Genomic DNA, 112,303 nt, shown 5'->3' with positions numbered 1-112,303 from the left:
GTCGCGCGACTGGCCGAATTGCCGAAGCCGAGCGCGGTGGAAGTGCGCGACGACGAGGATCTGCTCGAGCGGCCCGGGCTCTGAGGCGTGGCGGCGCTGCTGGCCTGGTAGCCGCCCCTACCGCTCGAACGCCACCTTGCCGTCGACCACGGTCAGGATCGGCTGGGCTTTGAGGATCTCGGCCTCGGGCACGGTCATCAGGTCGCGGTCGAAGGCGGTGAGGTCGGCGGCCTTGCCGGGCTCCAGCGTGCCGCGCTGCTGATCGGCGAAGGCGGCGTAGGCCGGCGCCCAGGTCAGCATGCGCAGGGCCTGCTGGCGGGTGACGGCCTCTTCGGGATGCCAGTCGGCGTTGGAGAAGCCGGTCAGGCTCTTGCGGGCGACGGCGGCGTAGAACTCGATGCGTGGATCGCCGACCTCGACGGGCGCGTCCGAGCCGGCGGCCACGACCGCGCCGCTCTTCAGCATGTCGGCCCAGGCGTAGGCGCCCTTCAGCCGGTCCTTGCCCAGGCGCGCGGGCGCGAAATAGAGGTCGCCGATGGCGTGGCTGGGCTGCATCGAGGCCACCACGCCCATCTTCGAGAAGCGCGGCAGGTCGGCGGCGTCGACGACCTGGGCGTGCTCGATGCGCCAGCGGCGGCCGGTGTCCGTACCAAGCGTCTCGCCAAACCAGTCCAGCACCATGCGGTTGCCGCGGTCGCCGATGGCGTGCATGGCGACCTGGGCGTTCACGGCCCGCGCCTTCTTCATCAGGGCCAGGCCCTGGCCGTGCTCGGTGAGCACCAGGCCCAGGCCCTCGGCGTCGCTGTAGGGCGACAGCAGCGCCGCCCCGCGCGAGCCCAGGGCGCCGTCCATGTAGAGCTTGATCCCGCGCAGGCGGATCAGGCCGGTCGTGTCGGCGCTGGGACCGGTGTTGAGCACCTCCTCGGCGCCGGACGGATCCATGTAGTTGTCGACGCGCAGGGAGAAGCGCCCCTCGGCGGCGAGGCTGCGCAGCAGGTCCAGATCGGCGGCCTCGACGCTCATGTTGCCAAGGCCGGTCCAGCCGCGCCCGGCGTAGAGCTTTCCGGCCGTCTCCAGCGCCTGGCGCTTGAGGGCCGGCGAGGGCGGCGGGATCACCGTCTCGACCAGGGCCTGGGCGTGGTCGACCAGCATGCCGGTCGGCTCGCCCTTGTCGTCCTTGAGGATCTGGCCGCCGGCCGGGGCCTGGGTGTCGCGGGTCAGGCCGGCCTTGGCCAGGGCGGCGCTGGAGGCGACCACGGCGTGGCCGTCGGCGCGGCCCAGCACGATGATCCGGCCCGGCGCCGCGCGGTCGAGGTCGGCGCGGGTGGGAAAGCGCTTCTCGGGCCAGTGGGTCTCGATCCAGCCGCGCCCGGCGATGGGCGCGTCGCCGGGATGGGCCGCGGCGTAGTCGCGCACGGCGGCGACCAGGGCCTCGACGGAGTCGGTCTTGTCGAGGTTGAGGGTCAGCTCGCGCAGGCCGATGCCGGTCAGGTGGGCGTGGGCGTCGACGAAGCCGGGGTAGGCCGCGCCGCCCTTCAGGTCGATGTCGCGGACGTCCTTGGCGGCCTTGGCGCGAGCCGCGGCCAGCGGGCCGACGAAGGCGATGGTCCTGTCGCGGATCAGCACCGCCTCGGCGGCGGGCGCGCCGGCCACGCCGGTGTGGATCGGCCCGCCGTGGACCAGGATGTCGCCGGCCAGGGCCGGACCGGCGGCGAGGACGAGCGCGAGGGCGGCGGCGGACGGAAAGAGGCGACGCAAGGGCGGTCTCCGAAGCAAGGTCGTGGAAAGGTAGAAGCCCGCGCTCGCCTCCTGCAACAGCGGTGTTAATCTGTTGAGCGATGGGACAGGGCTTCATGCTTTTCGAGACGGCGATCGGTCGCTGCGGCCTGGCGTGGGGCGCGGCTGGCCTGATCGGCGTGCAGCTGCCCGAGAGCGCGCCCGGGGCGGCCTGGGCGCGGCTGCGCAAGCGCTATCCCGACGCCGTCGAGACCGCGCCGCCGTCGGAGGTGGACGAGGCGGCCGACCGCATCATCGACCTCTTGGCCGGGGGGCGCGACGACCTGTCGGACGTGGCGCTGGACCTGACCGTGGTCCAGCCCTTCAATCGCCGGGTCTACGAGATCGCCCGGGCCATCCGTCCCGGTGAGACCTCGACCTACGGCCAGGTGGCCAAGGCTATGGGCGAGCCCGGCGCCATGCGGGCGGTGGGCAAGGCGCTGGGCGAAAATCCCTGGCCGATCGTGGTGCCTTGCCACCGGGTGCTGGGCGCCGACGGCAAGATGGGCGGCTTCAGCGCCGACGGCGGCGCGTCGACCAAGGCCCGGCTGCTGACCATCGAGCGGGCCAGGGTGAGCGACGTTCCCACCCTGTTCGACATGGACTTCTCGGTGGCGCCGCCCAAGGGGCGCTGATCCCGCGAACGAAAAAGGGCGGCCCTTGCGGGCCGCCCTTCGCTTTCGCCGCCGGGGGCTAGAGGCCGCCGGGCTTGCACTCGTTCTGGAAGAACTTTTCGATCTCGACCAGCTGGGTCTCCATCATGTCGGGGGTCATGGTCGCGTAGCCGTGGCCCATGTCCTTGATCTCGAGCCACTTGTACGGCTTGCCGGCCGCCTTGAGGCCGTTGATGAAGCGCAGCGAGTCCTTGATGTCGACGATCGTGTCGCGGTCGCCGTGATAGAGGAAGATCGGGATCTTGGCCTCGCCGGCGGCCTGGATGGCGTCGAGGCCGCCCACGAACGGACGCTGGAACTCACGCAGCAGGCGGCTTTCGGCCGTGGCCTTCTTCATGTCGGCCAGGCTGCCGCCGGCGCCCGACACCGCGCACTGATAGAGGCCGTTCGGACGGATGGTGGCGGCCAGCGCCGCGTAGCCGCCGTAGGAATAGCCGAACATGGCGATGCGCTTGGGATCGGCGATCTTCTCGTCGATCAGCCACTTGGCGCCGTCGTCCTTGTCGTCCTGCATCTTCTGGCCCCACTCGCTGTCGCCGGCGGTCCAGAGCTTGCGGCCCCAGCCCATCGAGCCGCGGAACTGGGGTTGCAGCACGGCGTAGCCGCGCGAGGCGAAGTACTGGGTCCAGCCGGAGACGTCCCACTCCATGTGGTCGCGGGCCCAGGGGCCGCCGTGGGGCAGGATGATGGTCGGGAACGGACCGGTCCCGAAGCTGGCCGGCGGGGTGGTCAGGATGCCGGGAATTCGCAGGCCGTCACGCGCGGCGTATTGCACAAGGCGCGTGTCGCCAAGCGAGGCGATGTCGATCGAGGCGCGGCTCTTGCCGAACAGCGACGACTTGCCGTCCTTGATCAGATAGAATTCCGGCGGCTGCTTGGGGCCCGACTTGACGGCGATGACCACCTTCATGTCGTCGGACCAGGCCTGGATGTCGGTGGCCGCGCCGTCGACGACCGAGACGTTGGCCTGATCGCCCGAAGCCGGGTCGATCCACGGCACGCGGGTGGTCTTGGAGCCGGTCAGGCCGCGGATCGCCTTGTTCAGGCTGTCCAGCTGGGCCCCGCGGGCCGAGCCCTTTTCCCAGTACTCGTTGGTGCGCTCGGCGTCGTAGCTGTAGCCGACGATGTCGAGATAGTCGTCCTTGGCCATCGACTGGATGACGCCCGTCGACTCGAACATCTTGTGCTGGAACAGCGGCTCCAGGATCTTCTTCTGGGCGATGTCGTAGGTGTAGATCCCGACCTTGTCCTGGCCCTGCGAGGCCGAGATGTAGACGATGTTGGGATCCTTGGAGTAGCCCACGACCTCGACCGGATCGCGGTCCTTGCCGAAGTACTTGAAGTGGGGCTCGAACTCGCCGGTCTTGGGGTTCTTCAGCTCGATCAGGAAGTAGATCTGGCCGTTCTCGAAATCGACCGAGCGGCGCAGGCGCACCTCGCCGTTGGAGTCGAAGGTGTAGCCGTACTTTTCCGAGCCGCGGTACACGCGTTCCTGGGCGCCCGTGTAGACGTCCATCTTGAAGTAGTCGCCCTCGACGTTGACGAGGATGTTGCGCGGGTCGAGCGGCAGGCGGCTGACGATGCTGGCGCGAACGGACGGATCGTCCTTGCCCGCCAGGTCGAGCATCTTCTTGGCGCCGCGGGTCGGTTCGAAGTCGGTGATGCGGCTGCGGCGGATGTGGGTCTTGTACGAGCCGAAGGTCCACGGCTTCTGCATGGTGATCAGGATGCGGTCGTTCTTGATGAACGAGGCGCCCATCAGGGTGGAGCCTTCCTCGGCGCCCATCATCACCGGCTGCTTGTCCATGGCGCCGGTGTCCCACACGGCGACGAAGCTGGCCTTGCCGTCCTCGGACACGATGGCGACGATGTGCTTGCCGTCCGGCGACACGCTGACGTTGGAATAGGTCGGGCGCTGGGTCAGGACTCGCGCGCTCGGCGGCTTGGCCGCGGCATGGGCGAGCGCCGGCCCCGACAGCGCCATCAAGCTGACGGCGGCCGCCAGGCAAAGCTTGCGAAATTGTGGCGTCACTTGGTCCTCATGCTCATTACTCGTTGCCGCAGGGGCGATCGCGATGTGCGCGGGCGCGGCACGAATCCGCTCGCGCCGTGCTCGCTTTCGCTATTACCGGGCAACTTGCTTCCCCCTGCGCCCCGAGGGGAGACTAGGGTTCCTCGAACGCCATTCGCAAACTTTTTGAGCGCGCGGACACGTCGGGGGCAAAACTGTGTCCAAATTGTAACTGCTTGGCCCCGATTGCCGTAGGTTACGCAATGCGGGTTGTGCCGTCGCAAACTCGTCTTTTAGGTTTCCGGCTGCGCGGCATGGCTGCGCCCTAGCGCGCCGCAATCGGGGACGGCGATTCCGCTATGAGACGCCCCGGGGGAAATTCTTGATGCTTAATCGTAACGTTCTGTTGGGGACGACAGTCCTCATCGGTCTGGCCAGCGCTTCCGTGGCGTTCGCCCAGACTTCTCCTGCCAAGCCGAACCAGCCGGCGACCCAGACCGCCAGCAAGGAAGACGGCAGCGAAGTCGAAGAGCTGATCGTCACCGGCTCGCGCATCCGTCGCAACGAGTACACCTCGGCTTCGCCGATCCAGGTCATCACCTCGGAGCAAGCGACCCTCGAAGGCCTGATCGATACTGCGGAAGTTCTGCAACAGTCGTCGGTCGCCTCGGGTTCGTTCCAGGTGAACAGCCAGCTGATCGGCACGCTGGCCTACGGCCAGGAGCAGGTCACCTCGGGCGCCAACTACATCTCGCTGCGCGGCCTGGGGGCTAACCGCACGCTGGTGTTGCTGAACGGCCGTCGCGTCGGCCCGGCCGGCGTCTCGGGCGCCATCGGCCCCGTCGACCTCGCCGTGATCCCGCAGTCGATCATCGCCCGTCAGGAAATCCTGAAGGACGGCGCTTCGTCGGTCTACGGCTCGGACGCCGTCGCCGGCGTGGTCAACATCATCACCAAGGACAACGTCGATGGCGGCGCCATCACGGTCTACGGCAACCAGCCCTTCGAGAGCGGCGGCGAGCGCTTCCAGGTCAACGGCAACTGGGGCAAGACCTTCGACCGCGGCTACATCGGCATCTCGGGCGACTACTACAAGCGCAACCCGCTGACCCGCGGCGACCGCGACAACCTGCGCTGCACGCAGAACGTCTACTTCGACCCGACCAACGGCGACCGCCTCGACCAGCGCCTGCACGACGGTTCGTACCTCTGCAGCAACATCACCAACAACGCCATCCAGGTCGTCGACAACGTCAACAACCGCGTTCTGGTCTACGCCCAACCGGGTCGTGACTACGGCACCGCCCAGTACGGCAACGACTCGCCGTACGCCGGCATGGCCCGCGTGAACCGCGCCGGCTATCCGACCACGTACCGCAACGCCGACACCTATCTCGACACCCCGCTCTACGCGCAGGAGCAGGTCATCAACCCGATGACCCGTTACGGCGTGTTCCTGACCGGCGGCTTCGATCTGACCTCGAAGACCGAAGTCTACGGCGAGTTCATGTACTCGCGTCGTGAGACCGAGACGAACCAGATCTCGAACGTCGGCCCGGCCACGGTCACCAGCACCAACAACGGCATCCTGGGCTCGACCACGGGCGGCCTGCTGGCCTCGAACCCGAACAACGTGGCTCCGAACGGCACGCCCTTCGGCTACACCACCAGCGTGTTCATCGCCCGCACCCTGTTCGCCAACCAGAACGTCGACTACCTGCGCGGCGTGATCGGCATCAAGGGCGAACTGCCCGAACTGCCGGTGCTCGGCGGCTGGCACTGGGACGCCTACGTCCAACGCGCCAAGTCGGACGGCGAATACAACAACGAGTTCATCTACACCGACCGCCTGACGGCCGTGTCGGGCGCCAGCGCCTGCACCAACAACCCGGCCTTCATCGGCAACAAGTCGGGCTTCAGCTGCGCCAACCTGAACGGCGGCGCCGGCATCCCCTGGACCTCGCAGCGCGTCGTCTCGGGCCAGTTCAACGACCAGGAGCGCGCGTTCCTGTTCGGCTGGAACCGCGGCACCACCGAGTACACCCAGACGACGGCGGAAGTCTCGATCACGGGCGACCTGTTCACCCTGCCGGCCGGCCCGCTGGGCGCGGCCTTCGGCGTGTCCTGGCGCAAGGACGAGATCAACGACAACCCGGGCGAAAACGCCCTGGCTCGTAACATGTACAACTACACCACGGCCGGCATCACCAAGGGCTCGGACACCGTCCGCGAAGCCTACGGCGAACTGGACATCCCGGTGTTCAAGTCGCTGCCGCTGGTCCAGAGCCTGAACGTCAACCTGTCGGGCCGCATCTCGGACTACGAGTCGTACGGTCAGAGCGAGACCTACAAGGTCGGCGTGAACTGGCAGATCGTGCCGGCCCTGCGCCTGCGCGGCAGCTACGGCACCTCGTTCCGCGCTCCGGCGCTGTTCGAACAGTTCATCGGCGCCCGCACGGCCTTCCAAAGCCAGGCGATCGACCCCTGCGTGAACTACCAGAACAACGAAAACCCGGTCATCCGCGCCAACTGCGCCGGCACCAACCACCCGGGTCTGCCGGCTGGCACCAGCATCCCGGAAAACTACACCGGCACCGGCGTTCCGTCGGCCCTGGTGCTGACCGGCGGTGGTCGTGACGTCCTGAAGCCGGAAACCTCCGACGCTTCGATGGTCGGCGTGATCTGGACGCCGTCGTTCATCGACCTGAGCGTCGCGGTCGACTACTTCGAGTACGACGTGAAGGACGAAATCCGCACCTTCGGCGCGGCCAACATCCTGTACCAGTGCTACAGCCGCACGGACTTCCCGAACAACCCGTACTGCTCGCTGTTCACCCGCACCAACACGCCGTCGACCACCAACTACGGCATCACGCAGGTCGACAACTCCTACGTGAACGTGGCGGCGCAGAAGAACCGCGGCATCGACATGAACGTGCGCTACCAGCACGAGTTCGGCGAGACCCGGATGATCATCGACGGCCAGTTCACCTGGCAGCTCGAGGACACCACCGAGCTCCTGGGCGCGGCTGACGCCGAAGACTACAACGGTTCGACCACCGAGCCGGACTTCACGGGCGGCGTCAACGTCCGCTTCGAGCGCGGCGACTGGACCCTGGCCTGGGGCGTCGACATGTACGGCAAGGCTTCGGACACCGAAGTGCTGGGCACCGACCTGGCCTCGACCAACGCCACGTACAACGTGACCTGCACGTTCACCCCGACCGGCAGCACGACGCCGCAAGTGGGGGCCTGCTCGTCGTTCCGCAACGCTTCGGGCGCCCTGGCGACCCCGGGTTCGCTGGTGGTGAACAACCAGCCGATCTACCGCAAGCTGTATAACGAGTTCACGGCCTACCACAACATCTCGATCACCCGCCGCAAGGACGACTGGACCTTCCGCGCTGGTATCCAGAACCTGTTCGGCGAGGAAGCGCCGCTTGCCGGCAGCGGTCTGTACCGCAAGGGCACCGCGGCTCTGAACCTCTACGATCTGCTGGGCCGTCGCGGCTGGATTTCGGTCACCAAGACCTTCTAATCCCGACGCGAGCTTGCTCGATCGAGGGCGGCGGAGTTTCTCCGCCGCCCTTTTTCGTGCGCGCCGGGCAAGCGCGCGGGCATGAAAAAACGGGCGCGCCGCAAGGCCGCCCGTTCTTTGTTTCTCAGAGGGTCTGGAAGCCTCAGACGACCTGGGCGGCGAGGCCTTCGAGCACCCGGCGCAGGTCGGCTTCGCGGAACGGCTTCTGCAGCACCGGCGAGCCCTTGTGCGGTTCGGTCAGGCCCGCCTCGCCGTAGCCGCTGGCGAAGGCGAAGGGCACGCCGCGCGCCTTCAGGGCGTCGGCGACCGGGAAGATCGGACGTCCGCCCAGGTTGACGTCGAGCAGGGCCGCGTCGATCTCGGCCGAGCCGGCCAGGCGCAGGGCCTCCTCGATCTCGGCGGCCGGACCCACGACCTCGCAGCCGAGATCGCCGAGCATGTCCTCGACCAGCATCGAGACGAGGGCTTCGTCTTCGACCACCAGTACCTTCAGGGCGGCGAGGGTCTTCATCTGTTTCACGGCTCCAGGGCGGCGAGGGGCAGCGTCATGGCGCAGCCCAAGCCTGATTGATCATAGGCGAGACGGACCACGCCGGACAACTCGCCGGCGAGGCCCTTCTCCAGAAGGCGGGCGCCGAAGCCGCGACGGCTCGGCGTGGTGACGGCGGGGCCGCCGCGCTCGGTCCAGCGCAGGACGAGACGGGCGGGGGCTTCCGGCGGCTCGATGGCCCAGGCCACGGTGACCCGGCCTTCCGGCGTCGACAGCGCGCCGTACTTGGCGGCGTTGGTGGCCAGCTCGTGCACGGCCATGCCGATGGCCACGGTGGCCTTGGGATTGAGCCGCAGGTCGCGGGCGTAGTCGAAATCCAGGCGCTCGCGGCCGGCGAAGGCCTCCAGCTCGGCGTCGACGATCTCGCGCAGGCTGGCGCTTTCCCAGTTCTGTTCGGTCAGCAGGTTGTGGGTCTGCGACAGGGCGATCAGCCGGGCCTCGAAGGCCTCGCGGAAGGCAGGCAGGTCGTCGGCGGCGCGCAGGGTCTGGGCGGCCATCGACTGGACGGTGACCAGGGTGTTCTTCACGCGGTGGTTCAGTTCGTTGAGCAGAAGGCGCTGGCGCTCCTCGGCGCGCTTGCGCTCGGTGATGTCCAGCGACACCCCGGCCATGCGCCGCACGCCGCCGCCGATCACCGGCGTCTCGTCGCGCACGGCGGCGCGGCCGCGGGCGTGCACCCAGCGCGTCTCGCCGCTGGGGATCACCACGCGGTACTCGATGTCGTAGTCGCCCCCGGTGCGGATCGCCTCGTCCATCGCCGCCAGCATCCGCTCGCGGTCGCTGGCGTGGATGGTGGCGACCAGGTCGTCGAAGCCGAAGGTCTCGTCGGAGGTGCGGCCGTAGTTCGACTTGCAGATGTCGGAGGCGTCGTAGGCGCGGGTCTCGACGTCGAGTTCCCAGGAGCCCAGGCGGCCGGAATCGAGGGCGAACTTCAGGCGCTCCTCGGTGCGGCGGCGCTCGGTGAGCTCGCGGTCGCCGGCCTCGCCGGCGCGGCTCCATTCGATGGCGACGGCGGCCTGGGCGGCCAGGCCCACGATCACGGTCTCGGCCCGCGCGTCGAAGCGGCCCGGCTCGCGATGGCCGAAGAACAGGCCGCCCAGCACCAGGCCGTCGACGGTCTTGACCGGCGCGGCCAGATAGCTGCGCACCGGCAGGTGGCCCTCGGGCATGCCCTTGTAGGGGCCGCTGAGGCCGTAGCGGGGATCGGCCAGGATGTCGTCGGAACGCACCACGCCCACGCCGTCGAAGGTGGGGGCGAAGATCGCGGTCTTGCGCGGCATCGGAAAGTCGGCGAACGCCTCGGGCGGCGCCCCGGCCAGGCCGTAGAGCATGTAGCTCTCTCCGGCCTTGTCGACGACGTTGTAGAAGAAGGCTCCGAACTGGGCGCCGATCAGCTCGACGCCGCCGTCGATCACCGCCTGGACGGTCTCGCCCAGGCTCTGGTGCGCGCCGATGGCCGCGGCGATGCGGCTGAACGCCTGGTTCCGGCGCACCTCGTCGGTGTGAGCAGCCTGCGCTTCGGCCAGCCGTCGGCGGAGATCGGCAATCTCCTCCGTCGCTGACACCGCGTCGGCCTCCAAAACGGTCACCTAGGCTCCCCCCTAGACCCCATCGCCGACACTCCGGCGCGTCGACTTGAACGCGCCGCAACCACGGCGGTTCCGCTCGATCGTAAACAAGCTTGGCCTTTAGGGAAGCGGGATTGCGGACGAGCAGAAACGCCCGTCTTGCAACCGCTTCAGCCCGCGGCGCCTTCGCTCACCAGGAAGGCGCGAAGCGGGGCCGGATCGACGCCCTTGGCGACGAACGCGTCGCCGATGGCGCGCACCAGCACGAAGGTCAGGGCGCCGCCCTCGGCCTTCTTGTCCTGGCCCATGTGGGCGATCAGGGCGTCGGCGTCGAACGGCTCGGGCCGCACCTCGGCCAGGGTGGTCGGCAGGCCGGCGGCCTTGATCGCGGCCACGGCACGGACGGCGTCCTGCGCGGGGCACAGCCCCTGGGCGGCCGAGAAGCGGAAGGCCTGGGCCATGCCCACGCCGACGGCCTCGCCGTGCTTGAGCGCGTCGCCGAAACCCATCTCGGCCTCGATGGCGTGGCCGAAGGTGTGGCCGAGGTTCAGCAGCGCGCGGCGGCCGGCCTCCTTCTCGTCCTCGGCGACGATCTCGGCCTTCATCTCGACGCTGCGGCCGACGGCGCGGACCAGGGCCTGGGTGTCGCGCTCGAGCACGGCGTGGACGTTCTTTTCCAGCCATTCGAAGAAGTCGAAGTCGCCCAGCAGCCCGTACTTGATGACCTCGGCATAGCCGCAGGCCAGCTCGCGGGCGGGCAGGGTGGCCAGCACGTCGAGGTCGGCCAGGACGAGGCGCGGCTGATGGAAGGCGCCGATCAGGTTCTTGCCGCGCGGGGTGTCGATGGCGGTCTTGCCGCCGACCGAGCTGTCGACCTGGGCCAGCAGCGAGGTCGGGATCTGGATGAAGTCGACGCCGCGCTTGTAGATCGCCGCGGCGAAGCCGGCGAGGTCGCCGATCACGCCGCCGCCGAAGGCCACGATCATGTCGCCGCGCTCCAGGCCCAGCGCCAGCAACTGGTCCGACAGGTGCGCCAGGCCCTCGAAGCTCTTGGTCTCCTCGCCCGGCGGCAGCACGATGACGTCGACCGAGGCGCCGGCCTTCTCCAGCGACACCGACAGGCGCTCGACATGGTGCTCGCCGACATTGGCGTCGGTGACCACGGCGCAGCGCTTGCGCTTGGCCAGGAACGGCAGGACGTGCTCGCCGGCCTTGTCGATCAGGCCCGTGCCGATGACGACGTCGTAGGCGCGATCGCCCAGGCCCACGGGAACGGTGCTGATCACGGTCTTACTCTCCGGTAGCGGACGCGGCGGCGAGGCGGCCCTGCAGGGCGGCGATGACGGCCTCGACGGCCACCATGTGGGGCGTGTCGCCGGTCTCGACGGTCAGGTGGGCCTCGCCGTAGGCGGGGTAGCGGGTCACGGCCTGCTCGCGCAGGACGTCCATGGGGTCGCGGTTCTTCAGCAGCGGCCGGCCGTCCTTGCGGCCGACGCGGCGGGCCAGAAGCTCCAGGTCCGCCTTCAGCCAGACGGCGATGGCCTTGTCCTTGATCAGGGCGCGGGTCTCGGCGTTGACGAAGGCGCCGCCGCCGGTGGCCAGCACGTGCGGCGGCTCGTCCAGCAGGCGGGCGATGACCCGGCGCTCGCCGTCGCGGAAAGCTTCCTCGCCCATCTCGGCGAAGATCTCGGGGATCGAGCGGCCGGCGGCGCGCTCGACCTCGTTGTCGGCGTCACGGAACGGCAGGTCGAGGGTGTTGGCCAGGCGGCGCCCGACGCTGGACTTGCCAACGCCCATCAACCCGACCAGCACGATGGTCCGGTCACGGAGGTCTGGATAGCGGGGCGGAACGAGATCGGCGGTCATGGTCGGTTCCCCCGATACACGACCCGCGCCCCCGCCGCCACGCCCTGGGTTCCGCTTATTCCTGGGGCGGGCGCCATGTTTCGTGAAAGAGCCTCCCCGCCCGTGACGGCGGGGAGGCGCAGGCTTCCGTGCTTAGAAGTCGAAGCCGATGGTGGCGAAGATCTGCCGCGGCGCCGAGGAATGGAACACCAGGATGGAGCCGGTCGCGTCGTCGGGCGCGAACACGCTGCTGTCGAAGTTCGACGCGTAGCGCTTGTCGGTCAGGTTGGTGATGTTCAGCGAGGCCTTGGCGCCCTTCATGACGCCGACCTGGTCGAACCGGTAGGCCAGGCCCAGGTCGAAGGTGGTGTAGCCGCCGAAGCTCTGGTCGTTGGTGTAGGTGTAGTAGCGACGGCCGGTGTACTTGCCCTGCAGCGAGGCGGAGAACGGTCCGCGCTTGACGCTGACCACGCTGGCGAACATCTCCTTGGGCGTGTCGACCTGCTGCTTGCCGGCCGTCTTCTTGATCACGCAGGTCGCGCCCGAGCACCAGTTGAGGTCCTCGTCGTAGGTCGACTTGTTGTACGAGGCCGAGTTGTACCAGTTCAGCCACGACAGCGGTTTCCACAGAACGCCAAGCTCGGCGCCCTTGCTGGTGACGCTGCCGGCGTTGTGGAAGGAGTTGCCGCAGCCGGGGTTCTGCTGCTGGTTGGTCGGGCAGGGGTTGTACTGCAGCAGGCGGTTGTCGAAATCGACCTCGTAGGCCGAGATCGAGACCTGCAGGCTTTCACCCACATAGCGGTAGCCGGCGTCGAAGCTCTTGGAGGTCTCCGGCTCCAGGTACTTGCCCTGGGCGTCCCAGACGGCCTGGCTGACCGACTGCGGGCCCAGTTTGAAGCCGCCCTGGAACATGGCCATGTTCTCGGCGTAGCTGGCGAACACCTCGTGGCCGGGCGCGATGCGCCAGCGCGCGCCGGCTTCCGGCAGGAAGCTGTCGGACGCCTTCAGCGAGCCGCTGGCGAACTGGGTCGAGGCGGCCGCCGGCGCCTTGGCGATACCGGGCAGGGCCGTGGCGGTCGACTTGGCGTTGGTGCTCTTGAAGCCGAAGTCGATGCTCAGCGCGTCGTCCAGCAGGGTGATGGTGTCCTGCACGTAGAACTGCTGGGTGGTCCAGTCGGTCTTCTGCACCCACTGGGCGGTGTCGGGACGGCCCTTCAGGTACTGCGCCAGGCTGAACGGGCCGGTGACGTTGGTCCAGATGTAGCGGGCGGCGCTGCTGGTGTTCTGCTCCAGCCAGAGGCCGGCCTGCAGATGGTTGAAGCCGGCGGTCCAGGCCAGGCTCGCGATCACGCCGTCACGGTCGATGGTGTAGCGGGTGTCGCGGATCTGCACCGGCAGGTCGTCGGCCGTCGACGCCGTGCCCTGGTTGGACAGGCCGGTGATGAAGTTGTTCCCGGCGCCCTTGTTCTCGTGCTTGTAGACCTGACCGTGGGCCTTCAGCGTCGGGGTGATGTCGAAGTCGGCCGCGATGTAGAACAGGTCGTCGTTGCGCAGGATCTGGCCGTTGGTGAAGGTGACGTCGCTGAGCTTTTCCGGCGCCGTCGAGGTCACGCACTTGGAGGCCAGCGAGGCCACCGAACAGGCGGCGCGCGACACGTAGGCGTTCCAGTCGGGCGCGTAGCCGCCCCAGTCCCAACCCAGGCGGCTTTGCATGTCCTTCGACAGGTAGGCGTCGTCGGCCTGGTTGGTGCGCGAGATGTCGGCGAAGGCCGTCACCTGGCCGCGCTCGCCCTTGTAGGTCAGCTTGCCGTTGAACTGCTTGCCGGTCGACTTGTTGTAGACCGGCTGGTTCACGAACAGGTCCTGCTGGGCGTAGTGGCCCGACAGGTAGGCCGACCAGCCGTTGTGCTCGCCGGTGTCGAAGCGCGCAAAGGTGCGCCAGGTGTCTTCGCTGCCGTAGCTCTGGCTGAGCGACAGACCCATCTCCTTCTTGGGATCGGCCGAGACGTAGATCAGCGCGCCGCCGAGGTTGCTGGTCGAGGGGATCGACAGGCCGGCGATGCCGGTGGCCAGGTCCGCGCGGCCGAGGTTCTCGGAGATCAGCGCGCGGCTGATCGTCAGGCCGTTGTAGTTGTTGTAGGCGCCGTCGCCGAGCGGCATGCCGTCGAGCGTGTAGCCGAGGTGGGTGGTGTTGAAGCCGCGCACCTGCAGCGACAGCGACTGCTCGTTGACGCCCAGGGCGTCGATCGACTGGGCGCTGACGCCCGGCAGGAAGTTCAGGGCCTTCTGCACGCTCGTGCCCGGGGGCAGCACTTCGAGGCTGGCCGGCGTGAGGGTCGAGACCGAGCGGGTCTGGCCGCTGCCGACCACGACGACGCCGTCGAGCTCTTCGGCGGCCGCGGTCGAGGTCGTCGCGGCGGTGTCGGCCGCCTTGGCCTGGGCGGCGATCATGAGGCAGGCGGCGATCGCGATCGCGCTGGCGGACCGTTGCAGCATCTTAAGGCATCCCCCGAGACGGAAACGCCACAGGGAACTGTTGCCCACGGCGCCGTTTGTTTTCAGCGCCGCGTCTATTTCACAGGTTGATGACAGTTTTTCCGCAACAGCATTCGGCGCCCGTCGCGCCGTTGTCGTCCGTCGAAGTCCGAGCATTCGACGAACGACAACTATGGTGCGGGAGGCGGGGCGGCCGGGGCGTGCCTACTTCAGGGCGTAGGCGATGACGTAGTCGCCGCGGTCGGGCGACTGGCGCGCGCCGCCGGCGGTGATCACCACGTATTGCTTGCCGGTCCTGGGCGAGCGGTAGCTCATCGGGCCGCCCTGGCTGCCCACCGGCAGGCGGGCCTTCCAGACCTCCTTGCCCGTCGCCGAGTCGAAGGCCCGCAGGTAGTAGTCCTGCGTGCCGGCGAAGAAGACGAGGCCGCCCTGCGTGGCCAGGCTGCCGCCCAGGGTGGGCAGGCCGATCGGCATGGGCAGGCCCATCTTGATCCCCAGGGGGCCGGTGTCGCGCACCGTGCCGACCGGGACCTGCCACTTGATCTTCCGGGTGGTCATGTCGACGGCGGTCATGGTGCCGTAGGGCGGGGCCTGGCAGGGGATGCCCAGCACCGACAGGAAGCGGTTCTTGTCGACCGAATAGGGCGTGCCCTTCAGCGGCACGGCGCCCATGCCGGTGTTGACCGCCTCGCCGCCGCCCGAGGCCGCCGCCTTGCTGGTGTCCTGCGGGATCATCCGCACCCACAGGCCAAGGCGCATGTCGTTGACGAAGAGGGTGTTGGTGGTCGGGTCGGTCGACAGGCCGCCCCAGTTCATGCCGCCCAGCGAGCCGGGGAAGCTCAGCGACTTGTCCGTGCCGGGGGCGGTGTAGAGCCCCTCGTAGCGCATGCCCTTGAAGGCGATGCGGCACAGCAGCTGGTCGAAGGGCGTGGCGCCCCACATGTCGGCCTCGCTCAGGGTCTGGGCCCCGATCTGGGGCATGCCGGTCGAGCGGGGCTGGGTCAGGGCGTAGGGCTCGCCGGGGATGTCGGCGGCCTTGACCGGCACATTCTCGACCTTGGTCAGGGGCTGGCCCGTGGCGCGGTCGAGCACATAGAGCTGGCCAGCCTTGGTGCCGAAGACCAGAGCCGGAACGCTGCCGCCGCCGGCCTTGGGGAAGTCGATGAAGCTGGGCTGCATCGGCACGTCGAAGTCCCACAGGTCGTTGCGGACGGTCTGGAACACCCACTTCTCGCGGCCCGTCGTGGCGTCCAGCGCCAGCATCGAGGCGCCGTAGCGGTGGTCGAGCGCGCTGCGGGTCTTGCCGTAGAGATCGACCGAGGCGCTGCCCACCGGCATGAACACGGTGTTGGAGGCGGCGTCGTACGACATCGAGGACCAGACGTTGGGGGTCGAGCGGGCGTAGGTCTTGCCGGCCGGCGGGGCGCCGGTGATCGACGGATCGCCCGGATCGAAGGCCCAGCGCAGGGCGCCGGTGATCACGTCGAAGCCGCGCACCACGCCGCCGGGCATGTCGACCTGGACGTTGTCGGCGATGCGGCCGCCGACGACGACGGTCGTGCCGGCCAGGGTCGGGGCGGCGGTCAGCTGGTACTGCGGGTCGGGCGCGTCGCCGAGGCCGGCCTTCAGGTCGACGCGGCCGGCGGTTCCGAAGTCCTGGCAGGCCTTGCCGGTGTCGGCGTCGAAGGCCATCAGCGCGGCGTTGATGGTGTTCATCAGGATGCGGCGGCGGCACGGCGCGCCCTCGGGCACCGTCGCGGCCGGGACGGGTGTCGAGCCGGCGGCGGTGGGCTGAAGCAGCGGCGCCCCGGCGTCGAAATAGGCCAGGCCCCGGCAGCGCATCCAGACCGAGGCGCGGGCGTCGACGACGGCCTTCCACTTCTCGGCGCCGGTGTCGGCGTCCAGCGCGACGACGTTGTTGTGCGGCGTGCAGATGTAGACCGTGTCGCCCACCTGCAGCGGTGTGTCCTGGTCCTCGGCGCCGTTGCCGTCGCTGACCGCGACGTCGCCGGTGCGGTAGGTCCAGGCGACCTTCAGGCCCTTCACATTGTCACGGGTGATCTCGTTTAGCGCCACGAAGCGGCTGGCGCCGGCGGTGTTGCCATAGGCCTCCCAGTTCTTCTGGGCCTTGGCCGGATCGACGGGGACGAGGGCGGCGGCCGCGCCGGTGAAGGCCACGGTGGGGTGGGGAAAGAACATGGCGGCGAAGCCGGCGCCTGCGCCCAGGGCCAGCACCGCGCCGGTCGCCAGGGCGGGAACCAGGGCCGGCGGCCTGCCGCTGGCCCGCGCCATCAGCGGATAGGAGAAGGCGACCACGGCCGCGCCGACGCTCAGCGCCAGCAGGCGCGAGATCAGCGGCCAGAACGACGGGCCTGTCTCCCACAGCGCCCAGACGATGGTCAGCACGAAGACCGCGCCGAACAGCAACGCCCCCGTGGTCCTGGCCCGGAAGATCAGCGCGCCCGACACGGCCAGCGCCGCGCCGGCGGCCAGGAAGTAGGGGCTGCCGCCCAGCGCCAGCAGCTTGCCGCCGCCGATCAGGAAGAACAGGCCCGCGGCCAGGATGACCGCCCCGAGCAGTCCCAGCCAGAGTCGGGCCAGGGGGCCAAGGGCGGTGCGAGCGGCGGACAGGGTGGTGGGCATGCGGAGGGGTCTCCCATGGATGATCGACGCGGCTCGACCACTCCCGCCCGGCTGGGCGCATGGAGCCCCCCACGGGCTCAAGCTCGCGAAAGGCAAGCTGTACGTTCGGGCAGTGAACCCGAACGCGGCCGGCCTGCAAGCTTTTATGGCCGACCGGGGTTACGCGCTCGCGCCCCGGTTCGGCCGCCGCACCGTCTTCTGCCTGCCGCGCTTCCTTGCCATAGTAGGGACCATGGCTTTTCCCTCGCGTTCCCCGCTGGCGCTCGCCGCCGCCGTTTCCGTCCTCGCCGTCGCGGCGCACGCCCACGCCCAGGACCCGGCGGTGGCCGTCAGCACGCTGGCGCCGCCGGACCTGTTCTCGAACCCCGCCGCCGACACCGGCCTGCCGGGCGACCTGTGGAAGGACGCCTCGCCGGGCCTGATGCGCGAGACGCTGCCCAAGCTGGGGGCCAAGCCGCTGTCGCCGGCCTTCGCCGACTTCGCGCGGCGGGTGCTGGCCACCGGGGCGCGGGCGCCGGCGGGCGTTGGCGATGATCCAGAGATGGGCGGGGCGCGGGCCCTGGCCCTGATCGCCCTGGGCGAGGCGGCCGGCGCCAAGCGGGTGATGGACCGCACCCCGGGCCTGGACCAGAACGCCGCCCTGGCCATGGCCGCGGCCGAGGCCAATCTGATCGCCGGCGACGACGACCGCGCCTGCGCCGTGGCCGACGCGCTGAGCGCCGATCGCGGGACGGGCTACTGGCTGCGGCTGCGGGCCTTCTGCCAGGCGCGGGCCGGCCAGACGGCCGAGGCCCAGCTGACCTTCAACCTGGCCCAGCAGCAGGGCAAGGACGCCGACTACGCCCGGCTGATGCCGGCCCTGCTGTCGGGCGCGGCGCCGACGGGCGGCGCCAACCTGCGCACCGGGATCAACTACGCCCTGTCGAAGAAACTGGGGCTCGACATCCAGGCCGCCGCGGCCACCGCGACCCCGGCCACCCGGCCGCTGCTGGCGCCGCCGGCCACGGATCTGGCCGCCGCGCAAGCCGCCGACTGGGCGTTCCTGAAGTCGGCCAAGCCGGGAGCGGACTTCGCCGCAGCCGCCCGCGGCGCCGCGCCGCTGATCGCGGCCATGGTGGCCGCCGACGCGCCGCTGACCGATCCGGGCCTGTTCCTGCGCGCGGCCCTGACCGCGGGCGACGTGAAGACCGCCCAGGCGATCCGGGGCAAGATGACCGGCGACGCCATCCCTGGCGTCGGCAACCAGGACCTGGCGCTGTTCGACGCGGCCCTGGCCGCCAGTTCGGGCGGTTCGACCGACCAGGCGCTGGACCGGCTGGTGGAGCTGGGCGCGAGCGGCGGCGCCAAGTCGCCGGTCCAGCCGGCCGCCGTGGTGCTGCAGGCGCTGGGCGGGACGCTGAGCACCGAGGACCGCGCGACCTTCGCCGGCTTCGAGGGCGGCAAGTCGAACGCTTCGGCCGCACGCCTGGCGCTGCTGGACGCGGCGGCCGCGGCCGGCCGCAAGGGCGAGGCCGCGGTGCTGGCCCTGTCGGTCGCCGCCGACGCCGGCGTCGCCGGACCTTCGGCCGCCGATCGCGCCCGCATCGTCGCCGCCCTGAACCGCGCCGGTCTTTCCGCCGACGCACGGGCCCTGGCCGTGGAGGGCCTGCTGCCCGCGCCGCCGGCTCCCCTCGCGCCGAAGCCCGCCGCCAAGCCGGCGGCGAAGAAGAAATGAGCGCAAAGGCAGAGGGCTGGGTCGAGGCCTTCCTGGAGATGATGGCCGTCGAGCGGGCGGCCGCCGCCAACACCCTGCGCGCCTACGAGAAGGACCTGGAGGACGCCCGGGGCTTTCTGGGCCGCTCGGGTAACGACCTGGACGCGGCCGACGCGGAGGCGATCGAGGCCTATTTCCAGGACCTGGGGGCGCGCGGCCTGTCGCCGGCCACGGCGGCGCGGCGGCGCTCGGCCGTACGGCAGTTCTATCGCTTCGCCCTGGGCGAGGGGTGGCGCGCCGACGATCCCTCGCGCCGCGTCGTCGCGCCCAAGGCCGGCCGGCCGCTGCCCAAGGTGCTGTCGCGGGCCGAGATCGACGCCCTGCTGGCCGCCGCCGCGGAGAAGGACGGCGCCCAGGGCCTGCGCCTGTCGTGCATCATCGAGCTGCTCTACGCCTCGGGCCTGCGGATCAGCGAGCTTCTGGCCCTGCCGCTGTCGGCCCTGGCCCGCGACCCGGCCTTCCTGATGGTCAAGGGCAAGGGCGGCAAGGAGCGGCTGGCCCCGCTGAACGATGCGGCCCGTGCGGCGGTGAAGGCCTATCTGGAGGGAAGGCTGCAATTTCTGCCAAAGGGCCAGAAGGACAGCCCGTGGCTCTATCCCTCGCGCGGCAAGGGCGGGCGGCTGACGGCGCGGCGAGTGTCGCAACTGCTGGAGGACGCGGCGATCGCCGCCGGCATCGACCGCGAGAAGGTCAGCCCCCACGTGCTGCGCCACGCCTTCGCCACCCATCTGCTGGAGGGCGGAGCCGACCTGCGGGTCATCCAGACCCTGCTGGGCCACGCCGACATCGGCACCACCCAGATCTACACCCACGTGGCCGGCGAGCACTTGGCCGAGGTGGTGCGCACCAAGCACCCGCTGGGGCGCAAGGACTGAGAGCGAAAGGGTTTCGGGCGCGAAAAGCGCGGCTGTCACAAACTCCGGGTTGTGGCGTGCGGTGACGCTTGCCATAGATCGGCCCCTGGAAACGGGGGTTCCATGTCCAAGAAATCGATCGTCGCCGCTGTCGTCGGCCTGCTCGTCGTCGCGCCCGGACTGGCGCACGCGGCCAAGCCGATCCGCGTGTTCACCCAGCTCGGCAAGGACCTGCCCGGCCAGATGGCCGACGAGACCGTCTGCACCGACTACGCCAAGGGCGTGCCGACGCCCGGCCTGCCGCCGCCCGTGGTGACCGGTGGCGGCGTGGCCGCCTCGGCGGGCGCGGCCTTGGCCACCGGCTTCCTGGCCGGCCTGGAAGAGGCCAAGGCCCGCCGCGCCAGCTACGAGCGCTGCATGCGCGCCCGCGGCTACACCAAGGTGAGCCTGACGGCCGAGGAGGAGGCGGCCCTGAAGGCGGCCAAGAAGCAGCCCGAGCGCGAGGCCTGGTTCGCCGCCCTGCTGGCCCGGCCCGACCTCGCCCAGCGCATCGAGGCCGCGCGCGCCGACATCCTGGATCTGCCGCCGGTTCCCGACGCCAAGATCGGCGCGGCGGGCCTGGTCTTCGACCTGTCGCAGGCCAAGGCGGCCGAGGGCGCGGTGGGCGAGGGCGGCGCGCTGGCGACCCTGCCGGCCAGCCACCTGGCGACGGCGCGGCTGACCACCGAGTACCCGGTGTCGAACATGCTGGGCATCAACAAGCGCGGCGAGGCCGGGGCGGTGTTCCACGCCGTGGCGCGCGGGCCGTACGTGGCGCAGTGGTGCGGACCGTTCGTCAACGGCTCGGTGCAGGGCAAGGTCACGCAGATGGGCTGCGTCGAGACGGCGGGCGACGGCTTCAAGGTCATCAATGTCGGCGGCGAGTCCTGGCTGGCCGGAGACCTGTTCGTGGGCGGCTTCCCGGTCGACGACGGCCCCAGGCTGGAGGCCAGCGCCGAGGATCTGATCGGCCCGGTGACGGTGGCCATCAAGCTGGACAAGATCACCAAGAAGGGCGTGCGGCTGTCGGCCGTGGGCGAGCGCGACGGCAAGGCCGTGCGGGTCTGGGTGGGCGGCGGCAATTTCGACGCCGAGGGGCGCCTGGTGGTGCCGCTGTGGACCCATCGCCTGACGATCACCCGCCAGGACCAGGCCATCGCCGCGGTGCTGAGCGCCGACGGCGACGGGCGCGACTGGTACGGGACCGCCGCCCCCTAGGGTCGGTACTCAATTGACCGAGGGCAATGAGTTATCTGTTTCAATAGCTTATAGCAGTTGTCATCCCGGCCGCAGCGCAGCGGAGCGCCGGGATCTCCCACAGTTCAGAACCTGCCAACGTGGGAGATCCCGGCTCTACGGATCGCTGACGCGCTCCGCCGGCCGGGAAGACACGTTTCTTTGCACGCCAACTGAGTCCGCACCCTAGGCCGTCCGCGGCCGAAAAGGCGAGCGACCTTCGTCAATCTGTCACGGAACCCGGGCAGGAACCGCGGCGACGGTTCGGGACGCGTTGGTCGTCAGTCGACGGAGGGAAATCATGGGGCTGCGGAAACTTCTGGTCGGCGCGGCGGCCATCGGGCTGGCGGTGCTGGCGACGGCGCCGGTCCTGGCCCAGGAGGCGCCCCAGCCGATCCCGCGCTCGCCCGGCCTGCCGTTCAAACCCAAGGGCCTGCCCGACCGCATCGTGCTGACCGCGGGCGCTGATCCCGCGCGCGAGATGGCGGTGGCCTGGCGCACCGATCCGCGCCAGGCGGGCGCCGAGCTCCAGCTGGCGCCGGCCATCGACGGCCCCAGCCTGGCGTTCCACGCCAAGACGCTGTCGGGAACCACCCAGGCGATCGACAGCGCCAACGGTCCGGCCCTCTATCATCAGGCCCGCCTGACGGGCCTGTCGCCGGATACGGCCTATGTCTACCGCGTGAAGGGCGCCGACGGCTGGAGCGAGTGGCTGCAGTTCCACACCGCCGCGGCGACGTTCCGCCCGTTCCGCTTCCTCTATCTGGGCGACACCCAGAACGGCATCCTGCCGATCGGCTCGCGGGTGATCCGCCAGGGCTTCCAGTCGACGGCCGCGCCGGCCCTGGTGCTGCACGCCGGCGACCTGGTGGCCCAGCGCGACGACCTCGACCACGACGACGAGTGGGGCGAGTGGACCGCGGCCGGCGCCTACAACTTCTCGACCGTTCCGCAGCTGCCGGCCACGGGCAACCACGAGTACGTGGACGTGGCCAGGCCGGACGGGACCGAGAGCCGCAAGCTCGGCCCCTACTGGCCGCTGCAGTTCGTGCTGCCGACCAACGGCGCCGAGCCGGTGAAGCAGACGACCTACTATGTCGATTACCAGGGCGTGCGGTTCATCATCCTGGACGGCACGGCCGCCCTCGACCTCGGCGCGCTGGAGGCCCAGACCCGCTGGCTGGACCAGACCCTGGCGGCCAGCAAGGCCAAGTGGAACATCGTCACCTTCCACCAGCCGATCTTCACCTGCGCGCGTCCGAACGACACCGAAAAGCTGAAGGCCGCCTGGAAGCCGGTGTTCGAGGCCCGCAAGGTCGATCTGGTGCTGCAGGGCCACGACCACTGCTACGCTCGCCTGACCAGCGAGGCCGGCAAGGTCGACGCCGCCCGTCGCCACGCCGCCGGCCAGCCGCAAGGGCCGGTCTACGTGGTCTCGGTGGTCGGCTCGAAGATGTACGCGCTGAACGACCGCGCCCTGACCCAGCCCGACAAGGTCGCCGCCGACACCGAGTTCTACCAGGTGATCGACGTCGACGCCGACAAGCTGGGCTTTTCCGCCTACACCGCCAGCGGCAAGCTCTATGACGCCTTCACGCTGAAACGGGCCAGGGACGGCTCCAAGACCCTGGTCGAAAGCAAGGAGTCGATGCTGGCCCAGCGGATCTGCAACGGCGCCGTCGGGCCGGACGGCGCGCCGTGCCTGGGCCGGGCCAAGTAGGCGCGGCGGAAACCGCTTAGACTTTGCCTCCGACGCGCTCTAAGAAGCCCATACTTTATGTGTGGGCTTCGCAGCGGCGAGGCCGAGGAGTCTTTCCATGTCCGACGAAACCCGCGATTCCAACGGCGCGATCCTGGCCGACGGCGACAACGTCACCCTGATCAAGGACCTGAAGGTCAAGGGCTCGGGCGGGGTGACCCTCAAGCGCGGGACGCTGGTCAAGAAGATCCGCCTGACCGGCGATCCCGACGAGATCGAGGCCAATGTCGACAAGGTGAAGGGCCTGGTGCTGCGCACCGAGTTCGTCAAGAAGGCCTGATCGCGCCCGTCGTGAGAAATTCCCGTTTCGTCTTAACCTTATAGGCGGGGTTAGGCGCGATCCTGCCGGCGATTTCGTCGGGGGACGAGGGGATCGCGAGTACGCGTATGGTGGCTTCAAACGGGTTCGAGGGCGAGGGGCGACAGACGCGCCTGCTGCTGGCGCTGATTTTCGCCTACGCCGTCACCATCGCTTACTGCGACCTGCTGACAAGGGGGCCGTCGGGGATGGCCACCCTGTGGCCATGCAACGGCCTGCTGGCCGGCGGCCTTGTCTTGCTCACCCCGCGCCGCAGCCTGATCCTGCTGGTCGTCACCACCATCTGCCACGTGCTGCTCGACCGCCTGGGCGGTACGGCGCCGGCGATGACGGCGCTGTTCACGGTGCTCGACACCATCGAGGCCGCCCTGATCGCGGTGGTGCTGCGCAGGGCCTTCGGCGGGCCTCCAAGGATGAAGAACCTGGCCCAGGCCCTGCGGGTGGTGGGGCTGGCCTTGCCGATCACCGCGGTGCTGGCCGTGATCGGCGCCTTCGCCAGCGCGCCGATGCTGAACGTCTCGCTGCCGGTGCTGATCAAGAACTGGATGTTCGTCAACGCGCTGGGCATGACGGCCGGCCTGCCGATCGCCCTGATCCTGTTCGATCGGGGCATCCAGCGCGGCTTCGAGCGGCCGGTGTGGGAGAAGATCGCCTGCTACGTGATGGTGGCGGTCGCGGCCCTGATCGCGTTCGGCCGGCCCGGCCACGCCCTGCCGTTCCTGGTGTTTCCGGCCGGGGTGCTGGTGGCGTTCCGGCTGGGTCCGAAGGGTGCGGCCTGGACGACGGTGATCGTGGCCGCCATCGCCGCGCCGCTGAGCGTGCTGGGCATCGTCGCCGAGGCCGCCACGCGGGCCCAAGCCTCCGAGCGCATGCACGCCCTGCAGTTCCTGGTCAGCGCGCTGCTGTTCACCTGCCTGGCCGCCGCCCTGGCGCTCGCCAACCAGCAGCGCCTCAAGCAGCTTCTGGTGCGTCGCCAGGCCCTGGCCCGCAAGGCCCAGGCCCGCGCCCAGGCCGCCAGCCAGGCCAAGACCGAGTTCCTGGCCACCATGAGCCATGAGATCCGCACGCCGCTGAACAGCGTGCTGGGTTTCACCCGCCTTCTGGCCGACCGCGACGACCTGGCGCCCGAGGCGCGCCGGCACGTGGGCCTTATCGACGGGGCCGGCGGCGCCCTGCTGACCCTGGTCAACGACGTGCTCGACTTCTCGCGGGTCGAGGCCGGCCGGGTGGAGCTGCAGGTCGGGGCCGCGCGCGCCGAGGCGGTGCTGCGCGACGCCGTCGCCATCGTCGCCCAGGACGCCCGCGCCAAGGGTCTGGCGCTGGAGGTCGAGGCAACGGGCGAGACGGGGCGCGATCACGGGCTGGACGCCGACCGCCTGCGCCAGGTGCTGCTGAACCTGCTCAACAACGCCGTGAAGTTCACCCCGGCCGGACGGGTGACGGCGCGTCTGGCCGTGACGCCGGGCGAGGACGCCGACCACCTGCGCATCGAGATCGTCGACACCGGCATCGGCGTGCCGCCGCAACTGCGCGACCGCCTGTTCCAGCGCTTCAGCCAGGGCGACAGCTCGGTGACCCGGGCGTTCGGCGGGGCGGGCCTGGGCCTGGCGATCAGCAAGGCGCTGGTCGAGCTGATGGGCGGGCGCATCGGCATGAACGCCAACCCGGACCAGGGCTCGACCTTCTGGATCGAACTGGCGGCGCAGCCTTGCGAGGCGGCGCCTCCGGTGGCGGTCGCGGCCGGCGGCCGGATCGCCGCCGCGCGCATCCTGCTGGTCGACGACCATCCGATGAACCGCGAGATCGGCGGCGCCTTCCTGGCCCTGGCCGGCTGCGAGGTCGTCACCGCCGAGAACGGCCAGGAGGCGGTCGACATGGCCCGGGGCGGCGGCTTCGACATCGTGCTGATGGACATCCACATGCCTGGCATGGACGGCCTGACCGCCACCCGGGCCATCCGGGCCCTGCCTGGCCCGGTCTCGGCCGTGCCGATCATCGCCATGAGCGCCGATGCGCTGCCTCAGCAGATCGCCCAGTGCCGCGAGGCCGGCATGGTCGACCACGTGGCCAAGCCGATCCAGAAGGACCTGCTCTACGCCACGGTCGAGACCTGGCTGGCCGAGCCCGCGGCGGCCTAGGCGGCGGCGAGCTTGGGCCGCGTCCAGCGGTCCAGGCCGTGGAGCGACAGTCCGGCCGCCAGCAGCAGGCCGAAGGCGGCGATGTTCAGCCAGGCGAAGCCCAGATGCGACGGGGCGGGCCAGAACGCCATCAGCATGGCGCTTCGGGCCGTATGGGTCAGGGCGCCGACCAGGACGGCGACGAACAGGCCGCGCATCCGGCCCTTGACCACGAACCAGGCCGCGGCCGCGAAGCTGAAGCCCATGACGAGCGTCAGCATGAAGTTCCACGGTTGGAACTGCATCAGGCTGCCGATCGCCTGCTCGGCGGAAGCGCCGCGGAACATCCCCAGCCGGCCGGCCCATCCTTCCATCCCGCTGAGTTTCAGGTCGGCCAGGACGAGCAGCCAGTAGCCGGTCGGGAGTACGTGGAAGGCGGCGGCCAGCATGGCCAGGGCGGCGACGAACAGGCGAGCTGAGGTCAGGGCGATGCGCATGGGGTTGATCCTTCGGCGATAGGCGGCGAGCACGCAGCCGGCGGCGAAGGCCAGGGCCTCGTCCGGCGCGTCGATGGCGGAAAGTTCGGCCTTCATGCCCGCGGCCCAGTCGCGCTGGGCGGCCGGCAGGACGGCGGCGGCGTGGTCGAGCAGGCGCTTGGCGAGGCTCATGGCCGGACCACCGAGGGCTGGAGCGAGACGGCGCCGGGCTGGGCCTCCGCGCGCTGGCGCGCCAGGGCGACGCCGGCGGCGGTCAGGCGATAGGCGTGGCGCGCCGGGCGGCCGGGCTGGAGCGGCTGGCGCCACTCGGCCTCCAGGTAGCCCTGGTCGGACAGCCGCATCAGCAGCGGATAGAGCGTGCCCGACTTCAGGCCCGTCTCCTTGGAGAGGTCGTAGCCGTAGCGCCAGGCCTGGGGCTGGGCCAGCAGGGCGGCGAGCACGCCGACCGTCTGGCGCGAGATGTTGGGTGCGCGGGTCATGTCGCTATTAGCGATATATGTAGAGTTTGAGTCAAGCGGCTTTGTAACGACGTTCTTTCAGACCGTCTTCATGTCGCCGCGTCGAGCCGCGCGAGGCCGTATTCGAGGCGTCCCTCCCAGGTTTCCAGCAGGGGCTGGCCCTCGCCCATGGCCGCGTGCAACTGCTGCAGCGGCCAGGCGGAGGGATCGCAGGGCAGGCGGGCGCCCGGGCGTTCGTCCGACGCCAGGGTCAGGAACATCACGGCGTAGAACAGGTGGCTGACGCGCCGGGCCAGGGCCAGGCGAGCCCGTTGGCGATCGCCCGGCGGGGCGCCGAAATAGACGGTCAGCAGTCGGTCGGCGGCCTGGGGCGAGGGGGCGAACAGGTTGGCGACGGCCGCCAGGTCGACATAGCGGTCGGCCTGGAACGCGGCCTCCCAGTCCACCAGCCACAGGCGGGCGCCGTCGCTGAGGATGTTGCGGGGATTGAGGTCGTTGTGGCTGGAGACCGGCTCGGCGCCCGCCGCCCGGCTGGCCGTGGCCAGTTCGGCCCACAGCGCCGCCAGCCGCCCGCGGGTCTCGGGCGCCAGCAGCGGCCTGGCCAGCAGGCCTTTCATCAGGCCGTCCAGGGCGTCGACATAGTCCATCAGCGGCGGGAAGGCCGGGGTCTCGTGCAGTAGGCGCACGGTGCGGGCCAGCTCGTCCAGCAAGGCCGGCCCGCCGCCGGGGAAGTCGGAAAGGGGCCGGGCGTCGATCCACTCGACGATGGTGACCCCGCCGGCCGGGTCGGCATGGCGCAGGCGCGGCGAGAGCAGGGCGTCGGCGGCGATGCGCTGGCAGGCCTGGGCGCGGGCCGGATCGCGCACCGCGTCGCGGGCGGCGTCGACCCGCAGCGCATAGGCGATCCCGCCGACGCGGACGCGCCAGCTGCCCGCGCCCGAGAGCCCGCCGGTCAGGCGGGTCTCGGCGTCGACGACGTCGGTGGCGAAGGTCGCCCGCAGGGCGCGGGCGACGGCGGGGATCTGGGCGACGGACATCGGACGGCCTCTCGAAAGCGGTCGCCAAATTCACCCGGATAAAAAGGTGAGTCAATATTACCCGGATTAAATCTGCATCATTCGCCGCGCGCGGCCTTCTCCAGTGTCGGCACGTCGATCTTCACCATCTGCATCATCGCGGCGAACACCCGGCCGGCCACGGCCTTGTCGGGGCCGGTGGTCAGCTCGATCAACTGGCGCGGGGTGACCTGCCAGGACAGGCCGTACCTGTCCTTCAGCCAGCCGCAGGCCGAGGGCTGGCCGCCGCCGGCCAGCAGGCTGTCCCAGTAGTGGTCGACCTGCGCCTGGCCGTCGCAGTCGATCGACAGCGAGATCGCCTCGGTGAACTTGAAGTGCGGCCCGCCGTTCAGCGCCACGTGCGGCTGGCCGTCGAGTTCGAAATAGACCGTCGACACCGAACCGCCCGGCCCGGCCGGCGGCGGCACGTCGTCGGGATAGCGGTTCACCGACACGATCCTCGAATTGGGAAAGATCGAGACGTAGAAGTTCGCGGCTTCTTCGGCCTGCGTATCGAACCACAGGAACGGCGAGATCTTCGGCATGGCGTTGCTCCTCCTCCTTCGCGACGGACCGCCGCGTCTTCCCGAGGACGAAGGAACGCCCGCCATGCCGACAGGGTCGAGGAGAATTTTTGGGGGCGCGTTCCAAATCCCTCTCTCATGGAGAGAGGGAGGGGCCCACGCCGGAGGCGTGGGAGGGTGAGAGGTTACAGACTATCCGAACAGGGCAAGCGAGGGCGGGTTTGGGCTTTGGCCGACAGGGCTGGCGTGAGGCCGTTCGTGTTCAATTCGCCGATCAGCACAGCCGGGCGCGCCGGGGTTCGCCTGCAAGCACCCTCCCACCGCTTCGCGGCGGGCCCCTCCCTCTCTCAAAGAGAGAGGGGGCCTAGCCCCGCATCCAGTCGATGAACGCCCGCAGGGCCGGCGAGAGCTGGCGGCGGCTGGGGTAGTAGAGGAAGAAGCCGGGGAAGGGCTCGCACCAGTCTTCCAGCAGGGCCACGAGGCGGCCGGCGGCGATGTCGTCGGCGACGGCCTCGCGGAAGGGGAAGGCCAGGCCCGCGCCGGCGCGGCAGGCCTCCAGCATGACGACGCCGTTGTCGGTCAGCAGGGCCGGCGGCGGGGTGACGACGACGAGGCGGCCCTTGCACTCGAACTCCCACGGATAGGGCTGGCCCGAGGCGCGCCGCACCAGCAGGCAGCGATGGCCGCTCATCAGGTCTTCGGGCTTGGTGGGGGCGCCGTGGCGTTCGATGTAGTCGGGCGTGGCGACCAGGGCCTGGGAGAGCTCGCCGCCCAGCGGCACGGCGATCATGTCGGCCTGCAGCCGCTCGCCCAGCCGCACCCCGCAGTCGAAGCCGCCGGCGACGATGTCGGCCAGGGCGTCCTCGCAGACGATCTCGACCCGCACGTCGGGATAGGCGTTCATGAAGCCGCCCAGGCGCGGGGCCAGCAGCATGCGGGCGGCCGTGCTGGCGACGTTGACGCGCAGGCGCCCTGCAGGGCGGTCGCGGAACATCGCCACCTCGTCCAGCGCCGCGTCGATGTCGGCCAGGGCCGGGCCGAGCCTCGCCAGAAGCCGCTCGCCGGCCTCGGTGGGGGCGACGCTGCGGGTGGTGCGGTTGAGCAGGCGCACGTCGAGGCGGGCCTCGAGATTCCGGATCGAGTGGCTGAGGGCCGAGGCGGTGACGCCTAGGGCCTGGGCGGCGGCGCGGAAGCTGCGGCGCTCGGCGACCAGGGCGAAGACGGCGAGGTCGGGCAGGGGGCGCGTGGACATTGCTGAGAGATGCTCAGGAGTGCGTTGAGACCGCAAGCGGTTATCGTCGCGCCCCGACGGACCCATCTCCCAGCCGTCGCGGCGAGGGCCGCGATCGAAATTCTCCAAAAAGGAGCTGCCCATGAAGACGCGCAAACTCGGCGACGGCCTGGAGGTCTCGGCCCTCGGTCTTGGCTGCATGGGCATGAGCTGGGCCTATGGGCCCGCGCCCGACAAGCAGGCGATGTTCGACCTGATGGCCAAGGCCGTCGACCTGGGCGTGACCTTCTTCGACACCGCCGAGGTCTATGGCCCGTACGTCAACGAGGAACTGGTCGGCGAGGGGCTGAAGCCCTTCCGCGACAAGGTCGTGATCGCCACCAAGTTCGGTTTCGACATCGCCCCCGACGAAGCCGGCGTTCCGCGCATGCGCGGCGTCAACTCGCGGCCCGACAACATCCGCGCGGTGGCCGAGGCTTCGCTCAAGCGCCTGGGCGTCGACGTGATCGACCTCTTCTACCAGCATCGCGTCGACCCGAACGTGCCGATCGAGGACGTGGCCGGAACCGTCAAGGACCTGATCGCCGAGGGCAAGGTCAAGCATTTCGGCCTGTCGGAGGCCGGCGCGGCCACCATCCGCAAGGCTCATGCGGTGCAGCCGGTGGCGGCGCTGCAGAGCGAGTATTCGCTGTGGACGCGCGGGATCGAAGCGCAGGTGCTGCCGACCATCCGCGAACTGGGCGTCGGCCTGGTGCCCTACAGCCCGCTGGGCCGGGGCTTCCTGACCGGCGCGATCAAGGCCGGCGACGGCTTTGGCAAGGACGACTTCCGCTCGACCCTGCCGCGCTTCCAGGGCGAGGCCATCGCCAAGAACCAGTCGCTGGTCGAGGCCCTGGTCGAACTGGCCGGCGAAAAGGGCGTGACGCCCGCCCAGCTGGCCCTGGCCTGGCTGCTGGCGCAGGGCGACGACATCGCCCCGATCCCGGGCACGACGAAGGCCGCGCGCCTGCAGGAGAACATCGGCGCGCTCGACGTCGCGCTGAGCGCCGACGACCTGGCGAAGATCGCCGCGGCGGTGCCTGAGACCGAGGTCGAGGGCGCGCGGTACGCGGAAGCCGGGTTGGCGATGGTGGGGCGCTGATCCAGACCGAGCCCGCACTTGCGAGAACCTCCCCCCGTGGGGGAGGCGATCGCGTAGCGATCGGTGGGGGGCGTGATTGTGAGATAGGCCAGGGCATCGGAAGCTGAAAACTTCCCCCCACCGGCCTTCGGCCGCCTCCCCCACGGGGGGAGGTCCCTTGCCATCCGGTCCGCGGGTCTTGAACCCGTCGCCCGCCCGCGCTCAAACTCCGCCCCATGAGCGACAATCCCCTGCAGCGCCTGGACGCCCTCGAGCTGGTCAAGCTCGGCAAGTCGGCGATCACGGTGGGCGGGCTGGGTGCGGGGATCGTCATCGTCATCGCCGCCCTGCTGGCCGCGCGGCTGGCGGCGGCGGGCCTTCGGCGCCTGCGGGCGCGGGCGGCCGACAGCGGACCCTCGCTCTATGTGGTCGAGAAGCTGACCACCTACGGCCTGGTGCTGGTGGGCCTGCTGGCCGGCCTGTCGACCATGGGCATCGACCTGACCTCGCTGACCGTCTTCGCCGGCGCCGTCGGCGTGGGCGTCGGCCTGGGCCTTCAGGGCGTGATCAAGGACTTCGCCTCGGGCGTCAGCCTGGTGTTCGAGCGGCTGGTGGCGGTGGGCGACTTCGTCGAGCTGTCGAACGGCGCGCGAGGCGTCGTGCACGAGATCGGGCCGCGCGCCACGCGCATCCGCACCAACGACGCCACCGACGTGATCGTGCCCAACTCGGTGCTGGTCAACGACCAGGTGATCAACTGGACCCTGCGCAACACCACGCGGCGCATTCGGGTGCCGTTCGTCACCGCCTTCGGGGTCGACAAGGAAGCGGTGCGCGAGGCGGTGCTGAAGGCGGCCCGCAGCGTGCCCTTCACCAGCGCCGACGACGCGGTGCGCCGCACCCAGGTGTGGCTGGTCGGTTATGGCGAGCACGCCCTGAAGTTCGAGCTGATCGTCTGGCCGACGGTCGAGGCCGTGCGTCGGCCGGCGGCGATCTTCGCGGCCTATACCTGGGCCATCGACGACGCCCTGCGCGGGGCCGGGATCGAAATCCCCTATCCGCAGCGCGACGTGCGACTGCGCGGCCTGTTCGGCGAGGAGGGCGAGGACGCCCGCGCCGCCCTGCGCCTGGAGCCGCGCGCGGCGCGCAAGGCCCGAGGCAAGGCGGCCGCTCACGTCTCGCAGAACGACGCCGCCGACGAGCTGGGGCGGGAAGATCCCGATGATGCGCCGCCGAGACCGGCGCAGGGCTGACCCTGCGTCGCCCTTGACCCCCTGGCGCTAGCGCCGCAGTCTTCTCGCAACTGCGAAATAAGCACCTAGGGAAGACGCGCATGAAGACCGCCCGAGGCTTCTTCAAACCCCTGGCCATCGGCGCCCCGGCGCCGTGGCGGGAGCTTCCCGCCCGCGTCGAGCGGATGATCCACTTCGTGCCGCCGCACCTGGAGAAGGTGCGGGCCAAGGTCGGCGAGATCGCCCCCACGGTCGACGTGATCCTGGCCAATCTGGAAGACGCCATCCCCGCCGACGCCAAGGGCGCGGCCCTGGCCGGGACCATCGCGATGTCGCGCGAGGTCGACTTTGCGGCCCTGGGCGTTGGCCTGTGGGTGCGGATCAACTGCCTCAACTCGCCCTGGCATCTCGACGAGGTGGCGACCCTGGTCGAGAAGGCCGGCGACAAGATCGACGTCATCATGGTCCCCAAGGTCGAGGGGCCTTGGGACATCTTCTACATCGACCAGCTGCTGGCCTCGCTGGAGGCCAAGCACGGGGTGACCCGGCCTATCCTGCTGCACGCCATCCTGGAGACGGCCGAAGGGGTTATGAACGTCGAGCAGATCGCCGGCGCCAGTCCGCGCATGCAGGGGATTTCGCTGGGCCCGGCCGACCTGGCCGCCAGCCGGGCGATGAAGACGACGCGGGTCGGCGGCGGCCATCCGGGCTATCGCGTCATAGAAGATCCGCATGCGGACGGTTCGCCCCGCGTCTCGGTCCAGCAGGACCTCTGGCACTACACCTTCGCCAAGATGGTCGACGCCTGCGCGGCCCACGGCATCAAGCCGTTCTATGGTCCGTTCGGGGCCATCGACGATCCCGTCGCCTGCGAGCAGCAGTTCCGCAACGCCTTCCTGATGGGCTGCGCCGGGGCCTGGAGCCTGCACCCCAGCCAGATCGCCATCGCCAAGAGCGTGTTCAGTCCCGACCCCGCCGAGGTGGCCTTCGCCAAGCGCATCCTGGAGGCCATGCCCGACGGCTCGGGCGTGGCGATGATCGACGGCAAGATGCAGGACGACGCCACCTGGAAACAGGCCAAGGTGATGGTCGACTGTGCCCGCCAGATCGCCGCCAAGGACGCCGAGTACGCGGCGCTCTACGGGTTCTGAGGATCGGCCAGGCTGAGGGGCGGCCGGCGCGCCATCCGCCGCTCGCCCTCGCGCGAAACGGGACGGCCCAGCACGCCGTGCGCCGTCAGGGTCCCGAGGATCACGAGCGGCGCGAGGAGGCCGGGCTCGTACGTGAACCGAAACAGCATGAGCAGGAACCATAGGGCCAGCAGCAGGCCCAAGCCGCTGGCGAGGTTTGCGGCGATGCGCAGCGGGCGGTTCTTGTCGCGCCGGGAGAAGGCGTTGAGGACGTAGCCCAGGGTCAGCGCGCCGAGGATGACCAGCACCGGGCCAAGGGCGCTGGTCATTTCGCTCGGATCCTCCTCGAACTCGTCGAAGTAGGGCGCGATGCACGAGGCGACGCCCGCCGCCGTCTGCAGGCCGGTCACGACCGCCGCGCCGCCCTGCACCAGCATGTAGCTTCGTCTGCCCATGAACGCTCCCCCGAACACGCGCCCGAGGCTGGGCTGGTCCCGCGCGTCGGTCCAGGGGCGCAAGGGGGCGTGCGCCGACAATCCTCGGGTCCTGCACCCGGCCTGCACGCGGGGGCTGACAACGCAGGACGCGCGCCACTAGCATGGGCGTGGTCGGGCGTGCGCCGACGGTGCGAGGCGCCCCCTGATGTTCGACAACCTGATCCTCGACACCGACAGCTACAAGGCCAGCCACTGGCTGCAGTATCCGCCCAGGACCACGGGCGCCTTCTTCTATGTCGAGAGCCGCGGCGGGCGCTATGACCGCACGGTCTTCTTCGGTCTGCAGGCGATCCTGAAGACGGCGCTGGTCACCCCCGTCACCCACGCCATGGTCGACGAGGCCGCGCAGCTGCTGGCCGCGCACGGCGAGCCCTTCAACGAGGCCGGCTGGCGGCGGATCGTCGACGTGCACGGCGGCCGCCTGCCGGTGCGCATCCGCGCCGTGCCCGAGGGGGCGGTGGTTCCCACGCACCAGGCGCTGATGACCATCGAGAACACCGACCCGGAGTGCTTCTGGCTGCCGTCCTACCTGGAGACCCTGCTGCTGCGGGTCTGGTATCCGGTCACCGTCGCGACCATCAGCTGGAGCGTAAAGCAGACCCTCCGGGCGGCGCTGGAAAAGACCTGCGACGATCCCGAGGGCCAGCTGCCGTTCAAGCTGCACGACTTCGGGGCGCGGGGCGTCTCCAGCAGGGAAAGCGCGGCGATCGGGGGCCTGGCTCACCTCGTCAACTTCCTGGGCAGCGACACCCTGGCCGCCGTGCAGGCGGGGCGGGCCTGGTACAACGAGCCGATGGCGGCCTTCTCAATCCCGGCCGCCGAGCACAGCACCATCACCAGCTGGGGCCGCGATCGCGAGGCCGACGCCTATCGCAACATGCTGAAGAGCTTCGGCAAGCCGGGCGGCCTGTTCTCGGTGGTGTCCGACAGCTACGACCTGTTCGACGCGGTCAGCCGCATCTGGGGGCAGGAGCTGCGCGAGGCGGTGATCGCCAGCGGCGCGACGGTGGTGATCCGCCCCGACTCCGGCGACCCGGTCACCATCGTCGCCGAGACCCTGAGGCGCCTGGACGAAGCCTTCGGCAGCACGGTGAACGCCAAGGGCTACAAGGTGCTAAGCCACGTGCGGGTGATCCAGGGCGACGGGGTCAATCCGGTCAGCATCGCCGCCATCCTCGACCGCGTGATCGCCGACGGCTTCTCCGCCGAGAACCTGGCCTTCGGCATGGGCGGCGGCCTCTTGCAGCAACTGGACCGCGACACCCAGCGCTTCGCGCTGAAGTGCTCGGCGGCCAAGGTCGACGGGGCGTGGATCGACGTCAGCAAGAACCCGGTCACCGATCCGGGCAAGCGCTCCAAGGCCGGGCGGCTGATGCTGCAGCGAAACGCGGCGGGCGAGTATCGCACGGTCGCGGTGGCCGAGGGCGAGACCGCGCCGCAGGGCTGGACCGACGCCATGGTCACGGTGTGGGAGGACGGCGCGCTGCTGGTCGACCACGCGCTGGCCGACGTGCGAGCGCGCAGCGAACTGAGGGTGTGACCCCCTCCCGTAAGATCCCCGCGGAAGCGGGGGTTCTACGGGAGGGGACGAGGTCAGGCCCGCGCCGCCAGGCGCTTGACCAGGGCGTGGGCGACGGCGTCGCTGCTGGCGGGGTTCTGGCCGGTGATCAGGTCGCCGTCCTCGACGACGTGGGGCGCCCAGTCGGGACCCTTCTCATAGAGGCCGCCGTTCGCCTTCAGCATGTCCTCGACCAGGAACGGCACGATGTCGGTCAGCTCGACGGCGTCCTCCTCGCCGTTGGTGAAGCCGGTGACCTTGCGGCCGGCCACCAGCGGGCGGCCGTCGGCGGCCTTGACGTGGCGCAGGGCGCCGGGGGCGTGGCAGACCAGGGCCTGGGGCTTGCCGGCGCGGTCGAACGCCTCGATCAGGGCGACCGAGACGGGGGACTCGGCAAGATCCCACAGCGGGCCATGGCCGCCGGGATAGAAGACGGCGTCGAAGTCGGCGGCCTTCACGTCGGCCAGCGGAACGGTCTGGGCCAGGGCCTCCAGCGCGGCCTCGTCGGCCTGGAACCGGCGGGTCGCGTCGGTCTGGAAGTCGGGCAGGTCGCTCTTGGGATCGAGCGGCGGCTGGCCGCCCGCCGGCGAGGCCAGGACGAGGTCGGCGCCGGCGTCCTTGAACACGTAGTACGGCGCGGCCAGCTCCTCCAGCCAGAAGCCGGTCTTCTTGCCGGTGTCGCCGAGGGTGTCGTGCGAGGTCAGGACGATGAGGATTTTCATGGCGGGCTCTTTGCTGTGAAGATCGGGGCTGTGAGGATCGGGGCTGCGAAGATCGGGCGGGCGAGGATGGCGTTTGGGGGCGTCGATCTTTCCGGCATATGGGGTGGCTGGGCGTGGCCGCCATCGCGGGTCTGGTCAGCGGGGGTGAGAATGGCGGTGCGAAGGAAGTTGCTGGACCAACTGCACGCGATCTCCGATCGCGACGCCATGGAGTGGTTCGCGCTTGCCGGGGTCGCGCTGCTGACCCTGGGCTGGAACGGCTGGAACCTGGCGCAGCATCTGATCCACGGCCGGATCTATGTGCTCGACCAGAACCACGCCCACTGGGCCTACTGGAGCCAGGAGCCGCGCGGCGACGCCGTGTTGATCGCGCTGGCCTGCGCCGCGGCCGGCGGCGTCGGTCTGGCCTTGCTGGCGACGATGGCGACGCTGCGCATGACCCGCGGCCGGCCGTCGAAGCCGCACGAGACGATGCACAGCGCCAGGCTGGATCGGCTCTAGGCGTGCTCTCGGATCCGAAACGTCAGCCAAGGTGACGCCATGAAGAAGATCGTCCTGCTTGGGCTTCTCGCCCTGACCGCCTGCGATACGGCGTGGAACCGCTTCGACGTGCGTGTCGCCGACGGCGAGGTCGTCGGCGCCGAGCTTCGGCTGTGCGACCGGCAGGTTCCGCTTTCCAGGTCGGGGGACCGCTTCACCGGCGTCCAGCCCGCCAAGTGCGAAGGACATGGCGAGATCCTGGTGTCGTTCGCCGATCGCCAGACCGCCTCCTGCCACATCGGCTACGTCACGCCCGGCTTGGACCAGGTCTTCGACTTCATCGTCCGCGACGGCCGCTGCGAGGCGGTGGTCTAGGTAAGCAGCGTGCGGCGGCCACCCAAGATGGAGAGCGCCTTGGCGATCTGGTCGCTGGAGGACGTGCCTTTTTCATGGGCCAGGAACGAGACGAGCGTGATCGGCCGGCCGTTGCGGGCGGCCGCCTCGACCTTGTGGTGACCGTCGAGCAGGTAGTGCGCCAGGCACCAATGGGTCTCCTCATCGGTGTACTTTACGTCGAGCACAGAGATGGCGAGCGCCGTGGGTTCCTGGCCGTCTTCGATGAGCGCACGGTAATGGTCAATGCGCGAAGGCGCGAGGTCGCCGGGCGGGAACATCGGCATGATGAACTCGAACAATTGCTCGGTCGAAGCAACGGGTCGCACGCCGGCGCGGTAGTAGGGCGCCGCCGGTTCATTTTTCGGGTTCCAGGCGCCGCAGGGGCCCCAGGCCTTGAGCTGCTCACTGGTGAAGTAGTCGCCCGGCCCGCCATGGATTGTCGCTTGGGGTTCGACGCGCAGCAGCAGGGCGTCGTATCGGCCGCTCGGCATCGCCGCGGCCATCTGCTCTGTCAGCCCGGCCGCAAGTTCTGAGACGCCCGCTTCAAGGGTCTCGGCCAGGGCCTCTACGCCCAGTCCCCCCTTGGCGCCTTCCTTGCGCTCGAAGAAGAAGGTGCAGGTGTTGCAGACATTGCCGATCAGGTAGGCCGGCTGGCCGTCGATCGTCAGGAAGCGATACCATTCGGGCCAGTTGACGCCGCCCGTGGTCGAGAAGTCGAGCCGCGAGGCGTTACCGGCGGCGTCGACCGACAAGGATTGGATCAGGCTGCTCATGGAGCTCCAGTGGGCGAGGCGTTTGCCCCGCCTCGCGGCCCTTAAGACCGATAATCCCCGTTGATGGCCACGTACTGCTTGGTCAGGTCGCAGGTCCACACCGTGGAGCTGCCCTTGCCGACGCCGACCTCGACGGTGACCTCGAGCTCCTGGTTCTTCATGTAGGCGCTCATGGCCGCCTCGTCGTACTCGGCCGAGACCAGGCCGTCGCGGGCGGCGTAGAGCTCGCCGAAGCGGACGCTGATCTTTTCGCGGTTGACCGGCTCGTCGGCGCGGCCGACGGCCATGACGATGCGGCCCCAGTTGGCGTCCTCGCCGGCGAAGGCGGTCTTGACCAGCGGGCTCTCGGCGATGGTGCGGGCGATCTTGCGGGCCGACAGCGGGCTCTCGGCGCCGTTGACGGTGATCTTGACGAACTTGGTGGCGCCTTCGCCGTCGCGGACCAGCTGCATGGCGAGATCCAGCAGCACGCCTTCCAGCTTTTCGCGGAAGTCGGCCAGGCGCTTGTCGCCGGCCCGCGCGATCTTCGGCGCCGACGACTGCCCGGTCGCGAACAGCAGCAGCGTGTCGTTGGTCGAGCGGTCGCCGTCCACCGTCACGCAGTTGAAGGTGGTGCGGGTATAGAGCGAGACCAGGGTCTGCAGGGCGGCGGGCGCGATGGCCGCGTCGGTGGCCACGAAGGCCAGCATGGTGGCCATGTCGGGCGCGATCATGCCCGAGCCCTTGGCGATGCCGGCGATCTTGACCTCGTGGCCGTCGATCATCGCGGTCGCGTAGGCGCCCTTTGGGAAGGTGTCGGTGGTCATGATGGCCGAGGCCGCCTGGGCCCAGCCGTCGGCGGTGAGGCGGGTTTCCACCTCGCGCAGGTTCGAGGTGATCTTGCTGTCGTCGAGGATCACGCCGATGACGCCGGTCGAGGCCATCATCACGTCGCGCTGGCGGCAGTCGAAGCGCTTGCCCACAGCCGTGGCCACGCGACGCACGGCGTCGGCGCCGGGCTTGCCGGTGAAGCTGTTGGCGCAGCCGGCGTTGACCACCAGGGCGCGCACGTCGGCGCCGCCGCTGGCGGCCAACTGGCGCTTGCACCAGTCGACCGGGGCCGATCCGACGCCGTGGCGGGTGAAGACGCCCGCGCCCGAGGTGCCCTCGGCGAAGCGCATCAGCAGCAGGTCGGGGCGCTCGTGCTTGTAGAAGCCGGCGCGGCCGGTGGCGATCTCGACCCCGGCGATCGGCGGGATGACCGGGAACGGCACGGCCAGCGGCGAGACGGCCAGGCCCGGCTTGCCCGGGGCGACCGGCGGCGGGGCGACGACGGGCGCGGCCTGAGCGGGCGTCTCGCCGGCCGACTTCTGGGCGCGGCGCAGGCCGGCGCGCTTCAGGGCCGAGGCCAGCGGGTCGAGGGCGCGGTCCAGCGCGTGGCCGACCGTGGCGCCGACCTGGCCGACGATCTCGGCGGGGGTGGCGGTGGTCGGCGCCTTCTCGGCGGCTTTCGGCGCGGCCTTGGCCTTGGTCGGGGCCTTGGCGTTCTGGGCGGCCTTGTCGGTCGAGGTCGTGGTGGGCTTGCGGGTCATTTCTTCTGGACCGAGTTCTGGGCCGGAGCCGAGGCGGGCGGGGCGTTGTCGAGGTCGGAGCTGGGAGCGGGCTCGCCGCCGCCCGGCGGCGCGGAGGCCGGCTCCTGCGGGGCGCCGGGGATCTCCTGGCCCTTGCCGACCAGCATCTCCACCTTGGCGCCGCCGCGCAGTTTCTCCAGCAGGTCGCGGACCTGGTCGTAGGTGAGGAAACGCACGATCTGCGGACGGGCTTCCTCCAGGCTCATCGGCGCTTCCTGGCGCTTGTCCTCGACGCGCATCACCACCCAGCCGCCGTTGATGGCGAACGGGCCGACGAGGTCGCCCTTCTTGGCGTCCTTCAGGGCCACGGCGTAGGGATCGGGCATGATGTCGACGGTGAAGTAGTCGAGGTCGCCGCCCTTGAAGCGGGTGGCCTCGTCCTTGGAGCGCTCCATGGCCAGGGCGTCGAACGAGGCGCCGGTCGCCAGCAGCTTCTTGACGCTTTCGGCTTCGGCCTGGGTGGGCACCAGGATCTGGCGGGCGCGGATCTCCTCTGACTGCTTGGTCAGCTTCTGCTGCTCGCCGTAGAGGCCGCGGATGTTGTCCTCGGTGACGGCCTTCTCGACCATGCCCTCGACCAGCATGTCGCCCAGGATGCGCTCGCGGGCGGCGGCCAGGCGGCGCTGGGCCACGGGATCCTTGTCGAGCTTGCGCTCGATGGCCTCGGCGGCCAGCAGCTTCTGGTCGATGACCTCGTCGAGGACGCGGCGGAACAGGTCGGACGAGACGTCCAGCGGCTCGCCCTCGCCGATCAGGCCCTGGGCCACCGCCTCGCGCTTGACGTCCGAGGCCCAGACGGCGTGGCCGTCGACCCGCGCGACGGCCGTGTCGCCCGGCTCTGGCGGGCGCTCGTCGACGCCGCCGCGGCCGCAGGCGGCGACCAGCAGCGCCAGGCCGAGCACGGCGGCCGTCAGGAGCGAGCGAGGATTACGGACGGGGTTCATCGGGCGCGGATCTCCGCTGGTCATATGAAATGCGCTCTAGAGCGCGTCAGGCCAAAGGGAAAGCCGTTTCGGAAGGCTTGGCCCTCTAAACTTCGCGCGCGAGGATACGGTTCTCGGAACCGCGCGGCGCAATGAGGGTTTGCATCGCCGCCGAACGGGTTTCGCGCAGCGGGTGAAAGCTTGGCCTATCGGGCTTTTCGACGCCCCGGCGGGCCTGGCCTCGCGTTGACACTGGGAGGGGCGGTGCTTAAGTCTCGCGCGCGCGCCGTTTTCAGGGGTTCTACGATCTCGGCGCACCGTCATTACCGTAGTGAAGGCCGATAAAGCCTTAGCGCCGGCCACACTAAGTTCTCGCTCCGGATCCTTTCTGCATGCTCGGCTTCGCCAAAAAGCTCTTCGGTTCCTCCAACGAACGCAAGGTGAAGTCGCTTCACGGCCGCGTCGCCAAGATCAACGCGCTCGAGCCCCAGATGGCCGCGCTGTCGGACGAGGCGCTGAAGGCCAAGACCCAGGAATTCAAGGACCGCCTGGAAAAGGGCGAAACCCTCGACGACATCCTCAACGAAGCCTTCGCCGTGGTGCGCGAGGGGTCCAAGCGCGCTCTGGGCATGCGCCACTTCGACGTGCAGATGATCGGCGGCATGGTGCTGCACTTCGGCGGCATCTCCGAAATGCGCACGGGTGAAGGCAAGACGCTGGTCGCCACCCTGCCGACCTACCTGAACGCACTGGCCGGCAAGGGCGTGCACGTCATCACCGTCAACGACTACCTGGCCACCCGCGACGCCGAGTGGATGGGTCAGCTCTACAACTTCCTGGGCCTGTCCTACGGCATCATCGTCAACGGCCTGAGCCAAGGCGATCGCCAGCGCGCCTACCGCGCCGACATCACCTACGGCACCAACAACGAATTCGGCTTCGACTACCTGCGCGACAACCTCGTCTACGACGTCAACGAGATGGTCCAGCGCGGCCACCACTACGTGATCGTCGACGAAGTCGACTCGATCCTGATCGACGAAGCCCGCACCCCGCTGATCATCTCGGGCCCGACCGAGGACCGCAGCGAGTTCTACAAGACCATCGATCTGCTCGTTAAGGAGCTGATCAAGGACAAGACCACCTACGATCACGACGAGAAGCAGAAGCAGGTCATCCTGACCGAAGAGGGCCAGGAAAAGATCGAGGAAATCCTGATCGCCGGGAACCACCTCGCCGAGGACACCGCCGGCCTCTACGACGCGGCCAACATCTCGGTGGTGCACCACGTCAACCAGGCCCTGCGGGCCAACGTGCTCTACACGCGCGACAAGGACTACATCGTCAAGGGCGGCGAAGTCGTCCTGATCGACGAGTTCACCGGTCGCATGATGACCGGCCGCCGCCTGTCGGAAGGCCTGCACCAGGCCATCGAGGCCAAGGAAGGCGCCGACATCCAGCCCGAGAACCAGACCCTGGCCTCGGTGACGATCCAGAACTACTTCCGCCTCTACACCAAGCTGTCGGGCATGACCGGCACGGCCTCGACCGAGGCGCAGGAGTTCGACGACATCTACAAGATGGGCGTCAGCGAAATCCCGACCAACCGCGTCATCCAGCGCATCGACGACGACGACGAGGTCTATCGCACCGAGGCCGAGAAGAACCGCGCCATCCTGGTGCAGATCGCCGACTGCCACGTGCGCGGCCAGCCGATCCTGGTCGGCACCGTGTCGATCGAGAAGTCCGAAGAGCTGTCCAAGCTGCTCGACACCTACGAGTGGGAAGTCGAAGGCAAGACGCGCAAGGGCATCCCGCACCAGGTGCTGAACGCCCGCTTCCACGAGCAGGAAGCCGGCATCGTCGCCGACGCCGGCGTGCCCGGCGCGGTGACCATCGCCACCAACATGGCCGGTCGCGGCACCGACATCCAGCTGGGCGGCAGCATCGACATGCGCCTGTCCAAGTGGAAGATCGAGCAACGGGGCCTGGGCATCGAGGTCTCGCCGGAAGCCGAGGCCGAGCATCGCGCCGAGATCGAGGCCGAGATCGCCGACGCCAAGAAGGCGGCCCTGGCCGCCGGCGGCCTGTTCGTGCTGGGCACCGAGCGCCACGAAAGCCGCCGCATCGACAACCAGCTGCGCGGCCGCACCGGCCGTCAGGGCGACCCGGGTCGTTCGAAGTTCTTCCTGTCGTGCGAAGACGACCTGCTGCGCATCTTCGCCGGCGAGCGCCTGGACGCGATCATGCGCACCTTCGGCGTCCAGGACGGCGAGGCGATCACCCACCGCTGGCTGAACGCGGCCATCGCCAAGGCCCAGACCCGCGTCGAGCAGCGCAACTACGAGATCCGCAAGAACCTCCTGAAGTACGACGACGTCGTCAACGACCAGCGCAAGGCCGTGTTCGAGCAGCGCCAGGAGTTCATGGAATCGAGCGATCTGTCGGAAGTCATCCACGAGATGCGCCACGACGTGATCGACGACCTGGTCGCCCGCCACGTGCCGCCCAAGGCTTATGCCGAGCAGTGGGACATCGACGGGCTGCATGAGCGCGTCCAGGCCGTGCTGGGCATGGACCTGCCGCTGAAGGAATGGGCGTCCGAAGAGGGCGTCGACGACGAGGCCTTCCGCGAGCGCATCACCAAGGCCGCCGACGAGTACGCCGCCCAGCGTGAAGTGATCATCACGCCCGAGCAGATGCGCCAGGTGGAAAAGAGCTTCCTGCTGCAGATGATCGATCTGCAGTGGCGCGAGCACCTGATGCACCTGGACCACCTGCGCAACGTCATCGGCCTGCGCGGCTACGGCCAGCGCGACCCGCTGAACGAGTACAAGACCGAAGCCTTCAGCCTGTTCGAGAAGCTGCTGGGCGACCTGCGCACCAACACCACCCGCTGGCTGATGACGGTCGAGATCGCCTATGCCGAACCCGAGCCGCTGCACACGCCGGAAAACCTGATCCCGGTGCACCTGGACCCGCTGACCGGCGAGAACGCCGCCGTGGCCGGCGCGATCCCGGAAGGCCTGTCGCCCGAGCAGCGCGAGGCCCTGCCGGTGTCGTCCCTGCCGGAAGGCTGGGAGCGCACCAACCGCAACGGCGCCTGCCCCTGCGGTTCGGGCAAGAAGTTCAAGCAGTGCCACGGCTCGCTGGTCTGACGACCGGCGGGTTCGACAGAGCCTGAAACGACGAAGCCCGCCCCGGGAGACCGGGGCGGGCTTTTTCGTGGGCGGTGGGGTGTGATGTATCCTGATCGCCCTTAAGCTGAATTCGTTAAGAGAGGTAGGGCATGGCGAATACTGCTGATCAAATTCGTAGCGACTTCTCGCTTATCGGGGCTTGGTAAGGATGACTAATAGGCCAATTGGTAAAAGATTTTCGCACGTTTACGTGGATAAAGGTGAGCCTATATCCGACAGCAAAAGGGCGAGAAAGAGGGTTTCAAGTCTTTTTATGATGATGGCCTATACCCCGCGTGTTGAAATTGCGAGGCACATATCTTCAGAGATTGGGGTTGATTTCTCTTATTTAGGTGGTGATTTTGTAAGGGTAAGTTTGGTAGACTTTTTAGATATAGTGACAATATTTTGTCAAATGTCCTCCAGTTATATTGATGATCCCGTTGCTCGGGTTGAGAGGGTGTTTCGGGAGGAAAATCTGTCATACTCTTTAGGTGAGTATGGTGGAGTTCATTATCTGGTCGATGCGGAGTTTCATTCATCTCTGCAATCAAGCATAGCTGGTCTATCAGCGGCGGACTTTATCGCTGCAAGAGAGGCTCTTGAGCGTGTCCAGCCCGCCTTGGATGTTGATAACACGCGTGATGCGATTAGAGCTGTTTATGATGCCGCCGAAAATGTCTTCAAAGTTAAATTTGGAGCGTCGAGATTGGGTGCTTCTGAGATTGGTAGAGATATGTGAAAATATTTAGAAACTACTCAGGCTGGTGCGAGTCTTGATGCTGGTAAGCTGATGTTGAAATCATTCTCAGAGTGGACGAATGCTGCCCATCAATACCGACATATTGAAGGGACGCCTGATGCACCATCGCCACCCCTGGATTTAGCTATTTTGATGATAAGTCAGGGATTTTCGTGGGTGCGGTGGTTGGTGCGCATAGATACTGCCGCTGTGTGAAATTCCAGGATAATTTTTTAGTGAAGTGCGGTCGGTTATTTTTGTTAATGCATGCCCGGACAATCTGATCATATTTGATTTATGTGAATAATAAATTCTGAGCGTGAAGGTATTTCTCTGAATACCATTCAGAGTATGTGAGTGCATGTTAGCCGCCTTTCTTCACCCCCAGATCCATGCCCAGCGTCGGGCCGATGCCGTCGGGGTGGTCGCCGAAGGGATTGCGGCGGGCGCCGGCCAGCTTGGCGAGACGATCTCGCAGGTCGTCGTCGACGTGGACGATGTCGTCGATGGCGGCGGCCTGCTCGGCGCTGGCCTCCGATCCGTCGGGTTCGGCCAGCACCCGCTCGATCGCCGCCAGGAAGCGGGCCTCCTCGGGAGAGCCCGACGGCGGCGGCGCGTCCAGCCAGGCCAGCACGGTCTCGAGCGCGTCTTCGAAGGTCTGGGCCATGCGGGCGTCTCCTCTAGCGGGGGAGCTTGGGCAACGCCTCGCATGGCGTGTTGTTCAACAATTTCGGGCTATTTCAGGTTCAACGCTTCAATCTTATGCGATCTTTGCGTTGAGCTCGGGCAATAAGGTTTTCGATCTCGAGGGCGAATGCTTGGCGACTGTAAGAGAATGTCGTTCGTTCCGTTGCCTCAAGAAGTCTGTCAGATTCAGTCGTTATCCGACGAGGCGAGTATGTTCGGGCGCACTCATCTGCGATCCGTAGCGCAAGCTGTTCGCGATCAACGTTCTGGCGATAATTCTTCTCAATGAGGGGCGTTGCACATTGCCAATCTGCGGCCTCCGTCGTGCCCCGCTCCACGTTCTCCACCGCAAACAGGAGGGCAATGGAGATGAGTAGCATTAGGATCAAGCCACCGTGCCCATTGTCATTGTAGATAATGAGGATGTGGTAGCTATCTACCCTCGTCAATCTTCGCCGTCTCGATCGCGTATCGACTAAGGTCCTTCTCGTCGTGGCGGAAGGCGGCGGTGTCGTCGCTCATGGTCGTGATCCTCGGCATGGCCCCGGCATGGGGCCTTCGGGATCAGGACGAGACGAGCGCGGGCCTTGTGACATGGCCCTCTCAGATTTCTATCGAGAGATCAGATCCGTGCGGGCGAAGTCATCGCCGACGAACAGCAAGCGTCCGCCGCAATCGGAAGCCGTCACATAGGCGAAGCAGTCGCCCCAGTTCAGGCCTGCGGGATGAAAACCCTTGCCCCAACTCTGGTAGGCCTGCGCCACGCGCTCGGCGACGGCCTCGGAGACAGGCGCGATGGTCATCCCAAGATCGTCGAGCAGCTGACGCACCTGCGGCGTCACATTGCGGCGCGCGGCGACGATCAGGGTTTCGGCGAGCGTGCCGGCGGATATGACGAGGTCGGGCTCTTCGGCAAGGGCGGTGATGCATCGTCGCCCTTCCGGCTCGCCCAGAGCAATCGCCATCAAGGCGGAGGTGTCGACTGCGATCACCCCGGCATGCCGTCGTCGTAGAGGAAGTCCTGACTGCGGGCGGCCGAAGGGCCGGGTGTGGCCCGCGCCGCGCCTTCCTTGGCGATGGCTTCCATCAAGGCGCGGCGCTTGGCGGGGTCGAACTTGCCGGCGTTCGCCTTGGCCCGTATGGGGACCAAGCGGACGGTGGGCTGGCCATGTCTGGTCAGCACGACCTCGTCACCCGCCTCGGCCTTGAGGACGAGGTCGGTCAGTTGGCCTTCGGCGTCGGCGACCGAGATTTCCATGAAGCGCTCGTTCCAGGCCAGTTTGATGGCCTGGAACGAAAGATGATGCGTCGATCGATGATCGTCAACGCGAGCGCCCGCTTGCTACTGCAGCCCTTCGCGGCCGATGGCGTAGAAGCGTTCGGCGCGCTGGCGCTTGAGTTCGGCGGGGGTCAGGAGCGACAGCTTCTTCAGCTCGTCCTCGACCGCGTCGCCGACGGCCTTGATGGCGGCTTCCGGATCCGAATGGGCGCCGCCGGCCGGTTCCTCGACGATGCGGTCGACGATGCGCAGCTTGATCAGGTCTTGCGCCGTGATCTTCATGTTGGTGGCCGCGTCCTTGGCCCGGGCGCCGTCGCGCCACAGGATCGAGGCCGCGCCTTCCGGCGAGATCACCGAATAGATCGAGTGCTCGAGGATCAGCACGCGGTTGGCGCCGGCCAGCGCGATGGCGCCGCCCGAGCCGCCTTCGCCGGTGACGGTGGCCACCATCGGGGTGCCCAGGGTCAGGCAGCGCTCGGTCGAGCGGGCGATGGCCTCGGCCTGGCCGCGCTCTTCGGCGCCCAGGCCCGGATAGGCGCCGGCGGTGTCGACGAAGGTGACGACCGGCAGGTTGAAGCGCTCGGCCATGTCCATCAGGCGCACGGCCTTGCGGTAGCCTTCGGGGCGGGCCATGCCGAAGTTGTGCTTGAGGCGGGTGGTGGTGTCGTAGCCCTTCTCGTGGCCCATCACGACCACGGGCATGCCGCGGAAGCGGCCCAGGCCCCCGACGATCGCCTGGTCGTCGGCGAACTTGCGGTCGCCGCGCAGCTCGACGAACTCGTCGATCAGGCCCGCGACATAATCACGCAGGTGAGGGCGCTGCGGGTGGCGGGCGACCATCGTCTTCTGCCAGGCGTCGAGGCCGGCATAGGCCTCCTTGCGCAGCACCTGCACGCGCTCGCGCAGGGCGCCGATCTCGCTGTCGAACGCGCCAGGGCCAGCCGTCTCGGAAAGCTTTGAAAGCTCTTCGATCTTGGCTTCCAGGTCGGCGATGGGTCGCTCGAAATCGAGATAGTGCGCGGCCATGAGTCTCTTAACGTCGCCGTTTGCGAAAGGTTGGCGAACCTAGTGCGTGATGACGCCCAGGGAAAGCGCATTCACGCGGAATTGGAACCACCGTCTCGGCGACGGATTCCCTGGTTGCGGGATTCGTCCCCAACTGAGTCCTGTTAAGAAACCGAACCCCTATGGTGAATCGAACGCCGATCATTATATTGGGTTCTCAAGAGCCGGCTGCGGAAGTCAGCTGGCGCTGCGGCCCCGCCCATCGAACATGGACACGGCCCGCCTGATGAGGACGCATCGTTCCCATGCAGGTGTTCACCTTCTTCTGTGTCGAGCGCGACGGCTCGGTTCCCCGTTTCGACGTCACGGCCTGCGCCGACGACCATGCCGCGCGCCTGCGGGCCAACGAGCTGTTCGACATGCATCGCGGCTGCAACGAGGTCGAGGTCTGGCGCGGCGCCACGCACCTGTTCAAGGTCGGGGCCGGCGCGGCCGCCTGAACCTTCACGTTCGCGCGGATTCAACCAAGCGCATGATCGGGCAAGGCGCCACATTGGCGTTCTCGACAGACGCAGGATCCTCGCCATGACCGACATCGCCCGCCCTTCCGCCATCGCCGAGGACAGCGGCCACGGCGGCGTGCAGATCCTGGTCACGGCCGGCCCCTCGCGGCTGGCCGGTGATCTGAAGCCCTCCGAGGGCGGCCTGGATACGGGCCCCAACCCCCACGACCTGGTCGCCGCGGGCCTAGCGGCCTGCACGACCCAGACGCTGCGCCTCTACGCCAAGCGCAAGGGCTGGGCCCTGGGCGCGGTGCGGGTCGAGACCACCTGGCGGCGCCTGCCCGGCCAGGTTCCGGCCGACGTGTTCGACCGCGTGATCAGCCTTTCCGGCGACCTCGACGCCGAGCAGCGCCAGCGCCTGCTGGAGATCGCCGAGGCCTGCCCGGTGCACAAGATGCTGACCGCCGGGGTCAAGGTCGAGACGCGGGTGGCGTAGGGCGGGCGGTAGAACGCCCGCCGTCAGCTGCTCCCCCTTTGGGGGAGCTGTCGCGGAGCGACTGAGGGGGTAGCGGCCGAGGCCGCGCCGGCCCCCTCCGGCCCTCTGGGCCACCTCCCCCAGAGGGGGAGGATTTTGCGCGTCGGCCCGCTCAACCTGCCCCGCGCCTTGCACGGCCGACCCAATCGAGATCACATGCCCGCTGTGATTGCACGGGGGCAGCCAGCGTGACCGAAGCCTTGATCGTCCGGGGGCTGGACAAGACCTTCTCAAAGCCCGCCGTGCGCGAGCTGGACCTGACGGTGCACCCGGGCGAGCTCTATGCGCTGCTGGGCCCCAACGGCGCGGGCAAGACCACCACCCTGCGGATGGTCGCGGGCCTGACCAAGCCCGACAAGGGATCGATCAGCATCTTCGGCGTCGACGCCCTGGCCGATCCGGCCGCGGCCAAGGCGGTCACCGCCTGGGCGCCCGACGAGGCGATGATCTACGACCGCCTCACGCCGCTGGAGTACCTGGAGTTCGTCGCCGGACTGTGGAACGTCGAGCCCCGCCACGCCAAGGCGCGGGCGGTGGAGCTGCTGGAGACCCTGGGCCTGGCGTCGGAGGCGAGGCGGCGGTGCGAGGGCTTCTCGCGCGGCATGAAGCAGAAGGTCGCCCTGGCCGGCGCCCTGATCCACGATCCCAAGCTGCTGATCCTGGACGAGCCGCTGACGGGCCTGGACGCGGCCTCGGCGCGCCTGGTCAAGGACATGCTGCAGGCCCGCGTCGACGCCGGCGGCACGGTGATCCTGACCACCCACATCCTGGAGGTGGCCGAGCGCATGGCCGACCGCATCGGCATCATCGCCGGCGGGCGGCTGCTGGCCGAGGGCACGCTCGACACCCTTCGCTCGCAGGCCGGGCAGGGCGGCGGCGACACCCTGGAGGACGTCTTCCTGCAACTGACCGCCGAGGGAGCCCCCGCGTGAGCCTGCTGCGTCCCGGCGGCGTCGCCTGGCTGCTGGCCCATGAGGTGCGGCTGAACTTCCGCGCGTTGACCGGCAAGCGGGCCATGGGCGGCGTCGGGGCGATGATCGGCCTCTCGCTTCTGGCCCTGCTGATGCTGACCGGCGGGGTGATCATCGGGCTGGCCCTGCGCGGGCTGAACGTGCCGGTGGTCCCGCTGTCGGCCGCCATCGCGCTGGCCTGCTGCGCCACCGCCTTCACCCTGATGCTGTCCCAGACCCTGGCGGCGGCCAGCGAGGCGCTTTACGAGCGCGGGGACCTGGACCTGCTGTTCTCCTCGCCGATCCCGCCGCGCACGGTGCTGTTCGTGCGCGCCCTGGGCGTGGCGACCGGCGTGCTGACGGTGTTCCTGATCTTCGTCACGCCGCTGCTCGGGCCGGCGATCATCCTGGGCCATCCCCATTGGCTGGGCCTGTTCGGCGTGCTGGCGGCGCTGGCCCTGCTGGCGACGGCCACGGGGCTGACCCTGGCCATGACGCTGTTCCGGCTGATCGGCCCCCGCCGCACCCGCACCGTGGCCCAGGTGCTGGCCGCCCTGACCGGCGCGGCCTTCTTCCTGGTCAGCCAGATCCGCACGCTGATGGGCGAGCGGGCCAGCGAGAGCCTGTTCCAGTCGCTGGCGCGCGAGGCCGCCGAAGGGCGGGTGAAGATCCCGCCGATCGGCTACTGGCCGCTCAAGGCGATGCTGGGCGAGCCCCTGCCGCTGGTGGTCATGCTGGCGATCGGCGCGGGCGCCTTCGCCCTGGCCGCGCTGTCGCTGGGCAAGCGCTTCGCCGACGCGGCGGCGGCCACGCAGGGCGCCGAGGCCTCGGCCGCCCGGCCGGTGAAGGGCCGCGATCGGGCCTTCGCCCGCGGCGTGTTCGCCGCCACCCTGGCCAAGGAGCTTCGGCTGATCCTGCGCGACGCCAGCCTACTGTCGCAGGTGCTGCTGCGGGTGCTCTACCTGGTGCCGACGGCCGTGATCCTCAGCCGCAACGCCGGCCATGGCGACGGCGGGGCGGCCCTGGCGGGCGGCGCGGGCGTGGTCGTGTTCCTGGCCGGTCAGGTGGCCGGCAGCCTGGCCTGGATCACCCTGTCGGCCGAGGAAAGCCCCGACCTGCTGGCCGTCTCGCCCGCCGCCACGCGCAGCCTGCGCCGGGCCAAGCTGGCGGCCGCCCTGCTGCCGGTGGCCCTGCTGCTGGCCGTACCGCTGGCGGTGCTGCTGTGGCTGGCGCCGATCACCGCCCTGTGGACGGCCCTCGGGGCGGGCCTGTCGGCCTGGGCCTGCGGCCTGATCAACGTCTGGCACCAGAAGCCGGGCAAGCGGGCGGACTTCAAGCGCCGCCGCGGCGCCTCGTGGTTCGCCACCCTGGCCGAGGTGGTGGTGTCGGCCCTGCTGGCGGGTGCGACGGGCCTGGCGGTGGCGGGTCTTTCGCCCTGGGCGACGATCCCGCTGGCCTTCGCGGGCCTGGCCATGCTGGCCCTGCGCCGCAGCGACGCCCAGATCGCCAAGGTGCTGCGGATGGCTTGAGGACTTGATTGTCCGCCCGTCATTCCCGCCACAAGGGCGGGAATGACGGACTGTAGAGGAAGAGGCGAAGTCAGCAGTCCAGCAGCGCGGTGATCGAGCACTCCACGCCCTCGGGGCGGAAGTCGATGCGGGCCTCGCCGGAAAGCTCCGAGGCCAGGCCGCGCTCGATCAGGCGCGAACCGAAGCCGCGCCGCGTGGGGGCGACCACCGGCGGGCCGCCGCTTTCGCTCCAGCGCAGCGCCAGGCGCGGCACGCCGCTGTAGTCGACGCTCCAGCTGATCGTCACCTGGCCGCCCTGGCGCGACAGGGCCCCGTACTTCACCGCGTTGGTGGCCAGTTCGTGCAGGGCCATCGACAGCGACAGGGCCGGGCGCGGCGACAACCGCACCGACGGACCGTCCAGCACGAAGCGGCCCTCGCCGCCGTGCAGGGCCACCAGCCGGTCGACCACGTCCAGCAGGTCGGCGCCTTCCCAGTTCTCGCGGGTCAGCACGTCGTGGGCCTCGGACAGGGCGATGATCCGGGCGGTGAAGGCCTCCTGCGCGGCCGGCAGCGAGCGGGCGGCGTGGAAGGTCTGGCCGGCGATGGCCTGGATGGTGGCCAGCGAGTTCTTCACCCGGTGGTTCAGCTCGTTGACCAGCAGCCGCAGATGCAGTTCGGCGCGCTTGCGATCGGTGATGTTGACGGTGGTGCCGATCATCCGCACCGGCTTGCCGTCGGCGTCGAAGAAGGCCTTGCCCTTGGCCGCCAGCCAGCGCTCGACCCCGTCCTCGCGGCCGATCACCCGGAACTCGACGTCGTAGTCGGCGCGGATGCGGCCATCCAGGGTGCGGCGCAGGGCCTCGCGCACCTCGTCGCGGTCGGCGCGGTGCAGGTTGGTGTAGAAGTCGTCGCGCACGACCGGCGTGCCCGGGGCGACGCCGAACATGGCGTAGCAGCGGTCCGACCAGGTCAGCACGTCGTTGCGGATGTCGAGGTCCCAGGTGCCGACGTCGGCGGCCTCGATGGCCAGGCGCAGGGTTTCTTCCTGCGAGACCAGCTTGCGGGCGGCCTCCTTGCGCTCGGTGACGTCCGAGCCGACGCCGACGAAGCGCACGCAGGCGCCGCGTTCGAAGTAGGCGCGCCCGAACACCTCGATCCAGCGCAGCGCGCCGTCCGACGGGCGCACGATGCGGTACTCGATGTTGATCAGCCCGTCGCCGGCGGGGTCGGTGGCGGCGGTCACGGCGGCCAGCACGCCGTCCACATCGTCGGGATGCAGCAGGTCGATGAAGCCCTGGAAGTCCTGCGGGCCGGGCTCGGGCACGCCGAACATCTGGCACGAGCGCTGGTCCCAGTAGCGCTGGCCGGTGCTGGGATTGTGGTCCCAGCGGCCCATGCCGGCGGCTTCCATGGCGATGTCGCGGTCGAGGCGGGCTTCCAGGAGCTCGCTCTCCATCCGCTTGCGCTCGGTGATGTCGAAGACGACGCCGGCGTTGCGGTCGGCCTGGCCGGCCGCGTCGAGATAGCAATGGCCGCTGGCCGCGACCCAGCGCACGGAGCCGTCGGCCTGGACCAGGCGATACTCGTCGGCGAACGCGCCGCCGGTCTGCATCGCCGCGAGGGCGATGTCGCGCACCCGCTCGCGGTCCTCGTCGTGCACGGCCGGCGTGAAGCGCTGGGCCGGCAGGCCCAGGGAGGCGAAGGCCGGGTCCACCTGGTGCAGGCTGGCGTAGCGGGCGTCGCAATAGACCTTGTTGGCCTTGATGTCCCACTCCCAGGCGCCGACGCCGCCGGCGGCCTCCAGGGCCATGTTGTAGCGGGCCTGGGTGTCGCGCAGTTCCTTCTCGGTCTCGACCGCGCCGGTGACCTCGACGGCCGAGATCAGCACCCCGCCGACGCCGGTGGGGGCGGTCTCGTCGGGCACGGGGCTGTAGCTGACGGCGAAGTGGGCCAGCCGCGCGTCGCCGGCCTCGCGCTCGACCTGCAGCGGCATGCGCTCCAGGGCGTAGCCGCCGCTCTGGCCCGACAGGATGTCCTGGTGGATGCCCAGCAGGGTGGCGCGGAAGGCGTCGGAATGCTGGGTGAACGGCCGGCCCAGCGCGTCGGGATGACGCTCGCGCAGCGAGGGCGCGTAGGCGTCGTTGTAGATCAGGATCAGGTCCTGCCCCCAGCGCAGGGCCATGGGGAAGTTGGTGGCCATCAGCATGTCGACGGCCAGGCGCAGGCTTGGCGACCACGCATCGCGCGGACCCAGCGGGGTCTTCGACCAATCGAAAGCCTTCAAGCGCGCGGCCATTTCCCCGCCGGCCAGGCGCGTGAACGCAGGCAAGCTCCGCCCTTCGCCCTGCGGCATGGCGTTTTGTCCCTCCCACCGGCTCCCCTAAAGCCGGGTCCGGGCGAACAATGATCCGAGGGCCAAAGCGGTTGCAAGGGCGCAGCGCCACCCCTGTGCGCAAGCGTCGCAGTTCGCTCGGCCCAGGGCTGCGGTTTTCGCCGCCGGGGCGAGCCGGCTCGACCCTGAGGCGGCGTCGGTTCCGCGGGCCGGCGCAGAAAAAAAGGCCGCCTCGGGTGAGGCGGCCTTTCCTTGGTTGGAGCAGGGGCTCCCTAGTCGATGGGGCTCCAGCGGGTCTCGACCTGCTGCACGCCGCGCTTGGGGCCGCGGAAGTCGCCGCCGCCGGCGGCCGCCTTGCCCTGGCCTTGACCGCCGCCCTTGCCGCGACCGCCGTTGCGGCCCTCGCCACGACCCTGGGCCTGCTGGCCGCCGCCTTGACCACCCTTGCCCTGGGCGCTCTTGCCTTGGCCGCCGCCGTTACGGTTGCGCTTGCGGCGCAGTTCCGAGGGGACGTTGTTGCGCGGGTCGGCCTTGCGCGGGTCGACGTACTTCTCGGCCGGGGCCAGCTTGTCGGCGACGGCCGCCGCGGCCGCCAGGGCCTTGTCGTTGCGACGGTCGAAGGACGGGATCTTCTGGCGGGTGGCCTTCTCGATGTCCTTCAGCAGGCTGCGCTCGTCGTCGCAGCAGAAGCTGATGGCCACGCCGTCCTTGCCCTTGCGGGCGGTGCGGCCGATCCGGTGGACATAGGCCTCCGGCACGTTGGGCAGCTCGTAGTTGAAGACGTGGCTGATGTCGTTGACGTCGATGCCGCGGGCGGCGATGTCGGTCGCCACCAGGGCCTTGACCTCGCCGGCCTTGAACGCGGCGAGGGCGCGCTCGCGCTGGCCCTGCGTCTTGTCGCCGTGGATCGAGGCGCTCTCGATGCCGGCGGCGGTCAGATACTTGGCCACGCGGTCGGCGCCGCGCTTGGTGCGGGTGAAGACGATCGAGCGCTCGACGCTCTTGTCGGCCAGCAGTTCGGCCAGCAGCGGACGCTTGCGCTGGGCTTCGACGTAGATCAGCGACTGGTCGATGCGCTCGACCGTGGTCGCCTGCGGGGTGATCGAGACCGAGGCCGGGTTCTTCAGCAGTTCGCCGGCCAGCTTGCCGATCTCGCCCGGCATGGTGGCCGAGAAGAACAGGTTCTGGCGGTCCTTGGGCAGCTGGCTGGCGATCTTGCGGATCGGCACCACGAAGCCGAGGTCGAGCATCTGGTCGGCCTCGTCCAGGACGAAGATCTCGACGCCGCCCAGGGTGGCGCTCTTCTCGCCCAGGTGGTCCATCAGGCGGCCCGGGGTGGCGACGACGACGTCGACGCCGGCGGCGAGGGCGCGCATCTGCGGGCCATACTTAACGCCGCCGAAGATGGTGGCGACCGAAAGGCCCAGGTGCGCGGCGTAGGCCTTGAAGTTGTCGGCGATCTGGGTCGCCAGTTCGCGGGTCGGCGAGAGCACCAGGCAGCGGAAGCCGCGGCGCGGAGCCGGACGGCGGTCCTCGGCCAGGCGGTGCAGGATCGGCAGGGCGAAGGCGGCGGTCTTGCCGGTGCCGGTCTGGGCGATGCCCAGCAGGTCGCGGCCCTTCATGACGATCGGGATGGCCTGGGCCTGGATCGGGGTGGGCTGGGTGTAGCCCTTGTCGGCCAGGGCCTTGAGGATCGGCTTGGCCAGGCCAAGGTCGGTGAATTGAGTCACTGCGGACGTATCTTTCAAACGGTCGCGAGACGGCGCGCGCGGTCCTCGCACGGCTCGCCTGGCGGCGGGTCGGTGGGGAGCGCCCCGCGTGATACGGGCGGTCTATGAGAAGCTTTCAAGGCGCTCGACAGGCTGAACCGAAAAGGGTCCGTCACGCGGCTGGAGCACCGATAGCGCCGACTGGCGCGAGGCTCATATCGTATATCGCAAGTGCGAAGTCAAGGGCCGGGCCTTGAGGGGCAAGGGTTTGCGGAGGGTGATGCGGCTGAAGCATGAGGAACCTCCCCCTCTGGGGGAGGCGGCCGGAGGCCGGTGGGGGGACGTTCTCAGCTGCCGCAGACGTCGCCGATCTCGCAATCACTCCCCCCACCGATCGCTTCGCGATCACCTCCCCCAGAGGGGGAGGTTCCTTCAGGGTCAGCCCACGGCCCTGTGGGGCGCGCTGGTCGTTTCGGCGGACATCTTCGTCGAAAACGCCACCACGTCCGACAGCCCGCGCGGCGCCGTCTCCACCCCCAGCAAAGCCGCGATCTCGACCGCGGGCTTGGGGCGGCTGATGAAGTAGCCCTGGATCTCGCCGCAGCCCTGGCGACGCAGTTCGTGCAGCTGTTCCTCGGACTCCACCCCCTCGGCGGTGGTGGTGATGCCCAGGCTGGCGCCCAGGTCGAGCACGGCCTTGATGATCGCCAGGGCGTCGGCGTCGTCGAGGATGTCGCGCACGAAGGTCTGGTCGATCTTGATCTTGTCGAACGGGAAGCTGCGCAGATAGCTCAGCGACGAATAGCCCGTGCCGAAGTCGTCCATCGAGATGCGCACGCCCAGCGCCTTCAGGTCGTGCAGGATGGCCATGTTCGAGGCGCTGTCCTGCAGCAGCACGCTTTCGGTGATCTCGAGCTCCAGGCGCTCGGCGGCCAGGCCCGAGGCGGCCAGGGCCTGGACGACGGTGGCCGCCAGGCGCCGGTCGCGGAACTGGGCGGGCGAGAGGTTCACCGCCAGGCGCACGTGCTGCGGCCAGCGGGCGGCCTCGTCGCAGGCGGCGCGCAGCACCCAGTCGCCCAGGGCGCCGATCAGGCCGATCTCCTCGGCCAGCGGGATGAACTCGCCGGGCGAGACCATGCCCCGCTCGGGGTGGAACCAGCGCAGCAGGGCCTCGCAGCCGGTGACGCGGTCGGCCTCCAGGTCGAACAGCGGCTGGTAGAACAGTTCGAACTGGCCCTCGCTGAGCGCCTTGCGCAGGTCGAGCTCCAGGGCCCGGCGGGCCTGCAGCTGTTCGTCCATGGCCCGCTCGAAGAAGTGGAAGGTGCCCTTGCCGTCGGCCTTGGCGCGGTAGAGGGCCATGTCGGCCTTCTTCAGCAGCTCGTCGCAGTCCAGGCCGTCGTCGGGCGAGACGGCGACGCCGACGCTGCCGCCGATCACCACCTGGTGGCCCAGAAGGTCGAACGGCGCTTCCAGGGCCTCGACGATGCGGGCGGCCAGGCGCGTGGCGCCCGACAGGTCGGTCAGGCCCATCTGCACGACGGCGAACTCGTCGCCGCCCAGGCGGGCCACGGTGTCGCCCTCGCGCACGCAGGCCCGCAGGCGCTCGGCGGCGGCCTTCAGCAAAGCATCGCCGACCGGATGGCCCAGGGTGTCGTTGACCACCTTGAAGCGGTCCAGGTCGACGCAGTGCACGGCCACCAGGTCCTCGCGCCGCGCGGCGCGGGCCAGGGCGTCGGAAAGGTCCTTGTGGAACAGCAACCGGTTGGGCAGCTCGGTCAGCGGGTCGTAGTGCGCCAGGCGCGCGATCTGGGCCTCGGCCCGCTTGCGCTCGGCGATGTCTTCGGAGACGCCCAGCAGGTATTCGGGGCGGCCCTCGGCGTCGAGGATGGCGATCTTCTTGGTGCGCAGGATGGCGGTCGTGCCGTCCTTGCGGGGGATCAGGTCCTCTTCGATGACCTTGACCTCGCCCGAGCGCACCACTTCGGCGTCGCGGGCGTGATAGATCGCCGCCTGCACGGGATCGAAGAACTCGGCGTCGGTGCGGCCGATCATCTCCTGGCGCGAATAGCCCAGGATCTTCTCGCCCGCGCGGTTGAGCAGCACGTAGCTCTGGTCCGAAGCGCGCTTGACGAACACCATCGACGGGATGGACTCGACGACGGCGGTCATGAAGGTGCGCGCGCGCTCCTCGTCGGCCTTGGCGGCGGCCAGGGCGTCGAGGTTGCGGCGGTTGGTCTCGCTGGCGGCCTGCAGCAGGCCGATCACCGTGCCCACGCCCAGATAGCGCCCGCCGTCGGTGACGATGAAGCCGCGCAGCAGGTCGCTGGCCCGGTAGGACAGGCTGTCGTTGGTGAAGGCGGCCAGCTCGACGTCGGCCTCGACGACCAGCGGCTGGTTGTCCATCAGCACTTCGATCGGGCGATTGGCGTAGAGGGCGCGGCCGTACTCGGCGGCCATGCGCAGGAAGAAGGCGTTGCGCTCGACCAGGCCCACGGGGCGGTCGTCGGCGTCGAGCACCGGGATGATCAGGGTGTCGGGCTCCTCACGGAACCGCTCGTACAAGGTCTTGCCCAGGTCTTCCGCCCTGGCCGGGGCCAGGGAAGAAACCGTGTCGCGCAAGGTGAACATCGGAATACGCCTCCACTCGCGAGGGTGAATGGCGGTTTCACACCTAACGAGGTGCTAAACTTGACCGTGCGGACGTCGGGTTTCGCGAAAACTTCACGCCCGCGTCACAGTGATTTCGGCCGCGTTTACTGTGGTCGCTAAGGGCGAATACTCAGTGGGCGGATGAGGCGGACTTACGGGCTCCCTGCCGCGACATCGCCCGTCAGGGCGCGGGCGTCCGGACAAAAATGGGCCGTAAGACGGTTCCCCCAGGCATCCCCAAGGCCTAGTTAGGGCGCCGTTCGAGGAGTGCCCGTCATGCCCAGTTCCCTGCCGCTTCGCCATTTTCTGCTGGCCCTGGCGGTGGTGGCGGTGTGGGGCACCAACTTCGTGGTCATCCGTCAGGCGCTGAACCATCTGCCGCCGCTGACCTTCGCGACGCTGCGCTTCACCCTGGTGCTGCTGCCGCTGGTGTTCTTCGTGAAGAAGCCGGCGGTGTCGTGGCTCAATCTGGCCGGCTACGGCCTGCTGATCGGGGCGGGGCAGTTCGGACTGCTGTTCGTGGCCATGAAGGGCCACATCTCGCCGGGCCTGGCCTCGCTGATCCTGCAGACCCAGGTGTTCTTCACCATCGCCCTGGCCATGCAGATCAACCGCGAGCGGGTGAAGGGCTTCCAGGTCGTAGCCCTGCTGCTGGCCGTCGCCGGCATCGCGATCATCGCCCTGCACGGCGGCGGCTCGGCCACGCCGCTGGGCGTGGCGCTGGGCCTGCTGGCGGCGCTGAGCTGGGGCTGCGGCAACATCGTCGCGCGCCAGGCCGGCCCGGTGAACATGCTGGGTTATGTGGTCTGGGCCAGCCTGTTCTCGATCCCGCCGCTGCTGGGCATGGCCCTGTGGCTGGAAGGCTGGCCGGCCATGGTCAAGGGCGTGGTCGGCGCGGATCTCGGCACCTGGCTGGCGGTGGTCTGGCAGGCGGTGGGCAACACCATGTTCGGCTACGGCGCCTGGGGCTGGCTCTTGGCCCGCCACCCGGCCGCGACCATCACGCCGATGGCCCTGCTGGTGCCGGTGTTCGGCATGAGCGCCTCGGCCCTGCTGCTGGGCGAGGGCCTGCCGGCCTGGAAGCTGATGGCGGCGGGCCTCGTTCTGGCCGGCCTGGCGGTCAACATGCTGTGGCCGAGGATCCGGGCGCTGCGAGCGGCTTGATCGCGGGGCGAAAGCCCGGCATCGAGGCGACCTGTCTTCCTTGCCGAGTGATCCGCCCATGGCCCGCTACGACTTCGCCTCCGACAACGTCGCCGGCGCCATGCCCGAGGTGATGGAGGCGCTGCTGGCGGCCAACGCCGGCACGGCGTCGGGCTATGGGACCGACCATGTCAGCCAGGCGGCCGGCGACCGGATCCGCGCCGCCCTGGACGCCGACGCCGAGGTCAAGTTCATGCCGTCGGGCACGGCGGCCAACGCCTTCGCCCTGACCCTGCTGGCTTCGCCGCACGAGGCGGTTCTGGCCCACGAGCACGCCCACATCTGCACCGACGAGACCGGCGCGCCGGGCTTCTTCGGCCAGGGCGTGGGGCTGATCGGCCTGCCGGGCGCGTCTGGCAAGATTGAGGTCGCGGCGCTGCAGGCGGCCCTGGCTGAGCCCGACGTCTCCTACCGCCAGCCGGCCGCGGCCCTGTCGCTGACCACGGCCACCGAGTACGGCACGGTCTATTCGGAGGCGGCCCTCAAGGCGCTGATCGATCCGGCCAAGGCCAAGGGCTACGGCGTGCATCTGGACGGCGCGCGGCTGGCCAACGCCGTGGCGGCGGGCTTCGACCTCAAGGCGGTGAAGCGCCTGGGCGTCGACATTCTGGTGATGGGCGGCACCAAGGCCGGCTCGACCCCGACCGAGGCGGTGGTGTTCCTCGACCCCGCCCATCGCCGCCGCCTGGACGCACGGATCAAGCACGCCGGCCAGCTGGTCTCCAAGGGCCGGTTCCTGGCCGCCCCTTGGTTGGGGCTGCTGGGCGAGGATGGCGGGACCGGCCCCTGGGCCGCCCGCGCCGCCCACGCCAACGCCATGGCCCGCAAGCTGGCCGAGCTGATGCCCTATCCAATCGCCCATCCGGTCGAGGCCAACGGCGTGTTCGTGACCATGAGCGACGCGGCGCTCGATCTGCTGCGCGGCGAGGGCTGGTTCGTCTACCGCTTCCTCGACGGCTCGGCCCGCTTCATGTGCTCGTGGGCGACGACGAGCGAGATGGTCGAGGACTTGGGGGCTGCGCTGAAGCGGGTGGCGGCGGTGGAGGGGGTGTGACCCCCTCAGTCGGCTTCGCCGACAGCTCCCCCGGAGGGGGAGCATCTTGCTGACTAGATCCTCCCCCTCTGGGGGAGGTGGCCCGGAGGGCCGGAGGGGGTCCCCGCGCTACCCCTCGAAGTACCGCTCCACCTGTTCGGCCCAGCCGTAGGAGGTCTTCGAAAGCTGGTCGCGGTCGTAGGCGGGGCTGTCCTTGAAGCGGTCCTTCGACAGGTCGGTGGCGTAGGCCTTAGCCTTGTCGTCGAAGGCCAGGATGCGCCAGGGCAGGGGGTGGTACTTGCCGCCGGTGAACAGGCCCGCCGGCTCGACGGCGACATAGCGGCCGATGCCGGCGTCGCGGTCGACGAAGACCTCGCGGATGACGCCCAGCTTGTGGCCCTTGGGATCGGTGACCGCGACCCCGATCAGGTCGCCGCTCTTCACCAGCCGATCGTCCAGCGACATGGCGTTCCTCCTTTGAAGCTCTCTTCGGCAACGCCTGTCGCGTCGGGGGAGTTGCCAGCGCCGGCAAAGCCCGCGATGGATCGGGCATGAGCATCGCCGCACCGCCCACCGACCGCCCCATCGTCCTGGTCGCCGCCGCCGCCCTGATCGACGTCGACGGGCGGGTGCTGATCTGCCAGCGCCCCGAGGGCAAGTCGCTGGCGGGCCTATGGGAGTTTCCGGGCGGCAAGGTCGAGAAGGGCGAGACGCCCGAAGAGTGCCTGATCCGCGAACTGCACGAAGAGCTGGGCATCACGGTGGCCCAGGCGTGCCTGGCGCCCTTCGTCTTCGCCTCGCACACCTACGAGAAGTTCCACCTCTTGATGCCGCTCTATCTGCTGCGGCGCTGGGAGGGACTGGTGACGGCCAAGGAGCACAAGGCCATGGCCTGGGTGAAGCCCGACAAATTGGCCGACTACGAGATGCCGCCGGCCGACATTCCCCTGGTGGCCTGGCTGCGGGACGTGCTTTAACTCAGACAAATCGCGCGAAGGCGCGAAGCGTTTGAGGAAACGACCGTGACCAGTTTCGACCCGCAGCCTTCGCGACGCATCCTGCTGGCCGGCGCGGGGGCCGTGGGTCTGGGCGGGCTGGCGGGCGAGGCCCTGGCCGCGCCGGCGGCCGCGCCGCTGCTCAATCCCGTGGTGCGCCAGCGCGCCGACGCCCAGGTCTTCAGGCACACGGACGGTTATTACTACCTGACCGGCTCGGTGCCCGAGTACGACCGGCTGATCGTGCGCCGTTCGCGCACCCTGGCGGGCCTGGCGACCGCGCAAGAGGCGGTGATCTGGCGGCGGCCGACCGAGGGCAAGCTGGGCGGCTACATCTGGGCGCCGGAGCTGCATTGGCTGGACGGCGCCTGGCACATGTATTTCGCCGCCGGCGACAAGGGCCAGCCGTTCCGCATCCGCACCTACGTGCTGCGCTGCCAGGGCCGGAACGCCCTGACCGGGACCTGGAGCCTGCTGGGAGAGGTTGCGACCCCCTGGGACAGCTTCAACCTCGACTCCACGATCTTCCACCACAAGGGCGTGCGCTGGTTCTGCTGGGCGCAGAAGGAGCCGGGGATCGAGACCAACAGCAACCTCTACCTCGCCCCGATGGCCACGCCCCTGACGCTGGCCCGCCCGCCGGTGCGCCTGACCGTGCCGACGCTGGACTGGGAGGTGCGAGGCTTCAAGGTGGCTGAGGCGCCGGCGGTGCTGGTCCGCAACGGCCGCGTGTTCATCGCCTATTCGGCCAGCGCCACCGACGACCGCTACTGCCTGGGCCTTTTGTCCGCCGATGCGGACGCCGACCTGATGGCCGAGGGCTCGTGGACGAAGTCGCCCGTTCCTGTGCTGGTCTCGTCGGAGGAAACCGGCGTCTGGGGCCCGGGCCACAACTCGTTCACGGTGGACGAGCAGGGGCGCGACGTCCTCGTTTTCCACGGCCGTGACTACAAGGCGATCAAGGGCAATCCGCTGTTCGATCCCAACCGCCACACCCGGGTGCAGCGGCTCTACTACAAGCCTGACGGAACGCCCGACTTCGGCGTGCCGGCCGGGGCGGGCGAGATCCCAGACCGCTTCTCGCCCGTTGATCGCCCGGGGGCGTTCCTGCGGGTCGAGGGCGATGCGGTAAACGTGGGCGCGGGCGCGCTGGCGACGACCCAGCTGCGGCAGAAGGCGGGTCCGGGCGGCGTGGTGACGCTGGAGCCGATCCTGCGGCCGGGCCATGGGCTGCGCGTCGAAGGCGGAGCGGTGGCGGTCGCGGCTGACCCGGCGACGGCCTTCAGGCGCGTGAAGGGGCTGGCCGGCAAGGGCGTGTCGTTCCAGGCGCCGGACGGCGGGTATCTGATGCACCGCGACGGCGCGGTGGTGGTTGGGGCGGCGAAGGACGCGAAGGCGCGCGCGGCGGCGACGTTCGTGGTGAGCTGAGGCGGGACGTCTCGCCCCTCAAGGAACCTCCCCCTGTGGGGGAGGTGATCGCGAAGCGATCGGTGGGGGGAGTGAACGCGACACCGGCGGAGGTCGCGGAAGCTGAACACGGCCCCCCACCGGCCTTCGGCCGCCTCCCCCACAGGGGGAGGTTCCTTACGGTCGCCGCCTCAGCCCGCCTTGTCGCCGGCCGGCTGTTCCTTGACCCCCAGCGCATCCGCCAGGCGCATCTTGGCCGAGCCCGGACGCAGGGGCTTCTGCTGGTTGTCGTGCGGCGCCCAGCCGGTGGCGGTGACGATCTCGAAGGTGGCGGGCACGCGGCCGTCGGCCTCGGCGAAGCGCTCCTGGTAGATCTCCAGCGCCCGGAACAGCAGCTTGCGGGTCAGGGGCTTGCGCGAGCGGTCCAGCAGCACGCTGGTCTCGCCCATGCGGCGCAGGTCCTGCAGCAGGGCGATCGGGTGGGCGTAGCGCACCTTCACGCGATCGATGTCGGCGACCGGCAGGGTGAAGCCGGCGCGCTGCAGCAGGCCCGCGGCGTCGACCGTGTCGGCGAAGGGCGAGACCCGCATCGAGACGCCGCCCGAGATTTCGTCCTCGGCCGCCATCAGCGACTGGCGCAGCTCGGTCAGGGTGGCGCCGCCGAACAGCGCGCCGATGAAGAGGCCGTCGGGCCGCAGTGCGCGGCGGATCTGGATCAGCGCGCCCACCAGGTCGTTGGTCCAGTGCAGGGCCAGGGTCGAGACGACCAGGTCCAGCGTCTCGTCGCCGAACGGCAGGCGCTCCTCGTCGGCGACCACGGCGGCGCCGCGGCCGGCCAGCATCCGGGCCGACAGGTCGGTGTCGATCAACAGGCCGATCTTGGCGGCGGCGTCGCTTTCCGACAGGGCCTGGCGGAAAGCGCCGTCTCGGCTTCCGAGATCGACGGCGACCGGAAACTCCCGCAGGATCGCCTCCAGCCGCACGACCGCGTCACCGGCGGCGCGCGCCTTGAGGAAACCGGCCTGGCCGAAATGCGGCGCGGCGCGGTCGAGGCGGGCTCGAAGGAGGTCGCGGTCGAAGAGGAGGGGCGAACTGGTCATGCGGGCGGAACATGGCGATTCCTTCCTCCAATGGAAACCCGGTCCGCGTCTGTCGGGCCTGGGAAGGGGCCTGCTCGACCTGATCCTGCCGCCGCGCGCCTTCGACGGCGAGCCGGCCCTGACGCCGGGCCTCTCGGCTGGGGCCTGGAGCCGCATCGCCTTTCTCGACGGTCCGGTCTGCGACGGCTGCAGTGCGCCGTTCCCGTTCGACCAGGGCGAGCCGCTGTGCGCGCTGTGCCTGGCCCGGCCAAGGGCCTTCGCGCGGGCCAGGGCGGCCTGCCTCTATGACGAACACTCCCGCGATCTCGTGCTGAAGCTCAAGCACGCCGACCGGACGGACTTGTCGGGCCTGTTCGCCCGCTGGATCTCGCGCGCCGCGCCCGACCTGCTGGACGAGGCCCAGGCGGTGGTTCCCGTGCCGATGCACCGCACCCGCCTGCTGCGCCGTCGCTACAACCAGGCCGCCGAGATCGCCCGGCCGCTGGCCAGGACGGCGGGGCGGCCCTACCTGGCCGACGCGCTGGTCAGGAAACGCGACACCGCCAGCCAGGGCGGCAAGTCGGCCGACGGCCGCCGCCGCAACGTCGCCGCCGCCTTCGCCGTGCCCGACGCCAAGCGGCCCCTGATCGAGGGAAAACGGGTGCTGCTGGTCGACGACGTGCTGACCACCGGGGCCACCGCCGAGGGCTGCGCGAGGGCCTTGCTGGCGGCCGGAGCCTCGGCTGTCGACCTGACTGTCGTCGCGCGCGTTACAGAAATGCGAAGCCGTCCTATATGAGGGCGGGAATCCAACCCTTTGGAACCGAAATGGCCAAGGTCACCATCTACACCCGTCCGTTCTGCGGCTACTGCGCCCGCGCCCTGAAGCTGCTCAACGACAAGGGCGCCGACTTCACCGAGATCGAAGCCGGCATGGACCCCAAGCTGCGCCAGGAAATGATGGACCGCTCGGGTCGCAACACCTTTCCGCAGATCTTCGTGGGCGAGCAGCACATCGGCGGCTGCGACGACATGATGGCGCTCGAGCGCGAGGGCCGGCTGGACCCGCTGCTGGCCGCATGAGCGTCCGGGTCGGTCTTGTCCAGACCCGCACCCCGGCCACCCAGGCCGCCGCCCTGGAGCATGTCGCGCCGCTGGTGCGGCAGGCCGCCGAGGCGGGCGCTGCGTTCATCCTGACGCCGGAGGGCGTCAACGTGCTGCAGAAGGACAAGGAGCGGCTGCTGCCGACCCTGGTCCCGCTGGAGGACGACGTGGTCGTGCGCGGCCTGCAGGCCCTGGCGCGGGAGTACGGCGTCTGGATCGACGTCGGCTCGGCCCTGGTGCTGCGCGAGGACGGCAAGGCCGCCAACAGGCAGGCCGTGATCGATCCGGCCGGCGCGATCGTGGCGACCTACGACAAGCTGCACATGTTCGACGTGCAGCTGCCCACCGGCGAGACGGCTCGAGAATCGGCCGTCTACACCCCCGGCGATCGCGCGGTGGTTGTCGACACGCCGCTTGGCCCGACCGGTCTGACCATCTGCTACGACATGCGCTTTCCGGCCTTGCACCGGGCCCTGGCGCTGGCGGGGGCCAAGGTGATCACCGCACCGGCCGCCTTCACCCGTCCGACCGGCGAGGCCCATTGGGAGGTGCTGCTGCGCGCCCGGGCCATCGAGACCGGTTCGTTCGTCATCGCCGCCGCGCAAGGCGGCTTCCACGAGGACGGGCGCGGCACCTGGGGCCGCTCGATCGCCATCGGCCCGTGGGGCGAGGTGATCGGCAAGCTCGACCACGACGAGCCTGGCGTGCTGATCGCCGATCTCGACCTGGCCGCCGCCGACAAGGCCCGCGCGGCCATCCCGGTCCTGGCCAACGCCCGTGAATTCACGGGCCCCTGACCCCATATCTGTAAGGCCATGATCAAGTACGCGCTCGCCTGTGACCACGCGCACGAGTTCGAAGGCTGGTTCGGCTCGTCGAGCGACTATGACGACCAGGCCGCCCGGGGGCTCGTCGAATGCCCCGTGTGCGGCTCGACGGGCGTGCGCAAGCAGATCATGGCGCCCGCCGTGGCGGGGACGAAAGCCCAGCGCGCGTCCCCCGAGCCCGACGCCCGCATGCGCGAGATGATGATGACCGCCATGAGCGAGGTGCGCCGCGAGGTCGAGGAGAACTTCGACTATGTCGGCGACCGCTTCGCCAAGGAGGCCCGCGACATCCACGAGGGCAAGTCCGAGGAGCGCGGCATCTACGGCGAGGCCTCTCCCAAGGAGGTCAAGAGCCTGCTGGAGGACGGCGTCAAGATCGCCGCCCTGCCGCCCGCGCCGCCGAAGAAGACGGACGTGAACTGAACCTCGCCAGCCCAATGCTCGTCATCCCGGCCGGAGCGCGCAGCGCGTAGAGCCGGGACCCAGGGGCCGCCGCTATGCGCTGGCTACTGCTGGGCGGATAACCCAGGCGCTGCGCCCGGTCCCCTGGGTCCCGGATAAGCGCTGCGCGCTTTCCGGGATGACGACTAAGAGCGGCGCCTAGCCCAGCTTTTCCTTGAAGAACGCCAGGGTGCGGCCGTTGGCCGTCTCGGCGTCGGCCTTGTCGTAGTGATTGCCGCCGGGGCGGGCGAAGGCGTGGTTGCGGCCGGGATAGACGTGGACCTCGACGTTGGGCCGGCCGGCCAGGGCCTCGACGATGGTCGCGCGGGCCTCGGGGCCGATGAACTCGTCGTCGCCGGCCAGGTGCATCAGCAGCGGGGCCTTCACGCCGTCCGCCTCGCCGACATAGCGCTCGGTGCCGCCGCCGTAGTAGGCCACGGCCGCGTCGGGCGCGCCGCGGGCCGCGCCGAGGAAGGTCATCAGCCCGCCCAGGCAGTAGCCGGTCAGGCCGACCTTGCCGTTGCCGCCTTCGATGCCGCGCGCGGCCTCGACGGTCTTGAGCACGTCGGCCGCGCCCTGGTCGAAGTCGTAGGCGCCGTAGATGTCGAGGGCCTTCTTCCAGTTCTCCTCGCTGTTCTCCGACATCGAGAGGCCCGGCTCGGCCCGCCAGAAGAGGTCGGGACAGACGGCGATGAAGCCCTGCACGGCGTATTCGGCGGCGATCAGGCGGATGCCGGCGTTGACGCCGAAGATCTCCTGCACGACCACGACGACCGGTGCGGGCCCGCTGGTGTCGGGGCGGACGACCAGGGCCTGGAAGCTTCCGTCGTCGGTCTGGATGGTCAGGCTCTCGGCCATGGTCGTGTTCCTCGCGGCAGGGTCGCCAGACCATGATGCGAGGACCGCCGTCGGGCTTGAACGATGCGGCCTCGCCCGCGCGGCGGCGCGACCGATTGGTTCAAGCGCGCATGAAAAAGGCCCGCCCCAGGCGGGGCGGGCCTTCCGACCGATCAGCGAGCCCGCTTAGCGGTAGCGGTACTCGTAGTGGCAGTTCTTCTTGGAGTTCTTCTTGGCGATCTGGTTGCCGGCCACCGCGCCGACGACGCCGCCGAGGATCGCGCCCTCGGTCTTGGCGCCGTTGCCGGCCACGGCCGCGCCGAGCGTGCCGCCGGTCAGGCCGCCGATCACAGTGCCCTTGTTGCGCGCCTTCTTGGTGCTCTTGCAGACGAGCACGCGTTCGCGGCGCTGCTGGGCTTCGGCGGCGGTGACGGCGAGCGTGGAGGCGGTGAAGGCGAGGCTCACCGCGACGATCAAGGTTTTCATCTGGACGCGCATGGCGACCTCCGTTTGAGAGCGTGTGTTCTATGTCCCTTGGGGGAGATAACGCCGAAGCTCCGTGTCGGTTCTATGTCGGACGCCCGACGCGGAGCTTGGCCTGTGGTCAGCCTTCCAGGCGATAGCGGTTGTCGCTGTCGGGGCAGACGCGGACGTAGCGGGTCTCGTTGCGGCCCTGGTACTCGGTCTGGGCCGGCGCCAGGCGGCATTTGCGCTCGCTGTAGCGGTTCCATTCCGAATAGCCGCCGGCCCGGTCGCGATACTCGGCGCTTTCGCGATAGGGCACGGTGTCCTCGTACGACCAGTACTGGCCACGGGTGTCGCAGCGGGCCTTGGCGGCCGAATTGCCGATCGCCGCGCCGACGCCGGCGCCGGCCAGGGCCCCCAGCACCGCGCCCTCGGTCTTGGCGTTGCGGGCCGCGACGTTCGAGCCGATCACCGCCCCGGCCAGGGCGCCGATCACGCCGCCGGCGGTGGCGTTGCGCTTGGCGTCGTCACGGCAGGGGTCGTCATAGCCGCCCGACAGGCCCGAGCCGCCGGCGTAGGCGGGCGGCGGCGGGCCGTCGTCCCAGCGTCCGGCCTCGTTGGGGTAGCGGCGATCATAGGAGCCGCGGCCATAGCGGCGGTCGTAGTCGTCGCGCGCCCGCTCGTAGGCGGCGCGATCGGCCTCCCACTGCCGGCGCTGGGCGTCGTAGTCGTCGGCGTAGCGGTTGTCGTAGCCGCTGGTGTCGAACCGGCGGGCCTCGTCCGGATAGCGGCGGTCGTAGGCGCCGCGGCCGTTGCGGGCGTCATAGCGGTCGCGGGCGCGCTCGTAGGCGGCCCGGTCGGCCTCGAACTGGCGCTGCTCGCCGTAATAGGCGTTGCTGGTCGGGTAGGCGGGCGTGCGCCAGCGGCGGGCCTCTTCGGGATAGCGACGATCATAAGCGCCCGATCCGTAGCGACGGTCATAGTCGCTGCGGGCCCGCTCATAGGCGGTGCGGTCGGCGTCGTACTGGGCGCGGCTGCTGTCGTAGTCGGCCCGGCGGGCCTCGTAGGACGAGCGCTGCTCCTCGTAGGTGCGCAGCTGCTGCTGGTAGCCGGCGTCCTGAGCCAGCGCGGGCGCGGCCGTGCTGATGGCGACGGCGCCGGCCATCAGCCAAGCCATGCGGCGGGAAGTCATGGGGAAGTCTCCGTTCCGACGAACGAACCGACATCCCGCCCCACAAGACGCCGGCTCGGGTTCAAAGTCCCTGCGGCGGAATAAGCCTTGGCGAAGGCCAAGGTTCCCGGAAAGGGCCCGATCAGTCGTTCAGCCAGGTCACGGCGAAGCGTTCGCCGGTCCAGACGGCGACGGCCAGCGAGGCCTCTTCGGCGCCGAAGGCCAGGGCGGGGGCCTTCAGCTCGACCTTGCGCGGCTCGTCGGCGGCGCACGGCGCGCCCACGTCCTTGGCGCAGGTGGTGGGATAGGCGCCCGGCGGCTGGGTGGCGATGAAGAAGCCGCTGGCGTCGGCCACCATCGTCACAGTCTCGGGTTTGCCCGGCGCGGCGGCGCGCTCGACCACCAGCACATGGGCCCCGCCGCGCGGCTCCAGCCGCGCCTGGTCGGCCTTGCCGTCCCCATCGAAATCCCCGGCCAGAGAGGGCAGGGCGGCGGCGAGGGCGATCAGCAGGGCGGACATGAGGGGGTACTCCGAGGGTTACAGCCTGAGGTTGGCTTTCGACGGCGCGCCGTCAAGCCTCTTTCAGGGCGACCTTGCGGCGCTCGCGTTCGAGCGTTTCTTCGACTGCCATGCGGACGGCCTCGTGCGGCGTGCAGCCACGCAGACGCGCCAACTCGTGGATCTTCGCCAGTATCTTCTGGTCGCTGATTATGAGCGGTCCACTCTCAGACATGATACGACTTTACCGCGAACCAAGTTCGCCGTCACGCCGCCGGCTTGGTGACCGTCATCATGTAGTTGATGTCGACGTCGGTGGAGCGGCTCCAGCGGCCGGTCAGCGGATTGTAGGCGACGCCGAACGGGCCGTGCATCTGAACCGGCTCGCCGGCCAGGAAGGCGCGAAGCTCCTCGGGCTTGAGGAACTGCTTCCACTCGTGGGTGCCGGGCGGCACCCAGCGCAGCACGTACTCGGCGCCGATCTTGGCGAGCGCCAGGGCCTTCAGCGTGCGGTTCAGGGTGGCCACGATCATCAGGCCGCCGGGCTTGAGCAGTTGCGAGCAGGTGCGCAGGAAGGCGCCCGGGTCGGCCACGTGCTCGATGACCTCCATGGTCAGCACCACGTCGAACGGGCCCGCGCCTTCGGCCAGCAGCTGCTCGGCGGTGGCCGGGCGATAGCCGATCGATAGGCCCTGCTCGGCGGCGTGGGCCGCGGCGGTCTTGATGTTGTTTTCCGAGGCGTCGATGGCGGTGACGGAAAAGCCCAGGCGCGCCATCGGCTCGCTCAGCAGGCCGCCGCCGCAGCCGATGTCGATCAGGGACAGGCCCTCGAACGGCGCGCGGTCATTGCCGTCACGGCCGAAGCGCTCCAGCGCCTGCTCGCGGATGAAGGCCAGCCGGCAGGGATTGAACACGTGCAGCGGCGCGAACTTGCCTTTCGGGTCCCACCACTCGGCCGCGATGGCCGAGAACCGCGCCACGTCGGCGGGGTCGATGCTCCAGTTGGGCGTGCTTCCTGCGGGGTCGGGGGCGGCGCTGGTCATGGCCGGTATCTAGCACGGCCAATTTTTCGCGCCATGCTGCGAGAAAAAAGACACATCGGCGACATTGCCGTTGCGCCGAGGCCCCGCTAGAAGGCGCGAGCTTGCGCGGGGGGACGGGTTCCAGCCGCGAAGGCGCAAGAAAAAACCGCTTTGGTTCGAGGATTTAGAGACGTGTCACGTCTGGTGATGAAGTTCGGCGGCACCTCGGTGGCCGACCTGGAGCGCATCCGCCGGGTGGCGCGCCTGGTCGCCGCGGAAGTCGCCACGGGCAAGCAGGTCGCCGTCGTCGTTTCCGCCATGTCGGGCAAGACCAACGAACTGGTCGCCTGGACGGACGGAGCCGGCCGCGCCGCCGCTGGCCTGCCGGAGTCTGACGACGAGTACGACGCCGTCGTGGCGTCGGGCGAGCAGGTGACCGCCGGCCTCCTGGCCATGACCCTGCGCAACATGGGCCACAAGGCCCGTTCGTTCCTGGGCTGGCAGGTTCCGATCATCACCGACGAGGCCCACGGCCGCGCCCGGATCGAGGAAATCCCGCCGGAAAACCTGGAAGAGTGCTTCGAGGCCGGCGAGATCGCCGTCATCGCCGGCTTCCAGGGCGTGACGCCCAAGCGCCGCATCACCACGCTGGGCCGTGGCGGTTCGGACACCAGCGCCGTGGCCATCGCCGCCGCCGTGAAGGGCGCCTGCGACATCTACACCGACGTGGACGGGGTCTACACCACCGACCCGCGGATCGAGAGCAAGGCCAAGCGCCTGGCCAAGATCAGCTACGAAGAAATGCTGGAAATGGCCTCGCTGGGGGCCAAGGTGCTGCAGACCCGTTCGGTCGAGATGGCCATGGCCCATCGCGTGCCGGTGCGGGTGCTGTCGAGTTTCGTCGAGCCGGGCGAAGCCCCCGGCCAAGGTACGATCGTCTGCGACGAGGAAGAAATCATGGAAAAGCGCATCGTCTCGGGCGTCGCCTACAGCCGCGACGAAGCCAAGATCACCCTGCTGGGCCTGCCCGACCATCCGGGCGTGTCCTCGGCGATCTTCGGCCGCCTGGCCGACGCCAACGTGAACGTCGACATGATCGTGCAGTCGCGCGCCCGCACCAATGCGACCGCCAACATGGAGTTCACCGTCGGCAAGCGTGACGCCGCCCGCGCCGTCGAGATCGTCCGCGCCGCCCAGGCCGAGATCGGCTTCGAGGACGTGGCCGTCAACGAGGACGTGGCCAAGGTGTCGGTGATCGGCGTGGGCATGCGTTCGCACGCCGGCGTCGCCCAGTCGATGTTCGCGGCCCTGGCCGAGAAGAACATCAACATCCAGGTCATCTCGACCTCGGAGATCAAGATCTCGGTCCTGATCGACGCGGCCTATACCGAGCTGGCCGTCCGCGCCCTGCACGCCGTGTACGGCCTGGACCAGCTGTAAGATCGCCGAGCCGCGGTGCGTCCTTCGAGGCTCGCCTGCGGCTCGCACCTCAGGATGAGGAACGCCTCGTGCTGATCCCCTCATCCTGAGGCGCCCGCGTCAGCGGGCCTCGAAGGACGCACGGTCGTTGCCTAAACGTCGTGCTCTGACGTTATGAAGGCGCACCAGCCTTCGAGAGTCCCATGTCCGACGTCTTCAAGTTCGATCCCGCCGCCAAGACCGTCACCTTCCAGGGCGACGCCGGGCTCGACCTGCTCTACGACCTTCTGCTGCGCGCCAAGTTCGGCGACGGCTATGAAAAGCCGCTACTGGTCAGCCCGTGGCTGGCGGCCCTGCTGCGCCAGCTGGACCAGGCCCTGCCGGACGATGGCCAGTGGTTCCCCGAAAAGCCCGGCCAGCCGATCTTCGACACCGACGACCTGCTGGCCATGGGCGACGCCGTGATCGAGGAAGGCCACACCGTCGGCTGGTGGACGATGACCGAGCCGGAAAAGCGCGACTATCTGCGCAACGTCGTCGCCGCGCCCCATCCGCTGACCGACCTGCAGGTCGAGTTCATCGAGGCCGACATCGAGGCCGCCCTGGAGCAGGCCCGGCGCCTGGTCATGGACGCCGAAGAGCCGCTGGCCCTGCCGGGACACGGCTGAGTTCGCTATAGTGAGGTCATGGGCCACGACCTGACCGCCCCCGCAGAGCTGTCCTTCCGCCGCTACAGCGTCGAGGCGATCTCGCACGCCCACGACTTCGACCAGATCGTGCTGCCGCGCCGCGGCGTGCTGGAGATCGAGATCGACGGCAAGGGCGGCCGGGTCGATCCGGGCAGCGCCGCGGTGATCCCGCCGGGCACGCGTCACGTCTGCGCCGCCGATGGCGAGAACCTGTTCGTGGTGGCCGACATCGGCTCGGCCTTGATGGCGCCGTTCGAGCGGCTGCGCGAAAAGCCGTTCGCGTCGGTCACCAGTCCGGTGCGCGGCCTGCTGTCGTTCCTGTCGGGCGAGGCGCCGGGTGGAATCGACGACGGTGTCGCGGGCCTGTGGACGCCGCTTCTGCTGCGAGGCCTGTCGAGCGGCCCGATCGCCGTCGACCCTCGCCTGGCGCGCGCCGCGGCGATGATCGAGACCCTCTACCACCAGCCCCTGACCGTGCGCGACCTGGCGGCCGAGGCCGGCATGAGCCAGAGCCGCTTCTTCGACCGTTTCGCCGCCGCCTACGGCGCGACCCCGCACGCGGCGCTGACCGACGCGCGGCTGCGCGCGGCGCAGAGGCTGCTGGACGATCCGACCCTGTCGATCGCCCAGATCGCCGCCCGCACCGGCCACGGCGACCAGAGCACGCTGACGCGGCGGATGAAGGCGGCGCTGGGCGTGACGCCGGCGGTCTGGCGCAAGGGACGCGCTTCGCGCTAGACGGCGCAGGCCGGCGTTGGCGCCGGCGTCGACGACCGATCCGGGGGGATCATGTCCAACAGTCTTTTTTCGGCGCAGGCTTCGTTCGAAGGGCGTTTCGAGCCCGAGGGCGACGGCTACCTGTTTCGCCACGCCCTGACCTCGCCGGGCTATCGCGTCAGCGCGGAGGAGCGTGACCGCTTCGTGGCCGATTTCGCGCGAACCCAGAAGCGCGCGCTCCGGACGGTGTTCATCCTGATGCTGGTCCTGGGATTGGCGGGCGTCGCCTGGGTCATGGCGTTCGGCGGCAAGATGGACGTGCCGATCGCGATGACGGTGTTCGGATTGACGCTGGTCAACGTGGTGGTGGTCCAGCGGGCCTGGGACGCGCCCCGCCGGGCGCTGAGCGATCGCACGCCCGCGACCGAGGGGCTGCCCAAGGACCAGGGGAAACGCGAGGGATTGCGCCGGCTGCGCTGGACGAACCTGGCGGCGGTGTGCGGCGTCGCGGCGCTGGTCGCCTGGAACGGCTATGCGGGCGATCCGCAGCTGTCGGGCCACGGACGGGCCTGGCTGGGGATGGCCGGCTTCCTGGTCGTGCTTGTCGCCGTGCAGGCCTTCCGCAAGTGGCGGGTGGAGCGCGGGGACTAAAGGTGGGAGCTCGCGCCCGATCTTCGGGAGTTTTCGCCAAAGCCACCGCCCCGCGCGCCTGCTAGGTCGGCGCCATGGTCAGTCCCCGCAATCTGCTGCTTGGTCTTCTCTACGGTCTTGTCGCCGGCGCGCTGTGGGGCGGGGTGTTCCTGGCCCCGAAGCTCTTGGAGGCCTTCACGCCGCTGCAGATGACCGCCGGGCGCTACATCGCCTACGGCCTGGCCGCCGCCGTGCTGCTGGCGCCCAGCTGGAAATCGGTGATGGCGCGGATGGACGGACGCGACTGGCGCGACCTGGCCCTGCTCAGCCTGCTGGGCAACCTCGTCTACTATGTGGGGCTGTCGGTCGCGGTGCAGACCGCGGGCGTGGCTCTGGCCTCGCTGATCATCGGCCTTTTGCCCGTGACCATCACCCTGGCCGGCGCCAGGAAGGGGGAGGGCACGCCGCTGCGGGCCCTGGCCGGGCCGCTGGCCCTGATCGTCGCCGGCGGCGTCTGCATCAACGTGGCGGTGTTCACCGCCTCGTCGGGGGCGCCGGTCGGCAAGCTCGTGCTGGGCGTGCTGGGCGCGACCCTGGCGCTGGCGGTCTGGACCGCCTACGCCGTCTGGAACGCCCGGCGCCTGGCCGCCACGCCCAAGTTCAACAGCCACGAATGGTCGTTGCTGACGGGCCTGGCCACCGGCCTGCTGTCGCTGGTGCTGGTGGTTCCGGCCTTCATGCTGGGCGGCGATAGCCATCCGCCGGCCGCCTGGACCTGGTTCTGGACCGTCAGCTTCGCGGTGGCCATCGGCGCCTCGGTGATCGGCAACGGCCTGTGGAACGCCGCCAGCCGCGTGCTGCCGCTGTCGCTGTCGGGCCAGCTGATCGTGTTCGAGACGCTGTTCGCGCTGCTCTACGGCTTCCTGCATGAGGGCCGCTGGCCGCACACCCTGGAGGCGGCGGCCATCGTCCTGATGCTGGCCGGCGTGATCTGGTCGGTGCGGCTGCACCGGCCGGCGGCGGGCCATTGAGCCGCCCTGCGTCCTTCGAGGCTCACCTTCGGTTCGCACCTCAGGAAGAGGGGCGATGCACTGACTTCCTCATCCTGAGGCGCCCGCGTAGCGGGCCTCGAAGGACGCACGAAACCTGACGCCAACATGAACAACCGCGTTCAGACTGGGTTCAAACGGCGAGGCTCATAAAGGCCATCAACAGCGCCGCCCTCGGGATTGGCGACGCTTCTGGAACAAGGAGCACATGCCATGAAGACCTTCGGTAAGTTCAGCAAGATCGCCATCAGCACCGCCATCGCCGGCGCTCTGGTCCTGCCCGCCTCGGCCGCCTTCGCCGGCGATCGCGGCAAGAGCAACAAGACCGAGCGGGCCATCCTGGGCGCTGTCCTGGGCGGCGCGGCCGGCGCCATGCTGGGCGACGGCGACGGCGGCGCGATCGCGGTCGGTGCCCTGGCCGGCGGCGCCCTCGGCGCGGCCACCGCCACCGACAAGCGTCATCACCGCTACAGCAGCCGCTATGACGACCGCCGCCCGTACTACAGCAACAACCGCTACGGCTATAACGACCGCTACGACCGTCGCGACAACCGTCGCTACCAGGGCGATCGCTACAACACCGGCTACGACTACTACGGTCAGCGCCGCTAAGGCCTGATCGCCAACAAGCTAGGCAGTGCGCCGCCCCTTCTCGGAGGGGCGGCGTTTTTTGCGCTTAAGGGTCGAGAAAAACGCCGCGCTCACTGTGCGACGCGCGAAATCTGCTATAGCGCCCATGACAGGACGACGTGCTTGGACACGTCGGAGCCAAGGGAGCGCACGACAGGCGACATGGCAGGCCCCGGCATCGCCGTTCGAGGACCCAGAAGCCTGCTTCGCCAGATTCGCGAGGCCATGGCCGGCGGCGGCCCCGCCCAGGCCAAGCTCGACATGGTCGTGCGCACGATCGCCATCTCGATGGTGGCCGAAGTCTGCTCGATCTACCTGCGGCGCGCCTCGGGCGACCTGGAACTGTTCGCCACCGAAGGCCTGTCGCGCGACGCCGTCCACGTGACCCGGATGAAGCCGGGCGAGGGCCTGGTCGGCGAGACCATGCGCCTTGGCCGCCCGCTGAACCTGTCGGACGCCGCCAGCCACCCGGCCTTCTCGTACCGTCCGGAAACGGGGGAAGACCCTTATCATGCCTTCCTGGCCGTGCCGCTGCTGCGCGGCGGCCGGGCCATCGGCGTGCTCGTCGTCCAGAACCGCACCGAGCGGGTCTACGAGGACGAAGAGGTCGAGGACCTGCAGATCATCGCCATGGTGCTGGCCGAGATGGTCAGCTCCAGCGAGCTCCTGGGCGCCGACGAGCTCAAGGACGTCGAGCTGGCCCCGCACAAGCCCGAGCGGCTGAAGGGCTCGCGCTTCGCCGAGGGTCTGGCGTACGGCGTGGCGGTGCTGCACGAGCAGCCGGTGGCGCCCGAGCAACTGCTGTCGGACGACGCCTTGGCCGAGGAGGCCCGGCTCTCCTACGCCATCGAGGCGCTGCAGACCCAGATCGACGAGATGCTGGAGGGGCAGCACGGCCTGGTCGGCGCGTCGTACGAGGTGCTCGAGACCTACCGCCTGTTCGCCCACGACCGGGGCTGGAACCGCGGCCTGCAGGAGGCCGTGCGCTCGGGCCTGACCGCCGAGGCGGCGGTCGAGCGGGTGCGTTCGGAACACCGCGCGCGCCTGGGCCAGGCTCGCGATCCCTATCTGCGCGAGCGGCTGCACGACCTGGAAGACCTGAACGACCGGCTGCTGCGCCACCTGTCGGGCGACGTGCACGCCGTGCGCCAGCTGCCCGAGGACGCGATCCTGATCGCGCGGAACCTCGGTCCGGCCGACCTGCTGGAATACGACCGCACCAAGCTGAAGGGCATCCTGCTCGAGGAAGGCTCGGCCGCCAGCCACGCCGGCATCGTGGCCCGGGCGCTGGACATCCCGTGCGTGGGCCGCCTGGCCGGCCTGCGCGACCGGGTCAGCGAGGGCGACCCCGTGGTCGTCGACGCCGAGACCGCCGAGGCCTGGCTGCGGCCGCGTCCCGACGTGGTCAAGGCGCTGAAGGCCCGGATGGAGGTGCGCGCCCAGCGCAAGGCCGAGTTCGCCCGCCTGCGCGACACGCCCGCCTTCACCCGCGACGGCTCCAAGATCACCCTGCTGATGAACGCGGGCCTGGCCGTCGACCTGGACATCCTGGGCGAGACCGGGGCGGAGGGCATCGGCCTGTTCCGCACCGAGTTCCAGTTCATGGTCGCCGAGGAGATGCCGCGGCTGGAGGCCCAGACCTCGCTCTACGAGAAGGTGCTGGAGGCGGCCGACGGCATGCCGGTGACCTTCCGCACGCTCGATCTCGGCGGCGACAAGCTGCTGCCGTACATGGAGCTGGAGCGCGAGGACAATCCGGCCCTGGGCTGGCGCGCCGTGCGCATGGGCCTGGACCGTCCGGCCCTGCTGCGCCTGCAGATCCGCGCCCTGATCAAGGCCGCCAACGGCCGCGAGCTGCGGATCATGTTCCCGCTGGTGGCCAATGTGGACGAGTTCCGCGCCGCCCGCGCCTTCGTCGACCAGGAAGTGGCCTGGGCGCTGAAGCGCGGCCGGCCCGCGCCCGCCCGCCTGGACGTCGGGGCGATGGTCGAGGCGCCGTCGCTTCTGTGGCATTTGGACGCGCTGCTGCCGATGACCGACTTCGTGTCGGTCGGCACCAACGACCTGATGCAGTATCTGTTCGCCGCCGACCGCGGCAATCCGCGGGTGTCGGACCGCTACGACCCGCTGTCGCCGGCGGCGCTGCGGGCGCTCAAGACCATCCAGCAGGCCTGCGAGGACACCGGAACGCCGGTGTCGGTGTGCGGCGAGATGGCGGGTCGTCCCCTGGAGGCCTTCGCCTTGGTGGCCTTGGGTTTCGACCGCCTGTCGATGCCTCCGGCCGGCATCGGCCCGGTCAAGCAGATGGTGCTGTCGTGCGATCGCGAGGCGGCCCGGCGCAACGTCGAGGCCCTTCTGAAGGGCTCGGGCGGTTCGCTCCGGGGCGAGATCGAAACCTTGGCCCGGAAGCTCTATGTCGCCATCTAGACTGATGGCCGGTTAACCTTGTGGCCAAGTTTAGCTCATTGAATCCGGCCACTTACTTTGATATCCACAATCGAATGTTAACGAATGCCGGCTAGCGTCGGCGCAAATCGGTCGGACTCTCGTGCGACGCGAATTTCTGGGGTGATCTGTTCGTCATGCCGCTCGACACGGGCACGGTGAGCCATTTGAGCCTGGTCGCTGAAGGCGATCGCGACGACGCGGCCGCGCCGCCGGCGCAGCCTTCGGTCGATCATGGCGTCGACCTGGGCGAGGCGCTGCGTGCGGCCCGCCTGTTCCACGGCATGACCCTGCAGGACGTGGCCGACGCCACGCGCATTCGCCAGGCCTATATCGAGGCGCTGGAGGACATGCGCCTGGACGAGCTGCCCTCGCGCCCGTTCACCATCGGCTACATCAAGGCCGTGGCCGGCCTGCTGCGGCTCGACCCCGAGGCGGCCGTGGCCCGCTTCAAGCTGGAAGCCCACGACGACGCCGAACCGCTGCGCGCGCCGATCGGCGTGCATCGCCAGCGCGACCCGCGCCTGGGCCTGCTGCTGGCCGGCGGCCTGCTGGTCGGCGGCGCCATCGTGCTGTGGAACGTCGCCCAGCGCGCCATGACCCATGACGCCGAGCCCAAGGCGCAGGTGGCCTCGCAGGCCGCGCCCGCCGCTCCGGCGACGTCTGTTCCGGCCCAGGCCGGCGGGGCCGTCTCGCTCGGCGCGCCGCTGCCGGCGCCGGCCGAATCGACCACGCCGGCGCCGTACGTGACCCCGGGACTGGAAGCCGCCGCCGCCGCCGGCGGTTCGGCCGACGCCGTGGCCGCCGCCGCCAAGGCCCGCAAGGAAGCCGAGGCCCAGGCCGCGCCTGAGGCGATCGCCAATCTCGGAGCGCCGTTCAAGGGCAAGGGCGCGATGTACGGCGCAGCGCCGACCGACTCGTCGGGCGTCATCCTGCAGGCCCGCAAGTCGACCTCGCTGACGGTGCGCGGCGCCGACGGGTCCGTCTATTTCACGCGCTGGCTGTCGGCCGGCGATGCGTTCCGCATCCCGCGCACGCCCGGCCTGGTGGCCGACGTGTCGGAGCCGACCTCGATCGACGTGTTCACGGGCGGCGTGCTGAGCGGCCGCCTGTCGGCCCCGCAGACCCAGCTGTCCAAGCTGGCGCCGGCCCCCGCGCCCGCGTCCGCGCCGGCCAAACCGGCCGCCGCGCCGGCGACCGCGACGACGCCTCGCCGCTGATCCTCGCCAAGAGGCGTCACGAAGCTTCCGTGACGCCCTTGGGTTCCTTCGCCAAACCCCTTAGATTGGCGCCATGGCCGCAGACCACACCCACGTTCGTCCCTGGCGCATGATCGAGCGCCGCAAGTCGCGGAAGATCCGCGTCGGCAGCGTGGAGGTCGGCGGCGACGCGCCGATCTCGGTGCAGTCGATGACCAACACCCTGACCAGCGACGCCGCCGCGACGCTGACTCAGATTCGCCAGCTGGAGGAGGCCGGCGCCGACATCGTGCGCGTCAGCTGCCCCGATGTCGAAAGCACCGAGGCCTTCAAGATCATCGCCCGCGAGGCGAAGGTCCCGCTCGTGGCCGACATCCACTTCCACTACAAGCGCGGCATCGAGGCGGCCAAGGCCGGCGCGGCCTGCCTGCGGATCAATCCGGGCAACATCGGCAGCCCCGACCGCGTGCGCGACGTGGTCAACGCCGCCAAGGACCACGGCTGCTCGATCCGCATCGGCGTCAACGCCGGTTCGCTGGAGCGGGAGCTTCTGGAGCGCTACGGCGAGCCGTGCCCCGAGGCGATGGTCGAAAGCGCCCTCAACCACGCCAGGATCCTGCAGGACCACGACTTCCACGAGTTCAAGATCTCGGTGAAGGCGTCCGATCCGTTCCTGACCGTCGCGGCCTACCAGCAACTGGCCGAGGCCATCGACTGCCCGCTGCACCTGGGCGTGACCGAGGCCGGCGCCCTGCGCACCGGCACCGTCAAGAGCGCCATCGGCATGGGCTCGATGCTGTGGGCCGGCATCGGCGACACCATCCGCGTCAGCCTGGCCGCCGACCCGGTGGAAGAGATCAAGGTCGGTTTCGACATCCTCAAGTCGCTGGGCCTGCGCCACCGCGGCGTCAACATCATCGCCTGCCCGTCGTGCGCCCGTCAGGGCTTCAACGTCATCAAGACGGTGGAGACGCTGGAAGAGCGTCTGGCCCACATCTCCACGCCGATGTCGCTGTCGATCATCGGCTGCGTGGTCAACGGCCCGGGCGAGGCCCTGATGACCGACATCGGCTTCACCGGCGGCGGCGCCGGGGCGGGCATGGTCTACATGGCCGGCAAGCCCGACCACAAGCAGTCCAACGACGGCATGATCGACCACATCGTCGAGCTCGTGGAAAAGAAGGCCGCCGAACTGCAGGCCGCCAAGGACGCCAAGGCGATCGCGGCCGAGTAGGCGGCTTCGGCTCCGCCTAGATCACCGGTCGCGAGCGCTCGTCGACGTCGGCCAGGGCCGCGGCGACGATGCGCAGGCCCTGCTCCAGCTCGACCCGGTCCGAGGCCGCGCCCAGCGCCAGGCGCACGCCGGTGACGAGGCCCGGCTCGACGATCGGGGCGGCCGGCGGGGTCACTTCGGCGCCGCCGCGCAGGGCGCGGCCGGCAAGGCGCTCGGCCTCCAGTTCGCCCATCGGCAGCCACAGGTGCGGAACCGTCGGCGAGGCTGGAGGCGCCAGGGCGTGGCCCAGCACCGATCGGGCCAGGGCGACGCGGGCGGCGGTCTCCTCGAGAATCTCGGCCAGGATGGCGTCGGCCGTGCCGTCCTCGATCCACTGGCCGGCGATCAGCATGCCAAAGCCCGGCGGCGCGTAGGCGATGGCGCGCATGGTGTCGAGGATCCGCTCCAAGGCCGCTTCGCTGGGCGCCAGCACGAAGCCGGCGCGCAGGCCCGGCGCCAGGGTCTTGGACACGCCCGAGACGTGGAAGGTGCGCTCGGGCGCCAGCATCGCCAGGGGCGGCGGCGCGCCGGGCGCGTAGGCGCCGTAGATGTCGTCCTCGATCAGGGTCAGGTCCAGCCGCCGGGCGATGGCGACGATCGCCTCGCGCCTCGCCAGCGACATGATCCGTCCCGTCGGGTTCTGCAGGGTGGGCAACAGGGCGACCACGCGGGCGCCGGTGCGTCTGGCGGCGTCTTCCAACGCCTCGGGGATCGCGCCCTCGTCGTCCATCGCCACGCCTTGCAGGCGATAGCCGGCGTGGGTCGCCAAGGCCTTGACGCCGTGGAAGGTTGAGGCCTCGCACAGCACCACGTCGCCGGGGCGCACGGCCGCGCCGAAGGCCAGGGCCAGGCCCTGCTGGGCCCCCGCGCAGCACGCCAGCCGCGTCCAGTCGGCGGTCTCGAAGCCGGCGCTGCGGGCCAGCCACGCGGCGGCCGCGCGACGATGGCGCTCCAGCCCCGCGGCGGGGGCGTAGTCGAGATGCTCGGCCAGGTCGGGGCGGCGGCGCAGGCGCTGCATCGTCTCGCCGATCGCCCGCGCGGCCGGCCAGTTCAGGGCGACGTTCTGGGCCAGGTTGATCGGCCCCTCGCGGCGACGCGGGCTGGCGATCGCGCCCGGTGCGTTGACGAAGCTGCCGCGGCCGACATGGGCGCTGACCAGGCCGGCCTTCTCGGCCTCGACATAGGCCCGGGTGACGGTGCCCAGGCCCAGGCCCAGGCGGTGGGCGAGATCGCGCTGCGGCGGCAGGCGGGTTCCGGCCGCCAGAGCGCCGGAGGCGACGTCGGCCCGCAGGGCCTCGACCAGCCGCTCGTAGATCGGGGCGTCGCCGTCGGGCAGGGCGGGGGTCCAGGGAGCGGTCATCGGCGCGGTCCGGCTACATTGTCACTGTATCAATATAAGTTTTGACTCATGGATCAATCGAAATCATCACCGTGACATTCCGCCAGGGAGGTCCCGATGACGCCGCAACTGATCCTCGCCTTCGTGCTGTTCGCCTTCGCCACGGCCGGCACGCCGGGGCCGAACAACATGATGCTGCTGGCCTCGGGCGCGAACTTCGGCTTCCGTGGCACGATCCTGCACATCCTGGGGGTCAGCCTGGGCCTGGGCGTGATGGTGCTGGCCATGGGCTTCGGGTTGGGCGGCCTGTTCAAGGCCGTTCCGGTGCTGCACGAGATCCTGCGCTGGGCGGGGGCGGCCTACATGCTGTGGCTGGCCTGGAAGATCGGCACGGCCAAGGGCGTCTCCGACCGCGAAGCGGGCAGCAAGCCGATGGGCTTCTGGGCGGCGGCGGCCTTTCAGTGGGTGAACCCCAAGGCCTGGGCCATGGCGCTGGGCGCGGTGACCACCTACGCGCCGGAAGGCGGCGGCGTCATGGTCGTGCCGCTGCTGGCGGGCCTGTTCATGCTGGTCGGCGCGCCGTGCAGCGCCGCCTGGGCGGGGTTTGGCGTGGCGCTGCGGCGCTTCCTCGACCGGCCCGCCATCCTGCGGACGTTCAACGTGACCATGGCCGTGCTGCTGGTGGTCTCGCTGTATCCGACGGTGTTCCGCGATCACGCCGCCAAGGCGCCGCCGCGCGACCTGGCCTTCCTGTCCAAGCCGCTGGTGTTCGGCTGGCGCGGTTGAGGCTTGCACGGAGGCGGGCGGGAGCGTCACATCCCGCTGCGTCCAAGGAGCCCGCCATGCGTTTCGCCGCCGTTCTCGCCGCCACTGTTCTGGCGCTGGCCCCGACCGTCTTCGCCGCTCGGGCGCTGGCCCAGGACCTGAAGGTCGTCGTCCAGGGGCGTGACAGCATCGTCCTGACCCCGGCCGACCTGGCCGCTTTGCCGCGCGGCAAGGCGACGATGGTCGAGGGCGGCAAGAGCGCGGTCTACGAGGGCGCGCTGCTGAACGCGGCGCTGGTGCAGGCCGGGGTGGTGCACGGCGATCGGCTGATGGGGCGCTACCTGAACCAGGTGGTGCTGGTGAAGGCCGCCGACGGCTACGTCTCGATCCTTTCCCTGGCCGAGACCGACCCGTTCTACCGCACCAATCCCGTCGTCATCGCCGACCGCAAGGACGGAGCGCCGCTGGACGCCCGCGAGGGTCCCTACCGTCTCGTGGTGGACGGCGACCTCAAGCCGTCGCGCTCTGCGAGGCAGGTGACCACGATCGAGGTCAAGCCGGCCTACTGAGGCTGGACAATCTGGGCGAACAGACAAAGCGTGTTCGCCAAACGATTGTGGGGCTTTTCGTGACCAAGCTTATCCTGAACCGCCGCGGCCTGCTGGCCGCGACCCTGGCCTTCGCCGCCGCGCCGGCCCTGGCCCGCGCCGAGACGGCGACCTCGACCACCACCCTCAAGGTCGGCGACCGCGACGTCGAGCTGACCATCCTGCGCCCGGACGCGCCCAAGGGGATCATCATCTTCTCGCACGGCGCGGGCGGCTGGCCGACCCACTATGCGGCGCTGCTCGACCTGTGGACCAAGGCCGGCTTCATGATCGTCGCGCCGCTGCACGTCGACTCGATGAAGCACCCCAAGCGGGCCGACTACGACCTGCGCGCGGCCTTCCCGCTGCGCCTGGCCGACCTGGCGGCGGCCACCGACTATGCCGAAAAGGCCGCGCCCGGCCTGCCCATGGCCTCGGCCGGCCACTCCTACGGCTCGCTGATGTCGCTGATCCGCGCCGGCGCGCTGGAGGGGATGATCCCGGCCCAGGATCCCCGGACCAAGGCGGCCCTGTGCTTCTCCAGCCCCGGCGTCATCAAGGGCCTGATCGGGCCGACCGCCTTCCAGGGCGTCAAGAAGCCGATGCTGATGATCACCGGCGACCAGGACGTGCTGCCCGGCATGATCGCCGACTGGCGCGAGCATCTCTATCCGTTCGACACCAGCCCGCCCGGCGAGAAGTACCTGTGGGTCGGCAAGGGCGTCGGCCACGGCCTGTCCTACCACCCCGAGGCGCCCGGCTTTAACGAGTCCGCCGCGCTGAGCGTGGCCTTCCTGAAGGCCAAGGTGCTGGGCGACAAGGCCGCCGAGGCCGTGCTGGCCAAGCAGGCCTCGACGCCGCTGGCGGAGTGGAAGACGCGATAGGTCGGCCAGGGCGGACGGCTCAGGCCGTCCGCACCCGCTCGGCGCCCAGGTTCAGGAAGTCGCGCTTGCCCAGCGGCACGCCGTTGTGGCGCAGGATGTCGTAGGCGGTGACGACGTGGAACTGGAAGTTCGGCAGGGCGAACTCCAGCAGGTAGTCCAGGCCGTTGAAGGCCAGGGTCAGCGGGCCGGCGGGGAACACGACCTCGCGGGTTTCCGCGCCCTCGAAGGCCTCGGCCGGAACGCCTTGCACATAGGCCAGGGTGCGCTCCACGCGGTCCTGCAACTGGTCGAAGGTGGTCTCGTCGTCGGCCATGGGCGGGGCGACGCCGCCGCTCAGGCGGGCCATGGCGCCGCGCGCCGCGTCGGAAGCGCGCTGGATCTGGCCGGCCAGGGGCAGCATGTCGTCGTACAGGCGGGCCTGGACGTAGGCGTCCGGGTCGGTTCCGGCGGCCTGCGCATGCGCCTTGGCCTTCTGAAGCAGGAGCGACAGCGTGGTCAGGCCGCGCGTGACGGCGGTGGCCGTGACGTGATGGATCGAAAGGGACATGGACGTTTCCTCGGCGAGCCGCGCCGTGCGGCCGGCGGTGTTCTAGCTAGCCGCACCCAGGTCAGTTTTCAAACGATACTGTTGACGGTGGGTGTCAGCAGCCGGCGGCCGGGGCCCCCTCCATTCCCTTCCCCCCCGAAAAGGCCTAGAGAGACCGGCCCAATTCCTCAGCCGTGCGATCTCTTCCCTTGCGACTGCCCCAGGCCCGCCTCGACCAGGTTCTCGACCGTTTCCGCGAAGTGGAGGCGCGCATGGGCGCGGCCACCGACGGCGGCGAGATCGTCAAGCTCTCCAAGGAGCACGCCGAGCTGCGGCCCGTCGCCGAGGCCGTCGAGCGCCTGGCCAAGCTGACCGCCGAACGCGCCGAGCTGGACGAGATGGCCGCCGATCCCGAGATGGCCGCCATGGTTCGCGACGAGATCGTCGCCCTGGACGAGCGCCTGCCGATCCTCGAGCGCGAGCTGGCCCTGATGCTGGCCCCCAAGGACAAGGACGAGAACGCTTCGGCCATCCTGGAAGTGCGCGCGGGCACCGGCGGCGATGAGGCGGCTCTGTTCGCCGGCGACCTGTTCCGCATGTACCAGCGCTACGCCGTCACCCAGGGCTGGCGCGTCGAGGTCGACAGCGTCTCCGAAGGCGAAATGGGCGGCTACAAGGAAATCATCGCCTCGATCACCGGCGACGGCGTGTTCGGCCGCCTGAAGTTCGAGAGCGGCGTGCACCGCGTGCAGCGCGTGCCCGAGACCGAGGCGCAGGGGCGGATCCACACCTCGGCCGCCACCGTGGCCGTGCTGCCGGAAGCCGAGGACGTCGAGATCGAGATCAAGGAAAGCGATCTGCGGATCGACACCTACCGCTCGTCCGGCGCCGGCGGCCAGCACGTCAACAAGACCGACTCGGCCGTGCGCATCACCCACTTGCCGACCGGCGTGGTGGTGACCTCTTCGGAAAAGAGCCAGCACCAGAACCGCGCCAAGGCGATGAAGAACCTGAAGGCGCGCCTCTACGACATGCAGCGCCAGGCCCTGGACGACGCCCGCTCGGACGCCCGCAAGAGCCAGGTCGGCAGCGGCGACCGCTCCGAGCGGATCCGCACCTACAACTTCCCGCAAGGGCGGGTGACCGATCACCGCATCAACCTGACCCTCTACAACCTGGCCAAGGTGATCGAGGGCGAGGCCCTGGACGACGTCATCAACCCGCTGATCGCCGAGGACCAGGCTGCGCGCCTGGCCAGCCTGGAAGACTGATTTCCTTCTCCCCTTGCGGGAGAAGGTGTCGGCGAAAGCCGACGGATGAGGGGTCTCTCAGACGTCAAACGCCGCGAAAGCTGGTCGGCTTTCGCGGCGTTTCTGTTCGTGCAACCCCTCACCCGACCTCGCTCCGCGAGGCCACCCTCTCCCGCAAGGGGAGAGGGATCAGAGCTCCTTTTCCATCACCACGAACGCCAGATCGTCGCGCAGCGGCTTGCCGAAGCGGTCGTCGCCATGGGGGAAGGGACGGGTCTCGCCGGTGAGGGCGTAGCCGCGGCGCTCGTACCAGGCGATCAGGGTGTCGCGGATGTGGACCACGGTCATGCGCATGCGGACCGCGCCGCGCGCCTGGGCGTCGGCCTCGCCGGCCGCCAGCAGGGTGCGGCCCAGCTGGCGGTCCTGCAGGTCGGGCCGGATGGTCAGCATGCCCAGGTACCAGACCCCGGCCTCGGCCGGTTCCAGCCACACGCAGCCGAGCAGCGGGCCGTCGGCCTCGTCGCGGGCCGTCAGGATCACCGCCTGCGGAGCGGCGGCCAGGTCGGCGCGCAGGCTCGCAAGGTCGATGCGCTGGCCGTCGATATAGCCGGCCTCGGTCGTCCAGCCCGCCTGGGCCCCCTGGCCGCGATAGGCGGAATTGACCAGGGCGACGATGGCGTCGTGCTCGGACGGGGCGGCGGGGGCGAAGATCATGGCGGCGAGCTAAGCCATGCGTCGCGCGCGGCGCCAAGCGCTCAGCGCTTGGGCGGCCCCTTCCTGCCGATACGGGTGGCGGCATGGCCCCAGTAGCGGCCGCCGATCCGCTTCACCGTGCCGGCCTCGCGCTTGATCATCTCCCAGGGGTGGAAGGCCAGCCCCACCGTGTCGGCCATGGCCGCGCCGCGCGCGCCCATCGGCTTTTCCGGGCCGGTGGTGGAGTCGTGGGCGGTCTGGTGCTCGATCTCGGCGTTGAGCTCGGCCCCGACCAGCACGGTCATGATCGAGAACCACACCCAGACCATGAAGGCGATCACCGCCCCCAGCGGTCCGTAGGTGGCGTCGTAGTGGGCGATGCGGTTGACGTAGATCGAAAAGCCCAGCGAGCCCACGAGCCAGGCGGCCGCGCCGAACAGCGCCCCCAGCACCACCCAGCGCCAGCGCGGCCGGGCGCGGCAGGGGGCGAAGCGGTAGAGCATGGCGAAGGCCAGCGCCGTCACCAGCCACACCGAAAGCCAGCGCAGCGGGATCCAGAAGGCCGAGATCGCGCCCAGGCCCACGCGCTCCAGCACGATCGGGGCGGCGATCAGCACCGCGGCGATGAACACCGCATAGAGCAGGGCGCACAGGGTGAAGCCGTAGGTCAGCAGGGTCTTGCCGACGAAGTTGCGCTTCTCGTCCTCGTCATAGGCGACGTTCAGGCCGTCGAAGAGCGCCTTCATGCTGGCGTTGGCGCTCCAGATCGACAGCAGCAGGCTGACCACGAAGGCCAGGCCCAGTTTGCCGCCCTCCTGTCCGGCCAGCCGCAGCATCTGCTCGCCGACGATCTGGACGACGCTGGCGGGAAAGACGGTGGCCATCTCCTGCAGCTGCTTTTCCACCGCCGCCACGTCGGCGAACAGGCCATACAGCGAGACGAAGGCGCCGATGGCGGGGAACAGCGCCAGCAGGGTGTAGAAGGTCACGCCGCCGGCTACCGAGGGTAGCTTGTCGACGCTGATCTCGCGGGCGGTGCGCCAGAGGATGTCGCGCCAGCCCAGCAGGGGAATGCCCTGGGGATGCCGCGCGGCGCGGCCGCGCCGGGGCTCGGCCTGGTCGAACTCGTGCGGGGGCATGGTCCGGTCTTCCGACAGGCCGGGCGGCGGCGCGTGCGGTTCGACCTGGGGCTCCAGACGCTTTGGAAAGGCGAAGGGGGCGACCGCCAGCAGCAGGATCCAGGGCGCCAGATGGTAGGGCCGCGAGGCCAGCCACGACCTTACGGGGCGTCGCGGCGTGGTGTCGGTCATGAGCAGGCCTCCCTGCAGGTCAAATCCGCCAGGCGACATGGTGTTCCCGCCTTGCAAAGCGCAGCCGCCGCGATCACCTTCCGGCCATGCAAGCCCAGGTCGCCTCGCTCTACCGTCATCCCGTCAAGGGGTTCACCCCCGAGCGGCTTTCGGCCGCCACGCTCGCGGCCGGCGCCTGCTTTCCCTGCGACCGGCTGTATGCGGTCGAGGACGGCCCCAGCGGCTTCGACACGGATGCGCCCGCGCACCTGTCGAAGATGAAGTTCACGGTGCTGGCCAAGATCCCCGCCGTCGCCAGGGCGCGCACGGCCTATGACGAGGCCAGCGGCGTGCTGACCGCCTCGGCCGAGGGGCTGGCGCCGTTCGCCGGCGACCTTTCCAGCGACGATGGCCGGCGCGGCTTCGAGGCCTGGCTGGCGGCCCTGCTGGGCGACGAGGCCAAGGGGCCGTTGCGGGTGCTGGAAGGGCCGGGCGCGCACCGGTTCATGGACAGCAAGCAGGGTTTCGTCTCGATCGTGAACCTGGCCAGCGTGCGCGACCTGGCCGAAAAGATCGGCCGTCCGGTCGATCCCCTGCGTTTCCGCGCCAACCTCTATGTCGAGGGCTGGCCGGCCTGGGTCGAGAACGGCTGGACGGGCAGGACCGTGCGCGTCGGCGGGGCGACGGCGGAAGTGCTGAAACCCATCGTCCGCTGCGCGGCCACCCACGTCGACCCGGTCACCGCCGAGCGCGACATCGAGGTGGTGAAGGCCCTGTTCGACAACTACGGCCACACCTTCTGCGGCATCTATCTGAACGTCACCGAAGGCGGCGCGGTGGGGCAGGGCGATGCGGTGGCGGTGGAGGGCTAGAGATGCGAGCTCGGGTCCATCTGCTGATGCAGGATCCGGACGATGAGCGTCATCTGCGAGGCCGACCGATAGAAGATCACGTGAGATCCTACGGTATGTCGTCGATAGACAGAGATGAGACGTTCGTCCTGTCGACCGGCTGCGGGATGTGATCCGACGAGATCGAGGGCGCGCTTGATGTCGCGCAGATAGGCCGCTGCTCGGCGCGGTCCCCACTGCGCCTTGGAATAGGCGCGAATATCGTCGATGTCGCGGCGGGCCAGGAATGACAGCCGGTAGCTGCTCATTTCTCCTGCTCGGCCTCGGCTTCGAGTTCGGCGATGAAGGTGTCGAAGTCGAACGGCTCTTCCATGAACCCACTGGCCTCGCCTTCAGCCAGGGCGTTCCTGAGCGCTTCGAGCTTGGTTTCGTGCTCTTCCAGCAGCCGCAGGCCGGCGCGGATCACGTCGCTGGCCGAGCCGTAGCGACCCTGCGCGACTTGTGTTTCGATGAAGTCCTGAAAGTGAGGCCCGAGGCTTACCGAGGTGTTCTTGCTCATAGCAGGCTCCTACAAGCCACAGCATACCAATTATTGGTATCCATCTGCAATCTCGCCCTCGCCGCCGCGACGCGCTATTGGAGCCGCCATGACCCTCACCCTCGTCAAAGCCTGGAACGGCGCCAAGGAGCGCCTGAAGGAAGCCGGCATCGATCAGCCCGCCATCGACGCGCGCCTGATGCTGGAAGTCGCCGCCGGCGTCAGCCGCACCGACATCATCACCGACCCCTATCGCGAGCTGACCGCCGAGCAGGTCGCCACCCTGGACGAGTACCTGGAGCGCCGCGCCCGCCGCGAGCCGGTCAGCCACATCATCGGCCGCAAGGGCTTCTGGAAGATCCTGCTGTCGGTGACCAAGGACGTGCTGACCCCGCGTCCGGAGACCGAGGTCATCGTCGACGAGGTGCTGAAGGCCTTCCCCGAGACCATGGCCTTCAACATGCTGGACCTGGGCGTCGGCTCGGGCACCATGCTGCTGGCGATCCTGGCCGAGCGTCCGGCCGCCAAGGGCCTGGGCGTCGACATCTCCGAGGAAGCCCTGGCCGTGGCGCGCGAGAACGCCGCCAACCTGGACCTCGACGGCCGCCTGGCCCTGATGCGCGGCGACTGGACGACCGGCATGGGCGACGCCAGCTTCGACGTCGTCGTCTCCAACCCGCCCTACATCCCCACCGCCGACATCGACACCCTGCAGCCGGAAGTGCGCGACCACGAACCGCGCCTGGCCCTGGACGGCGGCGCCGACGGCCTGGACGCCTACCGCGCCCTGGCGCCGGAGATCCTGCGGGTGCTCAAGCCCGGCGGCCTGTTCTGCGTCGAGATCGGTTTCGACCAGTCGGCGGCGGTCGAGGCCCTGTTCAACGAGGCGGGCGCCCAGAACGTGCGGACGGTCAAGGATCTGTCCACCCACGACCGTGTTGTCACGGGCTTCAAAAACCCCTTGGAAACGCCGGCGTGAGGCGGTAGACGGAAAGGGTCTCCTTCCAAATCGCCGGGTGACGGGAAGAGCGGTCGTTTCGACGGCCGCTAGACACATCCGGCAGGCGCGAACGGCCGACGAGGCCGAAAGCCGCGCCCGATCCGGACGGAGACTCTACGGAAACCCAGGTCTCAAGAACATCGAAGGCGAGCCCGAGACGGGCGCACCCAGTCTCAAGAGACCGAATACCGATCGGGCTGAAGTGTCCAGATCGGACAGGTTTAGAAGAAGATGAGAGATTTCAAGGGCATGAAGCGCCAGCGTGGCCGCAACAACCGCGGGGGCGGTGGTGGCAAGCCGCAGCAGCACAACGCCAACCGGGCCTTCGATTCGAACGGTCCCGACGGCGTGAAGGTCCGCGGCGCGGCCCAGAGCGTTTACGAAAAGTACCAGCAGCTGGCCCGCGACGCCTCGTCGTCCGGCGACCGGGTGCTGGCCGAGAACTACCTGCAGCATGCCGAGCACTATTTCCGCGTCCTGCGCGCCATCCAGCCGAATCGTCCGGTCAGCGACATCATCGGCAAGGACGCCTATTCGGCCTACGAGATCGACTTCGAGGCCGAGCCGGAAGAGGCCCCCGAGGCCCCGCCGGCCGCCGAGACGCCCGTCGAGGGCGCGGAAGGCGGCGAGGGCGGCGAAGGCCAGGGCGAGCAGCGCCGCGACCGCAACCGCGACCGCTTCGAGAACCGCGACCGTGACCGCAACCGCGACCGTGATCGCGACGGTCAGCAGGGCGAAGGCCGCCGCGACCGCTGGCGCGACCGCGACGACCGCGACCGTAACCGCGACGACCGTCCCCGTGATGATCGTCCGCGCGACGACCGCCCGCGCGAAGAGCGCTTCCGCGACCGCGACGACCGTCCTCGCGACGATCGCCCCCGCGAGGAGCGCCAGCCGCGCGAGGACCGTCCGGCGGCCGAAGGCGGCGAATTCCAGGGCGAGGCCCGCGAAGGCCGCCGCTCGCGCCGTGACCGCGATCGTGACCGCAACCGCGATCGCGACCGCGGCGACCGTGATCCGCTGGCCGTGATCGAGCCGGAAGCCGCCCCGCTGGGCGGTGAGGCGCAGGCGGCCGAAAGCTCGCCGGTGCTGCGCGGCCAGGATGGCGCCGTCAGCCACGCTCCGGCGTTCCTGGGCCGCAAGTCCGAGCCCAAGCCCGCCGCCGAACCCAAGGCCGAAGCCGCTCCGGCGGCCGAGACCCCCGCCGCTCAGGCCCCCGAGGCCGCCGGCGAAGAGGTCAAGAAGCCCCGTCGTCGCCGCGCCCCGCGCAGCTTCGAAGGCGGCGATTCCCCGGCTCCCGAGTCGGAAGACGCCTGAGAACATGCGTGACGATCCGCCGCGAGGACTTGGCGGCGGATCAACCCCTAGGCTAGGCTCCTTCTGACGACCCAGGGGGAGCCGGCCATGAACGGTCGAGCAGGACAGTCGGGCGGTGCGGGCGAAGAGGCCCGCTACAGGGCCATCGTCGACACGGCGGTGGACGCCATCGTCGTCATCGACGAGCGCGGCCGCATCGAAGCCTTCAATCCCGCCGCCGAGCGCCTGTTCGGCTATGCGGCGTCCGACATGATCGGATCCAACGTCAGGGCCCTGATGCCCGAGCCGCATCACGCGGCCCACGACGGCTATCTCGACACCTACCGCCGCACGGGCGAGCGCCGGATCATCGGCATCGGCCGCGAGGTGTTCGGCCGCCGCCAGGACGGCAGCACCTTCCCCCTGGAGCTTTCGATCGCCGAATGGCGATCCGGCGACCGGCGGTTCTTCACCGGCGTGATGCGCGACGTCACCGAGCGCAAGCGGACCGAGGAACTGCAGCGGCTGCTGGTCAACGAGCTCAACCACCGGGTCAAGAACACCCTGGCCACCGTGCAGTCGGTCGCCGGCCAGACCCTGCGCAACGCCGCCGATCTGGGCGATGCGCGCGAGTCGCTGACCACCCGCCTGCTGGCCCTGGCCCGCACCCACGACATTCTCACGCGCGAAAGCTGGGACGGCGCAGACCTGCACGACATCATGGCCGGCCTCGTCGACTCCTACGGCGACGCCTCGCGCTTCGAACTGGACGGGCCGCCGGTGCGCCTGTCGCCCAAGACCGCGCTGTCGCTGTCGCTGGCCCTGCACGAACTGACCACCAACGCCGCCAAGTACGGGGCCCTGTCGCAGTCGACCGGGCAGGTGAGGGTGGGCTGGAGCCGGGAAGGCGAGGGCGACGAGGAGCGGCTGCGCCTGCGCTGGCAGGAGGCCGGCGGTCCGCCGGTGTCGCCGCCCGAGCGCCAGGGCTTCGGCAGCCGCCTGATCACCCGCGGCCTGGCGCTGGAGCTCGACGGCGAGGCGGCGCTGGACTATCCGCCCGAGGGCGTGGTCTGCACCATCGTCGCCCGCATCCGCCGCCGTCCGGCGCCCCAGCCGACGCTGGCCAGGGGAGCCGCCTGATGCGGGTGCTGATCGTCGAGGACGAGATCATGGTCGCCATGCTGGTCGAGGACCTGCTGACCGACCTGGGCTGCGACGTCACCGGCCCGGCGGTCTCGGCCGAGACGGCGGTGGAGGCGGCGCGGCGCGAGATCGTCGACTTCGCCCTGCTGGACGTGAACCTCGACGGCGGCACCTCGTTCGCGGCCGCCGACGTGCTGCGCGAGCGCGGCGTGCCCTTCGCCTTCGTCACCGGCTATGGCGACCAGGGCGTGCGGCCCGACCTGCGCGACGCCCCCATCCTCAGCAAGCCGGTCGACCCCCGGCAGCTGGCCCGCACCATCGCCGCCGCGCGCTGAGGCGAACTCTCGGGCAGCCTTGCGAGTTACCTAGGGCTCTTTCGTCGTCGCAGGAGCCGTCATGCGCGCAGCCGCCGCTCTCAGCCTGTCCTTCCTCGTCGTCACGCCCGTCCTGGCCGCCTCGGGCGACTGGCGGCGGGACGCCACGCGCGATGACGCGCGCCGGATCGAGCGGCTGGACGAGGCCTGGGACGCGGCGCTGTCCGAAGCGCGGCGGGGCGGCCATGGCCGCGACCTGCGGGCGCTGGGGCCGCTGGCCGATCCGCGCGCCGCGCTCGCCCGGCCGCAGCCGACGCCGGGCGCCTATCAGTGCCGCACGATCAAGCTGGGCAGCCAGGACGGCCGGGGCCTTCCCTATGTCGCCTACGGCTGGTTCCGCTGCCGGGTGCAGCTGACGCCGGGCGGCGACCTGCTGCTGGAGAAGACCTCCGGCTCGCAGCGGCAGGCCGGCAACCTCTATCCCGACCGCGACCGGCGGCTGGTGTTCCTGGGCGCCGTGGCCTGGGGCGACCGCGAGGGCCGGGCGGCCTACCGTCGCGACGCCGAGCGCGACCAGGCCGGCGTGTTCGAACGCATCGGCCCCAATCGCTACCGCCTGGTCATGCCCTGGCCCAAGCAGGAGTCGAAGCTGGACATCCTGGAGCTGAAGCGATGACCTTCCGTCGCCTCGACGGCTGAAAGCGCCCCCTCGGGGCTGATCCTGTTGCCAGCGGCTATCCCCGCGCCTTAAGTCGGGCCGTCGACAACAATAACGCGAGCCGCCCATGCGCCTTCGTCCGTCGCTGGTCCTGATCGCCGGCCTGATGCTCTCGGGCTGCGCCTACAACGCCGAACTCGGCCGCGACCAGTTCGCCATGGTCGACGAGGCCAGCCTGGCGCGTTCTGGCGAGGCGGCCTGGGAGCAGACGCTGCGGACCAGCAAGATCTCGAAGGACGCGCGGATGAACGCGCGGGTCACCACCGTGGGCCAGCGGATCATCGAGGCGGCGGGCCTGGCCAACCGCCCGTGGGACTACGTGGTGTTCGACAACGACACGCCCAACGCCTTCGTGCTGCCGGGCGGCCATATCGGCGTCAATTCGGGACTGGTGCGCCTGGTCGACAACGACGACCAGCTGGCCGCCGTGCTGGGCCACGAGGCCGCCCACGTGCTGGGCCGCCACGCCGCCGAGCGCTATTCGCAGCAGATGAGCACCCAGCTGGTCCTGGCCATCGCCCAGGCCGCGGCAGGCGGCGGAAGCAGCGACGGCGGCCGGGCCGTGGCCTCGCTGGGCGGCGCGGGCGCGCAGATGGGCTTCCTGCTGCCGTTCTCGCGCAAGCACGAGCTGGAGGCCGACCGCATCGGCGTCGACATCATGCAGCGCGCCGGCTTCCGGCCGCGCGAGGCGGTGGCCCTGTGGCGCAAGATGCAGGCCCAAGGCGGGGCGGGACGACCGGAGTTCGCCTCGACCCACCCTTCGGACGCCACCCGCATCCAGGCGCTGGAAAACTATCTGGCCAGCCAGGGCTGGTGAGCCTTGTGTGGCTCTGGGGCCACACTACATCCCCTGACGGACCGGGTCGTGCTCATCAGAGGCGACCCGGCCTGATCCGCCTAGTGAAGGGGACGCTGACTTGAAGATCGACATCTATTCCGACCGCGCCAAGCAGGCCGTGCAATCCGCGCAGAGCCTGGCCCTGGCCCGTGGTCACCAGCAACTTGGGCCCGAGCACCTGCTGAAGGTGTTGCTGGAAGAGAAAGACGGGCTTTCGCGCACCATCATCGCCAACGCCGGCGGCCGCCCCGACGCGGCCGACGCCGCCGTGGACGCGATCCTGGCCAAGAACCCGCGCGTCGACGGCGCCGGCGGCCAACTCTACATGAAGCCCGACACCGCCCGTGTCTTCGCGGCCGCCGAAGACGGCGCCAAGAAGGCCGGCGACGCCTTCGTCACCACCGAGCGCCTGCTGGTCGCCATCGCCAAGGACGGCGCCGAGAGCGCCAAGGCGCTGAAGGACGCCGGCGTCTCGGCCCAGAGCCTGGAAACCGCCGCCGCCGCCCTGCGCAAGGGCCGCACCGCCGACAGCGCCAACGCCGAGGAAGGCTATGACGCGCTCAAGCGCTACGCCCGCGATCTGACGGCGGCCGCCCGCGACGGCAAGATCGACCCGGTCATCGGCCGCGACGAAGAGATCCGCCGCACCATCCAGGTCCTGTCGCGCCGCACCAAGAACAACCCGGTGCTGATCGGCGAGCCGGGCGTGGGCAAGACCGCCATCGTCGAGGGCCTGGCGCAACGCATCGTCAACGGCGACGTGCCCGAGAGCCTGAAGGACAAGAAGCTGCTGTCGCTCGACATGGGCAGCCTGATCGCCGGCGCGAAGTATCGCGGCGAGTTCGAGGAGCGCCTCAAGGCCGTGCTGGCCGAGGTGACCGCGGCCGAGGGCTCGATCATCCTGTTCATCGACGAGATGCACACGCTGGTCGGCGCGGGCAAGAGCGACGGGGCGATGGACGCCTCCAACCTGCTCAAGCCCGCCCTGGCGCGCGGCGAGCTGCACTGCGTGGGCGCCACCACGCTGGACGAGTACCGCAAGCACGTCGAGAAGGACGCCGCCCTGGCGCGCCGGTTCCAGCCGGTGTTCGTGCAGGAGCCGACGGTGGAGGACACCGTCTCGATCCTGCGGGGCCTCAAGGAGAAGTACGAGGTCCACCACGGGGTGCGCATCTCGGACTCCGCCATCGTGGCCGCCGCGACGCTGTCCAACCGCTACATCGCCGACCGCTTCCTGCCCGACAAGGCTATCGACCTGGTGGACGAGGCGGCCAGCCGCGTGCGCATGGCGATCGACAGCAAGCCCGAGGAGCTCGACGAGATCGACCGCCGCCTGGTGCAGCTGAAGATCGAGCGCGAGGCGCTGTCGAAGGAAACCGACGCCGCCTCCAAGCAGCGCCTGGAGAACCTGGAGGTCGAGATCGACGACCTTCAGTTCCGCTCGGACGAGATGACCGCCCGCTGGAAGGCCGAGAAGGACAAGGTCGGCGGCGCGGCCCAGGCCCGTGAAGCCCTCGATCGCCTGCGGGCCGACCTCGCCAACGCCCAGCGCGCCGGCGACTTCGCCCGCGCCGGCCAGATCCAGTACGGCGAGATCCCGGCGCTCGAAAAGCGCCTGGCCGACGCCGAGGCCGGTGAGAACGGCGACAAGGCCCTGACGCCGGAAGTCGTCGACGCCGAGCAGATTGCCGCCGTCGTCAGCCGCTGGACCGGCGTGCCGGTCGAGAAGATGCTGGAGGGCGAGCGCGAGAAGCTGCTGCAGATGGAGGTCGCCCTGCGCTCGCGCGTGGTCGGCCAGGACGAGGCCCTCGAGGCCGTGTCCGACGCCGTCCGCCGCGCGCGCGCCGGCCTGCACGATCCCACGCGCCCGATCGGCTCGTTCCTGTTCCTGGGCCCGACGGGCGTGGGCAAGACCGAGCTGACCAAGGCCCTGGCCGAATTCATGTTCGCCGACGAGCATGCGATCACCCGCATGGACATGTCGGAGTACATGGAAAAGCACTCGGTCAGCCGCCTGATCGGCGCGCCTCCCGGCTATGTCGGCTACGACGAGGGCGGGGCGCTGACGGAAGCCGTCCGTCGCCGTCCCTACCAGGTGGTCCTGTTCGACGAGATCGAGAAGGCCCACCCGGACGTCTTCAACGTGCTGCTGCAGGTTCTGGATGACGGCCGTCTGACGGACGGGCAGGGGCGGACGGTCGATTTCCGCAACACCATCATCATCATGACCTCCAACCTCGGCGCCGAGTTCCTGGCCAACCAGGAAGACGGGGCCGACGTGGAAGAGGTTCGCCCGCTGGTCATGACCACGGTGCGCGGCCACTTCCGTCCGGAGTTCCTGAACCGGATCGACGAGATCATCCTGTTCAAGCGGCTGGACCGCTCGAACATGAGCGACATCGTCCGTATCCAGCTGGGCCGGGTGGAGAAGCTGCTGGCCGATCGTCGCATGACCCTGGCGCTGGCGCCCGAGGCCCTGCAGTGGCTGGCCGACAAGGGCTACGACCCGGTCTATGGCGCGCGTCCCTTGAAGCGCGTGATCCAGAAGGAACTGGTCGATCCGATCGCCCGCAGGCTGCTGGCCGGCGAACTGGAGGACGGCGGCGTCATCGCCGTCGGGGCCGACGATGGCGGCCTGTCCTTCGGCAGGGCGACCCTGCAGTAGGCGCCAGTCGAGTCGAAAAGAGACGCGCTCCGGATGTCCGGGGCGCGTTTTTCGTTTGCGGTGACGCGAAAGCTGCCTACATCTAGAGGGAGAGCCGGGCGTCTTTCCTGGCCGTCGGCGCCGTTTCCCGATTCCCTCGGGGACCCGCACCGAGCCCGTGTCGAGGGCTCCAGAGCCCTCCGCGCCCCTCAAAAAATCCTCTTCGAACTGAAAATAATTTACGGAACCAAATCGCGGTTCGAGCGATCGCGCGCGGTCAATAGAGTGACCAAGAGCATAGGCTGCAAGCGGCGCCAATCACGACAAGAACACGCCTATTTTTCGCCTCTGTCACCTGACGGTTTCGTAATGCGAAAGCTGAACGACCCGGATGAGTGTGTAGGTCCAAGGTCAAGCTTTCTTGGATCAATGAGGAGAAGAAGCGAACAATGATCGGCCAAGTCAAAGGCAGCTTGAAGATGGCGACGGTTGTCGCGCTGGTGGCTGGGGGCCTGGCGGTCAGCGGCTGCGCGACGAAGAAGTACGTCAACACTCAGGTCGGAGCGGTGAACACGCGGGTGGACGGCCACGACACCCAGATCGCCGAACTCGACAAGACGTCCCGCGAAGCCCTCGATCGCGCGACTGCCGCCGGCAAGCTCGCCGAAGGCAAGTTCATGTACTCGATGGTGCTCTCGGACGACTCGGTGAAGTTCCCGACCGACCAGGACGCCCTGTCCCCGGAAGCCGAACAGCGTCTGGCCGACTTCGCGGCCAAGCTGAAGGAAGAGAACAAGAACGTGTACCTGGAGATCCAGGGCTACACCGACGCCACCGGCGAGGCCGGCTACAACGAAAAGCTGGGCCAGCGCCGCGCCGACGCCGTGCGCAAGTTCCTGTCGCGTCAGGGCGTGGCCCTGAACCGCATGGCGACCATCTCGTACGGCGCGGAAGATCCCGTCGCCCCGAACGAGACCACCGAAGGCCGGGCGCAGAACCGCCGGGTCGTGATCATGGTGCTGGCCTAACCCGCAAGGGTGGGCCGCGAAGGACGCCGAGCGCGGGCGAAGACTCCACACCTTGCCCGCCAGCTCGCATCCGAGCGCCGATGGTTAAACTTGGGCGGTCCCGGAAACGGGGCCGCCTTTTTTACGTCTGCAGCGTGGTCAGGGACGGAAAGCCGCCCGTCTGGCGCAAGGCCTCCGACAGGGCCATGCCCGCGGTGACCGAGACGTTCAGCGAGCGGGCCTGCGGCCGCAGCGGGATCACCACCCGGGCGTCGACCGCGGCGTGAACCTCTTCGGGCGCGCCGCGACTCTCGTTGCCGAACAGCAGGGTGTCGCCGGGCTGGAAGGCGAAGTCGTGGAAGCTTTGCTCGCCGCGCGTGGTGAAAAGCACCAGGCGCCCGTGGGCGCGCTGCGGCGCCTTCAGGAAGGTCTCCCACGAATCGTGCCGCATGAGGTGCGCGAGCGGGCCGTAGTCGAGGGCCGCGCGCTTCAAGCTCTTGTCATCCAAGGGGAAACTGCAGGGCTCGATGACGTCGAGGCCCACGTCCAGGCAGGCCGAAAGCCGAATCGCCGCGCCCACGTTCTGGGGAATGCCGGGTTGAAAAAGCGCGAGACGCATTCTAACGAAACCAACCATGGGGCTAGTAGGGGCATTGCTGCACATCGAATAGGGCTTGCGAACTCTGTTCGCCCATCCGATAGGGAGCGTGCCCCTTGTGGCGAAGATCCGCTCGCGGGTCGAGGTAAAGATATCGCGCCGAATGGCGCATTTCCTGGTCTGGCCGTTCGCGGTCGGACGGATTTCAAAGGGTGGAACAAGGTGGCCGACACCGCCGAGGGCGCAACGAAAGGGCCTGGGTCCGATCCCAGCCGACGCGATTTCATTTACATTGCCGCGATCACCGCCGCAGCCGGCGGCGCAGCGGCGCTTGCCTGGCCGTTCATCGACCAGATGAACCCCTCGGCCGATACGCTGGCCCTGGCTTCGACCGAGTTCGACCTGACCAAGGTCGCCGACGGCCAGCAGGTGACGCTGAAGTGGCGGGGTAAGCCGCTCTTCGTGCGCAACCGCACCCCGGCCGAAATCCAGAAGGCGGTCGCCGACGACGGCGCGGCCATGAAGGATCCCCAGAAGGACGCCGACCGCGTGAAGCCGGGCAAGGCCCAATGGCTGGTGCTGATCGGCTCGTGCACTCACCTGGGCTGCGTGCCCACCTTCGGCGGCGGCGACTACGGCGGCTGGTTCTGCCCGTGCCACGGCTCGCACTACGACACGTCGGGCCGCATCCGTAAGGGTCCGGCTCCGCTGAACCTCGCGGTTCCGGAGTACGAGTTCCTGTCCGACACCAAGGTCAAGATCGGGTAAGCCAGATGAGCGGACATTCGACCTACCAGCCGAAGACCGGTATCGAGCGCTGGCTCGACGCCCGTCTCCCGATCGTGCGCCTGGGCTACGACAGCTTCGTCGACTATCCCACCCCGCGTAACCTGAACTACTGGTGGACCTTCGGCGGCATCCTGTCGCTGTGCCTGGCCAGCCAGCTGATCACCGGCATCATCCTGGTGATGCACTACACCCCCAGCGCCGACCACGCCTTCGCCAGCGTCGAGCACATCATGCGCGACGTGAACTACGGCTGGCTGATCCGCTACATGCACGCCAACGGCGCGTCGATGTTCTTCATCGCCGTCTATGTCCACATGCTGCGCGGCCTCTACTACGGCTCGTACAAGGCCCCCCGCGAGGTGCTGTGGATCCTGGGCTGCGTGATCTATCTCCTGATGATGGCCACGGCCTTCATGGGCTACGTGCTGCCCTGGGGCCAGATGAGCTTCCACGGCGCCGTCGTGATCACCAACCTGTTCGGCGCCCTGCCGATCGTCGGTCCGTCGATCACCACCTGGCTGTGGGGCGGCTTCGCCGTCGACAACGCCACGCTGAACCGCTTCTTCTCGCTGCACTACCTGCTGCCGTTCATGATCGCGGGCGTCGTGATCCTGCACATCTGGGCCCTGCACGTGGTCGGCCAGAACAACCCGACCGGCGTCGAGCCCAAGTCGAAGGCCGACACCCTGCCCTTCACGCCGTACGCGACGGTGAAGGACGGCTTTGCGATGAGCGTCTTCCTGATCCTCTTCGCGACCTTCGTCTTCTACCTGCCCAACGCCCTTGGCCACGCCGACAACTACGTCGAGGCCAACCCGCTGGTGACGCCGGCGCACATCGTGCCCGAATGGTACTTCCTGCCGTTCTACGCGATCCTGCGCGCCGTGCCGGACAAGCTGATGGGCGTGCTGGCCATGTTCGGCGCCATCGCCTGCCTGTTCGCCCTGCCGTGGCTGGACACCTCGAAGGTGCGCTCGATGCGCTACCGCCCGACCGCCAAGCTGTACTTCATCATCTTCGTGGTGGCGTGCTGCATCCTGGGTCTCTGCGGCGCCAAGCTGCCGGACGATCCGGTGCTGGGTCACTTCAAGACCTTCACCCTGGGTGACGCCGACCTGAACAGCTTCGTGTGGCTGAGCCGCTTCGCTTCGCTCTACTACTTCGCGTTCTTCCTGGTGATCCTGCCGGTGCTGGGCCTGGTCGAGAAGACCCTGCCGGTGCCGGACTCCATCGCCTCGCCCGCTCTGTCGCACCCGGCCGCCGCGCCGGAGCAAGCGACCGCCGCGCCTGAAATGAAGGGCTGATCCCGATGCTGCGCAAACTCTCCGTCATCGCAGCGGTCGCGGGTCTGATGGCGGCGGCCGCCGCCGCCCCGGCCCTGGCCGCCGGTCACCCGCTGGAACCGGAAAAGATCCACTGGTCGTTCAACGGCCCGTTCGGCAAGTTCGATCAGGCCCAGCTGCAACGCGGCTACAAGGTCTATCGCGAGGTCTGCTCGTCGTGCCACTCCATGAAGCTGGTCAGCTTCCGGAACCTCGGCGACAAGGGCGGTCCGTTCTATAACGAGAAGTACCCCAACTCGAACGACAACCCGTGGGTCAAGGCGATCGCCAAGGAGTTCGAGGTCGCCGACATCGACTCCGAGACCGGCGACGCCATCAAGCGTCCGGCCACCAGCGCCGACCGCTTCCCCTCGCCGTTCCCGAACGAGGCCGCGGCCCGCGCCAGCAACGGCGGCGCCTTCCCGCCGGACATGTCGCTGCTGGCCAAGGCCCGCACCGGCGGTCCCGACTACATCCACGCCATCGTCACGGGCTACAAGAACCCGCCGGCGGGCCTGAAGGTCGGTCCGGGCCAGCACTACAACCCGTACATGCCGGGCGACCTGGCGGCCTACTGGAGCGGCGACCACGCTCACGTTCCGCCGGGCGGCTTCATCGCCATGGCCCCGCCGCTGACCGACAACGGCGTCACCTTCGACGACGGCACCAAGGCCACGGTCGACCAGCAGGCCCGCGACGTCTCGGCCTTCCTGATGTGGGCCGCCGAGCCCAAGCTGGAAGAGCGCAAGCAGACGGGTTTCGCGGTGATGATCTACCTGATCCTCTTCGCCGGCCTGCTCTATGCGAGCTACCGCAAGGTCTGGAAGAACGAGTCGCACTGAGCGGCCTGTTCGCACCGGAAATGACGAAGGGCCCGGCGGCGACGCCGGGCCCTTTTGTTTTCCAGGATCCTCCCCCTGAAGGGGGAGGTGGCCCGGAGGGCCGGAGGGGGAAGTTCCTGATGGGGTCTATTCACCTCTAAAGGCAGCAGCCACTTCCCCCTCAGTCGCTTCGCGACAGCTCCCCCTTCAGGGGGAGCATCTCGCCGCTCACCCCTTCTCCAGCACCGTGTCGATGCCGAACCCGCTCTTCAGCGCCAGGGTCACGGGCGTGCGCTCGACCACGTCGCGCAGGCGGGCGATGGCGGCTTCGTCGAGGTCGCCGGTCGCCGAGACCTTGCGGTCGATCCTGGGCTTGTCGCCGCTGTTGTCGAGCACCAGGTCGACGGTGATGGTCACCTCGCCCCAGCCCTTGCGGTCGGCGTACATGCGCAGGGTGGTGGCCGTGCAGGCCGCCAGGCCCGCCAGCACGAAGCCGAAGGGCGGCGGCCCGGCGTCCTGGCCGCCGAGGGCGGGCGGCTCGTCGCCGACCAGCTGGTGGCCGTTGACGTCGAGCTGGATCGTGTGGCGCGGGTCGGCGGTGACGGCGTGAACGCGCGAGGCCATGGGAAACTCCGTATCGGGATGAAGTGAACTAGGGCGTCAGCCACAGGGCGTGGGCGGCCGGGTCCAGCCGCAGGCGGCCCCGGGCCAGGACCTCGACGCCCAGGGCGCCGACGACGCCGGGCGGCAGGTCGCCGGCCCTGACCGCGCGGGCGCGGGGATAGAGCCGGCCGTCGAAGGCCAGGCCCGCCACCGTGCCGGCCGGCGCCTGGCGCGGTCCGTCGGCCGGTCCCCGGGCGCGCAGGGCGCCCGCGGAGGCGGTGTCGAGGGCGAAGGGGCCCTGGACGCTCGAGAAGCCGTCGGAGGCGCTGGCGCGCACCGTCGGCACCCCGCCGACCATCTCGACCGGCAGGAAGGGTCCTGAGGGGCGGGCAAGGCCGTCGGCGGCCTCCAGTCTCAGCCGACAGGGCGAGAAGTCGATCACCACCGTATAGCGGGCCAGGATGTCGGCGCCGATGACCCCGGCGATGGGGGCCACGAAGCCGACTCCGCGATAGTCGAGGTCGGTCACCGCCACGGGCTGGGCGGGCAGGGCCTGTCCGGCGACGCGTACGGGCAGCGACAGGTCCGAGCCCTCGAAGCCGCCGGCCTGGGCCTTGGTGTCGTGCAGCAGGGTGCGCGGCGCTGACAGGTCGATGACGAAGTCGCCGGTCATGTCGCCGATCGCGGCCGGCGCGACGACGGCGCCGTTCTCGAACCAGCAGGCGGTCTCGCCGGCCCGCGCCGAAGCGGCGGTCGCGAGCGTGATGGCCAGGGCGAGAAGCGGGGCGCGCATGACGGGAGGCTAGAGCGGGCGGGGCTGGGCTGGAAAGCGGCGGATGGATGACCGAGCCATAGCCTTTCGCATCGCGCATGGCTTGAACGGAAAGAGGGCGGACGCCTGCGCGTCCGCCCCCCCTCCGGCCCTGCGGGCCACCTCCCCCAGAGGGGGAGGATCTTGGCGCCCAGATGCTCCCCCTCTGGGGGAGCTGTCGCGAAGCGACTGAGGGGGTTACTTCCGCAGCCCCACCGGCACGGTCTGGGCCTGCACCGCCGCGGTGGCGCGCGCCGAGATCGCCGCGGACGACGCCCCCAGCTGGACCTCGTAGTCGCCGGCCGCCACCTTCCAGCCGTGGGCCTTGTCGTCCCAGGTGGCCAGCAGGCGCGGGTCGACCGCCAGGGTCACGGTCTTGCTGGCGCCGGGGGCGAGCTCGACCTTCTCGAAGCCCGCCAGGCGGCGCGGAGCCTCCCAGCCGCCGGCCTTGGGCGAGACATAGACCTGCGGCACGTCCTTGCCGCCGCGCTTGCCGGTGTTGGTCACCTTGAAGGCCACCGTCAGGGCGCCGCCCTGCGTCGAGGTCGTCAGGTCCGAGTAGGCGAAGCTGGTGTAGGACAGGCCGTGGCCGAACGGGAACAGCGGCGACAGGCCCTTCTTGTCGAACCACTTGTAGCCGACGGCCGCGCCCTCGATCGAATAGTCGACGGCGAACAGGTCGTCGGGCTTCTTCGGGTCGCCGTCGAGCTTGGGCCGCGGCAGTTGGGCCTCGCTGGCCGGGAAGGTCACGGGCAGGCGGCCCGAGGCGTCCACCTCGCCGGTCAGCACGCGGGCGATGGCCTCGCCGCCGCTGGTGCCGGGGAACCAGGCCTGCAGCACCGCGCCCACGTCCTTGAGCCAGGGCATGGTCACCGGGCCGCCGGTCTCGAGCACCACGACGGTGGGCTTTCCGGCCTTGGCGGCCGCGGCGATCATGGCGTCCTGGTTCTTGGGCAGGGCCAGGGAGGCCACGTCCTCCGACTCGGTGGTCCACTGGTCGGCGAAGACGATGACGAGGTCGCTCTGCGCCGCCAGCCTGGCGACCGCGGCGGTGTCCTTGCCGTCGTTGTAGGTGAAGCTGGCCTGGGGCGCTCGGGCCTGCAGCGCCTTCAGCGGCGAGGACGGATAGTAGATCACCGGGCCGGGCCAGGTCTTGGGCTCCAGGCCCTGAACGGCGCGGCCGCCGGCCGGATAGACCTGCGAGGAGCCGCCGCCCGACAGCACGCCGACATCGGCATAGGCGCCGATGACGGCGATCTTCTGGGCCTTCAGCGCCAGGGGCAGCAGACCCTTGTCGTTCTTCAGCAGGACCATGCCTTCCTCGGCGTCGGCCTGGCTGACCTTGCCGTTGGCGGCCAGATCGATGGGGGCGATCTTCACCGGATGATCGACCGCGCCGCTGGCGAACAGCGAGCGGACGATGCGGCGGGCCATGTCGTCCAGGCGCGCCTGGCTGACCGCGCCGCTGGCCAGATCGGCCTTCAGCACGCCCGCCAGGAAGGGCTGCTTGTCGAAGGCGTCGCCGGCCGATTCCTGGTCGAGGCCGGCATTGACCGACTTGGCGCCCGAATGCACGGCGCCCCAGTCGGACATCACATAGCCCTTGTAGCCCCAGTCCTGCTTGAGCACCTTGTTCAGCAGCCAGTCGTTCTCGCAGGCGTAGTGGCCGTTGACGCGGTTGTAGGCGCACATCACCGAATGCGGGTCCGACGCCTCCATGGCGATCTGGAAGGCCAGCAGGTCGGAGGTGCGGGCGTCGGCGTCGCCGATCTTGCTGTCGACCACGAAGCGGCCGGTCTCTTGGGCGTTCAGCGCGTAGTGCTTGATGGTCGAGACGATGTGGTTGGACTGGATGCCCTTGATCTGGGCCCCGACCATCACCCCGGCCAGCAGCGGATCCTCGCCGCCATATTCGAAGTTGCGGCCGTTGCGCGGCTCGCGGACCAGGTTCACGCCGCCGGCCAGCATGACGTTGAAGCCCGAGTCGCGGGCCTCCTTGCCGATCATCGCGCCGCCCTTCTGCGCCAAGGCCGGGTTCCAGGTGGCCGTCGTGGCCATGCCGGAGGGCAGGGCGGTGCGCTCGCGGAATTCCGCCGCGCTGCCCTGGGTGGCGACGCCGACGCCGGCGTCGGTCTCGAACTGGGCGGGAATGCCCAGGCGCGGCAGGCCCGGCACGTAGCCGGCCGAGCCGGGCAGCGAGGCTTCGATGCGCGTGTACTTGGGCTTCATGTCGGCGCCGAAGTAGCCGTAGACCAGGGTCAGCTTCTCGTCCTTGGTCATGGCCTTGACGGCCAGGTCGGCGCGCGTGTCGGCGTCGAGCTTGGGATCCAGCCACGGCTGGCCGGCCGGGGCGGCGGCGGGCGCGCCGTGGCCCGCGTGGCCGGCATGGCCTTGGGCGAGAGCGGGCGCGGCGCCCAGGGTGGCGACCGTCAGGGCCAGGGCGCTGGCGCGCCAGAGACGCGAGTTCATTCTACCTCCCACTCGTATGATCTTGGCCGGGCCTTCCCGGCGTGTGTTTCCGAAGCTGTCAGCCCGACTTGCCCGGTAGCCGCTTGCGGGCCGGGCCGGTGGATTCGCGCACCACCAGGGTGTGCTGGGCCAGGAACGGACTAGGGCGGATGCCGGAGTCGCTGCTGTTCCAGGCCGCGAAGGTCTGCAGGGCGCGCAGGGCCATCGGCTCGAACGGCTGGCGGATGGTGGTCAGGGTCGGCCAGATGACCCCGGCGATGGGCGCGTCGTCGAAGCCGACAACCGACAGGTCGTCGGGAATGCGCAGGCCCCGGCGCTGGGCCTCCATGCAGGTGGCGGCGGCCATGTCGTCGTTGGCGGCGAAGATGGCGGTGGGCGGCTCGTCGATGTCGAGCAGCAGCTTGGCCGCGTCCATGCCGGTCTTGAAGGTGAACTCGCCCCCGACGATCAGCTCGGGCGCGGGGCGCGGCAGGCCGGCGGCGGCGTAGGCCTCGAAGAAGCCGTTGCGGCGGTGGGTGCTGGCGGCGTGGTCGGGGTGGCCGGCGATGTGGCCGATGCGGGTGTGGCCCAGGCTGAACAGGTGCTCGACCACCTCGCGGGCGGCGGCGCGGTCGTCCATGGCGATGGCCGGGAAGTTGGGATCGGGCGTGGTCGGCGAGATCAGCACGCAGCGCACGTCCAGTTCGCGCATCAGCGCCTTCAGCGGACCGAAGTCGCATTCGGGCGGCAGCAGGATGACTTCGCGGATGCCGCCGTCCTCGATGAAGGCGCGGATGCGCTCGTGCCAGCCGACGACGGGGCCGTCGAACAGCTCCACGGTCAGGTGGCGGCCCGTCTCCAGGCAGGCCAGCAGCAGGGCGTGGTGCGTGCGGGTGTGGTAGCCGCCGCTGGGGTCGCCCATCAGCACGCCGACGGCCGAGGCGCCCTGGGCGCGGAACTGGCGGGCCACGGCGCTGGGCTGGTAGCCGAGGGCGGCCATGGCCTCGCGGACCTTGTCGCGGGTCTTGGCGGTGACGCTGGCGTGATCGTTCATCACGCGCGAGACGGTCTTGGCCGAAACCCCCGCCCGCTTGGCCACATCGTGAATCGTCGCCATTCCGTAAGACCCGCACCCGACTAGGCCGCGAATGCGCATCCCCCGGCAGGGGCGGCTCCACGGCTCCCGAGGACCAGCCATAGCGCAGCCCAGCGGGCTTGTCATGCGGCAGGACAAATGCGGGTCAAAAAATGTCCTCGTCGAGGACATTCATGTGGTCATTTTGATTGTCTTGCGGGTCAGGCGGTCTGGGTTGGTACCGCTTCCGATTCACTTTTGGGTGGAATCTTCGCGATGGCGGCCGGCGGGGCCTGGCGCCTGAAGGTGCGAGCTTTCATCCCTGCCAGCGCTGTCTTTCGGCGTGAAGGCGTGGGCTGGTATGAAAAAATATACTTTGAAAACAATGCATAATGACGATCTGGTTGGGTGATCTCGCGATCGTGCGTCGTTGTTGCAACGCTTCGAAACCCGGTGATTTCCGGAAATGACAACGTTGACATTCTTGTTGACTTGCTCGGGACATTTGGGAATGTTGCCACCGTGACCGGCGTCTGAGAGCCGGATCGCAGCACCGTTCCGGCGCCGGGGGTCGCCGACAGGACAATCACCGGGTCACGACCGCCGAAGCAGGTTGGCGTGAAGGTCGAGGCCCGGCTCGAGACCCACCGCGGCGTCAAAAGGCGTCGCGGCCCGAACGCAAGAACAAGACATTGGGGAGCGATCGATTTGACCACACCACGTAAGAAGTCCGCCTGGACTCGCGGCTTGACCCTGGCCCTGCTGGCCGGCGCGTCGCAGGCCGTCATCACCACCAGCGCCCTGGCGCAGACCGCCGGCCAGACCGAAGAGACCGCCGTCGACGAAATCGTCGTCACCGGCGTGCGCGGCTCGCAGCTGAAGTCGGTCGACGTCAAGCGCCGCGAAGCCTCGATCGTCGACGCCATCTCGGCCGAGGACATCGGCAAGCTGCCTGACGTCACCATCGCCGACTCGCTGCAGCGCATCCCGGGCATCCAGATCCAGCGCAACGCCGGTGAAGGCGCCACCGTCAACATCCGGGGCCTGGCCCAGGTCATCACCCTGCTGAACGGCGAGCAGTATCTCAGCGCGGGCAACATGGGCTCGGCCCAGCCCAACCTGCTGGACGTGCCCTCGCAGCTGATGAACCAGGTGCTGGTCTACAAGTCGACCGACCCGAACAACGCCCTGTCGGGCATCTCGGGCACCATCGACCTGCGCACCCGCCGGCCGTTCCAGATGCAGGACGGCTTCACCTTCGCCGGCGCGGCCGAAGCCCAGCGCGGCGAACGCACCAAGGAAGACGACTACCTGGCCAACATCCTGGCCAGCTGGCGCAACGACCGCGTCGGCCTGCTGGTCTCGGCCGCGCAGAGCAAGTCGAACCTGGGCAACAACTTCTCGGGCGCGGTCTCGCTGTCGGGCAACAACGACTGGGGCGGTTCGAACCCGAACAACTTCCTGTCGCCGCACGGCTTCGAAAGCTTCAACCGCGTCGTCGAGCGCAAGCGCACCGGCGTCAACGTGTCGTTCGAGGCCAAGCTGGGCGAGGGCTTCACCCTGATCGCCGAGGGCTTCTACGCCAAGCTCGACGAGTACAACCGCGCCGCCGGCATCAACATCTCCAACCGCTGGGACGGCGGCGCCTTCGGCAACTGGACCCGTCCCACCGACTTCGAGCAGACCGGCGTCAACGCGCCGCCGCCCGGCCCGGCCCCGATCGGCGGCAACGGCCGTCCGTGGCTGGCGGTCAGCGAGTACGACATCGACGCCTGGTGGGTGAACTCGTTCACCGTCAACCGCGTCACCAAGTCCGAGAGCAAGAACTACAATCTCGAACTGAAGTACGACAACGGCGGTCCGTTCGCCTTCGAGGCGCGGGCCATCCGCGCCGACGGCGAGCGCCTGAGCATGAACGGCCAGGCCCAGGGCGACCTTAGCAACTGGCAGTACGCGCCGGACCGCTTCACGCTGTTCCGCAACGCTCAGGACCGCACGCGCGGCACCTTCTATCCGAAGGCGATCTGCGACCAGTATCCGGCCAGCCAGCGCAGCAACGCCGTCACCGGCTCGGCCGGCGGCTGCTACCTGAACCCGAACCCGCTGGGCTACGGCCAGAACCCGCAGCTGCACTATGACGTCAGCGGCAAGAGCCCGGTGTGGAGCGGCTTCGACACGCCGATCTCGGGCGGCCTGGGCGCGGGCAAGACCCTGCGCGACTACATGGCCAACAAGGACAGCTACGCGATCGGGGCCTTCTCGTCGGAAGGCAACAACGAAGTCGAGTCGGACATGAACGTGTTCCGCGCCGACGGCCACTACAAGTTCGACGACAAGTTCCTGGGCTTCATCACCAAGGTCGACGCCGGCGTTCGCCAGAGCGACCGTTCGGTCAGCGTCGAGCAGTTCCACCTGTTCTCGGGCTTCTACGGCGGCGTTCCCGGCGCGGTCCAGGCCAACGGCACGCCCGTGCCGGCCGGCGGCTGCATGGCCCAGTGGAAGGCCATCGACGTGGTCATGAACCAGAACCAGTGCCAGGCCGGCGAGTTCGTGCCCAACCCGATCACCGGCGTGCCGGAGTTCCAGGGCTACACGGTCAACCGTCCGACCAAGCTGACCACCTACAACAACGCCATCTGGGTCAACAACCTGGGCGGCGTCACCAAGGGCATGCCCGGCTTCTGGGCCATCGACCCGCGTGACTTCGACGACGTGCTGTCGTTCCAGAAGAAGGTGTTCGGCGACGCCGTCCGCGTGCAGGTGCCCGGCCAGACCTATGACGTCGACCTGAAGGAACAGAGCGCCTACGGCGCCGGTTCCTTCGAGATCGGCCAGCTGTCGGGCGACTTCGGCCTGCGCGTCATCCAGACGGAACTGCTGGTGAAGCAGAACCTGACCGGCGACGTGATGAACTACGGCGACACCAACGCCGACGCCGGCGACACGGTGACCCGCCGCAAGTACACGGACTGGCTGCCCTCGTTCAACGCCACCTACGACCTGACCGACAACGTCAAGCTGCGCTTCGCCTACTCGAAGACGATGCAGCCGCTCGATCTCGGCAGCTACGGCGGCGGCCTGTCGATCTTCACCGCCGACTGCGGCGCGACGATGCCGAACGTTCGCTGCGTGACCGGGGCCAGCGCCTCGGGCAACCCGAACCTGGATCCGTGGCGTTCGCAGAACTACGACGGCGCCATCGAGTACTACTTCGGCCGGGCCTCGATGATTAACCTGTCGGCCTTCCTGCTGAAGATCGACAGCTTCGTCACCGGCGGCACCATCAAGGGCAGCTTCCCCGACCAGGACGGCGTGATCCGCCGCGAAGTCGACGTGTCGCTGCCGCTGCAGGGCAAGGGCGGCGAGGTCAAGGGTCTGGAAGTGGGGGCCAAGATCGCCTTCACCGACATCATCCCCGACGTGCCGGTGCTGAAGAACTTCGGTGTCGACACCAACTACACCTACTCGCCCAGCAAGGAGGATCGTCTGGACCTGTCGGGCAACCGCCTGCCGTTCTTCGACAACTCCAAGCACCAGTTCAACCTGGTCGGCTGGTACCAGGACGACAAGCTGCAGGCGCGGGTGGCCTACAACTACCGCACCGATCGCCTGTCCGGGACCATGGGCGGCGGCGGCCAGCGGGTGATCCCGATCTACCAGGGCTCGACCGGCTATGTGGACGTCAACGTCAGCTACGACGTGCGCGAGAACGTGACGGTCTACTTCAACGGCTCGAACGTCACCGGCGAGATCGAGGACTACTACCTGCGTTTCGCCAAGGGCAAGGAACAGTACTCGTCGCAGAACGAGTTCGAGCCCCGCTACACGATCGGTCTCCGCGCCAAGTGGTGATCTGAAGCCTTCCTCCCTGCGCCCGTCGTGGCGGCCCTTCGGGGTCGTCACGGCGGCTCTTTTTGTTTGGGGAGGGTGCTATCCAACGGCGCTTTCGGGCGCCAGGTTTCGGTTCGGGCCGTCGGCGCCTGGGGGCGTCGATTTTCCGGTTCGGGGAGGACCGGCCATGAGCGAAGACGTTCGGAACGGACGCATCCGCAGCATCGTCATCGTCGGCGGCGGCACCGCCGGCTGGATGGCGGCCGCGAGCCTGCGCCGCCACTTCGGCAAGGCGCCGATCGACATCACCCTGGTCGAGAGTTCCGAGATCGGCACGATCGGGGTGGGCGAGGCGACCATCCCCACCATCCGCAATTTCTACCAGTCGCTGGGTCTGGACGACCTGGAGGTGCTGCGCGCCACGCAAGGCACCTGCAAGCTGGGCATCCGCTTCAAGGACTGGATGGCGCCGGGTTCGGCCTTCATTCACCCCTTCAGCCTGTACGGCCAGGACCTGAACGGCGTGCCCTTCCAGCACTACTGGCTGAAGGCCCGCAGCGTCGCCGACGTCGGCGAGATGGGCGAGTACTCGCTGGGCGCCAGCCTGGCGGCGGCGGGCAATTTCACCGTGCCGGCGGCCAATCCGCCGTCGAGCCTGTCGGTGTTCGACTGGGCCCTGCACTTCGACGCGGCCCTGTTCGCCCAGCTGATGCGCCGCGTGGCCGAGGCCAACGGCGTGCGCCGCATCGACGCCAAGGTCGTGAAGGTCAACCTGCGTCCCGAGGACGGCTTCGTCGCCTCGCTGGACCTGCACACTGGCCAAGTGGTCGAGGGCGACCTCTTCATCGACTGCTCGGGCTTCCGCGGCCTGCTGATCGAGGAGGCGCTGGGAACCGGCTACGAGGACTGGTCGCAGTGGCTGTTCTGCGACCGGGCGCTCGCCGTGCAGAGCCAGCCGCCTGAAGGCGCTCAGCCGCCGCCCTATACCGACGTCACCGCCCACACCGCCGGCTGGCGCTGGCGCATCCCGCTGCAGCACCGCTACGGCAACGGCTACGTCTATTCCAGCCGCCACATCGACGACGAGGCGGCGAAGGCCGAACTGGTCGCCGCGGTGCCCGACCGCCTGCTGCACGAGCCGCGCCTGATCCGCTTCACGCCGGGCCGCCGCAAGAAGGTGTGGAACCGCAACGTCGTGGCCCTGGGTCTGGCGTCGGGCTTCCTCGAGCCGCTGGAAAGCACCTCGATCGCCCTGATCGAGACCGGCATCGAGAAGCTCAAGGCCCTGTTCCCCGACCGCGGCTTCGATCCGGCCGTGGTCGACGAGTTCAACGACTGGTCCCGGCGCGAGATGGAGCGGGTGCGCGACTTCGTGGTGCTGCACTACAAGGCCGCCCAGCGGGGCGACACGCCGTTCTGGCGCACGACCCGCGACGCCGACATTCCCGAGACCCTGGCCCGCAAGGTCGAACTGTTCCGCTCGCGCGGGCATATCGCCCGCTATCGCTGGGAAATGTTCCAGCCGCCCAGCTGGCTGGCGATCTTCGCCGGCTTCGACATCCTGCCGGACGGCTGGGATCCGGCCCTGGACGGGATCGACGGAGCGGCCCTGGCCGCCAGCCTGAACCAGATGCGGGCGGGCGTGGCGCGGGCGGTGGCCCAGGCCCCGACCCACGGCGACTTCCTGCGCCGCTATGTCGGCGCGGCGCCGGCGGCGGCCGAATAGACAACAACGACAAGAGAAAAGCGTACGGGAGGCGGCCGATGGCCAACAATCTGCGGAAGATCGTGATCGTGGGCGGCGGTTCGGCCGGCTGGATCACCGCGGCGATGATCAGCCACTATCTCAAGGACAGCCCCTGCGAGATCGAACTGATCGAGTCCGAGCAGATCGGCATCATCGGCGTCGGCGAAAGCACCATCCCGCCGTTCCTTCAGCTGATCCGCAGCCTCGGCATCGACGAGGTCGAGTTCATGAAGGAGACGCAGGCCGCCTTCAAGCTGGCCATCCGGTTCGAGAACTGGCGCAAGAAGGGCGAGGTCTACTATCACCCGTTCGGCCTGATCGGCGGTCCGGTGGACGTGCACGAGTTCTACCAGGTCTGGCTGCGCGGCAAGGCCGAGGGGCATCCGTCCAGCCTGCAGGACTTCGCGCCGGCCTCGGTGATGGCCGACCGCTGGAAGTTCATGTCGCCGGCGCTCGCGCCGCGCACCATGCTGGCCAACGCCAACTACGCCGTGCACATCGACGCGGCCCTGCTGGCCAAGTTCCTGCGCAAGTTCGCCGAGGCCCGCGGCGTCAAGCGCACCGAGGGCATCGTCAAGGACGTGGCCACCCGCCCCGACGGCTTCATCGAGAAGGTGATCCTGCAGGACGGCCGCGAGGCGTCGGGCGATCTCTTCATCGACTGCTCGGGCTTCCGCTCGCTGTTGAACGGCAAGACCCTGGGCACCGAGTTCCTCGACTGGTCGGATGTGCTGCTGAACGACCGGGCTATCGCGGTGCAGACCGCCAACATCCAGGACCCGCACCCCTACACCCTGGCCCAGGCCCAGGACGCCGGCTGGCGCTGGCGCATCCCGCTGCAGCACCGGGCCGGCAACGGCTACGTCTATTGCAGCCAGTACTGCAGCGACGACGAGGCTCTGGCCACGCTGATGAGCCAGGTCGAGGGCGAGGCCGTGCGCGATCCCTGGCTGGTGCCGTTCAAGACCGGCATGCGCAAGCAGCTGTTCAACAAGAACTGCGTGGCCATCGGCCTGGCCGGCGGCTTCATCGAGCCGCTGGAGTCGACGGCCCTGCACCTGATCTATCGCGGCGTCGACTACCTGCTGCGGTTCTTCCCCGACCGCGACTGCGATCCGGTGCTGGCGGCCGAGTACAACAGGCGCATGCAGATCGACTACGAGGAGATCCGCGACTTCATCGTGCTGCACTACTTCACGACCAAGCGCGACGACACGCCGTTCTGGCGCGCCTACCAGCAGGTGACGCCGCCCGAGAGCCTGCGCGAGCGGATGGAGCTGTTCAAGGCCAGCGGCGTGCTGCGCGACGGGGTCGACGACATGTTCCGCGCGCCCAGCTGGCAGTCGGTGATGGAGGGCATGGGCATCCGGCCCAAGCGCTACCAGCAACTGGCCGACACCCTGCCGGCCGGGGTGGTGAAGGGCCTGCTGGACCAGTCGGCGCCGATGCTGAGCGAGCTCGTCGACACCCTGCCCAGCCACGGCGACTTCCTGCGCCAGTACTGCCCGGCGCCGGTGCCCGAGGCGCTGCTGAAGAAGGCGGGGTGACGGCCGATCAGGCGGCGGGCGGCTTGTCGTCCGTCGCCGGCCAACGCGCGAAGGCGAAGATCCAGAGCATCACAAGGGAGACGCCCGGAACCAGGGTCAGCAGCGAAAGCCACGGCGACCAGCCGGCGCGCTGGAAGATCTTCGCCACGGGTATGATGAAGACGCCCAGCAGCGGCAGTAGAATGATCCAGTGCAGGATCGACATCGAGCCCATTCGAGTCCCCTCCGATTAGAGCAACGTCAGTCTACGACCTTGGCGCGTGCGCCGTTCAAGCGGTCGTACGGGTTCAGACCTCGGCCCACATCCGCAGCAGGTTGTGGTAGGTCCCGGTCAGCGACAGCACCGACGGGTCGGCCTGGCCGACCTGGCCGGCCAAGCGCTGGATCGAGACGTCCATGTCCAGCATCAGGGCGCGCTTGGCGTCGTCGC

102 protein-coding genes and 1 pseudogene (2 of these 103 cut by a window edge) are annotated in these 112,303 nt (G+C 69.4%); 57 read left to right on the top strand and 46 right to left on the bottom strand.

What is annotated here, in order from left to right; translation table 11 throughout:
- Positions 1-84 carry the 3' portion of an AbrB/MazE/SpoVT family DNA-binding domain-containing protein gene (locus G5B46_RS10055; protein WP_165258296.1) on the top strand. 156 nt of this gene lie to the left of the window's left edge, so the window shows 84 of its 240 coding nt (coding positions 157-240); its start codon lies off the left edge, out of view; the stop codon is at positions 82-84.
- A gap of 33 nt (positions 85-117) precedes the next feature.
- Here the strand turns inward: G5B46_RS10055 and G5B46_RS10050 are convergent, their stop codons facing one another.
- Positions 118-1,758 carry an amidohydrolase gene (locus G5B46_RS10050; RefSeq protein WP_165258294.1) on the bottom strand — a complete coding sequence of 547 codons (1,641 nt, stop codon included), beginning with the start codon at positions 1,756-1,758 and terminating at the stop codon, positions 118-120.
- 80 nt (positions 1,759-1,838) lie between these two features.
- On the opposite strand from G5B46_RS10050, the gene G5B46_RS10045 reads away from it, so the two are divergent.
- Positions 1,839-2,411 carry a methylated-DNA--[protein]-cysteine S-methyltransferase gene (locus G5B46_RS10045; protein WP_165258292.1) on the top strand — a complete coding sequence of 191 codons (573 nt, stop codon included), beginning with the start codon at positions 1,839-1,841 and terminating at the stop codon, positions 2,409-2,411.
- Between the two features lie 58 nt (positions 2,412-2,469).
- On the opposite strand, the gene G5B46_RS24830 is transcribed toward G5B46_RS10045, so the two are convergent.
- Positions 2,470-4,482, bottom strand: a complete 2,013-nt coding sequence (locus G5B46_RS24830) for an alpha/beta fold hydrolase (RefSeq protein WP_165258290.1) — start codon at positions 4,480-4,482, stop codon at positions 2,470-2,472.
- 424 nt (positions 4,483-4,906) lie between these two features.
- Here G5B46_RS24830 and G5B46_RS10035 point away from each other — a divergent pair, with 424 nt between their 5' ends.
- Positions 4,907-7,999: a TonB-dependent receptor gene (locus tag G5B46_RS10035; protein WP_165258288.1), complete on the top strand. Its 3,093-nt coding sequence runs from the start codon at positions 4,907-4,909 to the stop codon at positions 7,997-7,999.
- Between the two features lie 142 nt (positions 8,000-8,141).
- Here the strand turns inward: G5B46_RS10035 and G5B46_RS10030 are convergent, their stop codons facing one another.
- The 6 genes from G5B46_RS10030 to G5B46_RS10005 all read right to left on the bottom strand — a co-directional run bounded on the left by G5B46_RS10030 (position 8,142) and on the right by G5B46_RS10005 (position 17,101).
- Positions 8,142-8,510, bottom strand: coding sequence for a response regulator (locus G5B46_RS10030; protein ID WP_058349259.1), 369 nt, complete (start codon positions 8,508-8,510; stop codon positions 8,142-8,144).
- Between the two features lie 5 nt (positions 8,511-8,515).
- Positions 8,516-10,138 (bottom strand): HWE histidine kinase domain-containing protein, encoded by a 1,623-nt coding sequence (locus G5B46_RS10025; RefSeq protein WP_165258286.1) that lies wholly within the window; start codon positions 10,136-10,138, stop codon positions 8,516-8,518.
- 149 nt (positions 10,139-10,287) lie between these two features.
- Complete coding sequence (aroB, locus tag G5B46_RS10020; RefSeq protein WP_165258284.1) at positions 10,288-11,403, bottom strand: 3-dehydroquinate synthase; 1,116 nt, start codon at positions 11,401-11,403, stop codon at positions 10,288-10,290.
- A 4-nt stretch (positions 11,404-11,407) separates the two neighbouring features.
- The gene (locus G5B46_RS10015) at positions 11,408-11,983 is read right to left on the bottom strand and encodes a shikimate kinase (protein ID WP_165258282.1); all 576 of its coding nucleotides are present in this window, start codon (positions 11,981-11,983) and stop codon (positions 11,408-11,410) included.
- A gap of 132 nt (positions 11,984-12,115) precedes the next feature.
- Positions 12,116-14,458, bottom strand: coding sequence for a TonB-dependent receptor (locus G5B46_RS10010; protein WP_205691580.1), 2,343 nt, complete (start codon positions 14,456-14,458; stop codon positions 12,116-12,118).
- Positions 14,459-14,662: 204 nt separating this feature from the next.
- Positions 14,663-17,101: a membrane-bound PQQ-dependent dehydrogenase, glucose/quinate/shikimate family gene (locus G5B46_RS10005; protein WP_165258280.1), complete on the bottom strand. Its 2,439-nt coding sequence runs from the start codon at positions 17,099-17,101 to the stop codon at positions 14,663-14,665.
- Between the two features lie 232 nt (positions 17,102-17,333).
- On the opposite strand from G5B46_RS10005, the gene G5B46_RS10000 reads away from it, so the two are divergent.
- From G5B46_RS10000 to G5B46_RS09975, 6 genes are all read left to right on the top strand, one after another.
- Positions 17,334-18,815 carry a hypothetical protein gene (locus G5B46_RS10000; RefSeq protein ID WP_165258278.1) on the top strand — a complete coding sequence of 494 codons (1,482 nt, stop codon included), beginning with the start codon at positions 17,334-17,336 and terminating at the stop codon, positions 18,813-18,815.
- Positions 18,812-19,729: a tyrosine recombinase gene (locus G5B46_RS09995; RefSeq protein WP_165258276.1), complete on the top strand. Its 918-nt coding sequence runs from the start codon at positions 18,812-18,814 to the stop codon at positions 19,727-19,729. The genes G5B46_RS10000 and G5B46_RS09995 overlap by 4 nt, the downstream gene beginning before the upstream one ends.
- Positions 19,730-19,831: 102 nt before the next feature.
- Positions 19,832-20,965, top strand: coding sequence for a hypothetical protein (locus G5B46_RS09990; RefSeq protein ID WP_165258274.1), 1,134 nt, complete (start codon positions 19,832-19,834; stop codon positions 20,963-20,965).
- A gap of 319 nt (positions 20,966-21,284) precedes the next feature.
- Entirely contained in the window at positions 21,285-22,703 is a 1,419-nt protein-coding gene (locus G5B46_RS09985; protein WP_165258272.1) for a metallophosphoesterase family protein, read from the top strand.
- A gap of 97 nt (positions 22,704-22,800) precedes the next feature.
- A complete protein-coding gene (locus G5B46_RS09980; RefSeq protein ID WP_058349252.1) occupies positions 22,801-23,022 on the top strand; it encodes an alkylphosphonate utilization protein in 222 nt (73 codons plus the stop codon).
- 107 nt (positions 23,023-23,129) lie between these two features.
- Positions 23,130-25,199, top strand: a complete 2,070-nt coding sequence (locus G5B46_RS09975) for an ATP-binding protein (protein WP_165258270.1) — start codon at positions 23,130-23,132, stop codon at positions 25,197-25,199.
- Here the strand turns inward: G5B46_RS09975 and G5B46_RS09970 are convergent.
- The 5 genes from G5B46_RS09970 to G5B46_RS09950 all read right to left on the bottom strand — a co-directional run bounded on the left by G5B46_RS09970 (position 25,196) and on the right by G5B46_RS09950 (position 28,964).
- Positions 25,196-25,846, bottom strand: coding sequence for a hypothetical protein (locus G5B46_RS09970; RefSeq protein WP_165258268.1), 651 nt, complete (start codon positions 25,844-25,846; stop codon positions 25,196-25,198). The two genes, G5B46_RS09975 and G5B46_RS09970, sit on opposite strands and share 4 nt — an antisense overlap.
- Entirely contained in the window at positions 25,843-26,154 is a 312-nt protein-coding gene (locus tag G5B46_RS09965; protein ID WP_165258266.1) for a PadR family transcriptional regulator, read from the bottom strand. Before G5B46_RS09965 ends, G5B46_RS09970 begins: the two co-directional genes overlap by 4 nt.
- A 68-nt stretch (positions 26,155-26,222) precedes the next feature.
- Positions 26,223-27,170: a phosphotransferase gene (locus G5B46_RS09960; RefSeq protein ID WP_165258264.1), complete on the bottom strand. Its 948-nt coding sequence runs from the start codon at positions 27,168-27,170 to the stop codon at positions 26,223-26,225.
- Positions 27,171-27,247: 77 nt separating this feature from the next.
- The gene (locus G5B46_RS09955; protein ID WP_165258262.1) at positions 27,248-27,733 is read right to left on the bottom strand and encodes a VOC family protein; all 486 of its coding nucleotides are present in this window, start codon (positions 27,731-27,733) and stop codon (positions 27,248-27,250) included.
- Positions 27,734-28,076: 343 nt separating this feature from the next.
- On the bottom strand, positions 28,077-28,964 hold the full coding sequence (locus tag G5B46_RS09950) for a LysR family transcriptional regulator (protein ID WP_165258260.1): 888 nt from the start codon (positions 28,962-28,964) through the stop codon (positions 28,077-28,079).
- Positions 28,965-29,085: 121 nt separating this feature from the next.
- Here G5B46_RS09950 and G5B46_RS09945 point away from each other — a divergent pair, with 121 nt between their 5' ends.
- The 3 genes from G5B46_RS09945 (at position 29,086) to G5B46_RS09935 (ending at position 32,446) form a co-directional block, all read left to right on the top strand.
- On the top strand, positions 29,086-30,084 hold the full coding sequence (locus tag G5B46_RS09945) for an aldo/keto reductase (RefSeq protein WP_165258258.1): 999 nt from the start codon (positions 29,086-29,088) through the stop codon (positions 30,082-30,084).
- A 215-nt stretch (positions 30,085-30,299) separates the two neighbouring features.
- Entirely contained in the window at positions 30,300-31,316 is a 1,017-nt protein-coding gene (locus G5B46_RS09940) for a mechanosensitive ion channel domain-containing protein (protein ID WP_165258256.1), read from the top strand.
- Between the two features lie 80 nt (positions 31,317-31,396).
- Positions 31,397-32,446, top strand: a complete 1,050-nt coding sequence (locus G5B46_RS09935; protein ID WP_165258254.1) for a CoA ester lyase — start codon at positions 31,397-31,399, stop codon at positions 32,444-32,446.
- Here G5B46_RS09935 and G5B46_RS09930 read toward each other — a convergent pair.
- Entirely contained in the window at positions 32,434-32,880 is a 447-nt protein-coding gene (locus G5B46_RS09930; RefSeq protein ID WP_165258252.1) for a hypothetical protein, read from the bottom strand. The genes G5B46_RS09935 and G5B46_RS09930 overlap by 13 nt on opposite strands.
- A gap of 187 nt (positions 32,881-33,067) precedes the next feature.
- Here G5B46_RS09930 and G5B46_RS09925 point away from each other — a divergent pair, with 187 nt between their 5' ends.
- A complete protein-coding gene (locus G5B46_RS09925; RefSeq protein WP_165258250.1) occupies positions 33,068-34,462 on the top strand; it encodes a nicotinate phosphoribosyltransferase in 1,395 nt (464 codons plus the stop codon).
- 53 nt (positions 34,463-34,515) lie between these two features.
- On the opposite strand, the gene G5B46_RS09920 is transcribed toward G5B46_RS09925, so the two are convergent.
- Positions 34,516-35,202: a type 1 glutamine amidotransferase domain-containing protein gene (locus G5B46_RS09920; protein ID WP_165258248.1), complete on the bottom strand. Its 687-nt coding sequence runs from the start codon at positions 35,200-35,202 to the stop codon at positions 34,516-34,518.
- A 150-nt stretch (positions 35,203-35,352) separates the two neighbouring features.
- Here G5B46_RS09920 and G5B46_RS09915 point away from each other — a divergent pair, with 150 nt between their 5' ends.
- Together G5B46_RS09915 and G5B46_RS09910 are read left to right on the top strand one after the other, a co-directional pair.
- On the top strand, positions 35,353-35,703 hold the full coding sequence (locus G5B46_RS09915; RefSeq protein ID WP_165258246.1) for a hypothetical protein: 351 nt from the start codon (positions 35,353-35,355) through the stop codon (positions 35,701-35,703).
- Positions 35,704-35,742: 39 nt separating this feature from the next.
- Positions 35,743-36,057 (top strand): hypothetical protein, encoded by a 315-nt coding sequence (locus tag G5B46_RS09910; protein WP_165258244.1) that lies wholly within the window; start codon positions 35,743-35,745, stop codon positions 36,055-36,057.
- Here G5B46_RS09910 and G5B46_RS09905 read toward each other — a convergent pair.
- Genes G5B46_RS09905 through G5B46_RS09895 form a run of 3 tightly spaced genes read right to left on the bottom strand, consistent with a single transcriptional unit; the run spans position 36,054 to position 39,405 of the window.
- Complete coding sequence (locus tag G5B46_RS09905; protein WP_165258242.1) at positions 36,054-36,851, bottom strand: hypothetical protein; 798 nt, start codon at positions 36,849-36,851, stop codon at positions 36,054-36,056. The two genes, G5B46_RS09910 and G5B46_RS09905, sit on opposite strands and share 4 nt — an antisense overlap.
- A 41-nt stretch (positions 36,852-36,892) precedes the next feature.
- Positions 36,893-38,422, bottom strand: a complete 1,530-nt coding sequence (gene argJ / locus G5B46_RS09900) for a bifunctional glutamate N-acetyltransferase/amino-acid acetyltransferase ArgJ (protein ID WP_205691579.1) — start codon at positions 38,420-38,422, stop codon at positions 36,893-36,895.
- The gene (locus G5B46_RS09895) at positions 38,419-39,405 is read right to left on the bottom strand and encodes a peptidyl-prolyl cis-trans isomerase (protein ID WP_165258240.1); all 987 of its coding nucleotides are present in this window, start codon (positions 39,403-39,405) and stop codon (positions 38,419-38,421) included. The genes argJ and G5B46_RS09895 overlap by 4 nt, the downstream gene beginning before the upstream one ends.
- Before the next feature lie 371 nt (positions 39,406-39,776).
- On the opposite strand from G5B46_RS09895, the gene secA reads away from it, so the two are divergent.
- Both secA and G5B46_RS09885 read left to right on the top strand, forming a co-directional pair.
- A complete protein-coding gene (gene secA, locus G5B46_RS09890; RefSeq protein ID WP_165258238.1) occupies positions 39,777-42,542 on the top strand; it encodes a preprotein translocase subunit SecA in 2,766 nt (921 codons plus the stop codon).
- A gap of 298 nt (positions 42,543-42,840) precedes the next feature.
- Entirely contained in the window at positions 42,841-43,305 is a 465-nt protein-coding gene (locus G5B46_RS09885; RefSeq protein ID WP_165258236.1) for a hypothetical protein, read from the top strand.
- Between the two features lie 364 nt (positions 43,306-43,669).
- Here G5B46_RS09885 and G5B46_RS09880 read toward each other — a convergent pair whose 3' ends face one another.
- The 4 genes from G5B46_RS09880 to G5B46_RS09865 all read right to left on the bottom strand — a co-directional run bounded on the left by G5B46_RS09880 (position 43,670) and on the right by G5B46_RS09865 (position 46,297).
- Positions 43,670-43,972: a hypothetical protein gene (locus G5B46_RS09880; RefSeq protein WP_165258234.1), complete on the bottom strand. Its 303-nt coding sequence runs from the start codon at positions 43,970-43,972 to the stop codon at positions 43,670-43,672.
- A 631-nt stretch (positions 43,973-44,603) separates the two neighbouring features.
- Positions 44,604-44,984, bottom strand: coding sequence for a type II toxin-antitoxin system VapC family toxin (locus G5B46_RS09875; protein ID WP_165258232.1), 381 nt, complete (start codon positions 44,982-44,984; stop codon positions 44,604-44,606).
- Positions 44,981-45,250, bottom strand: coding sequence for a type II toxin-antitoxin system prevent-host-death family antitoxin (locus tag G5B46_RS09870; RefSeq protein WP_165258230.1), 270 nt, complete (start codon positions 45,248-45,250; stop codon positions 44,981-44,983). The genes G5B46_RS09875 and G5B46_RS09870 overlap by 4 nt, the downstream gene beginning before the upstream one ends.
- Before the next feature lie 84 nt (positions 45,251-45,334).
- Positions 45,335-46,297, bottom strand: coding sequence for an acetyl-CoA carboxylase carboxyltransferase subunit alpha (locus tag G5B46_RS09865; RefSeq protein ID WP_058350468.1), 963 nt, complete (start codon positions 46,295-46,297; stop codon positions 45,335-45,337).
- A 284-nt stretch (positions 46,298-46,581) separates the two neighbouring features.
- Here G5B46_RS09865 and G5B46_RS09860 point away from each other — a divergent pair, with 284 nt between their 5' ends.
- The 4 genes from G5B46_RS09860 (at position 46,582) to G5B46_RS09845 (ending at position 49,793) form a co-directional block, all read left to right on the top strand.
- Entirely contained in the window at positions 46,582-46,776 is a 195-nt protein-coding gene (locus G5B46_RS09860) for a hypothetical protein (RefSeq protein ID WP_058350467.1), read from the top strand.
- Between the two features lie 85 nt (positions 46,777-46,861).
- A complete protein-coding gene (locus G5B46_RS09855; RefSeq protein ID WP_205691578.1) occupies positions 46,862-47,275 on the top strand; it encodes an OsmC family protein in 414 nt (137 codons plus the stop codon).
- A 227-nt stretch (positions 47,276-47,502) separates the two neighbouring features.
- A complete protein-coding gene (locus G5B46_RS09850; protein WP_165258228.1) occupies positions 47,503-48,246 on the top strand; it encodes an ABC transporter ATP-binding protein in 744 nt (247 codons plus the stop codon).
- A complete protein-coding gene (locus tag G5B46_RS09845; RefSeq protein ID WP_165258226.1) occupies positions 48,243-49,793 on the top strand; it encodes a hypothetical protein in 1,551 nt (516 codons plus the stop codon). The genes G5B46_RS09850 and G5B46_RS09845 overlap by 4 nt, the downstream gene beginning before the upstream one ends.
- A 70-nt stretch (positions 49,794-49,863) precedes the next feature.
- Here the strand turns inward: G5B46_RS09845 and G5B46_RS09840 are convergent, their stop codons facing one another.
- The 3 genes and pseudogenes from G5B46_RS09840 to G5B46_RS09830 form a co-directional block, all read right to left on the bottom strand.
- On the bottom strand, positions 49,864-52,059 hold the full coding sequence (locus tag G5B46_RS09840; RefSeq protein WP_240903415.1) for a PAS domain-containing protein: 2,196 nt from the start codon (positions 52,057-52,059) through the stop codon (positions 49,864-49,866).
- Between the two features lie 320 nt (positions 52,060-52,379).
- Positions 52,380-53,837, bottom strand: a complete 1,458-nt coding sequence (locus G5B46_RS09835; protein WP_165258222.1) for a DEAD/DEAH box helicase — start codon at positions 53,835-53,837, stop codon at positions 52,380-52,382.
- 507 nt (positions 53,838-54,344) lie between these two features.
- A pseudogene (locus G5B46_RS09830) lies at positions 54,345-56,444 on the bottom strand (EAL domain-containing protein); the annotation flags it as partial.
- Between the two features lie 297 nt (positions 56,445-56,741).
- On the opposite strand from G5B46_RS09830, the gene G5B46_RS09825 reads away from it, so the two are divergent.
- Positions 56,742-57,629 carry an EamA family transporter gene (locus G5B46_RS09825; RefSeq protein WP_165258218.1) on the top strand — a complete coding sequence of 296 codons (888 nt, stop codon included), beginning with the start codon at positions 56,742-56,744 and terminating at the stop codon, positions 57,627-57,629.
- 58 nt (positions 57,630-57,687) lie between these two features.
- On the top strand, positions 57,688-58,722 hold the full coding sequence (locus G5B46_RS09820; RefSeq protein WP_165258216.1) for a beta-eliminating lyase-related protein: 1,035 nt from the start codon (positions 57,688-57,690) through the stop codon (positions 58,720-58,722).
- A gap of 108 nt (positions 58,723-58,830) precedes the next feature.
- On the opposite strand, the gene G5B46_RS09815 is transcribed toward G5B46_RS09820, so the two are convergent.
- Entirely contained in the window at positions 58,831-59,166 is a 336-nt protein-coding gene (locus G5B46_RS09815) for a PRC-barrel domain-containing protein (protein WP_165258214.1), read from the bottom strand.
- Positions 59,167-59,252: 86 nt separating this feature from the next.
- On the opposite strand from G5B46_RS09815, the gene mutT reads away from it, so the two are divergent.
- Together mutT and G5B46_RS09805 are read left to right on the top strand one after the other, a co-directional pair.
- Positions 59,253-59,678, top strand: a complete 426-nt coding sequence (mutT, locus tag G5B46_RS09810) for an 8-oxo-dGTP diphosphatase MutT (protein ID WP_165258212.1) — start codon at positions 59,253-59,255, stop codon at positions 59,676-59,678.
- A gap of 45 nt (positions 59,679-59,723) precedes the next feature.
- Positions 59,724-61,124, top strand: coding sequence for a glycoside hydrolase family 43 protein (locus tag G5B46_RS09805; protein WP_346764894.1), 1,401 nt, complete (start codon positions 59,724-59,726; stop codon positions 61,122-61,124).
- Between the two features lie 170 nt (positions 61,125-61,294).
- On the opposite strand, the gene G5B46_RS09800 is transcribed toward G5B46_RS09805, so the two are convergent.
- Positions 61,295-62,203, bottom strand: a complete 909-nt coding sequence (locus G5B46_RS09800) for a methyltransferase domain-containing protein (RefSeq protein WP_165258210.1) — start codon at positions 62,201-62,203, stop codon at positions 61,295-61,297.
- On the opposite strand from G5B46_RS09800, the gene G5B46_RS09795 reads away from it, so the two are divergent.
- Genes G5B46_RS09795 through G5B46_RS09780 form a run of 4 tightly spaced genes read left to right on the top strand, consistent with a single transcriptional unit; the run spans position 62,202 to position 64,536 of the window.
- Positions 62,202-62,981: a ComF family protein gene (locus tag G5B46_RS09795; protein ID WP_165258208.1), complete on the top strand. Its 780-nt coding sequence runs from the start codon at positions 62,202-62,204 to the stop codon at positions 62,979-62,981. The genes G5B46_RS09800 and G5B46_RS09795 overlap by 2 nt on opposite strands.
- 29 nt (positions 62,982-63,010) lie before the next feature.
- Positions 63,011-63,265 (top strand): glutaredoxin 3, encoded by a 255-nt coding sequence (gene grxC, locus G5B46_RS09790; RefSeq protein ID WP_116569817.1) that lies wholly within the window; start codon positions 63,011-63,013, stop codon positions 63,263-63,265.
- Positions 63,262-64,083, top strand: coding sequence for a carbon-nitrogen hydrolase family protein (locus G5B46_RS09785; protein ID WP_165258206.1), 822 nt, complete (start codon positions 63,262-63,264; stop codon positions 64,081-64,083). The genes grxC and G5B46_RS09785 overlap by 4 nt, the downstream gene beginning before the upstream one ends.
- Before the next feature lie 18 nt (positions 64,084-64,101).
- Positions 64,102-64,536, top strand: coding sequence for a DUF1178 family protein (locus tag G5B46_RS09780; RefSeq protein ID WP_165258204.1), 435 nt, complete (start codon positions 64,102-64,104; stop codon positions 64,534-64,536).
- A 177-nt stretch (positions 64,537-64,713) separates the two neighbouring features.
- Here G5B46_RS09780 and G5B46_RS09775 read toward each other — a convergent pair whose 3' ends face one another.
- The 6 genes from G5B46_RS09775 to ubiG form a co-directional block, all read right to left on the bottom strand.
- Positions 64,714-65,412: a dienelactone hydrolase family protein gene (locus G5B46_RS09775; protein ID WP_165258202.1), complete on the bottom strand. Its 699-nt coding sequence runs from the start codon at positions 65,410-65,412 to the stop codon at positions 64,714-64,716.
- A 165-nt stretch (positions 65,413-65,577) separates the two neighbouring features.
- Entirely contained in the window at positions 65,578-65,889 is a 312-nt protein-coding gene (locus G5B46_RS09770; protein ID WP_101718253.1) for a glycine zipper 2TM domain-containing protein, read from the bottom strand.
- 106 nt (positions 65,890-65,995) lie between these two features.
- Entirely contained in the window at positions 65,996-67,048 is a 1,053-nt protein-coding gene (locus tag G5B46_RS09765) for a glycine zipper 2TM domain-containing protein (protein WP_165258200.1), read from the bottom strand.
- 121 nt (positions 67,049-67,169) lie between these two features.
- Complete coding sequence (locus tag G5B46_RS09760; RefSeq protein ID WP_165258198.1) at positions 67,170-67,547, bottom strand: hypothetical protein; 378 nt, start codon at positions 67,545-67,547, stop codon at positions 67,170-67,172.
- Positions 67,548-67,599: 52 nt separating this feature from the next.
- Positions 67,600-67,761 carry a type II toxin-antitoxin system VapB family antitoxin gene (locus G5B46_RS09755; RefSeq protein ID WP_165258197.1) on the bottom strand — a complete coding sequence of 54 codons (162 nt, stop codon included), beginning with the start codon at positions 67,759-67,761 and terminating at the stop codon, positions 67,600-67,602.
- A 31-nt stretch (positions 67,762-67,792) separates the two neighbouring features.
- A complete protein-coding gene (gene ubiG / locus G5B46_RS09750) occupies positions 67,793-68,569 on the bottom strand; it encodes a bifunctional 2-polyprenyl-6-hydroxyphenol methylase/3-demethylubiquinol 3-O-methyltransferase UbiG (RefSeq protein WP_165258195.1) in 777 nt (258 codons plus the stop codon).
- A 171-nt stretch (positions 68,570-68,740) separates the two neighbouring features.
- Between ubiG and G5B46_RS09745 the strand changes: the two genes are divergently transcribed.
- From G5B46_RS09745 to ispG, 9 genes are all read left to right on the top strand, one after another.
- Entirely contained in the window at positions 68,741-69,988 is a 1,248-nt protein-coding gene (locus tag G5B46_RS09745) for an aspartate kinase (RefSeq protein ID WP_165258193.1), read from the top strand.
- A 182-nt stretch (positions 69,989-70,170) separates the two neighbouring features.
- On the top strand, positions 70,171-70,635 hold the full coding sequence (locus G5B46_RS09740) for a hypothetical protein (RefSeq protein WP_165258191.1): 465 nt from the start codon (positions 70,171-70,173) through the stop codon (positions 70,633-70,635).
- Positions 70,636-70,653: 18 nt separating this feature from the next.
- Positions 70,654-71,394 (top strand): AraC family transcriptional regulator, encoded by a 741-nt coding sequence (locus G5B46_RS09735; protein WP_165258189.1) that lies wholly within the window; start codon positions 70,654-70,656, stop codon positions 71,392-71,394.
- A 51-nt stretch (positions 71,395-71,445) separates the two neighbouring features.
- Positions 71,446-72,024, top strand: a complete 579-nt coding sequence (locus G5B46_RS09730) for a hypothetical protein (RefSeq protein WP_165258187.1) — start codon at positions 71,446-71,448, stop codon at positions 72,022-72,024.
- 74 nt (positions 72,025-72,098) lie between these two features.
- Positions 72,099-73,034 carry a DMT family transporter gene (locus tag G5B46_RS09725; RefSeq protein WP_165258185.1) on the top strand — a complete coding sequence of 312 codons (936 nt, stop codon included), beginning with the start codon at positions 72,099-72,101 and terminating at the stop codon, positions 73,032-73,034.
- A 231-nt stretch (positions 73,035-73,265) separates the two neighbouring features.
- Positions 73,266-73,664, top strand: a complete 399-nt coding sequence (locus tag G5B46_RS09720; protein WP_165258183.1) for a hypothetical protein — start codon at positions 73,266-73,268, stop codon at positions 73,662-73,664.
- Between the two features lie 180 nt (positions 73,665-73,844).
- The gene (ptsP, locus tag G5B46_RS09715) at positions 73,845-76,109 is read left to right on the top strand and encodes a phosphoenolpyruvate--protein phosphotransferase (RefSeq protein WP_165258182.1); all 2,265 of its coding nucleotides are present in this window, start codon (positions 73,845-73,847) and stop codon (positions 76,107-76,109) included.
- A gap of 155 nt (positions 76,110-76,264) precedes the next feature.
- Positions 76,265-77,347 carry a helix-turn-helix transcriptional regulator gene (locus G5B46_RS09710; protein WP_165258180.1) on the top strand — a complete coding sequence of 361 codons (1,083 nt, stop codon included), beginning with the start codon at positions 76,265-76,267 and terminating at the stop codon, positions 77,345-77,347.
- Between the two features lie 73 nt (positions 77,348-77,420).
- Complete coding sequence (gene ispG, locus G5B46_RS09705) at positions 77,421-78,560, top strand: flavodoxin-dependent (E)-4-hydroxy-3-methylbut-2-enyl-diphosphate synthase (protein ID WP_165258178.1); 1,140 nt, start codon at positions 77,421-77,423, stop codon at positions 78,558-78,560.
- A gap of 16 nt (positions 78,561-78,576) precedes the next feature.
- On the opposite strand, the gene G5B46_RS09700 is transcribed toward ispG, so the two are convergent.
- Positions 78,577-79,959: a PLP-dependent aminotransferase family protein gene (locus G5B46_RS09700; RefSeq protein WP_165258176.1), complete on the bottom strand. Its 1,383-nt coding sequence runs from the start codon at positions 79,957-79,959 to the stop codon at positions 78,577-78,579.
- Positions 79,960-80,055: 96 nt separating this feature from the next.
- Here G5B46_RS09700 and G5B46_RS09695 point away from each other — a divergent pair, with 96 nt between their 5' ends.
- The 3 genes from G5B46_RS09695 to G5B46_RS09685 are packed head-to-tail and all read left to right on the top strand — an operon-like array spanning position 80,056 to position 82,174.
- Complete coding sequence (locus tag G5B46_RS09695; RefSeq protein WP_165258174.1) at positions 80,056-80,724, top strand: LysE family translocator; 669 nt, start codon at positions 80,056-80,058, stop codon at positions 80,722-80,724.
- A 56-nt stretch (positions 80,725-80,780) separates the two neighbouring features.
- The gene (locus G5B46_RS09690; RefSeq protein WP_165258172.1) at positions 80,781-81,272 is read left to right on the top strand and encodes a molybdopterin-dependent oxidoreductase; all 492 of its coding nucleotides are present in this window, start codon (positions 80,781-80,783) and stop codon (positions 81,270-81,272) included.
- A 59-nt stretch (positions 81,273-81,331) separates the two neighbouring features.
- Complete coding sequence (locus tag G5B46_RS09685) at positions 81,332-82,174, top strand: alpha/beta hydrolase (RefSeq protein WP_165258170.1); 843 nt, start codon at positions 81,332-81,334, stop codon at positions 82,172-82,174.
- Between the two features lie 19 nt (positions 82,175-82,193).
- On the opposite strand, the gene G5B46_RS09680 is transcribed toward G5B46_RS09685, so the two are convergent.
- The gene (locus G5B46_RS09680) at positions 82,194-82,721 is read right to left on the bottom strand and encodes a DUF1993 domain-containing protein (RefSeq protein ID WP_165258168.1); all 528 of its coding nucleotides are present in this window, start codon (positions 82,719-82,721) and stop codon (positions 82,194-82,196) included.
- Positions 82,722-82,909: 188 nt separating this feature from the next.
- Between G5B46_RS09680 and prfA the strand changes: the two genes are divergently transcribed.
- Positions 82,910-83,971 carry a peptide chain release factor 1 gene (gene prfA / locus G5B46_RS09675; protein ID WP_165258166.1) on the top strand — a complete coding sequence of 354 codons (1,062 nt, stop codon included), beginning with the start codon at positions 82,910-82,912 and terminating at the stop codon, positions 83,969-83,971.
- A 168-nt stretch (positions 83,972-84,139) separates the two neighbouring features.
- Here the strand turns inward: prfA and G5B46_RS09670 are convergent, their stop codons facing one another.
- On the bottom strand, positions 84,140-84,664 hold the full coding sequence (locus tag G5B46_RS09670; RefSeq protein ID WP_165258164.1) for a GNAT family N-acetyltransferase: 525 nt from the start codon (positions 84,662-84,664) through the stop codon (positions 84,140-84,142).
- A 41-nt stretch (positions 84,665-84,705) separates the two neighbouring features.
- A complete protein-coding gene (locus tag G5B46_RS09665; RefSeq protein WP_165258162.1) occupies positions 84,706-85,953 on the bottom strand; it encodes a YihY/virulence factor BrkB family protein in 1,248 nt (415 codons plus the stop codon).
- A gap of 86 nt (positions 85,954-86,039) precedes the next feature.
- Between G5B46_RS09665 and G5B46_RS09660 the strand changes: the two genes are divergently transcribed.
- Complete coding sequence (locus tag G5B46_RS09660; RefSeq protein ID WP_165258160.1) at positions 86,040-86,804, top strand: MOSC N-terminal beta barrel domain-containing protein; 765 nt, start codon at positions 86,040-86,042, stop codon at positions 86,802-86,804.
- On the opposite strand, the gene G5B46_RS09655 is transcribed toward G5B46_RS09660, so the two are convergent.
- Together G5B46_RS09655 and G5B46_RS09650 are read right to left on the bottom strand one after the other, a co-directional pair.
- Positions 86,801-87,091, bottom strand: coding sequence for a type II toxin-antitoxin system RelE/ParE family toxin (locus G5B46_RS09655; protein ID WP_165258158.1), 291 nt, complete (start codon positions 87,089-87,091; stop codon positions 86,801-86,803). The genes G5B46_RS09660 and G5B46_RS09655 overlap by 4 nt on opposite strands.
- The gene (locus G5B46_RS09650) at positions 87,088-87,342 is read right to left on the bottom strand and encodes a type II toxin-antitoxin system ParD family antitoxin (protein WP_165258156.1); all 255 of its coding nucleotides are present in this window, start codon (positions 87,340-87,342) and stop codon (positions 87,088-87,090) included. Before G5B46_RS09650 ends, G5B46_RS09655 begins: the two co-directional genes overlap by 4 nt.
- 88 nt (positions 87,343-87,430) lie before the next feature.
- Between G5B46_RS09650 and prmC the strand changes: the two genes are divergently transcribed.
- The 8 genes from prmC to G5B46_RS09610 all read left to right on the top strand — a co-directional run bounded on the left by prmC (position 87,431) and on the right by G5B46_RS09610 (position 96,302).
- Entirely contained in the window at positions 87,431-88,300 is an 870-nt protein-coding gene (gene prmC, locus G5B46_RS09645; RefSeq protein ID WP_165258154.1) for a peptide chain release factor N(5)-glutamine methyltransferase, read from the top strand.
- Positions 88,301-88,552: 252 nt separating this feature from the next.
- The gene (locus G5B46_RS09640; protein WP_165258152.1) at positions 88,553-89,638 is read left to right on the top strand and encodes a DUF4167 domain-containing protein; all 1,086 of its coding nucleotides are present in this window, start codon (positions 88,553-88,555) and stop codon (positions 89,636-89,638) included.
- 87 nt (positions 89,639-89,725) lie between these two features.
- On the top strand, positions 89,726-90,757 hold the full coding sequence (locus tag G5B46_RS09635; RefSeq protein WP_165258150.1) for a PAS domain S-box protein: 1,032 nt from the start codon (positions 89,726-89,728) through the stop codon (positions 90,755-90,757).
- A complete protein-coding gene (locus G5B46_RS09630; RefSeq protein WP_165258148.1) occupies positions 90,757-91,095 on the top strand; it encodes a response regulator in 339 nt (112 codons plus the stop codon). Before G5B46_RS09635 ends, G5B46_RS09630 begins: the two co-directional genes overlap by 1 nt.
- 61 nt (positions 91,096-91,156) lie before the next feature.
- Positions 91,157-91,750, top strand: coding sequence for a DUF4893 domain-containing protein (locus tag G5B46_RS09625; protein WP_165258146.1), 594 nt, complete (start codon positions 91,157-91,159; stop codon positions 91,748-91,750).
- Positions 91,751-91,859: 109 nt separating this feature from the next.
- The gene (locus tag G5B46_RS09620) at positions 91,860-92,609 is read left to right on the top strand and encodes a M48 family metallopeptidase (protein WP_165258144.1); all 750 of its coding nucleotides are present in this window, start codon (positions 91,860-91,862) and stop codon (positions 92,607-92,609) included.
- A gap of 100 nt (positions 92,610-92,709) precedes the next feature.
- Positions 92,710-95,295: an ATP-dependent chaperone ClpB gene (gene clpB, locus G5B46_RS09615; protein ID WP_165258142.1), complete on the top strand. Its 2,586-nt coding sequence runs from the start codon at positions 92,710-92,712 to the stop codon at positions 95,293-95,295.
- Positions 95,296-95,753: 458 nt separating this feature from the next.
- The gene (locus tag G5B46_RS09610) at positions 95,754-96,302 is read left to right on the top strand and encodes an OmpA family protein (RefSeq protein WP_240903414.1); all 549 of its coding nucleotides are present in this window, start codon (positions 95,754-95,756) and stop codon (positions 96,300-96,302) included.
- A gap of 121 nt (positions 96,303-96,423) precedes the next feature.
- Here G5B46_RS09610 and G5B46_RS09605 read toward each other — a convergent pair whose 3' ends face one another.
- The gene (locus G5B46_RS09605; RefSeq protein WP_165258138.1) at positions 96,424-96,900 is read right to left on the bottom strand and encodes a tRNA (cytidine(34)-2'-O)-methyltransferase; all 477 of its coding nucleotides are present in this window, start codon (positions 96,898-96,900) and stop codon (positions 96,424-96,426) included.
- A 201-nt stretch (positions 96,901-97,101) separates the two neighbouring features.
- Between G5B46_RS09605 and petA the strand changes: the two genes are divergently transcribed.
- Genes petA through G5B46_RS09590 form a run of 3 tightly spaced genes read left to right on the top strand, consistent with a single transcriptional unit; the run spans position 97,102 to position 99,832 of the window.
- On the top strand, positions 97,102-97,647 hold the full coding sequence (gene petA, locus G5B46_RS09600) for a ubiquinol-cytochrome c reductase iron-sulfur subunit (protein ID WP_165258136.1): 546 nt from the start codon (positions 97,102-97,104) through the stop codon (positions 97,645-97,647).
- A 5-nt stretch (positions 97,648-97,652) separates the two neighbouring features.
- Positions 97,653-98,972, top strand: coding sequence for a cytochrome b N-terminal domain-containing protein (locus G5B46_RS09595; protein WP_165258134.1), 1,320 nt, complete (start codon positions 97,653-97,655; stop codon positions 98,970-98,972).
- Between the two features lie 5 nt (positions 98,973-98,977).
- Positions 98,978-99,832 (top strand): cytochrome c1, encoded by an 855-nt coding sequence (locus tag G5B46_RS09590; protein ID WP_165258132.1) that lies wholly within the window; start codon positions 98,978-98,980, stop codon positions 99,830-99,832.
- A gap of 207 nt (positions 99,833-100,039) precedes the next feature.
- On the opposite strand, the gene G5B46_RS09585 is transcribed toward G5B46_RS09590, so the two are convergent.
- The 4 genes from G5B46_RS09585 to G5B46_RS09570 form a co-directional block, all read right to left on the bottom strand.
- Positions 100,040-100,435, bottom strand: coding sequence for an OsmC family protein (locus G5B46_RS09585; RefSeq protein WP_165258130.1), 396 nt, complete (start codon positions 100,433-100,435; stop codon positions 100,040-100,042).
- A gap of 28 nt (positions 100,436-100,463) precedes the next feature.
- The gene (locus tag G5B46_RS09580; protein WP_165258128.1) at positions 100,464-101,207 is read right to left on the bottom strand and encodes a hypothetical protein; all 744 of its coding nucleotides are present in this window, start codon (positions 101,205-101,207) and stop codon (positions 100,464-100,466) included.
- Between the two features lie 216 nt (positions 101,208-101,423).
- Entirely contained in the window at positions 101,424-103,694 is a 2,271-nt protein-coding gene (locus G5B46_RS09575) for a beta-glucosidase (protein ID WP_165258126.1), read from the bottom strand.
- A 58-nt stretch (positions 103,695-103,752) separates the two neighbouring features.
- A complete protein-coding gene (locus tag G5B46_RS09570) occupies positions 103,753-104,790 on the bottom strand; it encodes a LacI family DNA-binding transcriptional regulator (protein WP_165258124.1) in 1,038 nt (345 codons plus the stop codon).
- A gap of 666 nt (positions 104,791-105,456) precedes the next feature.
- Here G5B46_RS09570 and G5B46_RS09565 point away from each other — a divergent pair.
- The 3 genes from G5B46_RS09565 (at position 105,457) to G5B46_RS09555 (ending at position 111,873) form a co-directional block, all read left to right on the top strand.
- Entirely contained in the window at positions 105,457-108,600 is a 3,144-nt protein-coding gene (locus G5B46_RS09565) for a TonB-dependent receptor (RefSeq protein WP_165258122.1), read from the top strand.
- Positions 108,601-108,766: 166 nt separating this feature from the next.
- Entirely contained in the window at positions 108,767-110,305 is a 1,539-nt protein-coding gene (locus tag G5B46_RS09560) for a tryptophan halogenase family protein (RefSeq protein ID WP_165258121.1), read from the top strand.
- 38 nt (positions 110,306-110,343) lie between these two features.
- The gene (locus tag G5B46_RS09555) at positions 110,344-111,873 is read left to right on the top strand and encodes a tryptophan halogenase family protein (protein WP_165258119.1); all 1,530 of its coding nucleotides are present in this window, start codon (positions 110,344-110,346) and stop codon (positions 111,871-111,873) included.
- Between the two features lie 7 nt (positions 111,874-111,880).
- On the opposite strand, the gene G5B46_RS09550 is transcribed toward G5B46_RS09555, so the two are convergent.
- Both G5B46_RS09550 and G5B46_RS09545 read right to left on the bottom strand, forming a co-directional pair.
- On the bottom strand, positions 111,881-112,087 hold the full coding sequence (locus G5B46_RS09550; RefSeq protein ID WP_165258117.1) for a hypothetical protein: 207 nt from the start codon (positions 112,085-112,087) through the stop codon (positions 111,881-111,883).
- Positions 112,088-112,160: 73 nt separating this feature from the next.
- Positions 112,161-112,303, bottom strand: the 3' end of a protein-coding gene (locus G5B46_RS09545) for a Fe2+-dependent dioxygenase (protein WP_165258115.1). 541 nt of this gene lie beyond the right edge of the window; the window shows 143 of its 684 coding nt (coding positions 542-684); its start codon lies beyond the right edge, outside the window; its stop codon occupies positions 112,161-112,163.

Source organism: Caulobacter sp. 602-2, assembly GCF_011043625.1.
In the GTDB taxonomy this organism is placed as follows: domain Bacteria; phylum Pseudomonadota; class Alphaproteobacteria; order Caulobacterales; family Caulobacteraceae; genus Caulobacter.
Note: the sequence above shows the minus strand (reverse complement) of the source record. Positions and strands in the feature narration are given on the sequence as shown.

What these genes read in the sequence shown, in the direction of transcription:
- G5B46_RS09990 (WP_165258274.1), top strand. Translation starts at nt 19,832, where the DNA reads ATGTCCAAGAAATCGATCGTCGCCGCTGTCGTCGGCCTGCTCGTCGTC.
- G5B46_RS09760 (WP_165258198.1), bottom strand. Translation starts at nt 67,547, where the DNA reads ATGTCCGCCCTGCTGATCGCCCTCGCCGCCGCCCTGCCCTCTCTGGCC.
- G5B46_RS09575 (WP_165258126.1), bottom strand. Translation starts at nt 103,694, where the DNA reads ATGAACTCGCGTCTCTGGCGCGCCAGCGCCCTGGCCCTGACGGTCGCC.
- G5B46_RS09915 (WP_165258246.1), top strand. Translation starts at nt 35,353, where the DNA reads ATGGCGGTGCGAAGGAAGTTGCTGGACCAACTGCACGCGATCTCCGAT.
- G5B46_RS09960 (WP_165258264.1), bottom strand. Translation starts at nt 27,170, where the DNA reads ATGTCCGTCGCCCAGATCCCCGCCGTCGCCCGCGCCCTGCGGGCGACC.
- G5B46_RS09585 (WP_165258130.1), bottom strand. Translation starts at nt 100,435, where the DNA reads ATGGCCTCGCGCGTTCACGCCGTCACCGCCGACCCGCGCCACACGATC.
- G5B46_RS10000 (WP_165258278.1), top strand. Translation starts at nt 17,334, where the DNA reads ATGGCTTTTCCCTCGCGTTCCCCGCTGGCGCTCGCCGCCGCCGTTTCC.
- G5B46_RS09680 (WP_165258168.1), bottom strand. Translation starts at nt 82,721, where the DNA reads ATGTCCCTTTCGATCCATCACGTCACGGCCACCGCCGTCACGCGCGGC.
- prmC (WP_165258154.1), top strand. Translation starts at nt 87,431, where the DNA reads ATGACCCTCACCCTCGTCAAAGCCTGGAACGGCGCCAAGGAGCGCCTG.
- G5B46_RS09950 (WP_165258260.1), bottom strand. Translation starts at nt 28,964, where the DNA reads ATGTCCACGCGCCCCCTGCCCGACCTCGCCGTCTTCGCCCTGGTCGCC.
- G5B46_RS10030 (WP_058349259.1), bottom strand. Translation starts at nt 8,510, where the DNA reads ATGAAGACCCTCGCCGCCCTGAAGGTACTGGTGGTCGAAGACGAAGCC.
- G5B46_RS09920 (WP_165258248.1), bottom strand. Translation starts at nt 35,202, where the DNA reads ATGAAAATCCTCATCGTCCTGACCTCGCACGACACCCTCGGCGACACC.
- G5B46_RS09660 (WP_165258160.1), top strand. Translation starts at nt 86,040, where the DNA reads ATGCAAGCCCAGGTCGCCTCGCTCTACCGTCATCCCGTCAAGGGGTTC.
- G5B46_RS09870 (WP_165258230.1), bottom strand. Translation starts at nt 45,250, where the DNA reads ATGGAAATCTCGGTCGCCGACGCCGAAGGCCAACTGACCGACCTCGTC.
- G5B46_RS09910 (WP_165258244.1), top strand. Translation starts at nt 35,743, where the DNA reads ATGAAGAAGATCGTCCTGCTTGGGCTTCTCGCCCTGACCGCCTGCGAT.
- G5B46_RS09550 (WP_165258117.1), bottom strand. Translation starts at nt 112,087, where the DNA reads ATGGGCTCGATGTCGATCCTGCACTGGATCATTCTACTGCCGCTGCTG.
- G5B46_RS09930 (WP_165258252.1), bottom strand. Translation starts at nt 32,880, where the DNA reads ATGGGCAGACGAAGCTACATGCTGGTGCAGGGCGGCGCGGCGGTCGTG.
- G5B46_RS09865 (WP_058350468.1), bottom strand. Translation starts at nt 46,297, where the DNA reads ATGGCCGCGCACTATCTCGATTTCGAGCGACCCATCGCCGACCTGGAA.
- G5B46_RS09610 (WP_240903414.1), top strand. Translation starts at nt 95,754, where the DNA reads ATGGCGACGGTTGTCGCGCTGGTGGCTGGGGGCCTGGCGGTCAGCGGC.
- G5B46_RS09795 (WP_165258208.1), top strand. Translation starts at nt 62,202, where the DNA reads ATGCGGGCGGAACATGGCGATTCCTTCCTCCAATGGAAACCCGGTCCG.
- G5B46_RS09555 (WP_165258119.1), top strand. Translation starts at nt 110,344, where the DNA reads ATGGCCAACAATCTGCGGAAGATCGTGATCGTGGGCGGCGGTTCGGCC.
- G5B46_RS09980 (WP_058349252.1), top strand. Translation starts at nt 22,801, where the DNA reads ATGTCCGACGAAACCCGCGATTCCAACGGCGCGATCCTGGCCGACGGC.
- G5B46_RS10015 (WP_165258282.1), bottom strand. Translation starts at nt 11,983, where the DNA reads ATGACCGCCGATCTCGTTCCGCCCCGCTATCCAGACCTCCGTGACCGG.
- G5B46_RS09785 (WP_165258206.1), top strand. Translation starts at nt 63,262, where the DNA reads ATGAGCGTCCGGGTCGGTCTTGTCCAGACCCGCACCCCGGCCACCCAG.
- grxC (WP_116569817.1), top strand. Translation starts at nt 63,011, where the DNA reads ATGGCCAAGGTCACCATCTACACCCGTCCGTTCTGCGGCTACTGCGCC.
- G5B46_RS09800 (WP_165258210.1), bottom strand. Translation starts at nt 62,203, where the DNA reads ATGACCAGTTCGCCCCTCCTCTTCGACCGCGACCTCCTTCGAGCCCGC.
- ubiG (WP_165258195.1), bottom strand. Translation starts at nt 68,569, where the DNA reads ATGACCAGCGCCGCCCCCGACCCCGCAGGAAGCACGCCCAACTGGAGC.
- ispG (WP_165258178.1), top strand. Translation starts at nt 77,421, where the DNA reads ATGGCCGCAGACCACACCCACGTTCGTCCCTGGCGCATGATCGAGCGC.
- G5B46_RS09570 (WP_165258124.1), bottom strand. Translation starts at nt 104,790, where the DNA reads ATGGCGACGATTCACGATGTGGCCAAGCGGGCGGGGGTTTCGGCCAAG.
- argJ (WP_205691579.1), bottom strand. Translation starts at nt 38,422, where the DNA reads ATGACCCGCAAGCCCACCACGACCTCGACCGACAAGGCCGCCCAGAAC.
- G5B46_RS09945 (WP_165258258.1), top strand. Translation starts at nt 29,086, where the DNA reads ATGAAGACGCGCAAACTCGGCGACGGCCTGGAGGTCTCGGCCCTCGGT.
- G5B46_RS10010 (WP_205691580.1), bottom strand. Translation starts at nt 14,458, where the DNA reads ATGCTGCAACGGTCCGCCAGCGCGATCGCGATCGCCGCCTGCCTCATG.
- G5B46_RS09770 (WP_101718253.1), bottom strand. Translation starts at nt 65,889, where the DNA reads ATGCGCGTCCAGATGAAAACCTTGATCGTCGCGGTGAGCCTCGCCTTC.
- G5B46_RS09700 (WP_165258176.1), bottom strand. Translation starts at nt 79,959, where the DNA reads ATGACCGCTCCCTGGACCCCCGCCCTGCCCGACGGCGACGCCCCGATC.
- G5B46_RS09925 (WP_165258250.1), top strand. Translation starts at nt 33,068, where the DNA reads ATGTTCGACAACCTGATCCTCGACACCGACAGCTACAAGGCCAGCCAC.
- G5B46_RS09965 (WP_165258266.1), bottom strand. Translation starts at nt 26,154, where the DNA reads ATGACCCGCGCACCCAACATCTCGCGCCAGACGGTCGGCGTGCTCGCC.
- secA (WP_165258238.1), top strand. Translation starts at nt 39,777, where the DNA reads ATGCTCGGCTTCGCCAAAAAGCTCTTCGGTTCCTCCAACGAACGCAAG.
- G5B46_RS09955 (WP_165258262.1), bottom strand. Translation starts at nt 27,733, where the DNA reads ATGCCGAAGATCTCGCCGTTCCTGTGGTTCGATACGCAGGCCGAAGAA.
- G5B46_RS09880 (WP_165258234.1), bottom strand. Translation starts at nt 43,972, where the DNA reads ATGGCCCAGACCTTCGAAGACGCGCTCGAGACCGTGCTGGCCTGGCTG.
- G5B46_RS09765 (WP_165258200.1), bottom strand. Translation starts at nt 67,048, where the DNA reads ATGACTTCCCGCCGCATGGCTTGGCTGATGGCCGGCGCCGTCGCCATC.
- G5B46_RS10045 (WP_165258292.1), top strand. Translation starts at nt 1,839, where the DNA reads ATGGGACAGGGCTTCATGCTTTTCGAGACGGCGATCGGTCGCTGCGGC.
- ptsP (WP_165258182.1), top strand. Translation starts at nt 73,845, where the DNA reads ATGGCAGGCCCCGGCATCGCCGTTCGAGGACCCAGAAGCCTGCTTCGC.
- G5B46_RS09815 (WP_165258214.1), bottom strand. Translation starts at nt 59,166, where the DNA reads ATGTCGCTGGACGATCGGCTGGTGAAGAGCGGCGACCTGATCGGGGTC.
- G5B46_RS09580 (WP_165258128.1), bottom strand. Translation starts at nt 101,207, where the DNA reads ATGCGCGCCCCGCTTCTCGCCCTGGCCATCACGCTCGCGACCGCCGCT.
- G5B46_RS09895 (WP_165258240.1), bottom strand. Translation starts at nt 39,405, where the DNA reads ATGAACCCCGTCCGTAATCCTCGCTCGCTCCTGACGGCCGCCGTGCTC.
- G5B46_RS09720 (WP_165258183.1), top strand. Translation starts at nt 73,266, where the DNA reads ATGAAGACCTTCGGTAAGTTCAGCAAGATCGCCATCAGCACCGCCATC.
- G5B46_RS09970 (WP_165258268.1), bottom strand. Translation starts at nt 25,846, where the DNA reads ATGAGCCTCGCCAAGCGCCTGCTCGACCACGCCGCCGCCGTCCTGCCG.
- G5B46_RS09935 (WP_165258254.1), top strand. Translation starts at nt 31,397, where the DNA reads ATGAAGACCGCCCGAGGCTTCTTCAAACCCCTGGCCATCGGCGCCCCG.
- G5B46_RS09940 (WP_165258256.1), top strand. Translation starts at nt 30,300, where the DNA reads ATGAGCGACAATCCCCTGCAGCGCCTGGACGCCCTCGAGCTGGTCAAG.
- G5B46_RS09975 (WP_165258270.1), top strand. Translation starts at nt 23,130, where the DNA reads ATGGTGGCTTCAAACGGGTTCGAGGGCGAGGGGCGACAGACGCGCCTG.
- G5B46_RS09735 (WP_165258189.1), top strand. Translation starts at nt 70,654, where the DNA reads ATGGGCCACGACCTGACCGCCCCCGCAGAGCTGTCCTTCCGCCGCTAC.
- G5B46_RS09590 (WP_165258132.1), top strand. Translation starts at nt 98,978, where the DNA reads ATGCTGCGCAAACTCTCCGTCATCGCAGCGGTCGCGGGTCTGATGGCG.
- G5B46_RS09740 (WP_165258191.1), top strand. Translation starts at nt 70,171, where the DNA reads ATGTCCGACGTCTTCAAGTTCGATCCCGCCGCCAAGACCGTCACCTTC.
- G5B46_RS10005 (WP_165258280.1), bottom strand. Translation starts at nt 17,101, where the DNA reads ATGCCCACCACCCTGTCCGCCGCTCGCACCGCCCTTGGCCCCCTGGCC.
- mutT (WP_165258212.1), top strand. Translation starts at nt 59,253, where the DNA reads ATGAGCATCGCCGCACCGCCCACCGACCGCCCCATCGTCCTGGTCGCC.
- G5B46_RS09710 (WP_165258180.1), top strand. Translation starts at nt 76,265, where the DNA reads ATGCCGCTCGACACGGGCACGGTGAGCCATTTGAGCCTGGTCGCTGAA.
- G5B46_RS09695 (WP_165258174.1), top strand. Translation starts at nt 80,056, where the DNA reads ATGACGCCGCAACTGATCCTCGCCTTCGTGCTGTTCGCCTTCGCCACG.
- G5B46_RS09860 (WP_058350467.1), top strand. Translation starts at nt 46,582, where the DNA reads ATGCAGGTGTTCACCTTCTTCTGTGTCGAGCGCGACGGCTCGGTTCCC.
- G5B46_RS09670 (WP_165258164.1), bottom strand. Translation starts at nt 84,664, where the DNA reads ATGATCTTCGCCCCCGCCGCCCCGTCCGAGCACGACGCCATCGTCGCC.
- G5B46_RS09655 (WP_165258158.1), bottom strand. Translation starts at nt 87,091, where the DNA reads ATGAGCAGCTACCGGCTGTCATTCCTGGCCCGCCGCGACATCGACGAT.
- G5B46_RS09755 (WP_165258197.1), bottom strand. Translation starts at nt 67,761, where the DNA reads ATGTCTGAGAGTGGACCGCTCATAATCAGCGACCAGAAGATACTGGCG.
- G5B46_RS09995 (WP_165258276.1), top strand. Translation starts at nt 18,812, where the DNA reads ATGAGCGCAAAGGCAGAGGGCTGGGTCGAGGCCTTCCTGGAGATGATG.
- G5B46_RS09775 (WP_165258202.1), bottom strand. Translation starts at nt 65,412, where the DNA reads ATGGCCGAGAGCCTGACCATCCAGACCGACGACGGAAGCTTCCAGGCC.
- G5B46_RS09630 (WP_165258148.1), top strand. Translation starts at nt 90,757, where the DNA reads ATGCGGGTGCTGATCGTCGAGGACGAGATCATGGTCGCCATGCTGGTC.
- G5B46_RS09605 (WP_165258138.1), bottom strand. Translation starts at nt 96,900, where the DNA reads ATGCGTCTCGCGCTTTTTCAACCCGGCATTCCCCAGAACGTGGGCGCG.
- G5B46_RS09985 (WP_165258272.1), top strand. Translation starts at nt 21,285, where the DNA reads ATGGGGCTGCGGAAACTTCTGGTCGGCGCGGCGGCCATCGGGCTGGCG.
- G5B46_RS09625 (WP_165258146.1), top strand. Translation starts at nt 91,157, where the DNA reads ATGCGCGCAGCCGCCGCTCTCAGCCTGTCCTTCCTCGTCGTCACGCCC.
- G5B46_RS09905 (WP_165258242.1), bottom strand. Translation starts at nt 36,851, where the DNA reads ATGAGCAGCCTGATCCAATCCTTGTCGGTCGACGCCGCCGGTAACGCC.
- G5B46_RS09725 (WP_165258185.1), top strand. Translation starts at nt 72,099, where the DNA reads ATGGTCAGTCCCCGCAATCTGCTGCTTGGTCTTCTCTACGGTCTTGTC.
- G5B46_RS09730 (WP_165258187.1), top strand. Translation starts at nt 71,446, where the DNA reads ATGTCCAACAGTCTTTTTTCGGCGCAGGCTTCGTTCGAAGGGCGTTTC.
- G5B46_RS09885 (WP_165258236.1), top strand. Translation starts at nt 42,841, where the DNA reads ATGATGGCCTATACCCCGCGTGTTGAAATTGCGAGGCACATATCTTCA.
- G5B46_RS09650 (WP_165258156.1), bottom strand. Translation starts at nt 87,342, where the DNA reads ATGAGCAAGAACACCTCGGTAAGCCTCGGGCCTCACTTTCAGGACTTC.
- G5B46_RS09560 (WP_165258121.1), top strand. Translation starts at nt 108,767, where the DNA reads ATGAGCGAAGACGTTCGGAACGGACGCATCCGCAGCATCGTCATCGTC.
- G5B46_RS09690 (WP_165258172.1), top strand. Translation starts at nt 80,781, where the DNA reads ATGCGTTTCGCCGCCGTTCTCGCCGCCACTGTTCTGGCGCTGGCCCCG.
- G5B46_RS09620 (WP_165258144.1), top strand. Translation starts at nt 91,860, where the DNA reads ATGCGCCTTCGTCCGTCGCTGGTCCTGATCGCCGGCCTGATGCTCTCG.
- G5B46_RS09665 (WP_165258162.1), bottom strand. Translation starts at nt 85,953, where the DNA reads ATGACCGACACCACGCCGCGACGCCCCGTAAGGTCGTGGCTGGCCTCG.
- G5B46_RS09820 (WP_165258216.1), top strand. Translation starts at nt 57,688, where the DNA reads ATGGCCCGCTACGACTTCGCCTCCGACAACGTCGCCGGCGCCATGCCC.
- G5B46_RS09640 (WP_165258152.1), top strand. Translation starts at nt 88,553, where the DNA reads ATGAGAGATTTCAAGGGCATGAAGCGCCAGCGTGGCCGCAACAACCGC.
- G5B46_RS09595 (WP_165258134.1), top strand. Translation starts at nt 97,653, where the DNA reads ATGAGCGGACATTCGACCTACCAGCCGAAGACCGGTATCGAGCGCTGG.
- G5B46_RS09635 (WP_165258150.1), top strand. Translation starts at nt 89,726, where the DNA reads ATGAACGGTCGAGCAGGACAGTCGGGCGGTGCGGGCGAAGAGGCCCGC.
- G5B46_RS09780 (WP_165258204.1), top strand. Translation starts at nt 64,102, where the DNA reads ATGATCAAGTACGCGCTCGCCTGTGACCACGCGCACGAGTTCGAAGGC.
- G5B46_RS09855 (WP_205691578.1), top strand. Translation starts at nt 46,862, where the DNA reads ATGACCGACATCGCCCGCCCTTCCGCCATCGCCGAGGACAGCGGCCAC.
- G5B46_RS09825 (WP_165258218.1), top strand. Translation starts at nt 56,742, where the DNA reads ATGCCCAGTTCCCTGCCGCTTCGCCATTTTCTGCTGGCCCTGGCGGTG.